The sequence below is a fragment of the Streptomyces sp. NPDC086835 genome (genome assembly GCF_044745705.1).
Lineage (GTDB): Bacteria > Actinomycetota > Actinomycetes > Streptomycetales > Streptomycetaceae > Streptomyces.
The window spans coordinates 242732-331402 of record NZ_JBIVAU010000011.1; the positions used below are offsets into that span (position 1 = coordinate 242732).

Below are 88671 nucleotides of genomic sequence, written 5' to 3' on the forward strand. Positions count from 1 at the left end.
GGCGCCCGCCACCCCACGGGGGGGGCCGGGGCTGAACGCCCCCTGTCGGCGCTCTAACCGGGGGCCGGTCCGGCCCTGCGCCGGTTGTGGGTGCGGGGGGGGGGGGGGGGGGGGGGGGCCCGGGTGGGGCCCCGCCCCTCACCTCCTCATGCCCTCACGGCTTCGTGTCGTACGACTTCGCGCCTAGGCGGCCGATCGGTTCCTGACGAAGAGCTTCTTCAGCCACGGCCAGCCCAGCAGCACCACGATCACGGCATAGACCGTCACCGAGAACGGCGTGTTGACGAGCCCGACGGCGCTGCCGTCGCTGATCTGGAGCGCGCGGCGCAGCTGCTGCTCGGCCGCCGGGCCGAGGATCACACCGATGACGGCGGGCAGCACGGGAAGGCCGTAGCGGCGCATGCCGAAGCCGATGAGACCGATGATCAGCAGGATCACCAGATCGATCGCCTCGCCGCCGACCGCGTACGCGCCCACCGCCGCGAAGAACAGGATGCCGGCGTACAGGTACGGACGCGGGATGCGCAGCAGCTTCGCCCAGAGCGGCGCGAGCGGCAGGTTCAGCGCGAGCAGCAGCACCATGCCGACGAACAGCGAGGCGATCAGGCCCCACACCAGGTCCGGTTCACGTTCGAAGAGCAGCGGTCCGGGCTGGATGCCGTACTGCTGGAACGCGGCCAGCATGACAGCCGCGACCGCGGTCGTGGGCAGGCCGAGCGTGAGCATGGAGACGAGCGTGCCCGCCGCGGAGGCGGAGGCCGCGGACTCCGGTCCGGCCACGCCCTCGATGGCACCCTTGCCGAACTCGTCCTTGTGCTTGGAGAGCCGCTTCTCCGTGACGTACGACAGGAAGGTGGGGATCTCCGCACCGCCCGCCGGGATCGCGCCGAACGGGAATCCGATGACGGGCCCGCGCAGCCACGGCTTCCAGGTGCGCTTCACATCGGACTTCGCCAGCCACGGCCTGCCGACCGGGATCGCGTCACCGCTGTTGCGCCGCAGATGGGCGGCGACCCACAGGGCCTCGCCGATGGCGAAGAGACCGACCGCGACGATGACGACGTCGATGCCGTCGGCGAGCTGGAGGGAGCCGAAGGTGAGGCGCTGCTGACCGGTCATCTGGTCGAGGCCGACGAGGCCGAGGGTGAGACCGATGAGCAGGGAGGCGAGGCCGCGGATCCTCGAGGAGCCGAGGACCGAGGTGACCGCGATGAATGCCAGCACCATGATGGCGAAGTAGTCGGGCGCGCCGATGTCGACGGCCAGCTCGGCGACGGTCGGTGCGAGGGCGACCAGCAGGACCGTGCCGATCATGCCGCCGGCGAAGTGGCCGCCCGCCGCGGCCGCCAGCGCCTGTGCGCCGCGCCCGGCCTTGGCCATCGGGTTGCCCTCGATCGCGGCGACGACCGCCGCGCTCTCTCCGGGCGTGTTGAGCAGGATCGACGTCGTGGAGCCACCGAACATGGCTCCGTAGTAGATGCCGGCGAACATGATGAAGGCGCCGGTCGGCTCCAGCCCGTACGTCACCGGCAGCAGCAGCGCGACCGCCATGGCGGGGCCGATGCCGGGCAGCACGCCGATGGCCGTGCCCAGCAGGACGCCTATCGCCGCCCACAGCAGGTTGATCGGGGTGAGCGCCGTCCCGAAGCCGTCGAGAAGGGAGTTCAGGGAATCCATCAGAGCACTCCCATCAGCGGGCCGCCGGGCAGCGGGACGCCGAGCAGATTGTTGAAGACGAAGTAGGTGACGACGGAGAGGACGGCCGCGATCAGCGGATCGCGGTCGATGCGCCGGCTGCCGAGCGCGTAGGCGGAGCCCCAGAAGAGCAGCGCCCCCGAGACCGGGAAGCCGAGCGGCCCGATGAGGACCGCGTTCGCGAGGAAGACACCGGCGAGCAGCAGCACGGTCCGCCAGTCGCTCGGCTCGGAGAGGTCGATGTCCTCGCCGCCCTCCGCCTCGCCCCGGCCGCCTCTGAGCACGTCGACGGCGAGGAGGACGGCGACGACCAGCAGGCCGACACCGACGGCGATCGGCACGGTCGTGGGTCCGACGGGCCCGCGCTGGGCGATGTCGACGTCCATGGTGAGCGCGTCGGTCAGGACGAGGACGCCGATGACGAGGAGCAGCGCGCCGACACCGAGTTCGGAGTGTTCCCGCAGCCAGGCACGCCTGTCCGGGGTCTTGGTCGTGGACGTGGTCGAGCTCACAGCCCCAGCTCCTTCAGCACCTGGTCGACGCTGTCGTCCTGCTCGTCGAGGAAGTCGCCGAACTTGTCGCCGGTGAGGAAGGCGTCGTCCCAGCCGTTCTTCTTCATGGAGTCCTGCCACTGCTTCGATTCGTGCAGCTTCGTGACCAGCCCGATGAGCTTGTCGCGCTCGCCGTCGGTGAGGCCCGGCGGTGCCACGATGCCGCGCCAGTTGGTGAATTCGGTGTCGAGCCCGGCCTCACGCAGGGTGGGCGCGTCCAGACCGGGGACCCGCTTCGGCCCGGTCACGGCCAGCAGCCGCAGCTCGCCCGACTTGATCTGGTCGAGGTACTCGCCGACGCCGGAGACCCCGAAGGCGACCTTGTTGCCGAGGATGGAGGCGAGCAGCTCACCACCGCCGTCGAACGGGATGTAGTTGACGGACTTGGGCGCGATCCCGGCGGCCTGCGCCATCAACATGGGCGCGAGGTGGTCGGGCCCGCCGGGCGAGGAGCCGCCGCCGACCGGAAGCTTGCCGGGGTTCTTCTTCCACGCGTCGATCAGCTGGCCGATGTTCTTGTACGGGGAGTCCTTGGCGACCACCACGATGTCCTGCTCCTCCGTGAGCCGGGCGATCGGTGTGGTGTCGGCGAGGGTCTTCGGCGACTTGTTGGTGTGTACGGCGCCGACGACGCCGAGACCCATGGACATGGCCAGCTTGCCGTTGCCGTGCTCGCCGACGAGCCGGGTCAGGCCGACGGTGCCGCCGGCGCCGGGCAGGTTGAAGACCTCGATGTTGTGGGTGAGCCCTGCGTCCTCGGCGTTCTTGGCGGCCGTGCGGGCGGTGATGTCGTAGCCGCCACCGGGGGTGTTGGGAACCATGAACCGCAGACCGGGGATCTGGGTACCGGTTTCTGCGCCGCTGCCCGAGGTGAGCAGCGGCGGCCCCACGAGCACCAGCAGTGCCGCCCCGAGCAGGGCAATGGGGGTGCGCAGTCGCACGGGATCGCCTCTCGTCGTAGATGTGTGAAGTGGCCCACATGTTGCCTGCGCGTTAAGAAGCTGTCTCTCTTCCGGAATCAACGGACGTTGTGGTCCTTGTGGTCGCGGCTTAGCGTGGCGGCGTGACAAAGGTGCTGGTGGTGGACGACGACTTCATGGTCGCCAAGCTGCACAGCCGCTATGTGTCCCAGGCGGAGGGCTTCACGGTCGCCGGGGTGGCCCACAGCGGCGGCGAGGCGCTGCGCGCCGCGGAGCGGCTGCGGCCCGACCTCGTACTGCTCGACATCTACCTGCCCGACATGGACGGCATCACGGTGCTCCGGGAGCTGCGGGCGGCGGAGGAACGTGATCCCGGCCGGCCGAGCGCCGACGCCTTGTTCATCACGGCCGCACGGGACGCGGCCGTGGTCCGCTCCGCGCTGCGCGCGGGCGCGCTGCACTACCTGATCAAGCCCTTCAACCAGGCCGCACTGCATGAGCAGCTCCGGCATGTGGCGGCGCTGCGCTCACGCCTCGACCGGCTGGACGAGGCGCGCCAGGAGGACGTGGACCAGATCTTCGGCACCCGACCGCCCGGCTCCCGCGAGCTCCCCAAGGGCCTCGCCCCGCACACGGCCGAGCTGGTGGAGCGCATCCTGCGGGAGCACCCGGGCGATCTCTCGGCCTCCGAGTGCGCGGCGGCGGGCTCCCTGTCACGGGTGAGCGCGCGGCGGTACCTGGAGTACTTCGCGGAGACGGGCCGGGCCGAGGTGACGCTCCGCTACGGCGGTACGGGCCGCCCGGAGCGCCGCTACCGCCGCATCGGCTGAGGCGGGGGGCGTCACCGGAGTGGCGGGCGGCGCGGGCGGCGCGTGTTCGAAGGTGCGCGTCAGCTGCCGGCCGGTGGCTGGTGGAGGCCGAAGGGCGAGCCCTGGTCGTCGTGGCACAGCTGGAAACGGCCGAAGCGGGCGACCGAGTCCTCGTCGCCGCCGACGTCGATGTCGTCGACCGTGCCGCCGAGCTCGCGCACGCGGGCGACGGCCGCCTGCATGTCGTCGACGCGGAAGAAGACGTACGGGCCGGCTCCGGGGTCCCCTCCGTGCACTCCGCCGGGGACACCGGGGGTGCGGATCGAGTAGCCGCCGCCCTCCGTCGTCCCGGCCTCGAAGGTCCAGCCGAACAGCCCGGCGTAGAAGGTCCGGGCCCGCTCGGAGTCCGCGACGCCCAGTTCGAAGAACGAGATCTCCCCGGCCATTCCCTCTCCCGACGTCGGTGGAACCCGGTGCGGTCCCACCGTACGGCGGGCACCTGGCGGCCGCATCCGGCCGGACGCCCGTCCTCCGGGCGACGTGACGCGACGGACCGGCGGGCCGGAACCCCGGCCTCGCGGACCTGCTGGAACGGCTGGAGCGGCAGCAACGGCTGGAACGGCTGGAACCACCTGAACCGCCGACGAGGCGATGACGTCCCCGCACGGCGCGCGACCGGGCCGGTCATCCGCTGCGCGGCAGTCCGCGGCGGGGCAGCCGGACCCGCAGGGCCTGGACGGACCATGCGAGCACCGGCGCGAGAGCTTCCGGAGCCGGCCAGCCGTTGATGATCGCCAACAGCTCGAAGTACCGCTCTCTACGGGCGTCGTGCAACTCCTCCAGCCGTGTCAGCAGATGACGGCGGAGGTCGACGTCGTCGGCACGGCTCAGGGCATTCGCACAATGTGCTGTGAGCGCCGCGACGACCGGATCGGCTTCGGGCGACTCCGGTCCTACCCCGCCGGCGAGGGCCGGGCCCACGAGGTCACGGACGGTCGCGCCGAGATCCCGGTGCGGGGTCCGTGCGCCGGTGCGGGCGTACTGGGCTGCCAGGTCCTCGGCCGGCCGTCGGACGGCGGCCCGGAAGGCCGGGTCCTGGGACAGTTCGGCCAGTTCCACCCACGCCTTGATCTGCTCCGGATCTGGGTCAACGGGCAGTTCCGGCGTCATCGACCGCATGGCCCCCGCCATGCCGGGGCCGTCACCGAGTCCGCCGAAGACGGCGTCGAGGAAGTCGCCGATCAGGCGTCGGCGTCCGTCTTCGGAAAGCTGTGTCAACGTGTGCATGAGGGCTGTCTCCTCCGGGGTGGAGCCGCGTTCGGCCACCGCCATCAGCACCGCGCGCCGCATGCCCAGGGTGCGGATCTGCACAGCGAGCGCATCGGCGTGAGCCGCCGCCACTTCCGGCAGTGAGCGCTCCCGGTCCATCACCTTGCGAGTGGTGGCAAGATCCAGCCCCAGGTCGCGCAGAGTCCGCACGAGGCCGAGACGGGCGATGGCGTCGAAGCTGTAGAGGCGGTAGCCGGCCGGGCTACGTCCAGCGGGCGACACGATCCCGCGATCCGAGTAGAACCGGATCGTCTTGACCGTGAAGCCGGTCCGCCGGGCCACTTCGCCGATCGAGAAGAGCGCGTCGCCGTTCATGCCCCCACCCTGATGTCTCCCCCCGAGGGAGACTCAAGCTACTGGACGGGTGAGCCTCCTCTCGGTGGCAACGATCAGGACACACACGCCCGGAGCGGGGATCACCCTGCGGCACCATGACCGTCATGAAGCCTGCCGCGCGGCTGCCGCGCCCCCTTGTGACCGTCACGGCCGTGGTGACCCTCGTATCGGTCGCCTGCGGCAGCGAAACCGCCGGAAGCGGAGTCGACCGGGCCGAACTGGAGGCACGCGCGCGTGCCGCCCAAGTGGCGATCGAGAACGTCTATGTCACCGAGGTGCCGGGCTACGAGGTGGCCAAGCAGTCCGTGGGCGTGCTCGGGGCCGACGGGTTCTCGGCGACATACGTCAAGCAGGGGACGGGCGCGCAGATACGTCTCGGTGTCGACAAGGGCTCCATGGACGCGGCGCTCTGCCCGAAGACACCGCTCGGCGTCGGCAGCGGCGGCACGGACGGCGCTGTCGAGTGCGTTGCGGACGGCGCGAGTTGGTACCGCACGGGCGGCACGCAGCACGAGTACGCGACCGAGGTGGACGGCCGGCTGGTGCGGCTCAACGCCGACACGGGGACCGTGGACCGCCGCACCCTCCGCGAGGCGGCCGAGGCGGCGCACGCCGCGAGCGACGCGGAGCTCGATGCCGTACTGCCACCCGCGCGGGGCGACGCCGGGCAGCCGGTCGAACGCGGCGACCTCCCGCCGGCCGGCGACGGCGCGCCCAACAACGATGTGGGGACGAGCGGCTGAGCCGTGGGCCCGACCGCTGGGCCGACACGCCTTGCTGATCGACTTCTTGGCCCTACCTGGCCACTGAGCACGATGTGACCAACTGCGCCGCGCCTTCCCGCGGTGACCGCATCGACCGTGGTAGTCGACAGGCATGCCGATGAAGTCGTCACCTGCCGCGAACCGTTCAACTCCGCTCAGGCGGCTACGCCGAGCAGTCAGCCGTTCGCCGGTCGGGCGTGGATGGCGGCGGAGCAGCGATCTCCAACTGGGGCAGCGTGCACTGGGTTTCGCGGCGCTCGGGTTCCTCACCCTGGTGCCGCTGCTGCTCATCGTCTCGTCGGCCGATCCGGCGCACGGGCAGGGGTTCGCACAGTGGCTCGGGGACGGGCTCGGCTTGTCGACGGCCTCCAGGAGGAAGGTCGAGGAACTGTTCACCCTGCCTGGCCAGGCACTGCGAACCACGACTGCCTTCGGCATCGCCACGCTGGCCGTCTTCGGCCTGACGTTCGGGTCAGCGGTACAGACCGGTTACGAAAGTGTCTGGGCCCTGCCCGCTGCCCGCTGGCACGCCAGGTGGCGGCATGTGGTGTGGCTCGGCGTACTGACCGCGTACCTCTTCGTCTCCGCCACGACCGGGCTGTGGGAAGGATCCGTGTTCGGCACATGGGCCGCGTTGCTGAGCGCCGTTCTCTTCCTCTGGTGGTCGCAGAGGATGCTGCTCGGCGGGCGGGTCGGCTGGCGGGCCTTGTTACCCGGCGCGATGGCGACCGCGCTCGGCCTGTTCGGCCTCAGGATCTTCTCCCAGGTCGTCTTCTCTCCGCTGATTGCTTCCAACGCTGTCACCTACGGTCCCTTCGGAACCGTTCTGGTCCTCCAGGCCTGGCTGGTCGGCGTGGGCGTCGTCGTATTCGGCGGCGCACTGGCCGGTCGTGTGCTGCACGAGGAGCTCCCACGTGTGGCACATGCACTGAAGCGGCGAAGGTGAGCTTCGCACCCCAGGGGGCGATGCCGTGCTCGAAGTCCCGTGCTCATCGGTGACCGTGCCGGGCCTACAGCGGGCCTTCGAAGAACCCGAGGACCGTCGGACCGCTCTTCCTGAGCCCCTTCTTAGCGTCACCTTAAAGGCGCCATAAGGATGGCCCTCACCCCCCGCCAGCAGGCGATTCCGACGTCCCGAGCGGCTAACTTGCAGATCGCCGGGGCCGGTTCGAGCAGTCGGTGCCGTAGTCCGCGGGGGGCCGCGCCGCCTGCTCGAACCGGCCCCGGTCCCCCCATAGCCGCCTTAAGGAGAACGTCCCCATGACCGCTCGCCGCAAGGTCACCACGGTGGCCGCGCTCGGCTTCGCGCCGCTCGCCCTCGCCGGTCTCGCCACGGCGCCGGCGTCCGCCCACGGATCGATGACGGACCCGGTCAGCCGGATCTCCGCCTGTTTCGCGGAAGGGCCGGAGAGCCCGGACTCGGCGGCGTGCAAGGCGCTGGTCGCGGCGGGCGGGACGCAGCCGCTGTACGACTGGAACGAGGTCAACATCGCCAATGCGGCGGGGAACCACAAGCAGTTGATACCGGACGGCAAGCTGTGCAGCGCGGGCCGTGACAAGTACAAGGGCCTCGATCTGCCGCGCGCCGACTGGCCGTCCTCGCCGCTCGCCTCCGGCAACCACACCTTCCGCTACAAGGCGACCGCGCCGCACAAGGGCACGTTCGAGATGTATCTGACGAAGGACGGCTACGACCCCACGAAGCCGCTCAAGTGGTCGGACCTGGAGGAGAAGCCGTTCGCGAAGGTCACGAACCCCGAGCTGGAGAACGGCGCGTACGTCTTCAACGGCATCGTGCCGAACAAGTCGGGCCGGCACCTGGTGTATTCGATCTGGCAGCGCTCGGACTCCCCCGAGGCCTTCTACACCTGCTCCGACGTGGTCTTCGGCAAGGACAGCGGTGGAAGTGCCCCGGCCCCCGCCGCGAGTGCGCCCTCCGAGCAGGACATCGAGAAGGGTGCGGACAAGTCCACGGTCGACCACGGCGGTCACGGCGGTGACGGCCACGGCGAGCCGGCGGGAGCGGGCGCGGGCACAGGCACGGGCACAGGCACAGAGGCCGGGAAGCCCGCGGAGCAGCCGGCGGAGAACGCCCCGGAGGTGAAGGGGGCCGAGGAGCCCGCGGCCGCCCCCGCCGCCCCGGAGACGTCGGACGAGAAGCTCGCCGCCACAGGTGGTGACAGCAGCACCACCTACATGGCGATCGGCGGTGCGGCGGCGCTCGCGGTCGGCGCGGCGGTGCTGTTCGGGCTGGGCCGGCGCAGGACCGTGACGCCGGGCGGACGTCACAGCCGCTGAGTGCGATACACACGGCGGGGCTGCCGCCCGTGCCCGGGGTTCCGGGCGCGGGCGGCAGCCCTTTTGACTGCGCCGGTTCAGCCGAAGACGGACGCGCAGGTGGTGGGTCTCGCGTGCGCCGGGTCGAGCGCGTTGGCCACCTCGTGGTAGGCGATCAGGTCGAACACGCCGATCGCGACGTGCTCCGACAGATCGAGTGGGCAGAGGTCCTGGAGCAGTACGTTGCGGACGTTCGGCCCGCTGAGGTACTGCGAGCGCCAAGGGGTGACCACCTGGTCGTAGCGGGTGGCGATGACCGTGTAGCGCACGCCGGGCACGGTGTCGCCGTCCGCGTTGAGCTTGGTGAGGAAGGCGGATCCGGTGACCTGGTCGGCGAGGGCCGGGGTGTGCCGGCCGAGCAGGTCCGCCGCGCCGGGGAAGTACGGCAGCAGCTTGGTGAAGCCGCTCAGGGTGGTGCCGTGATTGCTGGGGACGATGCCGACGAGGGCGTTCACCTTGGCGGCCCCGCCCAGGAACTTGAGGTAGTAGCGCGGCATCATGCCGCCCTGGGAGTGGCCGACGATGTCGGCCTTGGGTGCGCCGGTGGCGGCGAGCACCTTGTCGACATAGGCGTCGAGTTGCTCCGCCGACTTGTCGACGGGCCCGAGGCCGTGGAAGAAGGGCACGTCGGGGAGCTGCCCGTAGTCGAGGGAGAAGACGCAGTAGCCGCGCTTCACCAGATACGGGGCGAGGACGAGCCAGTTGTCGACGGAGTTCCCGAGGGTTCCGTGGACGAGGACGACGGGGCGGGGATGGGCGGCGGAGGGCTTGCAGTTGTAGTCGTTCCAGCCACTGCTGGGGGCGGCAGTGGCGGGTTCCGCGGTGGCGGTGGCGGCCGGGGTGAGGGCGACGGCCACTGCGAGCATGAGAGCTGACAGTGGTCTGAGCGCACGTTTCCAAGGCAGCATCGATCTGTCTCCTTGCGGCTCAAGGGAGTTGCGATGGCTGGATTCGCTGTGCTCATGTCAACTTACGGGCGGGTAACCAGACCTGGGAAGTTACGCGTCGGTAAAGACTGCCCCTTCTTACGGAGCGGATCTGCTATGCACCGGCTCCGCGACGGTGGGATGCTCCGGCAGGCAGGTGCACGGCGCCCTACGCCGCCAGCGACCCCGGCACGACCGCCCCGGGACCGAACTTCGCGCGTGCCCGGTCCGCGACCTCCTCGATCCGGCGCGCCCGCTCGTCGGCAGGGTCGAACGTCAGCTGCCGCGCGGCCCGTTCGGCCGCCGTCAGGTCCTCGGCACGCAGCGACAGCCCCCGCACCCTGGCCCGCTGAAGCCCGAGCGCCTGATGGAGCGTGTACGCGGCGTCGGCGAGCGCCGACGAGTGGGCGGTCGGCTCCCGCAGGGTGCGGGTACGGGTGGTCGTGGACCGGTCGGCATAGCGCACCGTGAGCGTCAGGGACCTGCAGACCTGACGCTCGCCCCGCATCCGCGACCCCAGCTCCTCCGCGAGCGAGAGCAGCGCCCGCCGGTGCTCGACCTGGTCCAACTCATCGAGGTCGAAGGTCCGTTCGGCGGCCACCGAGCGCGAGAGGGCGTTCGGGACGACCGCCGTACGGTCGATGCCGCGGGCCCGTTCCCACACCTCGCGCCCGGCTCGCGCGCCCAGGATCCGCTGGATCACGGCGAGCGGCGCGCCGGCGACACGGCCGGCGGAGTCGAGACCGTACGCGCACAGGGTGCGGGCGGTCACCGGCCCCACCCCGTCGAGCGCGGCGACCGGCTTGTCGGCCAGGAAGGCCGCGGTCTCCTCCTCCGTCACCGCCAGGGTCGTACCCGGCACCGCCTCGCGCGCGGCCATCCTGGCGATCATGGGTACGGGTCCGGCGCCGATGACGCAGTCCACGCCGCAGTGCGCGAGCGCCCGCACCCGCAGCAGGGAGGCGAGCTGTGCCGCGTCCCGCCCGAAGTACCGCTCCGCGCCCCGGACGTCGACGAGCGCGGCGTCCGGCGGCAGCGCCTGGACGACGGGACTGATGTCCTCTGCCACGGCGAGCAGCGCGGGCAGCGCCGCCTCGTACATGGGCGACAGCAGGAAACGCACGTAGAGGATCATCCGGCACTCCCGGGACTTTGATGCCACAACTTCCTTCCACCCGCGGCGGCTTCACCCGCGGGCTTGAGATCCGCCCAGGGGTTGAGCTCGTAGCCCGTCGGCAGCTGGATCCGGCGGCCGTTGTCGGACCCGGCCTCGCCGTCCGGCTCCGGCGCCGGGGCGGCCAGCCGGGCGGCGACCGCGTCGAGGCCGCCGGTGCGCCGCAGTTCCACCAGCTCCGCCAGGTTCCAGGCGGCCGAGCCGACCACGCTGAGGCTGCGCGGTCCACGGCGCTGCACCACACCGCGCACCAGCAGCAGCCAGGAGTGGAAGACGGTGTGGGCGCAGGCGGCGTGGCTGTCGTCGAAGAAGGCGAGGTCCACCAGGCCGGTGCCGTCGTCGAGCGTGGTGAAGATGACCCGCCTGCCGGAGCGGATCGGCGGTGTCTGGGTGGCCGCCTTGGCACCCGCGACGAGCACCGTCCGCCCGTGCGGGGCATCGCGCAGCCGCTGCGCGGAGAGCACGCCGAGCTCGGCCAGGAAGGCATGGTGATCCGCCATCAGGTGGCGGGAGGCGTCCATGCCGAGCACGCCCAGCTCGGCGCTGAGGCGTTCCGCGTCCCCCAGGTCGGGCAGCCCGACCGGTGCGGTCTTCTGCCCCTGGGCCAGCGGGAGCTGGCTGCCGTAGGACGCGGCGCCGCGCTGGGTGCGGTGCAGTTCGGCGAGGTGCAGCAGCAGATCGCGGCGGTTGGCGCCGAAGGCGTCGAGCGCGCCGACCTGGGCCAGCCGCTCGGCGACCGGCCGCGAGGGACAGGCCCGCTGCCAGAAGTCCAGCAGCGAGGAGTACGGCTGCCCCGCCTCGATGCGCGCCGCCTCCGCCTCGCTGATGCCATGGACGTCGGAGAGCGCGAGCCGCAGCCCCCAACGGCCTTGTCCAGGACGGGAGCCGGCGACAGCGCCGGGACCAGGACCGGCGCCGAGCCGGGCGTCGCGACCAGGACCGGGGCCTGGACCGGAGCCGGGCCGGGCACCACGAACGGCACCAGGGCCTGTACCGGTACCGGCCTGGAACGACACGTCATCAGACACCAGTTCGATTCGGTGAGCGACCGCAGACCGGTTCACGTCCAGCGGCAGCACCGGCACCCCGCGCCGCCGCGCGTCCGCCAGCAGCAGCCGCTTCGGATACATCCCGGGGTCGTGGGTGAGCAGCCCGGCGTAGAAGGCCGCCGGATGGTGCGCCTTGAGCCAGGCCGACTGGTACGTGGGCACGGCGAACGCGACCGCGTGCGCCTTGCAGAAGCCGTACGACCCGAAGGCCTCGATGATCTCCCAGGTCCGGCCGATCACCTCGGGCGTGTAGCCCTTCGCCCCGGCGTTCTGCGCGAACCAGGCCTTGATCTTCCCTTGTGACTCGGGGTCGGAGAGACCGCGCCGCACCCGGTCGGCCTCGTCCCGGCCGCAGCCGGTCATGATGTCCAGGATCTCGATGATCTGCTCATGGAAGACGACCACTCCGTACGTCTCCCGCAGCGGCCCTTCCAGGTCGGGATGCGGATAGCGGGCGGGTGCCCGGCCGTGCCTGGCCTCGATGAACGGCCGCACCATGTCGGCCGCGACCGGCCCCGGACGGAACAGCGAGATGTCGACGACCAGGTCGCCGAAGGTCTCCGGCTGAAGCCGTCCCACCAGGTCGCGCTGACCGGGCGACTCGATCTGGAAGCAGCCCAGTGTCTCGGTCGACTTGATGAGCCGGTAGGTGGCCGGGTCGCCCGGCGGCACGGCGTCGACGTCGACCTCCTCGCCGGTGGCCCTGCGCACCTCGGCGACCGCGTGCGCCATCGCCGACTGCATCCGCACCCCGAGGACGTCGAGCTTGAGCAGCCCGAGCTCCTCCACGTCGTCCTTGTCGAACTGGGACATGGGGAAGCCTTCGCCGCTGGTCGGCATCACCGGCGTGCGGGTGAGCAGCGAGGCGTCGGAGAGCAGCACGCCGCACGGGTGCATGGCGACCCCGCGGGGCAGCGCGTCCAGCGCCTCGACCAGCTCCCACATCCGTTCCCGCCGCTTCGACTCCCTTGCCACCTCCCGCAGTTCCGGCAGTTCGGCCAGGGCCGCGCGGGCGTCGCGGGCCCGGATGTGCGGGAAGGACTTGGCGAGCTTGTCGATCTCCGCCGGGTCCATGGACAGGGCGGCGCCCACGTCCCGGATCGCGTGCCGGACCCGGTAGGTCTCCGGCATGGCGACGGTCGCGACCCGCTCCTCGCCGAAGCGGCCGATGATCTCCCGGTAGACCTCGAGCCTGCGGGCGGACTCCACATCGATGTCGATGTCGGGCAGGACACGCCGCCGCTTGGACAGGAAGCGCTCCATCAGCAGCCCGTGCTCGACCGGGTCGGCGTGCGCGATGCCGAGGAGGTGGTTGACCAGGGAGCCGGCTCCGGAACCGCGCGCCGCGACCCGGATGCCCATGCCCTTGACGTCATCCACGACCTGAGCGACCGTCAGGAAGTAGGAGGCGAAGCCGTGGTGGGCGATGATGTCCAGCTCGTGGTGCATCCGCTCCCAGTACTCGCGCCGTCCGTCGTACCCGCGCAGCACCATTGAGGCGGCGGCCCGGGAGGCCAGCACCCGCTGCGCGGAGCGGTACTCGGCGCCGACGAGGGCCGGCTCCGGGAAGTGGACGCTCCCGATCCCGAGATCGTCCTCGGGGTCGACCAGGCATTCGGCGGCCGTCTCCTCCGTCACGGCGAGCAGCCGGTGCGCGAGCTCGCGCCGGAAGCCGGCGGCCTCCGAGACCCGGGCGGCGAGGGCGGCCATCGCCGCCGGGTCCTTCAGCCAGCGTTCACCGCTGTCGAGGCCCTTGCGCGGGTCGACCGGTACCAGGCGGCGGGCGGCGTCGAGGACGTCGGCGACCGGGCCCTGGCCGGGGTCGGCGTAGCGGACGGCGTTGGTCAGCACGGGCCGTACGCCCTGCTCGGCGGCGAGGCCGAGGGTACGGGCGGCATGGCGCAGCGAGCCGGGACCGGTACCGCCCCCGCCGTGGTGCACGACCTCCAGACGCAGCCGGTCGCCGTACCGCTCCCGCCAGGGGACGAGCAGCTTGGCCGCGCGGTCGGGCCGGCCGGCGGCCAGTGCCCTGCCCACCTCGGACGACGGGCCGAGCAGCACGGTCAGCCCGTCGCCGTGGTTGTCGTCCCAGGGCAGCAGGGGGCTGCGCGGGTCGGTGGCGTGGGCGGCGGTGATCATCCGGCACAGGTCGGCCCAGCCGCGGCGGTCGCGGGCCAGGAAGACGGTGCGGGGCGAGGATTCGTCGACGAACGCTCCGCCGCGCACCGGGGTGCGGCGCCGCTCGGCGGGCCCCTCCTGCCGCGCCCGCTCCCCCACGGCGAGGTCCACCCCGAACAGCGGCCGTACGCCCTCCTTGGCGCAGGCGGTGACGAAACGGACCGCGCCCGCCAGGGTGTCGCGGTCGGTCAGCGCGAGGGCGTCCATGCCGCGCTCGGCGGCGCGGCCGGCCAGCCGCTCCGGGTGGGAGGCCCCGTACCGCACAGAGAACCCGGAAACGGTGTGCAGATGCGTGAAGTAAGGCATCCGCACCTCCTGAATCAGTCGTTCTCACCTCCCCCACCTCCAACCATAGACCAGTTTCGAACACACGTACGACACATTCTCGGAGCCTTCCCGCAGCCCCGCATTTCCGTCCCCCGCACGGCGGCAGTGAGGTACCGCGCGGGGCGGCCGCGAGGGCCGCGCGGGGTTACGGAGCGGTGCGCGGGCGCGGCGGGACAGCACCCGTACGGCCCGGCAGCGCCGCCGTCAGGAGCGCACCGGCCGCCGCCACGGCCGCGAGAACGGTCAGCGCAGGACCCGTCGCGGAGACGGACATCACCACGGGGCCGGCCGGTCCCCCGCCGGGTGCGGCGAGCGTCATCAGCGCGGTCGCCACGGCCACCCCCAGCGCCGGGCCGATGTTCATGGCGGTCTGCTGGAGCCCGCCCGCGACCCCGGCGTACTCCGTCGGCGCGCCACGCACGACGACCGCCGTCGCGGCGACCATCGCGGCACCGAAACCGGCGCCCACCAGGAAGAACCCACCGCCGATCGGCACCACGCCCGCCGCCCGGTCGAGGCGGGAGAGCACGAGGACGCCGAGGACGAGGAGGCACATCGCCACCACGGTCGTCCGACGCGGACCGTACCGGCGCAGCGCCACCGCGCACACCGGCGCGCCCACGACCACCGCCACCGCCCCCGGCAGCGCCTGCAGAGCACTCCGGAAGGGGTCGAGACCGAGGACGCCCTGAAGGAAGTAGACACCGGCGAACAGTGCCCCGGACAGCACCGCCGACGCGCACACCAGCACCCCGAGCGCCGAGGCGACGGCGGCCGACCCGAGCACCTCCGGCGGCACCAGCGGGTTCCGGCCGTGCCGTACGTGCCGTACGAACGCGCCACCGGCGACGACCGCCGCGCCGCACCCCGCCACGGTCACGGCCACCCGGCCGGTGCCCGGCATGCCGACGAGCGTGTGCACCAGACAGACCAGGGTCACCGCGAGCAGGCAGGCCCCGACCGGGTCGAGCCCGGTCCTGGGCGCCGGGACGGGCTCCGGGTCCCGCACGGCGAGGACGAGCAGCCCGATCACCAGCGCCGGTGCCACATTGAGCAGGAAGACGGACCGCCACCCCAGCTCGGCGGCCAGCGCCCCGCCGACGACCGGTCCGGCGGCGGCCGCCGCTCCGATCGCGCTGGTGCGCAGCGCGATGGGCATTCCCAGCCGGTCGGACGGAAAGGCGGCCCGCAGCATGCCGAGAGTGGCCGGCTGCAGCAGCGCGCCGAAGACTCCCTGCGCGATGCGCAACGCGATCACCCAGCCGATGTCCGGCGCCAGGCCGATGCCGGCGGACGCGGCTCCGAAGCCCAGCATCCCGACGGCGAAGACCTGCCGGTGGCCGTACCGGTCTCCGATGCGCCCGGCGAGGACGAGCAGGCTCGCCACCGCGATCAGATAGCCGGTGCCGGTCCACTGGATCTGTTCGAACGACGCGTGCAGATCCCGCTGCATGACGGGCTGCACGATGGTCAGTACGGTGCCGTCCAGGGCGACGACCGAGGCGCCGACGACACTGCCGGTGAGCATGATCCGCCGATGGGCCGCGCCCCGGCCCGCGCTCGGGGCCGCGCCCTGGCCGGCACTTCGGTCCGCGCTCGGGACCGTGCTCCGGCCTGCGCTTCGTCCCGCGCGGCCCGGGTTCGGTGTGCTCACCTGGGGTCCGGCCCGAGGTGAGCGTCCAGGACGGTGCGCAGCAGTGGCTCCACGTCTTCGGTGCCCGTCGCGAGCTGGAGGGTGCCCCAGCCCCACAGCTGGGCGATGCCGTGCAGATTGGCCCACAGCGCGGTCGCGACGACCTGCGGCGGAGCGTCACCGGGACGCGGCCGCACCTGCGCCACCGCGTCCACGAACCTGCCGAACAGCGGCAGGCTGGTCTCCCGCAGACCGAGATGACCGCTCTTGAGCAGGTCGTGGCGGAACATCAGCTCGAACATGCCGCCGTCGGTCCGTGCGAAGTCCAGATAGAGGCGGCACAGTGCGGCGACCCGGGCACGGGGGTCCTCCTCGACGCCGTCGACGACGTCGGCGGACCTGCGCGCCAGGTCGGCGAAGCCCTCCCGGGCGATCGCGGACAGCAGGGACAGGTGGGTGGGGAAGTAGCGCCGCGGGGCGCCGTGCGAGACGCCCGCTCTGCGGGCGATCTCCCGCAGGGAGAGCGCTTCCACTCCCCTGGTGGTCACCAGCTCGACCCCCGCCGCCACCAGCCTGGCCCGGAGACTTTCGTCGTGTTGCTTCACAGACGTCATAGACAGTGTCTACCGCACCTCGTAGACACTGTCTACTTCAGCCATTCGGACCTTACCGCCTGCGCGTGCGGCGGGCGCCGTCGAGCGTTGGGCCATGGCACAGACGGCACAGACGGACGGCGAGCCGCGCAAGGGGTTCCTCGACGAGGTCAAGGACGCGGTGACCGTGCGGGCCGCGATCCTGGTCATCGGAGTGCTGGCGCTCCAACTCGGCTTCATCACGTCGTACATCGGCGCCTTCCACCAGCCGAAGCCGCACATGATCCCGCTGGCGATCACCTCACCCGACACGCAGATCGCCGACGAGGCCCTGTACCGGCTCGCCCGGCTACCTGGTGACCCCCTGGAACCACGCACCGTCGGCGACGAGGCGGCCGCCCGGCGGCAGATCCTGGAGCGAAAGGTCGACGGGGCGCTCGTCATCGACCCACGCGGCACCACCGACCGGCTGCTGGTCGCCGGCGGCGCCGGGGGAGCGCTCTCCGAGGCGCTCGCCGCGGTCGTCGGAAAGGTGGAGCAGTCGCAGCAGCGCAGGGTCGAAGTCGTGGACATCGTCCCGGGCGCCGCGGGCGACGCACGGGGCCTCTCCTCGTTCTACCTGGTGGTCGGCTGGTGCGTGGGGGGCTATCTGTGCGCGGCGATCCTGGCCATCAGCGCGGGCGCCCGGCCCGCCAACGGGGCCCGCGCCGTCATCCGGCTCGGCGCGCTGCTGCTGTACTCGATCACCGCGGGACTGCTCGGCACGGTGATCGCCGGCCCGGTCCTGGACGCGCTGCCCGGAAGCGTCTGGGCACTGTGGGGCCTCGGCACGCTGCTCGTCTTCGCGGTCGGAGCGCTCACGCTGGCGCTCCAGGGACTGGCGGGGATCGTCGGCATCGGCCTGGCGATCCTGCTCGTGGTCGTCCTCGGCAACCCGAGCGCGGGCGGGGCCTACCCCTACCCGCTCCTCCCGCCGTTCTGGCGCGCGATCGGCCCGGCGCTGCCACCGGGAGCGGGCACGTACGCGGCGCGCTCCATCGCGTACTTCAGGGGGAACGGGGCGGGCGGACCGATGCTGGTGCTTGCCGCGTGGGCGGTGGCCGGCTCGGCGGTCACGCTGGCGTGCGCGGTGGTGCGGGGGCGGCGCGCGGAGGAGTCGCCGCGGGCGGTCGGAGCGGTGCGGGCCTGACGGGCGGGGTGGCCGCCGCGCGGGGCTTGTCCCCGCCTCCCCTACGCCCTGGCGGCCGTGGGGCCCCCACTTCCCGAACCGGAGCAAGCCCCGGACCCCGTACCGCGCTTCGCCCGGTGTCCTCAATCTTCCGCTACGGCCTGGCGGCCATGGAGGTGCCCCCAGGCGGGGCTCAAGTTACCCGGCAACTCACACCCCGCCGACGTGAGTTGCCTGGCAACTCCAGCCCCGCCGGCGATTGAGGCGCGGGGTCCGGGGGCGGAGCCCCCGAAACACCGCGCGGAGCGCGGTGCCGGGTCCGGGGGCGGAGCCCCCGAAACACCGCGCGGAGCGCGGTGCCGGGTCCGGGGGCTGGCCCCCGGTTACGGGAAGGGGCGGGTAGGGGAACTGGCCCGCCGCAGGCGCCACGCACCCGCCCCGCCCCAAAAAACCACGGCCCCGCCCCCGCCACGGACACGTGGCAGCGGCGGGGCCGGGCAGAAGAAGGACGTCAGCCGATTTCCGCACCCAGGACCGACAACGCCTCCGTCACCGGCTGGAAGAACGTCTCGCCGCCCGAGCTGCAGTCGCCGCTGCCGCCCGACGTGAGGCCGATCGCCGCGTCGCCCGAGAAGAGGGAGCCGCCGCTGTCGCCCGGTTCCGCGCAGACGTTCGTCTGGATGAGGCCCTCGACGATGTCGCCGTTGCCGTAGTTCACGGTGGCGTCGAGGCCCGTCACCTCACCGTCGTGGACCTGCGTGGTGGAGCCGCTGCGCGTCACCTGCATGCCGACGGTCGCCTCGCCCGCCTGGGTGATGGCCTGGGACCCGCCGTCGTAGAGGTTCACCTCGCTCGGGTGCTCCGTGGCGCCGTTGTACTTCACCAGCGCGAAGTCGTTGCCGGGGAACTGCGAGTCGACCATCGTGCCGACGGCCGGGCCGCCCGCCGAGTCGGACCACTCGCTGCCGGACTGCCCGCAGTGCCCGGCGGTGATGAAGTGCGGCTCGCCGTCCTTGACCACATTGAAGCCGAGCGAGCAGCGCCCGCCGCCCGAGTGGATGGCGTCGCCGCCGGCGATGAAGGGCCTGAACTCGCCCGCGGTCTTCTTGAGCTCCGCCTTGGCGCCGAGGCCCTTGACGACCTCCTGAAGCTTGGCCCAGTCGGCGCCCTCGACCGTGCGGTCGGCGGTGACGACGACCTTGTTGGTGACCGGGTCGGTCGCCCACGAGGTGCCGGGGATGGTCGCCTTGTCCGTGAGGGTCTGCCGGGCGCTCTTCAGCTCGACGAGGGTGTTCTCGACGACCCTGGCCTTGCCTCCCGCCTCGCGCACCGTCTGCGCCGCGTCCTCGCTGAGCACGTTCACGATGAGCGCCTTGGCCTTGGCGTCGTAGTACGCGCCGGCCTCTTCGGCACCCAGGTCCGCCCTCAGCGTGGCGGCGAGGTCCCCGGCCGCCGGCGCCGTGAGCGCCTTCACGTCGAACTGCGGAGTGTGGTCACTGGCGTTCGCGCTCTGGAATGTGACGCCCGCGGCGACGATGGCGACGACCGCGCCGCCTGCTACTGCCGCTTTTCTCTTGGGTATGCGTCGGTGCTTCAACTTCGACCTCCTGTGGGGGCCGCGCCCGGAGCAAGTGGGGTGCCCGGACGCGGAGGATGAGTCGCCCACTATTCCGAGGCGTCGCAGTCGCACACAAGGTCGACTACGGGACGGGCACACGACAACACTGTTGCGTTCACAGCCTCTTCACAGGATCCGGAAGCAGAACGTGAATGCCCCCGACAGTCGGCCGCCTGATGGGTAATCACCGGCCGGACGGGGAAGCTCATGATGTCTGCAACGGGCATGGACGGCACGGGACATGTACCGCACGGGGTATGTCCGGCGAAGGGGGGCGTTCGGGTGCGACGTCGGGTGCGCGCGGCGGACGGGCGGCATCTGATGGTGGAGCGTCTCGGCGATCCGCGCGGCAGACCGGTCTTCCTGCTGCACGGTACGCCGGGCAGCAGGCTCGGCCCCGCGCCGCGCGGCATGGTGCTCTATCAGCGCGGCACACAGCTGATCGCCTACGACCGTCCCGGGTACGGCGGTTCGGACCGGCTCGCGGGCCGCAGCGTCGCCGATGTGGCGCAGGACGTACGGGCGATCGCCGACGATTTCGGCCTGGAGCGCTTCGCCGTCGTGGGGCGGTCCGGGGGCGCGCCGCACGCTCTGGCGTGCGCGGCCCTGATGCCGGACCGGGTGACCCGTGCCGCGGCGCTGGTGACCCTGGCGCCGAGGGACGCGGACGGCCTGGACTGGTTCGAGGGCATGGCCGCGTCCAACGTCACGGAGTACACCAGCGCCTCCGACGACCCCGCAGGACTCGTGGAGCGGTTCACGCTGCGTTCCGCCGAGATCAGGAAGGACCCGGTCAGGCTGCTGAACGACCTGCGCAGGGAGCTCACCGACTCCGACCGGATGGTGGTCGCCGACGCCGGCGTCAGGTCCATGCTGCTGCGCAACTACCAGGAGGCGCTGCGGACTTCCGCGTACGGCTGGATCGACGACGCGCTGGCGTTCTGCAGCCCGTGGGGCTTCGACCCGGCGGACATCAAGAGCCCGGTGATGCTGTGGCACGGGGAGAAGGACGTCTTCTCCCCGGTGGGTCACTCCCGCTGGCTCGCCCAGCGCATCCCGGGCGCGACGGCCGTCCTGGAACCGGCCGCCGCGCACTTCGACGCCCTGCACGCGCTGCCCCGCATCCTCACCTGGCTGCTGGACGACTGACCGCGCCCGGCCGGCGGGTGCGGGCCGCCGCGCCTGCGGAGCACGGCGGCCCGTACCGTCACACCGCCGTCACACCGCCAGCGGCTCCAGGTCGCGGTAGACGCGGCGTTCGTCCTTGGCGATGCGGGTGAGCGCGTGCTCCTCACCCAGCAGCCGCTGGAGCTCCTCGACCGTCTCCACGCGCAGTTGGGTCGCCTCGTCCTTGCGTCCCAGCAGGCCGAGCGTGACGGACATGTTGGAGGCGATGCCGAGCACCTCCGGATGGTGTGCTCCCAGCACCTCGCGCAGCCGGTCCACGGTCCGCCGCTCGATCGCCAGGGCCTCGTCGCAGAGGCCCAGGTCCGCGAGGGCGTTGGCGAGGTTGATCGTGCTGTAGAGGGCGTGCGGATGGTCCTCTCCCAGGACCTCGCGCATCGTCGCGACCACGTCCTGCAGCAGCCGCTCAGCCGTCTCCGGTGTTCCGCAGCCCCACTCGTAGATCCCCAGGTTGTTGATCGCGGCCAAGGTGTACGGGTGCCGCTCGCCGGGGACCTGCCGGTACTGGTCGACGACCTCCTGGGCCAGGTCCCGTGCGGCGACGGGCTCGCCGGCGGCGAACAGGTCCGCCGCCAGGTTCAGGTCGCAGGCCAGCGAGTCGGGGTTGGCGGAGGTGTACTTGGCGCGGTAGCGGTTGCGGGTCGCGGTCGTCAGCCGCCGCGCGTCCTCCAGCCGGCCGGCCCTGCGCAGCGACACCGCGAGGCTCTTGCCCGCGGCCAGCGTGCCGGGGAACGCCCGGCCGAGCTGCTCCTTGTAGACCTCGTAGGTGCGGCTGAGCACGGACACGGAGTCGTCGTACCGTCCGACCTCCCTGAGGTCGCGGGCGAGGTTCATCGCCGAGGAGAGCGTGTACGGGTGTTCCGGGCCGAGCACCTCCGTTCGCCGGTCGAAGACCTCCTGGTCGATCTCGCGGGCCCGCGCGTACTGCCCGACCATCCGCAGGTTCAGCGCCAGGTTGTTGGCCGCGGCGAGCGTGCGCGGATGGGACTCGTGGAAGATCTGGCTGAACCCTTCGTGCGCCTCGGTCGCCAGTTCCATCGCCCTGCCGTACTCGCCGAGTGTGCCGAGGTCCATCGCCAGACCGCTGGTGGTCATGTAGGTGTGCGGATGGGAGGCGCCGAGCACCGCGCGCTGCCGCTCCAGGGTCACCTCGTCGAGCTCCTTCGCCTCCACGTAACGGCCTTGGGAGCGCAGGATGTTGGAGAGGTGGAAGCGCAGGTACAGGTACTGGAGGTCGTCGTTGCCGAGCATGTCCTTCCACGCCTCGCGCAGATCACTGGCGAGGGTGTAGGCGGTCTTCCAGTCGCCGCGCTTCCACAGGTAGCGCACCCGGTCGATCAGCAGCCTGCGGGTCTCCGGCTCCTTGCAGTACCTGGCCTCCGACGGGCCGAGGTGCGGCCAGATGGTGTTGAACCGCGGCCAGGTCTCGGGGTTGTCGATCGGCTCGTCGTCGTCGGGCCTGGCGCCCGCGAGGATGCGGTGGACGGCGTGGCGCGCGTCCATCTGCTCCTCCTCGCTCAGCTGCGCCCTGATGACGGCCTGCACCAGCCGGTGCACCTGGATCGAGTTGGAGACCTGGTCGACCTTGGCGAGGGCGAACCGGCCGATCTCCCGGATGACCCGGCCCAGCACGAGCTTCTCCTGGAGGGAGGCGTCGTACGGCTTGAGCGCGTCGATCATCTCCTTGCTGTAGAGGAGGTTCGCGGAGATCGGCTCGGGTGCGAAGAAGGCGCACAGCTGAAGCAGACGGACGGCCGCGGGAGAGCGCTCTTTCAGCCGCTCGATGGACACGTTCCAGGTCGCGGCGACCGGCTCCGGATATCCGGCGGGCTGGTTGAGCGCCAGCACGCTGGTGGCCTGCTCACGCAGTTGTTCCAGGTAGGAGGCGACCGGTGTGGCCGTCTCCGCTATCCAGGCCGCCGCCTGTTCGACGGCGAGGGGCAGGTCGCCCACGGCCGTGGCGACCTGGTCGGCGTCCTCGGCGCTCAGTCCGCGGGCGCGCCGCTGTATGTGCTCGATGGACTCCTCGCGCAGGAAGACGTCGACGGGCAGTGCGTCGCCGTACTGCGACCAGGTCTGGTTCCTGGAGGTGACCAGGACGTGGCCGGGGCCGCCCGCGGGAAAGAAGCGCTTGAGCTGTTCGGGGTCGTCGGCGTTGTCGAAGACCAGCAGCCACCGTGACGACGGCACTCCGCGCCGCAGCAGGTCGATGGCCTCCTGCGAGGCGGCGGCCATGTCCTCGCCGCCCTGCGCGCCGAGCCGGACGGCGAGTTCGGCGAGTCCGGCGACGACGTCGTCGGGCTGCTCGGAGGAGATCCACCAGACCAGGTCGTAGTCGGCCATGAACCGGTGGACGTACTCGAGGGCCACCTGCGTCTTGCCGACGCCGCCGAGGCCGTAGAGCGTCTGGGGCTGCGGCAGGACCGCGGCCACGGCCATGCCGCCGCCGAGCTGGTCGCGCATCCGTTCCAGTACGACGGAGCGGCCGGTGAAACCGGGGTTGCGGGGCGGCGCGTTCCAGATCTTGGGCACCGTTCCGGGGAACCGCGGTCCGGGCGACGACGGCTCGGGAAGCTGCACCGGACGGTCGAGCGCGCGCAGCAGGGCGCCGGTCGCGTGCACCTCGTCGAGCCGGAACAGGTCGACCGGGTTGCGGTCGATGTAGGGGGTGGTGAGGCGGACGTCGCCGACGCGTATCGGGAGCAGATGGCGCCGTCCGCCGCTCGGGTCCTCCGCCGCCGCGCGCTGGAAGACCTCCACGGCCCGGGCCGACTTGAGGTAGGCGCTGGACAGCAGCACGACCGTACGCGCGGCGTTCTCCGCGGCGGCCGCGTCGACCTCCACGGGATCGTGTTCCGCGGACACGTCGCGCGGCACGACCCGGAAGCCGGCTCTGCTGAGCACGTACTCGACCCAGTCGGCCCACATGCGGTTCTCGGCGACGTAGCTGAGGAACAGGTCGGCGGGCAGCGCGGGGCGCCGGCGGGTGAAGGCGTCCCTGATGCGCAGCCGGACGTCCTCGTTGACCGGCGGCATCGCGGTGACCTGCTGGTCGGTGACGACGGCGGTGAGGCGTTCGAAGGCGGAGAGCAGCGAGCTGGTGAGGCCGGCCTCGTCGCCGAAGGTCGCGAGCGTCTCCTCGTAGGCGTAGTAGGGCCGGTAGGGGATCTCCACCGCGCCCCAGTAGGCGGTGGCCTCCTCGCCGGTCAGGCCGGTGGGGAAGCGGTCGAACTTGAGGCGCGCGAGGGCCCGTCCGGCGTCCGCCTTCTCCTTCTCCCCCTCGTCGATGCGCATGGGAACGGGGAAGATCCGGATGCCCCGGCCGCCGTACCGCTCGTCGATCTGCCGGGCGACCGCGGCGGCGCCGTCGATGGACTGGTCGCTGAGTGTGAAGCAGTCGACGAGGACGTCGGGCAGGTGGACGGTGCAGATGTCGGCGATGTCGCTGAGGCCGGTGCGGCTGTCGATGAGGACGTAGTCGTAGTTGGCCTTCATGTCGTCGCGCAGCGCGTCGAAGAAGTGCCCGCCGCCGAGCCGGTCGTAGAAGTTGTCCCAGTCGAAGGTGGACACGGTGGCGGAGTACTCGCGGTTCTGCTTGCCCGCGGAGACGAAGTCGAGCGTGCCGCCTTCGGGGAACTCCCAGCCGAGGCTCTCGGGCGTGAGGGAGACGGCGTGCGGCTGTATGCGGGCGTAGTCCAGGTGCCAGTCGACGCGGCGCGGCTCGGGATTGGTCGCGGCCCAGGCGTACTCGGTGATCAGGTCGATGACACCGGTGGTGGCTCCCAGCGTGGAGGGGTCCAGGAACGGGTGGAAGAAGCGGTGCAGGCCGGGTGCTTCCAGGTCCCAGTCGACGGCCAGCACCCGCTTACCGTTCGCGGCGAGGATCCAGGCCACGTTGGCCATGGCCATCGTGCGTCCGGTACCTCCCTTGTACGAGTAGAAGGTGACGATGCGCCCGTCACGACTGGCTGTCATCCGTGTCCTCCGCTTCAGGGGCGATGTCACGCATGTTCGGGACGTAGTGGGTGGTGCTGTAGTCGGCCATCGGGCCGCGCAGCCGGGGCCGTTCGCTGTGGCTGCCGCCGCCCGGCGGGGCCGGCGGGAATGCCTCGGCGTGGCGCAGGTACTCCTGGGCGGCCGCCTCCGCGACCTGTGGCAGCAGGTGCCCGAAGGCCTCCATGCTGTAGACGCCCTTGGCCGCCGCCTGGCAGGCCGCGCGGCCGTGGCTCATCTGGTGCGGCATGGTGCGCTCCAGTTTCTCGATCAGTTCGGCCTCCGCGTCGCGGCTGTCCGGGTCGTCGCGGTTCCAGGGGACGACGACGCTCACCCAGGGGTGCGGATGGGCGTCGAAGGCGGCGAGTTTGCGGCACCGTTCCTCGTTCTCGAGGGCCCAGCGGTCGATGAGCAGGATCTCGGGGCGGGTGGGCGGCTGGCCTGCCGCGGGCAGCGGCTCGTGGTCGAAGGAGGAGACGGTCGGCTGGTAGTTGAGGGAGCGCACCAGGTCCTGCGCGACATAGGCCAGTGGGCGGGCGGAATCCGGGTGGTACGGGTTCCAGTCCTGTGACTGCTTGCCGTAGTAGTCGGCCGACCGGCCGGGCGGCAGATCGTGGCTCGTGGGGGCCGCGACGGTGACGTGCATGGGCCGCGGGCCGACGCTGGGTCTGCCGAACGCGCTGGGCGCCTGGCGGAACTCGACGGGGCTGCCGGGGGCGAGCCGTATGGTGTCGGCGACGCTGACGATCCGTTTCGCCAGCTCGTAGACGGCCGCCTCGTACTCCTCCGCGAATATCCGGAGCTTGATCAGCCCGTAGAGGCCGTCGGTCACGTACCGGTCGCCGAAGGCGCGGTGGTTGAACTGCAACCGCTCCGCGGGGCCCGGGAGTTGTTCCGGCGGCATCGGCACCCATAACGCAGGGACGATCGCCTCCGCGGGTCGGTTGCTCTTCGCGTGGTGGTAGATGGCCCGCTGGGCGAAGGCGTACCACTCCTTGCCGCACATCTCGCTGGCGAAGTAGCGGGGGGAGAACAGCGGGACGAACACCCGGCAGCTGGCCAGCACTTCACCCAGCCGCTCCGACCAGCCCTCCCCCGAACGTATCTCCCGGTCCATGAAGCCGGCGGGTGCGCCGGCCGGCAGATCGGTCATGGCCATCACATGGCCGCACAGGTCGCGGAACAGCCGCTCGACCCACATGTCGGGGTCAGGGCCTCCGGCCCCGTACCGCGGTGTGTGCGCGTAGCTCAAGAAGAAGTACGGCCGATGGTCCGCCGCCCGCTGCGCTGAATCCGACACACGACCCCCGTCCTGCGTGAACGCCCGGCCCGACACCCGCCTTCGATGAAGGACGCGAGCGAAGTAATCATTCCGGAGCGAGTCACGCTCCATCCCCCTGCCGTTCGGTCAATCATCACCGCTTTTCGGTCATCCAACCCCTCGCGTGGTCGACCGCGTCCCTGATCGAGAACAGCCTTGCGGTTCTTCCGCCGAGTTGTCCGCTTCGTTCCACTCCCCAGGAGAACGCGGCACCGATCGCCTCGAAATCGCTGTCGTCCAGCACGACATCGGTGTATTCGGTCCATTCGGAGCCGCCGTCCGGCCGCCGCACCACACAACGGTAGGTGCGCAGCGGGGATCCGACGCGGTATTCGGCGAGATGGAACGCGGTGCATTTGGCGAAGCCCACATTGATCATCAATACGTGCGCTCCGACGCGATGGAGCGCGCCGAGCGGTGAGCGTTCTCCCAGATGGCAGTCCAGCGGATGCTCGGCGAGGAGTTCCGCGGCACGCCGGCCGAGCGCCGCGAACGACGTCTGCGGATGTGCGCTGCGCTGTGCGCCGGGGGCGGTCCGTACGGATTCGGCCAGCCGGCCCATCCCCTGAGCGGGTGTGGTGGCCGGGTCGAAGGCCGGCATGTCCGCCCGGAAGGCCGCCGCCTGCTCGGGTGTCATGCCGCGCACCCGGGCCAGATACGCGGACGAGGTGTCCGAGTTCTCCGCCGTGAAGGCCGGGACGACCAGGGTCCCCTCGGGCCCGAGGGCCTCGAGCAGCGCGTCCCGCAGCCGGCGGGCACCGAGCCCGGTGGCGTGCAGGGAGGCGTGGACGAGGAGCGTCATGCCGCTGCGCACACCCAGGGCGCGTAGGGCCCCTAACGGTTCGCGGTCGCCTGACGGGTCAGTCACGGACTGCCTCCTTGTGCAGGGCGGCGATGAGGCGCTTGCCGCTGACGGTGGGTTCCGGTGCGTCGCGCAGAGCCTTGAGGGCGAGGACGGCGTGGGCGGTGGCTGCCGGGTCGAGGGGCGCCAGCAGGACGCGTTCGTAGGCTCCGGCCAGCAACTGTGACGCGGGCAGCGGCTCGTCCTGCCAGGGGGCGGGGTGCAGCCAGGCGCCGTCCTCGGCCAGCAGGTCGGTGACCTCCGCGATCGCGCGCAGTTTGGCCCGTGAGAAGCCCCGCAGGAGTGCGGCCGCCAGTTCTGTGGGGGTTCCCTCCAGGCTGATGCCCAGCGCGCCGTAGGCGTGTCGTCCGACCGAAGGACCGCCGCTCCGCAGGGGTGTCAGGGTGGTGAGGCAGGACGCGATCTCGGCCGCCTGCTCCGGCGCGGCGTTCCGCAGCAGGGCCCATGCCCGGGAGAGCGCTTCGGTGTCGCCCGCGGCACGCACCGGCTCGTCGAAGCAGTCCCGGAACGGGTCGACGTCCTCCAGCACGAGCCCCGGCCAGCCTTCGAGGCCGGGCCGCCGCAGGGGCCGCCAGCCGGGCGCGGCCTCGCCGGGACGTACGCGTAACGCCTCGCGCCCCGGCACGCTCACGAGCACCTCGTCGGGCCCGCCGACGACCTCGGCCTCGCACGGCCCGTCGTCGGTCAGCCGGAGCTCGCCGAGCGTGGGCAGGACGAGCGTGCCGGTGGGGCATCCCACCCGTACGGGGACGCCGAGCCGGCTCCGCAGGGCCGCGGCGGCCACATAGGACTCCAGGCGCAGGGCGAGTGGGATCGCGTCGGGGCGCTGCTCGCGCAGGGCGTCGAGGCAGGTGTGCAGCCAGGTGCGGGTGTAGGGGTGGGCGTAGATCTCGTCGAGGCCGAGCGATGTCTCCTCGATGGCCGACGCGAGCTCCCAGGCGGCCGACCACCGCTCGCCGCCGTGGCCGCCGAGCTCCTCGTTGAGCCGGGCGAGGGTGTAGCGGGTCAGGTCCTGCTGGAGGATGAGCAGCGCCTCCGGATCGCTCACGGCCGGGGACGCGGTGGACTGCGCCGTGCGCTCCTCGATGCCGCGGACGAGCGCCTTGAGGTCGTTGCAGTACACGGAGGTGTTGTCGAAGCCGGAGCCGGTGGCGTAGCGGTGTGTGTAGAGGCCGCCGCCGCAGGAGCGGACGACCGGGCACTGACGGCACGTCCGGCTCACGCCCGCGAGGCCGAGTTGGCGTGCCTGGACGCCGGGGTGCCGGGCCACGTCGTCGAAGCGGTGCCGGAAGACGTCGAACCCGGTGGCGGCCGCGCCCTCGTAGGCGCTCTTCAGCGAGTCGACCTGTTCCAGGGTGCCGTCGGTCTCGACGACGACGAGGTCGGAGGGGGCGAGGCCCAGGGATTCGGTGAGGCTGGGGCCGCCGGCCAGGGTGGAGAACACCGAGTCGAAGAGCCGCACCGGCACGGGCCTGCCACGGGCGTCCCAGCGGTCGAAGACCTCGAGGATCCACTCGGCGTAGGCGGTGGGCGATCCGTCCGGCCTGGCCGGCGGGTCGTCCCAGGTGGCATGGGGCAGCAGGAAGTCGATGCGGGGAGGTTCGAGTTCGGCGAGGGCGTCGTACACGGCGACCGGGTCGTTGGCGACGTCGATGGTGCACAGCAGGCCGAGGTAGAGGTGGCGGTAGCGCTCCTGGCGGAGGAGGTCCACGGCCCGCAGGACGAGCGGGTGGCTGGTGCGGCCGTCCGCGTAGCGGCGGTGGCGGTCGTTGGCCTTGCGGTCCCCGTCGAGGGAGATGCCGACCCGGACGTCGAATTCGTCGAACAGGTCGAGAAAACGGCTGCTCAGCTGAATGCCGTTGGTGTGGATCCTCAGATCGAGTGCGGCGACCGGTTCAAGGGCTGCGGTGAACTCCTCGCAGACGCGGCGCAGACGCTCGGGGCCTGCCAGCAGAGGCTCCCCTCCGTGCAGGATCACTGACACGGAGGGCAGGGCATGGCTCTTGGCATGCTCGGCCAGTCGCAGAGCTGTCCAGGAAATCGCTTCGTCAGAGATTGCCTTCGGGCGGGTACGCCAGCTCTGATCAGCGTGTTCATAGATGTAGCAATGATCGCAGGCAAGGTCGCACCTGCTGTGGACCTTCACAACGATCTGCTGGAAGGGGACCAGTGTGGGTCCTGTCATTCCACCAGTCTAGGGCCGGTCCGAAGCCCTGCGGAGTCGCTCAGAGCGACGAGTTGAACGTGGTGACGCGCAGGCCGCGTGCTTCGGAAGCGGGAAGGACACGGGCGAGCTTCTGCACGGCATCGGCGCCGCGGACGTCGATCTGCGCCAGCGGAACGCGATTCTTCTTCGCAGCGGCGAAGGATGCGGAGGAGTGAAGGGTCATTGGGGGGCCGTCCTTGATGTTGTGTTCAGCTCAAGGCTGTGTCTGCGGGGATACCACGCACCGTTGCGATGCCGGCGGCACGACTTTACTCTCATGGCCACTCTCAGCAACTCAGCACGGGGATAAGCAACAAAAGAGTTGCACCACATTCTCGCAGGGCCGCAAGGAACAAGCGATTCCGCCTAATGAGTGAACACAAAACCGCAGACGGGGGTGTGTATGAGCGAGATTTCCAGCCCATTGCACAGCATGGTCTTCCGCAACGGCGATCTACCGGTCCTCTACCACCGCACGGACGCCATCGCCGTCGCCCGCCAGCGGGAGGCGGTCACGGTCACCCGGTCACAGCTGCTCCTGCTGGTGGCCGGCGCCGCTCTGGCCTCGCTCCCCACCTCGTTGAAGGTCGGCGGGTCCTTCCAAGTCGCCTCGTTCTTCAGTGCGTTGGCGTACGCCGGGGTACTGGTGCTGGGGTACCGCTCAACCCGGCGTCGAGCAAAGTCGCACTGGCAACTGAACCGCTCCGCAGCGGAGTTCATCAAGTCGATGTGCTGGCGGTACGCGGTGCACGGCGCGCCCTTCGACTCGCACGTCTCCGAGCGTGGCGCCGATGATCTGTTCTCCACCCGTCTGGAGGAAGGGTTACGGGAGTTGGCCAAGGTCGGCTGGGAGGATCCGCGCACGGCGGACGGGGAGACCGCGGCAGACGACCTGATCACCACCCCCATGCGCCGGCTGCGGGCCAAGCCCTTCAGTGTCCGCAAGGAGACCTACGTCCGGGACCGGCTGATCGAGCAGCGCAACTGGTACCACCGGCGTACCGAGATGTCCCGTCGCGCGACCGCGCTCTGGTCGGCTTCGATCGCCCTGCTCACCCTCTTCGCGCTGTTCTTCGCCACACTGCGCACCTTCTCCGTGGCGGACTCCTTCCACGCCCAGGGCGTGCTGTCCGCTGCGGCCGCCGCGTGTCTGGCCTGGGGCGAGATCCGTCGTCACCAGCCGCTGATCGCCGCCCACTCGCTCGTGGAGGAGGACCTGGCGGCCATGCACACGGCCATGGAGACGACGGTGACCGACGCCCAGTGGCCTTCCGCGGTCTACGAGACCGAGCGCATCGTCTCCCCGCAGCACACGGACTGGCTGGTCAGACACCGCAGTTGACCGTGTGACGGGGGCGTGCGTCAGTCCCTCTTGAGTCCCTCGCGCCAGATGACGGTCACGGGTTTGCCGAGGTCCCGGGCGTACCGCACGATGTCGCCGGTACCGCCGTGCCCGCGGGCGGGCAGCCCGTCCCAGACCGCGAGGAGCCGGTCGCAGTGGTCGGCGATGTAGGCACCTGCCGCGTAGTAGGCCTCGTCGGTCGAGTACGGGAACGCCAGCCTGACCTCCCGGGTGGCCAGGGCCTTGAGCCGGCGGTAGTGGGCCAGTTCCTCCGGGGCCGTGAAGCCCTGTTCGTAGTCGCCGCTGGGGATGACGACGGTCAGTTCCGCGCCGCAGTCCAGAGCGATGTCCGCGAAGAGCTGGTCGGCGCCCACCGCGAGGCTCGACAGGGCCTCCATCGAGCCCTGATGGCCGCACAGCACGGCCCGCAGCCCGGCGCGGATGTGGGCACGGGCCTCGGCCGGGATGCCTCGGTGGCCCGTCACTCCGATGCGTTTCACTGCGTCGCAACCCCCGTCACTGCGCTTCCCCGCCGTCCTGACATCCTCTCAAACCAGGACCATACGTCGAGCCCTCGTCCTGTCATACGGACGAGGGCTCGACGGTCACAGGCTGCCGTGCCGGGGACGACGCGTCAGTAGACGCTGACCCCGTAACGGCTCAGCGCCTCGGTGACCGGCTGGAAGAACGTCGTCCCGCCGGTGCTGCAGTTGCCGCTGCCGCCGGAGGTCAGACCGATCGCCCGGCTGCCGGAGTAGAGCGGGCCGCCGCTGTCGCCCGGTTCCGCGCACACGTTCGTGCGGATCATGCCGTAGACGATGTCGCCGCCGCCGTAGTTGACCGTGGCGTTGAGGCCCGTCACGGTGCCGCTGTGGGTGCCCGTGGTGGAACCGCGGCGGGTGACGGACATGCCGACGGTGGCGTTGGCCGCGCTGGTGATGTCCGTGCCGCCGACGGTGCCGGGGTGCGACAGCGACGTGTTCGAGTAGCGCACGATGCCGTAGTCGTCGCCCGGGAAGCTCGAACCGGTCGTGGGACCGATGCTCGTCGTGCGCGAGGAGTTGGTGTACCAGGTTCCCGCTCCGTCGGTGCAGTGACCGGCGGTGAGGAAGTAGTAGGTGCTGCCGCTGCGGACGTTGAAGCCCAGCGAGCAGCGCCAGCCGGACGCGTAGACCGCGTCGCCGCCGGAGATCAGCTTGGAGAACGTGCCGGGGGTGCGTTCGACGCGCAGTGCGCCGGCGTTGGTTCCGGCCTCGCGCTTGATCTTCGCTATCTCGGCCCGGGAGACGGTGCTGTCGGCCGTGACGACGAGCGTGCCCGTGGCCTGGTCGACGTGCCAGGCGGTGCCGGGGACGTCCGCCTGGAGCACGGCGTCGCTCGCCGCGGCGAGCTGATGCGCGCTGTAGGTCCGTGTCTCTTCGGCGTTGGCGGTGGGGACGGCCAGAGCCGCGGCGGCTGTCAGGCCGGTGGCCACGGCGAGCAGCCGGGTGCGTCTGGCGGTGGTGGGGGTGCGGGGGTCGGTGCGCTTGATCCTCACTTGTCGTTCCTCCAGAGGGGAATCAGGGGCCCGCAGTGGGGGTGCAGGGCCCGTGAGGCGCGGCCTGAGGCCGACGCTGTGGGGGAGTTTCAAGCCATACGGTCATACACCGCAAGGGTGCGTTTTCGGCCGCACGGCCTCCCTGCCGCGCATGGCGGCGGGGGCTTGGGGAGGTCAGTAGAGGCTGACCCTGTACTTGGCGAGGGCCTCTGTCACGGGCTGGTAGAACGTCGTACCGCCGGTGCTGCAGTTGCCGCTGCCGCCCGAGGTGAGACCGAGGGCCTTGGTGCCGTCGTAGAGCGCGCCGCCGGAGTCGCCGGGCTCGGCGCAGACATTCGTCTGGATCATGCCGCGGACGGTGCCACCACCGGAGTAGTGGACGGTGACGCCCAGGGCGGTCACGGTGCCGCTGTGGGTGCCGGTGGTGGAGCCTGAGCGCTTGACGGACTCGCCGACGTAGGCGTCGGCGGCCGTGAAGCCGCCGGTGTGGCTGAGCGAGGTGTTGTCGTAGCGGACGAGGGCGTAGTCGTTGCCCGGGAAGCTGGATCCGACGGTCGGTCCGATGAGCGTGGACTGTGCCGAGTTGGCGTACCACGTCCGCACCTCGTCGCCGCAGTGGCCGGCGGTGAGGAAGTAGTACGTGCTGCCGCTGCGCACGTTGAAGCCCAGCGAGCAGCGGTATCCGCTGCCGTAGATGGCGTCACCCGCGCCGAGGAGCGGCTTGAACACTCCGGGCGTGCGCTTGACCGTGATCGCGCCGGCATCCTCGGCGGCGGCCGAGCGGATCGAGGCGATCTCGGTGTCGGAGACGGTGGAGTCCGCGGTGACGACGACACGGCCGAGTGTCCGGTCGACGTACCATGCGGTGCCCTCCACACCGGCCGCGAGGACGGCGGCGTCCGCGCGGGCGAGTTGGGCGGCCAGGGCGGGGCCGGGCGTGGGGGTCGCCTGGGCGGTGGACGGTGCGACGGCGGCGGTGACCGCCAGGGCCGCGCCTGCGGCGAGCAGTGCTCTGGTGCGCTTGATCCTCACTGTGCTCCTCCTGGGAAGAAGGGAAGAACCCGCGGTGGCGGGCCCGTGAGGCGCCGGCCAGGATGGCGTGTTCCTGACATGCACTGCCAGAGATAGTGGCTTCCGGGGACCGGACACACAAGACCGCGGGACGGACGGATCACTTCCGCCGCCACCGTCGCGGGCGTCACGGAAGCCGGGTGACGGCGTGTCAGCAGTCGCAGCCGCAGTCCGGGCAGTCGCAGTCGCGGCAGCAGCCCTCGCGCTTCTTGCGGGACCAGGGCCCCTCGTACTCCTTGGCGCAGCACAGCCGGCAGGTGCAGCACAGGCCGACGAAGACGGCGCAGCCGGCCCAGAACCCCCGGCGCGGCGGGCGCCCCTGGTGCCCTCCCGGACCGGGCGGCATACCGCCGGGACCGCCGGGTGCCCCCGCACCGCCCCCGTAGGGGCCGCCGCTGTACGGATTCGAGCCGTACGGATTCGAGCCGTACGAGCCCGGGGCGCCGCCCTGGTGCGGATTCTGCGGGTTCCCGTACGAGGGCGGCTGGGCGGCCCCGTACCCCTGGTGCGCGCAGGTGACGGTGCCGAACGCCCGGTCGACGGAGGTGCGCAGCTCGTGCACGAGGAGGACGTGCACCAGCTTGTCGTCGACGAAGTGCGTGTCCCGCAGCGCCAGCCGGATCCCGTGCAGCGCGTCGTCGGCGAGCCGGCGCGCCTCGGCGAGCGAGGTGCCCGTGGCCGTGAGCGGGTTCCACGCACCCGACGCGGCGTCAGCTTCCCTGTCCTCCACGGCATCCAGCAGATGCGCCAGCCGGCCGAAGAGCCGTCCGGCCTCGGCGAGCGGCGCCGCGTTCTCCGGCCGGCCGGCGAGCACGGCGGTGTGCGCGAAGGCGGCCGCCGTCGCGGTCTCCGTCGGCTCCGTGACCGTGAGGACCGGCGTGCCGGGCCCCGCCAGCGCCTCGAGCCCCGCCTGCCGGTCGACGGCCTCCAGCAGCACCGCGGTGTCGAAGCCGAGCGCGGCGCCCGAGCGCGCGCCCGCCCTGTCCCAGCCACCGGCGACCCGGCGGGCCGCGGCGGCCACGGGCCCGCGGGCCAACACGCCGTCCCCGTCGGCGACGTGGTCGCGGATCTTCGCGGAGGCGAGGACCAGTGAGACGGCGGCGGCCAGGCGCGCGCCTTCGCCGCGGGCGACAGGGGCGGTGCGCATGGCGCGCAGCGGGCAGGGCCCGGCCGTGCGGCGCCTTGCCGGCGTGTGCTCGGCCTGAGCCTCCGTCAGGACCGAGACGATCAGGCCGTCGTAGTTGGTCACGACCCGGGCGAACTGTCCGTGGTCGGCGCGAAGTGCCAGGCACAGCCCGCACAGATGGGCCATCCACTCGGTCTTCAGCCCGTCCGTGAGCCGGTGCGAGCATGGTCTGACGATTCCGAACACGACGGCCCCCCGCGAGTCGCTGAGATGTGCGGTGGGCATCGTATCGACCCGGCCGTTCACCCGTACGTCCCCAAGGTCACCCGTCCGGCCCGACTTTTATATTTTCATCCCGTCATGCCCCCTGCAGCGGCCGGACCTTGACGAATCGCCACAAGTTCTGCACCAGTACCGTCACGAATCCCCTGCGCGCCGACTATCCACTTGGCGCCCGATCCGCATCATGGACGACGATAGGGGATATGCGGAACGACAAGAGACCGCGATGAAAGGAGGCGTCCATGGGATCGGTGCGTAAGGCGAGCGCCTGGCTGGGACTCGTCGAGGACGACGGGCGTTACTACGACGACGAGTACGCCGAGGGTGCTGAGACGGGTGACGCATGGGTCACCGACCCGCGGGTGCGTGTCGCCTCCGAGTCCGCGCAGCAGGAGGGCCGCCGGATCGCCACCGTCTCCCCGGACGGCTTCCGTGACGCCCGCGGGATCGGCGAGCTGTTCCGTTCCGGCGTCCCCGTCATCGTGAACCTGACGTCGATGGAGCCCGGCGACGCGAAGCGGGTCGTGGACTTCGCCGCGGGTCTCGCCTTCGGGCTGCGGGGCTCCATCGAGCGGGTCGCGACGCGGGTCTTCCTGCTGACCCCCGCGGACACCGAGATCGTCAGCGGCGACCCGGCGGGCCGTTCGCAGGACGGTTTCTTCAACCAGAGCTGAGTGGGGGCACCTCCCAGCGGGCGGCTGGGGGAGCTCGCCGGTCCCGCCGGGCCGCGCCGGCCTAACGGAAGGCGTCGAGACCGGTGAGCGCCTTGCCCAGCACGAGCTGGTGCATCTCGACGGTGCCTTCGTAGGTGAGCACCGACTCGAGGTTCGTCGCGTGCCGCATCACGGGGTACTCCAGCGAGATCCCGTTCGCGCCCAGGATGGTGCGGGAGGTGCGGCAGATCTCGATCGCCTCGCGCACGTTGTTGAGCTTTCCGAAGCTGACCTGCTCCGGCCGGAGCTTCCCCGCGTCCATCCGCACGCCGAGGTGGTGGGCGAGCAGGATCCCCTTGTGCAGTTCGACGGCCATGTCCGCGAGCTTGGCCTGAGTGAGCTGGAACCCTCCGATCGGCCGGCCGAACTGCTCCCGTGTCCGCGCGTACGACACCGCCGCCTCGAAACTCGAGCGCGCGGCGCCCATCGAGCCCCACACGATTCCGTAGCGCGCGTGGCTCAGGCAGCTGAGCGGGCCGCGCAGTCCGGTGACGTCCGGGAGGACCGCGTCGGCGGGCAGCCGGACCTCGTCCATCACGAGCTCGCTGGTCACGCTGGCGCGCAGGGACCACTTATGCTTGATCTCCGGCGCGGAGAAGCCTGGGGCGTCCGTGGGCACGACGAAGCCGCGGATGCCGTCGTCGGTCTGCGCCCAGACGACGGCGACACCGGCCACGGAGCCGTTGGTGATCCACATCTTGCGGCCGGTGAGGACCCAGTCGGAGCCGTCGCGCTTGGCGTGGGTGCGCATGGCGGCCGGGTCGGAGCCGTGGTCGGGCTCGGTCAGGCCGAAGCAGCCGATGATCTCGCCGGCGGCCATGCCGGGCAGCCAGCGCTGCTTCTGCTCCTCGGAGCCGAAGCGGTGGATCGCGTACATGGCGAGCGAGCCCTGTACGGAGACGAGGGAGCGGATGCCGGAGTCCGCGGCTTCGAGTTCGAGGCAGGCCAGTCCGTACTGGACGGCGGTGGCGCCCGCGCAGCCGTAGCCCTCGAGCGACATGCCCAGTGCACCGATGGAGCCGAGTTCCTTGGCGAGGTCGCGGATGCCGGGGAGTTCGCCCCGCTCGTACCAGTCGGCGATGTGGGGCATGACGCGGTCGGTGGCCCAGGCGCGGACGGTGTCGCGGATCGCGAGGTCCTCGTCATGGAGGAGGTCGTCGATGCCGAGCGGGTCGCCGGGATCGAAGGGCGGAAGCTTCGACGTTGTGGACATGAGGTGACCTCCGGCGGCTCTGGCACTGGACGTCTCCCCGGCCGTGACCGTGCGGGGAGGAAGGGCGGCGCGGCCGGAAACTAGCAGTGCTAGTCAGCGGCCTCGCCAGACGTTACGGGTCAGTGTGCCGTGCGTCCAGACCCCGCCGCCTCGACGGGGGCGGGCCGTCCGGACACCTGCGGCCTGCGGCCCGCGGGCACCCCGGCCCCGGCGCGGTTCGCCGCCGCGCCGACGGTCATGCTGCCGGAGGCGTCGGACTCACGGGTCGTGGGAAGGGACACCGGCTCGGCCTGCCTCGGCTGCGGGCACTTCTCCGACGTGCCGCACTCCATGATCCGCGGCAGCCGCAGCGCGGCGACCGCGCCGAGGAGCAGCAGGCCCGCGCTGACCACCAGTGTGATGTGCAGGCCTTGCACGAAGGAGTGACGGGCGGTGGACCGCAGCAGCTCCCCCGCGGGGCCGCCGAGACGGTCGGCCACCTGGTAGGCCTCGCCGAGCGAGTGCGCCGCCGCCGAACTCGCGGACGCCGGGACGCCGGAGAGCGAGGCGACCGCGGGAGCGTACGCGGCGTTCATCACGCTGCCGAGCAGGGCGATGCCCATGCCGGCGCCGAGCTGGTACGAGGTCTCGCCTATCGCGGCCGCGCCGCCCGCCTGGTCGGCCGGGGCCTCACTGAGCATCGACTCGTACGCGCCGAACAGCGTCGTCTGGAGCCCGAAACCGAGCAGGACGAACGCGCCGGTCAGAAGCCACGGGCGGTCGTGCTGACCCATCACGGTCAGCAGCAGCACCGCGACGGCGGTCAGGGTGAATCCCCAGCCGACCATCCGGCGGGGGCCGAGACGGTTCAAGGTGTGCGAGCCGGTGGCGCCTGCGGCCATGGCGGCGAAGGTCAGCGGCAGCAGCCGCAGCCCGGTCTCCAGCGGGCCGAGCCCGAGGATCAGCTGGAGGTACTGGACGGCGATCAGTTCCAGACCCACCAGCGCCAGCATGGCGAGGATGATGCAGCCGACCGAGGTGGAGAAGGCGGCCCGGGCGAACATCCGCATGTCGACGAGCGGATGCCGGCGGCGTTTCTGCCGCCCCACGAACAGCACCAAAAGTGCCGCGCCGAGGAGCAGCGGTCCCATGGCGCCCAGGTCCAGCGGACCGGAGCCCACGCCCAGCCGCTTCACCCCGAGGACCACGCCGAGCACCCCGGCCGCGGCCATCAGTGCGCCGAGCACGTCCCACGGACCGTCCGCGCCACCCCTGGACTCGGGCAGCAGCCAGCGGCCGAGGGGGAGGATCAGGGCCATGAGCGGGATGTTGATCAGGAAGACGGAACCCCACCAGAAGTTCTCGACGAGGAAACCGCCGAGCACGGGTCCGGTGGCGGCGCCCACCGCGGCGACCGCCGTCCAAATGCCGATCGCGGTCGCCCGCTCGCGCCGGTCGGGAAAGACCGCCCGCAGGATCGACAGCGTCGCCGGCATGATCATCGCGCCGCCGACGCCGAGCAGGGCGCGGGCGGCTATCAGGATCTGCGGGTCGGGCGCGAAGGCGGCGACAGCGGAGGCGGCGCCGAAGATGCCGTAGCCGAGCAGCAGCACCCGGCGTCTGCCGACCCGGTCGCCGAGCGTGCCGAACAGGATCAGCAGCGCGGCACAGACAAGGGGATAGGCGTCCACGATCCACAGCAGCTCGATGCCGCTCGGGCGCAGGTCCTCGGTGACCGCGGGCACCGCGACGTGCAGCACGGTCGCGTCGAGGGCGACGAGCAGCAGGCTGACGCAGAGGACGAAGAGGACGACCCAGCGATTGGCGCCGCCGCCGACGGAGCGCAGGCGTGCGCCGGCCGTGGGCGTCACGGACATGTACGTACCTCCCGGGTGATCCCTCGCGCTCGGCGGGCCTGCCGGGACGGTGGTACGGGGATGTCCCGGCTGGGCGGCCCGGCGTCGACGGGCGAGCGAGTGGTCAGCGTACGCGAGTTCGCGTGCGGTGCGCGTGGTCGATCTCTCACCGGTCCGGGCGGGCCGGTGTGGTGTACGCCACTCCGCACCGCCACCCGGGGAAATCCCGCAGGCCCTGAACGCCCCGGAAATTCCGCACGCTGCCCCGGTGAACCGTTGGCGACCTACGGAAGGAACCCCTCCGAGAAGACCGTCCGATAAATAGGGAACAAGGTCACCTGCTTTTCCTGACGGTCCCGGAATGCAACTGGACCTGAGACAAACTCCACATCACATAGGCATCACGAAGAGAGTGGATCGACCGGACCACACACTCACTCGCTGTAACGTCGATTGCGTGCGTACCGACATCTTTGCCCGCCTGGACCGGGAGCCGGAACCGCCGAAGATAGAGATCCCGCGGATGAGCCGCACACGTCTCGCCCTCTTCGGCGGGACGTCGGCGTTCTATCTGGCCATCGTCGTCGCCGTGCTCGCGTCGACGTGGCTCGTGGCGCTCGACTGGAAGCTCATGCTCTTCCGGCCCTACGAGCAATGGCCGGAGCAGCACGCGTTTCTCGACTACTTCGTGACGCTCGGCCAGCGCGGCCCGACGGCCGTCATGGTCGCGGCATGGCTGGGCTGGCGCTCCTGGCGCCAGCACACCCTGCGGCCCCTGCTCGCGCTCGGTGCGGCCCTGCTGCTGCTGAACGTCACCGTGGGCGCGGTCAAGATCGGGCTCGGCCGGCTCGGCCCCCACTACGCGACGCAGATCGGCTCCGCCGAGCTCTTCGCCGGCGGCGATATATTTCCTTCCGGACACACCGCCAACGCGGTGGTGACCTGGGGAATCCTGGCCTACCTGGCCACCACTCCGAGGGCTCGGCGCTATCTGTCGGCGCTCTCGGCGGTGGTCTCCCTCGGCGTCGGCCTGACCACCGTGTACCTGAGCACCCACTGGCTGAGCGACGTGCTGCTGGGCTGGGCGGCGGGTCTGCTGATCCTGCTCGGGCTGCCCTGGTGCGAGCCGCTGATCGCCCGCGCGGAGGCCTTCATCCTCGGTCTGCGCGAGCAGTGGCGCAGGCGCCGGGCGTCCGCCCCTTCGTTGCCCGTCGCGTCGGGAGGACCGCGGCCCGCGGTGTTCGCGCAGCGTGGGACCGAGGCCGCCCAGACGGACACGCCACGCGAGCCGGTGGCCGGGGTCGGCCCCACGCCCGGCCGGCCTGCGTCGGGCACCAGGACGGCCACTCACGACCGGTCCCGGGCGCACGCGCGCTCGGAGCGGACACCGGTGACCCCGTCGGGCAGCAGGCGTCCACCGCGTTCGCGGCCCATGACGGGCGGCTGACGCGCAGGCCGGCTCACGGAACGTGCGCGGGGCCCGGTACTCGTGGAGTACCGGGCCCCGCGCACGTTCCGTGAGCCGGCCGTCCAGAGCGTGGCCTGCGTGGACGGGCCCGGTCAGCCCTTCCAGCAGCGGATCACCGAGCCGTCCTTCACCTCGAAGTTCAGCCGGCCCGCCATGTACTCCATGGTGATGATCGAACCGGGCGGCAGCGCTCTGACGGTCGACCAGCCCCGCTCGCGGGCCTGCTGCTCGGCTGCCGCCGCGTCGAGGCCGACGTACGACTCGGGGTTGTCGTCGGGCTGTGCGGGAGGGGTCGGTATGGGTGCCATGCTCACCACCGTAGGCGGCAGCGGACGGTGACGGAAGCGGGGACGGCGATCACCCCAGCAGCCCCACATACCTCGGGGGTCACGCTTCTGTCACAGCTTCTCGACACATGATCGCTTCGAACTCGTTCACCCGAACGGGCTCTTCGGGTGCGTTCATGTGTCATTCGGCACGCGCCTGTGGATCATGGCCAATTACTTTCCATCGACCCATTGGATTCCGGCGAATTCCGGTCGGCACGGCAATTCACCCATCACGAGCGATTCACGCTTCCTTTACAGAATTCACAGAATCCTCCGGACCCACCGGTTCGTCCGTACCAAGGGCCCGCGAGAGCCGGTCACGGATCGTCCGGATGTGCCCGGTCAGTTCTAGCGGCTCGACCACCTCGAAGTCGACGCCCAGGAGCATCACGTGGACCACCATCACATCCAGGCTCGCGGCCCCGGTCCGCAGCAGGCAGCGGCTCTCGTCCACCGCCTCCAGCACCCCGTCGGACGGGCCGATGATCCCTGCCGCCTGCTCGGCGGAGGTGTGCAGCAGGATGACCGCGTGGGCCGCGTACGCGCCGATGGAGACGCCCTTGGAGACATAGGCCGCGAGGTCGTCGGCCGGGGGCGTGCGCGGGGCGAAGCGGGGGCCGTGCGGTGGCTTGGGCACGATCCGGTCGGCCCGGAACGTACGCCAGTCGCCCCGCTCCACGTCCCAGGCGACGAGGTACCAGCGGCGCTCCGTGCACACCAGCCGGTGCGGCTCGACGGTCCGTCGGGTGGCGGCGCCACCGTGGTCGCGGTACTCGAAACGCAGCTGCTCGCTGTCCCGGCAGGCGTTGGCCAGCTCGGTGAGCACACCGGGGTCGACGGTGGAACGCTGCTGTCCGCGCAGCATGGGAACGGTGAAGGCGTTGAGCGCGCTCACCCGCCGCCGCAGCCGGTTCGGCAGTACCTGCTCCAGCTTGGCGAGAGCCCGTACGGACGTCTCGCCGATGCCCTCGATGCCCTGGCCCGCCGCCGTGCGCAGGCCGACGGCGACGGCGACGGCCTCCTCGTCGTCCAGCAGCAACGGCGGCAGCTCCGCGCCCGCGCCGAGCTGGTAGCCGCCGCCGGTGCCCGGGCTGGCGTTGACCGGGTAGCCGAGTTCGCGCAGCCGGTCCACGTCCCTGCGGACCGTCCGGGGCGTGACACCGAGCCGGTCGGCCAGGTCGGGGCCGGACCATTCGCGGTGGGCCTGGAGCAGGGACAGCAGGCGCAGCAGTCGTGCCGAGGTCTCCAACATGCCAAGGAGTCTGCCAGGCGTCGCGGACAGCTTCTGTCCGCAATGGTGAACTCCGTCGGCCGGTGCGGGCGCTTCAGCCGGCCGGTGCGACGCGGACGCAGAGGTCGTTGTCGCCGGTGTAGCAGGGGGCGACGGTGTGCCCGGCGATGCGCTGCTTCGGATAGACGAAGATCGACTTCTTGTCCCAGACGTCGTCCAGGATGCGGGAGATCCGCATCGGGGCCGCTCCCGCGGCCGGCCGCAGCCACAGCTCCCACAGCCGTTCCTTGCCGGCGCCGGCGTCCTCGGCACCCTCCGCGAGCGGCCCGTACGGCAGGGTGAAACCGAACGCCCGGCCTTCGCCGGTGACGGGCACCTCGTGCATCCGCTCCCCCGCCCGGAGCCGGGCCTGCGCCACCGGGCCGTCGCCCAGCTCCGCCCCGTACAGCACGCCCGTCACGGACATGGCGCCCTGCTCGGGGGCGAAGGCGAGGTCGCCCGCCTCGGCATGCGGTGCCCGCCGCCAGCAGCGCAGCGCGAGCCGGCCGTCGGCGGTCGGGTACGGGACGCGTACGGCAACCGGGCCGGACGCCGGCGCCTGGTCCACGAGGACCCGCACGTCGCGGATGCCGGGCTGCACCGCCTCCCCCGTCTCCGTGTACGCGTCCCAGCGGCCCTCGGCGAGCTCCGCGGTGGCGGGCAGCACGGCCCGTGCGGGGGTGCCGTCGCCCGGAGGGGTCAGCGGCAGCCGCAGCTCGTCCGCCGGGGCCTTGCCGCCGCGCCGTCTCAGGACGAGGACCGCGCCGACGGCCGACGGCCCGAAGACGTCGAAGGTGATACCGCCGTCGCCGGCAGCGAGGCAGTCGGCCCGTGGCGCCAGGTGACCCTCGGCCGTCGTCGGGGTGCTCATCCGCTCTTCCTCCCCCTGCGGATCAGGTCCGCGGCAACGTAACGCAGTGCGTAGGCCCCGTCGTACAGCGAGCTCCTCCCCCGGTGCAGCGCCTCGCGCAGCGCGCTGCGCGAGCGTCCGCTCTCACCACGGGCCACGAGCTCGGCGAACAGCGCCTCGTGGCGCTCCGCGATCGGCGCGGGGTCGAACCGCGCGGAGGACACCAGCGCGGCGCGGCCCACGCTCCGGCGCAGTTCGTCGTCACCGATCAGACGGAGCAGGGCGTCGGCGATCGCGTCCACGTCGCCGACCGGAACCAGCAGGCCGTCGGTGCCGTCGTCGATGATCTCGCGGGGGCCGTGCGGGCAGTCGGTGGAGACGACGGGCAGGCCGCAGCGCATCGCCTCGACGATCGTCATGCCGAACGACTCCAGGCTGGAGGTCACGGCGGCGACCGAGCCCTTCACCCACTCCGGCTCCAGCGGGTTCGCGGGGCCCATGAGGAAGACGTGGTTGTGCAGGCCGCGTTCCTCGATGAGCTCGCGCAGCGCCTGCTTCTCGTTGCCGGTCGCGTCACCGCTGCCGTAGATCCGCAGCCGCCAGTCGGGGCGGGCGGCGACCACCTTGGAGAAGGCCTTGATCAGCAGGTCGTAGCGTTTGACCCTGGTGAGGCGACCGGCCGCGACGACCCACTTGGCGGTGCAGTCGGCGGGGGCGACGCCCGGGGCGGGCACGCTGTTGGGCACGGACTCGATGCGTACGCCGGGCAGCTTCAGCCGCTCCCGGTAGGCACGGGCGTCGGCCGCCGTGACGGTGGTGACGGCGTCGAGCAGGGCGTAGCGGTGGCCGATCTCACGGCGCAGGCGGTACCCGTGGCTGTCGAGCGTCAGATGCTCCTGACCGACGCGCACGACGCCGCGGCGGGCCTGCCGGGCGATGTGGACGTTGAGGCCGGGCCGGGTGCCGACGACGACGTCCGCGTCGAGGGAGGCCAGGTGGGCGGCGATCCGGGCGTCGGTGAGGCGGCTGTACTGCCGGTGCCGGCCGTCGCCGCGGGGAAAGACCTTCGCGGGGAGCCGGGCGAGCGGGTCGTCCCCGTCGTAGCCCGGGCTCTTCTTCCGCAGGTCGACCAGGTGCTTCATGGTCACACCGGCGGGGGCGCCCATGGACGGCCGGTCGCGGTGGCGGAAGACCGAGACGATCTCCACGTCGTGCCGTTCCGCGAGCGCGCGGGCGAGGTTGAACGTCGTACGGATCGTCCCGCCGATGCCGTAGGCGTTGTGGAGCAGAAATGAGATGCGCATGGCGCTCCCGCGTCCCCCTGGTCACGCGAAGGCCCTCCTGGCCAGGAGGTCTGACCCGAAACTCTAACCGCCTACTGGGGGCGGTACGGGATCTGCGGTACGTCGTAGCAGTTCCGGTTCATGTCGCCACCCTGGGTGACCCAGCCCCGGCCGTCCTGCCAGCGCGCGACGGACAGGCAGGCCCGACGCGAGGCGGGCGGCTCGTCGAGGGCCCGGTACGAGACGGGTAGCAGCAGTCCGCGCGCGGTGTACGGCTCGGGGCGGTTCAGATAGCGCTCGACGCAGGCCCTGGTGAGGTTACCGGCGCACGACTTCGCCGCGTCGGTGAACCACATCGCCGCCGCCCAGCCCTCGAGCTGCCACTGGGACACCTCCTTTCCTCGCACGGCCTGCCGGAACTCACGCACGGCCGGGTGGCCGGTGTCCTCGTGGTTGCGGCTCGAGCCGGTCACCCACAGGGCGTTGCGGCAGCCCGGGGCGTCCTTGTACTCGCGGGGGACGGCGGAGTTCCAGTTCTGCACGTTGGTGACCTTGGCGGTCACACGGGTGCCGACCTCGTCCATCGCTTCGCACAGCTGCGCGTTACCGTGCGCGTCCAGGGCGTCGAACACCAGGTCCGCGCCGCTGCGCCCGATGTCGGCGGCCACCGCCCGGAAGTTGGGCAGGGCGAAGTCCAGCTGCTCGGACACCACGCGGTAGCCCTCCGCCTCCAGACCCCGGGTGATCAGCCGGGCGTAGGCGGCGGACGACGCCTGGTTGTAGGAGACGACCGCGGCGGTGCGGGCGCCTTCGGCACGCTTGAACCAGCGGTAGACCTCGGTACCGCCGTACAGGACGCCGTCCCAGCCCGGTTCGCCGCCGGTGCGTGGCGCCTGGCTGCCGTAGATGCCGTAGAGGTGCGGATAGGTGTCGTAGGCCGGGCCGATCGGCTGGCCCCCGATGTCGGGGACTCCCGCGCGGGACACCCGCGACGCGGCGGCGTAGTCGAGGACGGTGGTGGCGACGAGAGCGAAGACCTTCTTCTCTTCGACCAGGCGGTGCACGCACTCGTTGTTGCCCGCGCCGCTGCCGCCGTCGTCGCAGGTGATGACCTCGACGCGGCGGCCGTCGAGGCCGCCGCGTGCGTTGAGCGCGTCGAAATAGGCCCGGGCTCCCTGTCCCGGCCCGTCGAAGGCGGCGCCCCCCACTGGGCTCGTGGCGCTGGTGATGACCCCGACGCGGACGGGCTCACGGGCGCCCTCGCCAGGCGCCCGTGACGTTTCGAAGGCACCCTCGGGCAGTCGGCTGCCGCACGCCGTCGCCACGGTGAGGAGCGCCGCGACGAGCAGCGCCTCAGCAGCCCGGAAGAGCGCGGGCATTCGGGCTGAGCTCCACCAGGGCGCACAGAGCCTTCTGGGACACCTTCCAGGTGTCGCCCTCGAGCACGGCCGTGCCCTTGGCGTCCGGCAGGGCCGTGTTGCCGTCGACCATGAGGTTGTAGGTCACGGTCGCCCGGGTGGGCGAGGTGAACTGGACGCCGGTCACCTCCGCGGATGCCCGTGCGGCGTTCTTGTCATTGGCGAAGGCGGTAAGGACGGGGCGCAGCGCCTCGCCGTTCTCGAGGAGCTTCACCTTCTCGTCCGTCGGCACGGACGGGTCGAAGAAGGCCGTCCAGTTCTTCTTGATCTGCTGCTCGGCCGCAGCCGGGTCGGCGGGTTCCGCACCCTCCGTAGGGCTCTCGGGAGTGGCTGCGGTCGTCGGGGGCGACGTGGCCGGCTCGGAACCGCCGTCGTCCCCGCATGCGGCGGCGAGGGGTCCGAGGACGAGAACCGCTGCGGCGGCCCAGGCCGCGGGTCGGGAGTTCCTTGTGCTGAACATGTCGCTCACCACCCGTATCTCGGTTTCCAGCGTCCGACGGTTCGGGGCATAGTGCAAGAAAGGAGGCGTTTCGATGCCGACGTCCCGACTGCTGTGGTGGGGTGGGATCGCCGCTGTCACCTGCGGTGCCGTGCTGTGCGTCGTCGGCTGGTACGGCGTCTCCGGCGAGCGGGTGACCGAGCGGCAGCTGCCCTATCTCGCGTCGGCCACCGTTCCGGGGTCGGCGCTGTTGGTCGTGGGTGCGGTCCTGATCGCGGCCGGAGCTGTGCGGACGGGGGGCGTCCGGGCAGAAGGCGGCCCGGCAGGGCCGGGTGACGACCCGTCGGACGACGACGGCTCAGGAACCGTCCGCGCCGATGTGGCCCCGCCGCCGGGCCCCGCGGGGGACGGGCCCTCGTCGGACGGACCTCCGCTGCGGGTGCCGGGAGGCACGCTGGCGCACCGGCCCGACTGCCCCCTCGTCGCGGGCAGACCCGAGGTCCTGCCGGCCGGTGACGCGGAACTCGAACCTTGTCCGGTGTGCGAGCCGTGGCGTCCCTGACCTACGACCTCACCCTCGCGGGGCTGGCCGTCGGCAGCGCTGCCGCACTGACCGGCATCGGACTGGTCGTCACCTACCGGGCGACCGGCGTACTCAATCTCGCGCACGGCGCGATCGCGATGGTGTGCGCCTACGTGATGCGGCAGTTCGTCGTGGAGTGGGACTGGCCGGTGCCGCTCGCGGCCGTGGTGACGCTGCTCGTGGTCGCCCCCGGGATCGGTCTGCTGCTGGAACGGCTCGTCTTCCGGCCGCTGTCGGTGCCCTCGCCCGACCCGGCCCGGACGCTGGTCGCCTCGATCGGCGTCTTCGTGCTGCTGGTGGGTGCGGCGGCGCTGCTGTGGGGCGAGGGGGCGAGGGCCGACGCCCCGGTGCTGCTGCCGGACAGCCCATGGGTGCAACTGTCGGCTGTCGTCCTGCTGGCCCTGCTGGTGACGGCGGTGACCCGGTGGACCCGGTTCGGCAGGGAGTTGCGCGCCGTCGTCGACGACCGGACGCTCGCGGCCCTCGGCGGCATCGACGCGGACCGGGTGGCGGCGGCGGGGTGGGCGTTCGGGTCGTTCACCGCGGGACTGACGGGCGTGCTGCTCGCTCCGTACGTACGGCTCGACCCGTACGGGATGCCGCTGCTGGTCGTCGAGGTGATCGCGGTCGCGGTCGTCGCACGGATGCGGAGCCTGCCCGTCGCGATCGGTGCGGCGCTGGCGATCGGGGTGGCCCAGGCGCAGATGGCGCGACTGCACCCGTCCGGCTGGGCGGAGCCCCTGGTCCAGGCCGTGGAGGCGAACCTGTTCGTGGTGGCGCTGCTGCTCGCCGCCCTGGTGCTGCCCGGGTTCGGCGGTGCGACGACGTGGGCCGCGGCCGCCGCCGTACGGGTCCCACGGCCCGTGTGGCTGATCGCCGGGATCCTTCTGCTGCTGCCGCTCGGTTTCGCCGGCACGGACCTGCAGACAGCGGTCCGGGTACCGGCCCTGGCGGTGGTGCTGCTGTCCTTGGTGGTGGTCACCGGCCGCGGCGGGCAGATCTCGCTGGGGCAGGCCGCGTACGCGGGCCTCGGGGCACTGTTCACCGCGCTCCTGGCGGCGGGGCGGTTCCCCGGCTTCCCCGAGCTGCCCGAGCTCGTGGCGCTCGCCGCCGCCGTGGTGCTGGTCGCCCCGCTCGGTCTGCTCACCGGGTGGCCGGCGATCCGCCGGCACGGGCTCGCTCTGGCGCTGGTCACGCTGGCGGTCGGAGTGGCCGTGAGCCGGTTCGTCTTCGCCCAGCCGTACGCGACGGCGGGCCTCACCGTGTCGCGGCCCCCGGCCCTGGGCTCCGACCGGGCGTACTACGTGGTGGAGCTCGCGGTGCTGACCTCTGCGCTGCTCGCGGTCGCGGCGCTGCGCCGGGGCCGCACGGGGCGGGCCCTCGCGGCGCTGCGCGACCACGAGGAGGGCGCGCAGGCGGCGGGCGTCGCGGTACCGACGCTGAAGCTCTTCGCCTTCTCGTCCGGCGCGGCGCTGGCCGCACTGGGCGGCGGACTGCTGGCCATGGGTGTGCGGGCGTTCGATCCGGCGGCGTTCGATCCGGTGCGCGGCCTGCTCTGGTTCGCGGCGCTGTTCGTGCTGGGCGCCGACAACCTCCTCGCGCCGCTGCCGGCGGCGGCGCTGCTCGTCGCGCTGGACGCGGGGACGCGGGGCGGGGTCGCGGCCGTGGTGATCGGTCTCCTGGCCGTCCTCGTGGGCCATGGCCGCCTCCGCCTGTGGACGGCGGGACCGGCCGCTGATCGGCCCCGTGCGGGGGGCGCCGCGGCGCGGGCAGGGCCGGGCGGGCGGGGGTCGGCCGACGCCGCCCTGCCCCGGGCCGGGAACCCGGCGCCGCCCGCCCGCAGGGCACCGCGGCCGGCCGCGGGAGGGCTCAGCGCGGAAGGGCTGCGGGTCGCGTACCAGGGGCGCTGTGTCGTCGACGGGGTGGACCTCGTCGTGGCTCCAGGCCGGATCACCGCGCTCGTCGGGGGCAACGGGGCCGGGAAGAGCACCCTGTTCCACTGCCTGTGCGGGTCGCTCCGGCCGGACGCCGGACGGGTGCGGCTCGGTGGGGCCGACATCAGCCGCCGGTCCGCGCACGCACGGACGCGGCTGGGGATCGCGAGGACGTTCCAGCAGCTCGCCGTCTTCCCGTCGCTGACCGTCGAGGAGAACGTGCGCGTCGGGGCCGAACAGGGCCGGCACCGGGACACGTCCGCCGTCGAGCCCGTACTGCGGCTGCTCGGTCTGGACGGGCCCGTACGGCGGCACCCGGCCGCCGGTCTGCCCACCGGTGTGCTGCGCAGGGCCGAGCTCGGGCGGGCGCTCGCCACCCGGCCCCACACGCTGCTGCTGGACGAGCCGACCGCCGGCCTCGACACCGCGGAGACGGAGGCGCTCGCCCGTATCCTCCGGGCCTTGGCCGCGGACGGGACCGCCGTTCTCGTCGTCGAACACGATCTCGGCTTCGTCTCCGGCCTCGCCCGCACCGTGCACGTCATGGAAGCGGGGCGGCTCGTGCGATGACCCTCGCCATGGAGTTGCGCGACGTGCGGGTGCGGTACGGCCCGCTGGAGGCCCTGCACGGCGTACGGCTCCCCGTACCGGCCGGGGCGCTGACGGTGCTCCTCGGCCGTAACGGCTCCGGCCGTACGACCGTGCTGCGCGCGCTCGCCGGCACGGTGCTCCCGGCGGCCGGGTCCGTGCTGCTGCACGGGCGGGACGTGAGCCGGCTGCACGCGCAGAAGAGGGCACGCCTCGGGGTGTGCTTCGTGCCGGACGTCGGCGCGGTGCACGGCAGCCTGACCGTCGGGGAGAACCTCGAACTCGCCTCCCCAGGAGGTGACTTCGGCCGCGCCCTGGACGGCTTCCCGGCGCTCCGCCCGCTGCTCGGCCGCACCGCGGGCACCCTGTCCGGCGGTGAGCAGCGGATGCTCGCCGTCTCCCGGGCCCTGGTGACGCCCGCCGGTGTCGTCCTGCTCGACGAGCCCGCGCAGGGCATGGCCCCCGCGGTGGCCGCCCGTACCTACCGGCTGCTGCGCGGCCTCGACGCCGCGGTCGTCGTCGCCGAGCAGCGGCTCCCGCAGGCCCTGACGCAAGGGCCCGGAGCCCCGGTGGTCGTGCACGAACTGCGCCGCGGCTCCGTGGTGTTCAGCGGCGAGCCGGGCGAACTCGCCCCGGCCGGGACCGGTCCGCCGGCCGCTCCCCGCCCGCCGTGACCGCGGAGACCTACGGGGCGACGCGGCGCGGCGCGGTTCGATTCGTTGCCGTTTCACGCGTGACCCCCGCGACTGATCGCACGTTGAACCTTCGTGCCGGGACCCGCCCGGCACACCTGATCAAGTCCGAGGAGCCACCCGTGCCGCGCATGCTCGACGTCAGCGAGGACGTACGCGCCGAGATCGGCGACGAAGAAGCCGACCGGCTGCTCGCCGGCCTGAACGCCCCGGGCAGCTACGACTGCACCTCCTGCCGCACTCCGGGCGATTCCGACCAGGAGCGGACCAGCACCGTGCTGTTCGTGGGCGACGAGACGGCCGTGCTCGCCTTCGCCCACGCCACCTGCATCCCGTCGCAGGTGGTGCAGGTCGCGGAGGATCAGCTCCAGGGCGCCGTCCGCTCCATCACCGGCGAGGAGCCGAACATCCCGGGCGCCGCTCCGCAGCAGGCGGTGCTCGGTGTCACCAGCGGCCTCATCCTCCTCGACGGCGACGTGCACCCCGCCCTCGTCGTGGAGCCGACCGCGCCGATCGCCCGCCCGGGCACGACGGGCCACGGCGGCGACGACTTCCTGCCGCTCCTGATCGAGCAGGGCTTCCTGCCCGTCAGGGACGTGAACCGGCGCCCGTCCCAGCTGCCCGGCTGGTCGGTCCTGATCGCCATGGGGCAGCTGCACGCCGTGCTCCAGCCCGGTACGGGCGGTGGCAGCCCGGTCGCCTGGTGGCAGGCGCACCAGCCGCTCCAGGTCACCGAGGGCTGGCGGACGGCCGCCCACAAGACGAACACGGTCCTGGTCTACGCCGCCCCGGTCGGATCGATCGGCCAGCAGCCCCGGGAGGACCTGCTGCGGGACGCGCTGGAGAAGGCGGCGGCGAACGGCCGTCTGGTCGCCGCGGCGATGCCGCTCGCCGGCACCTGAGCCGCCCGGACGCCGCGCGGATCCGGTCCGCCGGCGCCAGGGACCACAGCCGTGCCGGCCGACCGGCCCGGCGGGCACAGACGTACGCCGGGGCGGCTCTCCTGCCCCGGCGTACGTCCGCGCGCGCCGCCGGAGGCGCGTACCGTCCCCCGGAAGAATGCAGCTCGCCGCAGCCCGCATCCGTGGGACTGCGGCGTCGTTGCAGGTACGTGCACTCATACGACCCCTCCCCCCAGCCCTTTCAGAGCCAGATCCCTTCCATGCGCCCCGCGCGCGACAGTTCGCCGGGCCGTTCGGCCACGCCGATCTACGACGCGCTGTACTCCGAGTACCTCAGGGCGTTCAAGACGCTGCCGGGTGACCGCAGCGGGGAGGAGGATCTGGACTTCAAGGGGTTCGGGGCGGGGCTGCACGGCGTCCGCGGCGGTTTCCTCGGCTACGGGGGCCATACGAGCCACTCAGGGCACACGAGCGGCCACTCCGGCTACTCCACCGGCCATGTGAGCCCCACCGGTCAGCAGGGCGGCAGGCACTCGCACCAGACGGGCCGGCACGCTGTCCACCAGCCAGCGGCGCTGCCTCCGGCTCCCCGCAAGGGATCCTGACCGACCGTCGGCGAACGCCGCTGCCCCCGGACCACGTACACGGTCCGGGGGCAGCTGTGTCGATGCCTCGTGGGTTACTTCTTGCGGCCGCGCTTCTCCCGCACCCGCACCGAGATGTGGATCGGGGTGCCCTCGAAGCCGAACTCCTCACGCAGCCGGCGCTCGACGAAGCGGCGGTAGCCGTGCTCGAGGAAGCCGGACGCGAACAGCACGAACCGCGGCGGCTTGGTGCCGGCCTGCGTGCCGAACAGGATGCGCGGCTGCTTGCCGCCCCGGATCGGGTGCGGGTGCGCGGCGACGATCTCGCCGAGGAACGCGTTCAGCCGGCCGGTCGGGACACGCGTCTCCCAGCCCGCCAGTGCCGTCTCGATCGCCGGGACCAGCTTCTCCATGTGGCGGCCGGTGAGCGCGGAGACGTTCACCCGGGGCGCCCAGGCGACCTGCTGCATCTCGGTCTCGATCTCGCGCTCGAGGTAGTAGCGGCGCTCCTCGTCGAGGTCGTCCCACTTGTTGTAGGCGACGACGATCGCGCGGCCGGCCTCGACGGCCATGGTGATGATGCGCTGGTCCTGGACGCTGATGTTCTCCGTCGCGTCGATCAGGATGACCGCGACCTCCGCCTTCTCGACGGCGGCGGCCGTGCGCAGCGAGGCGTAGTAGTCGGCGCCCTGCTGGAGGTGGACGCGCTTGCGGATACCGGCGGTGTCGACGAACTTCCAGGTGACGCCGCCGAGTTCGATGAGCTCGTCGACCGGGTCGCGGGTGGTGCCCGCGAGCTCGTTGACGACGACGCGCTCCTCGCGGGCGACCTTGTTGAGCAGCGACGACTTGCCGACGTTCGGACGGCCGATCAGGGCGATCCGGCGGGGACCGCCGACGGCGGTGCCGAAGGTCTGGGCCGGCGCCTCCGGCAGGGCCTCGAGGACGGCGTCGAGCATGTCGCCCGTACCGCGGCCGTGCAGTGAGGAGACCGGGTGCGGCTGGCCGAGGCCGAGCGACCACAGGGCCGTCGCGTCGGCCTCGCCGCTGGGTCCGTCGACCTTGTTGGCGCAGAGCACGACGGGCTTGCCGGCCCGGCGGAGCAGCTTGACGACCGCCTCGTCGGTGTCGGTCGCGCCGACCGTCGAGTCGACGACGAAGACGACGGCGTCGGCGGCCTCGATGGCGTACTCGGCCTGGGCGGCGACGGAGGCGTCGATGCCGAGGACGTCCTGCTCCCAGCCGCCGGTGTCGACGACCTTGAAGCGGCGGCCGGCCCACTCGGCCTCGTAGGTGACGCGGTCGCGGGTGACGCCGGGCTTGTCCTCGACGACCGCCTCGCGGCGGCCGATGATGCGGTTCACCAGGGTCGACTTGCCGACATTCGGGCGGCCGACGACGGCGAGGACGGGCAGCGGGCCGTGCCCGGCCTCCTCGATCGCGCCCTCGACGTCCTCGACGTCGAAGCCCTCTTCCGCGGCGAGCTCCATGAACTCCGCGTACTCGGCGTCGCCGAGCGCTCCGTGGTCGTGCTGGTCGTTCATGAAGTCCGTTCCTCGTTCGTCACTGGACCGTGTCAGTTGCGCGGTCCATTACTCAAGTCTGTCCTAGCGCCCGGTGAGGCGCTTCGCGTCCGCCAGGTGGGCGGTCAGGTGCTCCTGGATGCGCACCGTCGCCTCGTCGAGCGCCTTGCGCGTGCGGCGTCCGCTGCCGTCCCCGGCCTCGAACGCGTCGCCGAAGACGACGTCCACCTTGCTGCGCAGCGGAGGCAGCCCCTTTATCAACCGTCCGCGGCGCTCGGTGCTTCCCAGCACCGCGACCGGGACGATCGGGGCGCCGCTGCGCACCGCGAAGTACGCCAGCCCGGCACGCAGTGAGGCGAAGTCGCCCTCACCCCGGGTGCCCTCGGGGAAGATCCCGAGGACGCCGCCGTTGTCCAGCACGCCGAGCGCGGCCGTGATGGCGGTGCGGTCGGCGGTCGTACGGTCCACCTTGACCTGTCCGATCCCGATGAGGAACGGGTCCAGGGGGCCGACGAACGCCTCCTTCTTGATCAGGAAGTGGACAGGCCTGGGCGCGGTGCCCATCAGCATCGGCCCGTCGATGTTGTGCGCGTGGTTCACCGCGAGGATTACCGGCCCCGCTGCCGGGACCCGCCACGCGCCGAGGACGCGCGGCTTCCACAGTCCGTACATCAGCCCGATGCCGATGCCCCGCCCGACGGCCGCGCCCTTCTGTGAGGGTACGGTCACCGGGCGGCCTGCTTCCGCGTGCTGTCGGCCGCGCCCCGCTTCTCCTCGATGAGGGTGACGACGCACTCGATGACCTGCTGGAGCGTGAGGTCCGTGGTGTCGACCTCGACCGCGTCGTCCGCCTTGGCGAGCGGCGAGGTCTTACGGCTGGAGTCGGCCGCGTCCCGCTTGATCAGGGCTTCACGGGTGGCCGCGACGTCGGCGCCCTTGAGCTCGCCGCTGCGGCGGGCCGCCCTGGCCTCCGGCGACGCGGTCAGGAAGATCTTCAGGTCGGCGTCGGGCAGGACGGTGGTGCCGATGTCACGGCCCTCGACGACGATGCCTTCCTTGGCGGCGATCGCGATGGAACGCTGCAGTTCGGTGATCCGGGCGCGCACCTCTGGCACCGCGCTGACCGCGCTGACCTTGGCGGTGACGTCCTGCTCGCGGATCGGGCCGGAGGCGTCGAGACCGTCGACGGTGATCGTCGGTGCCGACGGGTCGGTACCGGACTCGATCACGGGCTTCCCGGCGGCGGTCGCGATCGCGGCGGGGTCGGACACGTCGATGCCGTTGCTGATCATCCACCAGGTGATCGCGCGGTACTGCGCGCCGGTGTCGAGGTAGCTCAGCCCCAGCGCGGAGGCGACGGCCTTGGAGGTGCTCGACTTGCCCGTGCCGGAGGGGCCATCGATGGCGACGATCACGGATTCCACGGTGTCGGACACCTTCCTGGTTCGTGGGAGTGGGTACGGCCGGAGTGCCGAGGGGCCCAGCACAAGGTTACCGAGTGCGGACGACCACTTCTGCACCCGTACGCCGGGCCCCCGGAGCGGCCCCTTGACACAGCCCCGGACGCTTCCCCGGACGCTTCCCCGGGCCGGCCGCCCGGACGCGACCGGACCGGGTCCTGCCCACGGCTCCGTCCCCCTCCCGGCCGGGAAGCCGTCCGGCCGCCGGCCGTCTACTGGCGGATCGACCAGCCCCGTTCCCGCAGCGCGGCGGTGAGCAGCGGCGCCGCCGTGGGCTCGACCATCAGCTGGACGAGACCGGCCTGCTGCCCGGTCGCGTGCTCGATGCGGACGTCCTCGATGTTCACGCCGGCGCGGCCGGTGTCGGCGAAGATGCGGGCCAGCTCGCCAGGCTGGTCGCTGATCAGTACGGCGACGACCTCGTAGGCCGTCGGTGCCGTGCCGTGCTTGCCCGGGACCCGTACCCGGCCGGCGTTGCCGCGCCGCAGGACGTCCTCGATGCCTTCCGCGCCGTCCTGGCGCTTGGACTCGTCGGAGGACTGAAGGGACCGCAGCGCGCGCACCGTCTCGTCGAGGTCGGCCGCGACGCCGGCCAGCACGTCGGCCACCGGCCCGGGGTTCGCGGAGAGGATCTCCACCCACATCCGGGGGTCGGAGGCCGCGATCCGGGTCACGTCGCGGATGCCCTGCCCGCACAGCCGTACGGCGGTGTCGTCGGCGTCCTCGAGGCGCGCCGCGACCATGGAGGAGATCAGCTGGGGAGTGTGGGAGACGAGGGCGACCGCCCTGTCGTGGGCGTCCGCGTCCATCACGACGGGCACGGCACGGCAGAGGGCGACCAGTTCGAGGGCGAGGTTGAGGACCTCGGTGTCCGTCTCCCGGGTGGGGGTCAGCACCCAGGGGCGGCCCTCGAAGAGGTCGGCGGTGGCGGCCAGCGGGCCGGAGCGTTCCTTGCCGGACATCGGATGCGTGCCGATGTAGGCGGACAGCTCGACGCCCATCGCCTCGAGCTCCCGGCGGGGGCCTCCCTTGACGCTGGCCACGTCGAGGTAGCCGCGGGCGACGCCGGCGCGCATGGCCTCGGCGAGCGTGGTGGCGACATGCGCCGGCGGCACGGCGACGACTGCGAGGTCGACGCGGCCCTCAGGCTGCTCGTCCGTGCCGGCTCCGAGCGCGGCGGCGGTGCGGGCACGCTCGGCGTCATGGTCGACGAGGTGCACGGTGACCCCGCGTCCCGCGAGGGCCAGCGCGGCGGACGTGCCGATCAGTCCGGTTCCGATGACGAGCGCGGTTCTCACTGGGCGATGTCCTTGCGGAGGGCGGCGGCTGCGCCGAGGTAGACATGGGCGATCTTCGACCGGGGCAGGTCGGACTCGACGTGCGCGAGGATGCGGACGACGCGCGGCATGGCCCCGGCGATGTCGAGTTCCTGCGCGCAGATCAGCGGCACGTCGACGATGCCGAGCCCGCGCGCCGCGGCCGCGGGGAAGTCGCTGTGCAGGTCGGGGGTGGCGGTGAACCAGACGCTGATCAGATCGTCGACGGCCAGGCCGTTGCGCTCCAGGATGGCGGTGAGCAGTTCGCCGACCTGCTCGCCCATGTGTCCGGCGTCGTCCCGTTCCAGCTGGACGGCTCCGCGGACCGCTCGTACCGCCACGTCGTGCTCCTTCGTTCTCAACCGCCGGTCTTGCCGACCGGGTGCTCCGTTTCAGCGTAGTCAGCGCGCGGCGGGGCGGCGGCGGCGACCGCTCCGCGAGACACGTCGACTCTGCGGGACGCGGACCGTCCGGTCCGGCTGCCCTCTGGGACCGACGGCCCGTGGAGGCGCACACTGGGCCTGGGCCTGGGCGGACGGGCGGACACGACTGCCCGATTGCTTCTCCTCCGCCCGTCCGGAGGCCAGGATGCTCGTGCCCCGGGTGGCCGGGGCGGCGAACAGAGGAGAGCGTCATGGACACGAGCCGACGGACGGTCCTCGCGGTCGGCGCGGCGGGCGCGGCCGCGCTGGTCGCGGGATGCGGGGGCGGAGGCGGCGGGGAGGAGCCGGCCACCCGGCCGCCGGACGCCACGCCCACGGAGCCCGGGCAGGACTCCCCCGCCCCTGGCGGCGAGGAGCTCGCGAAGACGGCGGACATCCCGGTCGGCGGCGGCAAGGTCTTCGCCGACAAGAAGATCGTGGTGACGCAGCCGGAGTCCGGCGACTTCAAGGCGTTCTCCGCGGTCTGCACCCATCAGGGCTGCACGGTCGCGAACGTCTCCGACGGGACCATCAACTGCCTCTGCCACGGCAGCAAGTTCGGCCTCGCGGACGCCTCCGTGGAGGCGGGGCCGGCCACGAAGCCGCTGCCGGCGGAGCGGATCACGGTCTCGGGGGACTCGATCCGGCGGGGCTAGCGCCTCACGTAGCCTCTCGGGCATGACGCCGGTGACCCTTGTCCGCGACCACACGATCTACTCCTGTGTCATGGGGTCGCGCGCCTTCGGGCTGGCCACCGATGACAGCGACACCGACCGGCGCGGGGTGTTCCTCGCTCCCACCCCGCTGTTCTGGGGCTTCGAGAAGCCACCGACGCATGTCGAGGGGCCGGCGGAGGAACAGTTCTCCTGGGAGCTGGAACGCTTCCTCGAGCTGGCGCTGCGCGCCAACCCGAACGTGCTGGAGTGCCTGCACTCCCCCATCGTCGAGCATGTCGACGACACCGGCCGCGAACTGCTGTCCCTGCGTGGGGCGTTCCTGTCGCGCCGCGCCCACGAGACGTTCGTCCGTTACGCGACGGGGCAGCGCAGGAAGCTCGAAGCGGACGTGCGGCAGCACGGCGCACCGCGCTGGAAGCACGCCATGCACCTGCTGCGTCTGCTGGGCAGTTGCCGCGATCTGCTGCGCACGGGCGAGCTGGTGATCGACGTGGGCGCGGACCGCGAACGGCTGCTCGAGGTCAAACGGGGCGAGGTGCCGTGGGACCGGGTCGAGTCCTGGATGACCCGCCTCGCCACCGAGGCGGACACGGCCGCGACCACCTCCCCGCTCCCGCACGCCCCGGACCGTGCCCGGGTGGAGGACTTCCTGGTACGGGCCAGGAGGGCGTCGGCGGGCCGATAAGTGACCGGCCGCGTGCCCCGGGGCACGACCGAGGCCGAACAGGGCTCAGGCGTCCCAGAGCGCTCCCAGCGTCACGAGCTCCCCCCGGTACTCGATCCGGTCCGCCCACTCGCGCGGCCACGCGCCGGCGCCGAGGTGGGCGCCCGCGAACGCGCCCGCGAGGCAGGCGATCGAGTCGGAGTCGCCCTTGGTGCAGGCGGCCCGGCGGAGGGCCGTGAGCGGCTCCTCGGGGAACATCAGGAAGCACAGCAGGCCCGTGGCGAGCGCCTCCTCCGCGATCCAGCCGTCGCCGGTGGCCAGGCAGGGGTCGAGCTCCGGTTCCGGTGAGCGCAGGGCGGCGGCGAGGCGTTCGAGGATCTGCAGGCACTCGTCCCAGCCGCGCGCGATGAACGCCTCGGGTGTCGCGTCGTGCGAGTAGGTCCAGAGGTCGCCGAGCCAGCGGTGCAGGTACCGGCTGCGGTTCTCGTACGCGTACGAACGCAGCTGGCCCACCAGGCCGGTCGGCTCCGCCCCCTGCGCCAGCAGGAACACCGCGCGGGCCGTGAGGTCGCTCGCGGCGAGGGCGGTCGGGTGGCCGTGGGTGAGCGCGGCCTGCAACTGCGCGGCGCCGGAGCGCTGTTCCTCGCTCAGGCCCGGGACGAGGCCGACGGGTGCGACACGCATGTTCGCCCCGCAGCCCTTGGAGCCGATCTGGCTGGCCGCCTGCCACGGCAGGTCGCTGTCCAGCTTCTGGCAGGCGACCAGGCAGGTGCGGCCGGGGGCCCGGTTGTTCTCCGGCGAGTGGTACCAGTCGACGAACTCCTCGCGCACCGGCCTGACGAGCCTGGACGCCACGAGCAGGCCGCGCGACATGGCCGTGCGGATGCCGCGCGCGAGGGCGAGGGTCATCTGGGTGTCGTCGGTGACGATCGCGGGCGTGGGGAGTTCCATCTGCCGCCACGGCCCGCACTTGGCGAGGATGGCGGGCACGTCGTTGAACTCGGTCGGGAAGCCGAGGGCGTCGCCGAGCGCGAGCCCGGTCAGCGCCCCGGTGGCGGCCTGCTTGGTGATGGTCCTGGTGCTCCTCGTCGTGGTCATGTCTGCTGCCGTCCCTCAGGTCGCAGGAGTGGTGGGTGCAGGGCGGACGCGGCTCCCGCCCGGTAGAGCGCGGCCGGTTTTCCGCGGCCGCCGGTGCGGCGCGGTTCGCCCTCGACGGCCTCGACGAAGCCGGGGGTCGCCAGCACCTTGCGCCGGAAGTTGGGGCGGTCCAGTTCGACGCCCCAGACGGTCTCGTACACCTGCTGGAGCTCGCCGAGGGTGAACTCGCGCGGGCAGAAGGCGGTGGCGAGACAGGTGTACTCGAGCTTGGCGCCGATGCGGCTGTGCGCGTCGGCGAGGATCGTGTCGTGGTCGAAGGCGAGGGGCGCGGCCGAGGAGAGCGGTGTCCATCGGGCGTGCGCCGCGTCGCCGCCCCCGCGCGGCTCCGGCAGGTCCGGTACGAGCGCGGTGTAGGCGACGGACACCACCCGCATCCTCGGGTCGCGGTCCGGGTCGCTGTAGGTGCGCAGCTGCTCGAGGTGGAGGTCGGCGGCGGTCTGCTCCGTCAGGCCGGTCTCCTCGGCCAGTTCGCGGCGCGCGGCGGCCTCCGCGGACTCCCTGGGGAGCAGGAAACCGCCGGGCAGCGCCCAGGCGCCCCGGTAGGGCTCCTGGCCGCGCTCGACCAGGAGGACGTGCAGCCGGCTCTCCCTGACGGTGAAGACGGCGAGGTCGACGGTGACGGCGAACGGTTCGAAGGCGTACGGGTCGTAGCCCGCCGGACGGGTGTCGCTCATCGCTTCTCCGGGAGGGGCTCCGCGAGGTCCCAGCCCTCGGCGATCAGTGCGTCCACGGCGGCGACCGCGGTGGCGAGCCGCCGCTCGTGCGGTCCGGTGAGCTCGACGGTGCGGCGGCCGGTGCGGGCGAGCTCCTCGCGGAAGCGGCCGGTCATCCAGGGCCGCAGGTGCTCTCCGTCCCGCAGTCCGTCGTCCTCGAAGGCGACGCCCGTGTGGTCGGTCAGCAGCCACAGGTGCTGGCGGCGCGGCTCGGGGGCCACCGGGTAGGGGCCGCCCATGTACCGCTCGTGCCAGATCGTCGTGGCGAAGGCGTCGGTGTCGCAGAAGACGACGGGCGAGCCGGCCCGCGCGGCGTGCTCCTCGAGCACCGCCTGTCGCCGCGCGATCAGGGGGAACTCGTCGGAGGAGAAGGTGACCTCGTCCCAGCCGGCGCCCGGCCGCCGTGCCCGCAGGGCGGCCAGCTTGTGCTCGCTGAACTCCCGTCCGTACTCGGCCACACAGCGGGTCTGCGCCCACACTCCGCCGCGTTGCCGGTAGTGCTCGGCGAGCGCCCGGGCCATCGTGGTGGTGCCGGTGGACTCGGCGCCGAGGACGACGACCCGGCGGGCGAGCGCGGCGCGCACCGGCGGCTCGAGGAAGTCCCAGCAGCCGACGGGGTCCTTGCGCACGGCGGTGCCGGAGACCGGGAAGACGCTCCGGTCGGGGTCGACGCAGACGGCGTCGGCGCCGAAGCGGCGGCCGAGCTCCGCGCCGTACGCCTCCGACGTGAAGACGGCGTGCACGCGGCCGGGGACGGCGGCGCGGAAGACGGCCATGTGCGCGTCCCACACATCAGGGTCGTGCACGTCCACCGGGATCTCGTCCATGGTGCCCACGACCCGCACGCCGGGGTGCACTTCGCGCATCCACGCCACGCGGTCGGCCAGCGGGATCGTCTCGACGGACGACGCGCACACGAGGACGGTGAGTCGTTCGCAGCGGTCGGCCGCCGTACGCACGAGATGGTGGTGGCCGGCGTGCGGCGGGTAGAACTTGCCGAGGACCAGGCCGTGTCCGTAGCGCTTCATACGGCCACCGCCTCACGCCGTACGGACACGTCGCGCGACCAGCCCCGCAGCCCCGCGACGCACAGCGCCATGAAGCCGATGTAGAGCAGGGACGTCAGATAGAGCTCCTTGTACGCGTACAGCGGCACGTACACCACGTCGGCGGCGATCCACAGCCACCACGACTCCAGACGCTTCCGGCACTGTCCGTACGTCGCCATCAGGGACAGGGCCGTCGTCAGCGCGTCCCAGAAGGGGACGGTGGAGTCGGTGGCGCGGTCGAGGAGGAGGGTGAGGGCGAGTGTCCCCACCACCCCCGCCGCGAGCAGCCAGGTCCACTCGGTGCGGGTGGTGCGCCGCACCGGGAGGACGGAAGAGCCTGGTCCACCCCCGTGGGCCCAGGTCCACCAGCCGTAGGCGGCGAGGGTGATGAAGACGACCTGCAGGCCGGCGTCGGCGTACAGGCCCGCCTGGGTGAAGAGAAGGATGAAGAAGACGTTGTTGGCGATGCCGATCGGCCAGTTCGCGATGTGCTGGCGGGCGACGAGCCACACGCAGAGGGCGCCGCTGCCGAACCCCAGGAACTCGACCCAGCTGACCGAGGTCCCGAGCACCGTGAACAGCGGCTGCTGCAGGGGCCCGAGGATATCTGCGAGACTCACGCCCACCTCCTTAATAGTCATCATGACTATAAAGCAGCCGCGACGACCGCCACAAGGCTTTTACGACGACGGAGGGCCCGCGACCTGGCAGGTCGCGGGCCCTTTTTCGTACGTTTGTGCCGTTACAGACCGACTTCCTTCATCAGCATGCCGACCTCGGTGTTGGTCAGCCGGCGCAGCCAGCCGGACTTCTGGTCGCCCAGCGCGATCGGCCCGAACGCGGTCCGCACGAGCTTGTCGACCGGGAAGCCCGCCTCGGAGAGCATGCGGCGCACGATGTGCTTGCGGCCCTCGTGGAGGGTGACCTCGACGAGGTAGTTCTTGCCGGTGTTCTCCACGACCCGGAAGTGGTCGGCGCGGGCGTAGCCGTCCTCGAGCTGGATGCCCTCCTTGAGGCGCTTGCCCAGCTCCCGCGGCAGCGGCCCCTGGATGGCGGCGAGGTAGGTCTTCTTCACGCCGTACTTGGGGTGGGTCAGCCGGTGGGCCAGCTCACCGTGGTTGGTGAGCAGGATGATGCCCTCGGTCTCCGTGTCGAGCCGGCCGACGTGGAACAGCCGGGTCTCACGGTTGGTGACGTAGTCGCCGAGGCACTGCCGCCCGTCGGGGTCCTCCATGGTGGACACGACACCCGCGGGCTTGTTCAGCGCGAAGAAGAGGTGCGACTGGGTCGCGACGGTCAGACCGTCGACCTTGATCTCGTCCTGCTCCGGGTCGACGCGGACACCCTGCTCGATCACGATCTTGCCGTTGACCTCGACACGGCCGGCGTCGATCAGCTCCTCGCACGCCCGGCGCGAGCCCATACCGGCCCGGGCGAGCACCTTCTGCAGACGCTCCCCCTCCTGGTCACCGAAGGTCTTGGGGGTCTTGATCTCCGGCTTGTTCGCGTAACGCTCGCGGTTGCGCTCCTCGGAGCGGGCGTCGTACTCACGCGAACGCGCGGGTGCGGTACGGCCGCCACCGCGCTGCGGCGACTGCCTCGGGCCCCCCTTCGCGCCGCCGCGGGCCGCGCCGCCGCGCCCCTTCTTGGGCGCCTCGGGGGTACCGCCCACGTCGTAGCGACGCTCCTCGGGGCGGGGCTTCCCGGCGCGCTTCTGCTTGTCGTCGCGGTCGTTGCCGGCGCCGCGGTAGTTGCCGCGCCCGCCGCCGCTGCTGCCGCGGCCGCCGCTGTTGCCACCACGGCTCCCGCCGTTGTTTCCGCTGCTGTTCCTGCCGCTGCTGCTTCGCATCAAATTTCCGTCTTGTCGTCTGCGTCCTCACGATCCGGTGCATCCGGATCGAACGACGGAACGCCTTCCTGCGTCTCGGCCTCGATCGCGTCCGCCTCCGGTAGGAAGGGCGCGAGCTCCGGAAGCTCGTCCAGGCCGCGCAGGCCCATCCGCTCCAGAAAGTAGTTCGTCGTCCTGTACAGGATCGCACCTGTTTCAGGTTCCGTGCCCGCCTCCTCGACCAGACCCCGCTGAAGGAGGGTGCGCATGACGCCGTCGCAGTTCACTCCGCGCACCGCGGAGACCCTGGAACGGCTCACCGGCTGCCGGTACGCGACGACCGCGAGGGTCTCCAGCGCGGCCTGGGTCAGCCGGGCATGCTGGCCGTCGAGCACGAAACGCTCGACGGCCGCGGCGTGCTCCGGGCGGCTGTAGAACCGCCAGCCGCCGGCGACGAGCCGCAGCTCGAAGCCGCGGCCCTGGATCGTGTACTCGTCCGCGAGCTCCCGCAGCGCGTCCGCGACGGCCCTCCTGGGCTGCTCCAGCACCTTGGCGAGGTGTTCCTCCGTCGCCGGCTCGTCGACGACCATGAGGACGGCCTCGAGCGCGGGCTTGAGCTCGCTCACTGCTTCTCCTCCACGACTTGATCGAACTCGTCCGTGACGGCCACCGCTTCGGCACCGCCCCCGGCCCACACCACCGTCAGCTCGCCCAGCGCCTCCTCCTGGTCGAGGGCGACCGCCTTCTCCCGGTAGAGCTCCAGCAGGGCGAGGAACCGGGCGACGACGGTCAGGGTGTCCGGAGCGTCCTGCGAGAGCTCACGGAACGACGCCCTGCCCCGCTCCCTGAGCATCGCGACCACGACCTCTGCCTGCTCCCTGACGCTGACCAGCGGCGCGTGGATGTGGTCCACGTAGACCTGCGGCTTCGCCTTCGGCTGCATGGCCTTCACCGCGAGCTTGGCGAAGCCCTCGGCGCCGACGCTGATGACGACCTCGGGCAGCAGCTCGGCGAGGTGGGCCTCGAGCCCGACGGTGCGGGGGTACCGCCGCGCCTCCTCGTCGAGGCGCCGGTCGAAGATGTCGGCGATCTGCTTGTACGCGCGGTACTGGAGCAGCCGAGCGAAGAGCAGGTCACGGGCCTCCAGCAGTGCGAGGTCCGCCTCGTCCTCGACCTCGGCCGCAGGCAGCAGCCGGGCGGCCTTGAGGTCGAGCAGCGTCGCCGCGACGACGAGGAACTCGGTGGTCTGGTCGAGGTCCCAGTCGGGCCCCATGGCCCGGATGTACGCCATGAACTCGTCGGTGACCTTGGAGAGCGCGACCTCGGTCACGTCGAGCTTGTGCTTCGAGATGAGCTGCAGCAGCAGGTCGAACGGCCCCTCGAAGTTGACGAGCCGCACGGTGAACCGCCCGTCCCCAACACCGGCGGCGTCGCTCGCCCCGTGCTGCGCCTCGGAACCAGGCCCGGTCCTGGACACACCCTGGGCGACCGACGGCACGGCAGGGGCCGCCTCCGACCGCTCCAGGCCCGCGGGGCCGTCGTCGTTGCCGTCCGTGCCGAACGGGCCCTTGCCGGCCTCCTCGCCGTCGCGCAGCGCACGACGTTCGGGGTCCGGGCCCTCGGCCTCGGTCTCGGGAAGGGGCGGGGTCGGGAAGTCCCCCACCCGCTCCGCAGCCGCATCGCCGAGCGGACGACGTTCAGGGTCCGGGGACTCGGCCGTCTCGGACAGGGGCGGGGTCGGGGAATCGGCCACGTCGGACGGCGCGACCGAGGCCGCCCGAGGCGCCTCCGTGCCCTCGGGACCTTCCTCGCCAACGTCCCGGCCGGACGGACCGTCGCCGGCCTCCTCGCCGTCGCGCAGCACACGACGCCCGGACTCCGATGGCTCGGCCCCCGTCTCGGGAAGGGGCGGGGTCGGGAAGTCACCCACCCGCTCCGCAGCCGCATCGCCGTCGCCGAGCGCACGGCGTTCGGAGTCCGGGGGCTCGGCCCCGGTCTCGGGAAGGGGCGGGGTGAGGGAAACCGCTCCCTGACGCGACGCGCCCGGCCCCCGCCCCAAGGCACGGCGGCGGGACGGGCCGGGCGGGTCGTCGTTCGGGGGCATGGCGGTCCAGGGAGCGGGAGGAACAGGCGCGCCCGCAGGCTACCCGCTCAGCGACCCCGCAGGCGTCTCACGAGGATGCTCGCGTCGCCCCGCTGCTCGAGGTCCGCGAGGACCACCGCCACCGCCTCGCGAACGATCCGACCGCGGTCGACGGCCAGGCCGTGCTCGCCGCGCAGCACCAGCCGCGCGTGCTCGAGGTCCATGAGTTCCTCGGCGGAGACGTAGACCGTGATCTTCTCGTCGTGGCGTTCGCGCCCGCTGGGCCGGCGGTTCGCGCCGCGTCCCCGCCGGCGCGGCGCGGCGCCGGCGGCCGGGCCCGCGTCCCCGCCCTCCTGGGGGCGGCGCGCCTTGGGCGTCATCGCCCGTCCGGCGGCGGCCGCGGCGTCGGAGGCCCGGCTGCGGCCCTCCTCCGAGGGCTCCGCGTCGGCCGCGGAGTGCTCCTCTGACGACGAGGCGGACGCGGACGCGGAGACCGACTCGGCCCCCGTCTCCTCCGCTTCGCCCTGCGCCGGCACCCGCGGTTCACCGTTGGCGTTCGACGTGTTCTGAGCGTTGTTCGGGGTGTTCGGGTTCCCCTGCTTGCGCGGGGACGACGACTGCAGCGCCATGCCCCCGGTCGTACGGAACAGCTCGTCGGCCCCGGGCAGACTCACTCGGCGTGACACCGGGCGAGCACCTCCCTGGCGAGCTGGCGGTATGCGGCGGCGCCGACGGAGTTCGACGCGTAGGTCGTGATCGGCTCACCGGCGACCGTGGTCTCCGGGAAGCGGACGGTCCGCCCGATGACCGTGTGGTAGACGTGGTCGTCGAACGCCTCGACGACCCGCGCCAGCACCTCGCGGCTGTGCACGGTCCGCGAGTCGTACATCGTGGCGAGGATGCCGTCGAGCTCGAGGTCGGGGTTGAGCCGCTCCTGGACCTTCTCGATCGTCTCGGTCAGCAGCGCGACACCGCGCAGCGCGAAGAACTCGCACTCGAGCGGCACTATCACCTTGTGCGCCGCGGTCAGCGCGTTGACGGTGAGCAGGCCGAGCGACGGCTGACAGTCGATCACGATGTAGTCGTAGTCGGACATCAGCGGCTTCAGCGCGCGCTGGAGCGTCGACTCGCGCGCGACCTCGCTCACCAACTGCACTTCCGCGGCCGAGAGGTCGATGTTGCTCGGCAGCAGGTCCATGTTGGGCACGGCGGTCTTCAGGAGGACCTCGTCGGCCGACATGCCCCGCTCCATGAGCAGGTTGTAGACGGTGAGGTCGAGCTCCATCGGGTTGACGCCGAGACCCACCGACAGCGCGCCCTGCGGGTCGAAGTCGACGAGCAGCACCCGCCGTCCGTATTCGGCGAGCGCGGCACCTAGGTTGATGGTCGACGTCGTCTTGCCGACGCCGCCCTTCTGGTTGCACATCGCGATGATCTTGGCGGGGCCGTGGTCGGTCAGCGGGCCCGGGATCGGGAAGTACGGCAGCGGACGTCCGGTGGGGCCGATCCGCTCGCGGCGCTGACGGGCAGCGTCGGGCGCGAGGGTGGCCGCGTACTCGGGATCGGGCTCGTACTCGGCATCGGGGTCGTAGAAGTGCCCTTCTGGGACTTCCTCGTAGGCGGCGAAGTGGGTGGACTCTCGGCCACTCTCGTTGCCGGCCATGGCGTTCACGTGTTGGCCGTCCATCATCTTCATCGTGTGGGCTGTCGTCATGTGCGTCGTGTGCTGGTGCGTCGCGAAGGTGCGGACAGCGACGGAGCCGACATCCTCGGGACCGGACGACGGGCCCTGGCCCGCCGGAACCGTTCCTGGCCGACCACCCCCGGGAGTAAATGTCGACTCATTCACAAGTCGTCTTACCTCCTTGGACCGTGACCAGGAAACTTATCGATAGGTCAGCGTGGCACCATGCCGACGGTTTGCGACTCTATGGCGTGTCACCGGTCCGCAGCAACACAATCCGCCGGACCCGGCCCGATGTGTCGGCAATCGAACACCCCCCTGTCAAGGGCGCACAGGCCCTTCCGCGTGCCTCCGCCCACACGTTTCGGGGGTTCGCGAAACGGTTAAAGGGTTACGTTCGAGGCGAGTTGAGCGAGCACCGCAAAAGGGGCGAAGACGAGTCCGGCCGGACCTCGCTGAGCAAGGTCCGGCCGGACTCGTGAGGTTGACGCCGCTGGTTGACCGCTCAGCCGAGCAGCGCGCCCAGCTCGACGCTCTCGAGGCCGTGCGCCTCGGCGACCTCACGGTAAACCACCTTGCCGTCATGGGTGTTGAGACCCTTGGCGAGCGCCGGGTCACGGCGCAGAGCCTCGACCCAGCCGTTGTTCGCCAGCGACACGATGTAGGGCAGCGTGGCGTTGGTCAGCGCGTAGGTGGAGGTGTTCGGCACCGCGCCGGGCATGTTGGCGACGCAGTAGAAGACCGAGTCGTGGACGTTGAACGTCGGCTCGGCGTGGGTGGTCGGACGGGAGTCCTCGAAGCATCCACCCTGATCGATTGCAATGTCGACAAGTACACTTCCGGGCTTCATCTTGGCGACGAGCTCGTTGGTGACCAGCTTCGGCGCCTTGGCTCCGGGGATCAGCACGGCACCGATGACGAGGTCGGCCTCGACGACCGCCTTCTCCAGCTCGAAGGCGTTGGAGACGATCGTCTGCACCTTGGTGCCGAAGATCTTGTCCGCCTCGCGCAGCTTGTTGATGTCCCGGTCGAGCAGGGTCACGTGGAAGCCCATGCCGACCGCGATCTGCGTGGCGTTCCAGCCGGAGACGCCGCCGCCGATGACGACGGCCCTGCCGGCCTGGGTGCCGGGGACGCCACCGGGGAGCACGCCACGGCCGCCGGCCGAACGCATCAGGTGGTACGCGCCGACCTGGGGGGCGAGACGGCCCGCGACCTCGGACATCGGGGCGAGCAGCGGCAGGGCGCGGTTCACCTCGACCGTCTCGTAGGCGATCGCCGTGGTGCCGGACTCCAGCAGGGCGTCGGTGCACTCGCGGGAGGCGGCGAGGTGCAGGTAGGTGAAGAGGGTCTGGTCCTTGCGGAGACGGTGGTACTCCTCCGCGATGGGCTCCTTGACCTTCAGCAGCAGGTCGGCGGTGGCCCAGACCTCGTCGGCGGTGGGCAGGATCCGGGCTCCGGCCGCGACGTACTCGTCGTCCGTGATCGAGGAGCCGACACCGGCGTTCTGCTCGACGAAGACCTGGTGCCCGTTGCGCACGAGCTCGTGCACGCCGGCGGGGGTGATGGCCACCCGGAACTCGTTGTTCTTGACCTCGCGGGGGATGCCGACCTTCACGTCGATCACGGTCCTTGGCTCAGGGGATTTATCGGTCGATGACGCGCGTACCCAGATGCACGCAGGCATACCGGGACACACCACGAGAAGCTGTGGCGTTGCCAGTCTAATGAAGGATTTCCCGCTGTCTAGCCTTGCAAAGCATTAATCTTCGAGCGAACTGCCACGGATTTCGTAGGTTGAATCCTCTGTTCCAAGCATTCTTTCCGCGGCGGTGCGGTGCAGCCTCGCCGCCGCCGGGTCGCCGAGCCGGTCGAGGGTGTCGGCGAGCCTGAGCTGCAGCGCGGCCTGGAGCCGTGTGTCCCCGGCCCGGCGGGCCAGGTCCACCGCGTCCTGGCAGGTGCGCAGGCATTCCTCCGGCCGCCCCGCGTACTCCTGGACGCGGGCCGCCTCGCTCAACGCCCGCGCCTGGGACGGCAGATCACCGACCTTTCGATAGCCGGCGACCGCCGCCCGCCAGCTGCGCAGCGCCTCCCCGTACCGTCCCGCGTACGTGTGCGCGGTGCCGAGCCGTCCGTACAGCCGCGCCTCGTCGGCGCGCTCACCGCGTGCCTGGCGCTGCGCGAGGGCGCGGCCGTACCAGTCGGCCGCCCGCTGCCAGTCGCCCAGTTCCTGGTACGCGCCGCCTACGGATTCCATCGCGCGGCCCGTCGCGTACGGATCGTTCGCGGCGCGGCCCGCGTCGAGCGCGGCCCGGTAGCGCGCCAGCGCGTCGGCGGTACGTCCGGTCTGCGCGTCCAGGTCGGCGAGGTTGAGCAGCGCGGCGGCCTGCTCCCGGTGCAGCCCGCGCCGCTCGGCGACGTCGAGGACCAGCTGGTGCAGCCCGTACAGCTCGGGGGCGGCCGCCTCCGTGCCCCAGTGCGCCGCCAGTGCCCTGACCAGGGCGGCGACGAACCTGCGTGCCAGGGTGTCGAGCTCGCCGTCGTCGACCACGAGCCGGGCCGCGGCCAGCAGCTCCGGCCGACTGGTGCGCAGCCACTCGCCGGCGGCCCACGCCGAGGTGAAGCGCAGGGCGCGGGGCAGGGCGGCCAGCTTCTTGCGGGCCGGGGATCCTTCGGGCTCGGTGATCGCCCGGCAGGCCTGGAGCCGCCGTACGGTCCGCTCGAGCATCCTGGCCCGCGCCAGCTGCACCTCGGCGGGCCGGTCGGTGCTCTCCATCAGCGTGCGCAGCAGCGGCGCGAGCGCGCCCGGCACTTCGAACGACGCCCCGGCGCGGCGCAGCAGCCCGAGCCCGGCGAAAAGGTCGAGGGTCTCCTGGGCGGCCGAGACGGAGCATCCGGCCAGTGCGGAGGCGGTGTGCGCGTCCGCGCGGCCGGCGGGCGCGAGGGCCAGCAGCCGCAGCGTCCGCGCGGCCGACTGCGGCAGTGATTCGTACACCAGCCGGAAGGCCCTGGTCAGGGGCCTGGCCCCGGTCGGCCGGCCCGCGTCGTCGGGGAGTGCGCGCAGCCGCTTGGCGGCGTCGGCGACGGAGGCCTTGGGGCGGGCGGCGAGCCAGCCGCCGACCAGCACCAGCGCGGCGGGCTGGCCGCCGCACTCCTCGGCGATCGCCTCCGCCGCCTGCGGGTCCACCGTGATCCGGACGGACCCGGTGAAGGTGGCGAGCAGCTCGATCGCGGACTTGGCGTCCATGCCGCCGAGCGTGCAGGGCCTCACGTCCGGGATGCCGGTGAGCGGGCCCTGGGACACGGCGACCACCAGGCAGTCCGGGTTCTGCGGCAGCAGCAGGTCGACCTGCTCGGCGTCCGTGGCGTCGTCGATGAGCAGCAGCACCCTCCGTACGGCGAGGGCCTCGCGCACCATCTCGGTCAGTTCGTCGTCGCCCGCGCCGGGCGGGGAGGCGATCCGGAGCCGGTCGAGCAGTCCGCGTGCCGCCTGCTCCATGGGGACCGGCCGGCCGGCCGGCTCGGTGAGCCGGACCTGGAGGATCCCGTCGGGGTAGCGGTCGCCCAGCCTGAGGGCGAGCTGCTGCGCCAGCGCGGAGCGCCCGGAGCCGGGACGCCCCGCGATCAGGAGCACCCGTGCGCGGGGCGCCTTGCGGCCGGCGAGCGTGTCGAGACCGGCGCGCTCGATGTCGGCGACGAGTGCCTTGAGCTCCCGCTGCCGGCCGAAGAACACCCCGCCGGTGCGCGTGCCGTCCGGCCCGGCTGTTCCGGGCTGCTGCGGCCCTCCGGCGGGCCGGGCCTCAGGGCCTGTCCGCCGGCCGGCCCGGACCGGACCACCCGCCCGGGGCCCGACCGCCTCGTCCGCCGGCGTGGAGGCGTCGATGCCGCTCGGCCCGTCGGGCCCCGGGGATACGTCGGCCTCGGCCGGGCCGGGCTCCGGGAGCTCACCGGCTTCCGGGCCGTGCTCCGTCGCCTCGTCGACCGCCTCCGGGCCGGGCTCCGCAGGTTCGTCCGCCAAGGGCGCAGCGTCCGCCTCGGGAACGGCGGTGGGCTCCCCCTCTCCCGGCGCGGACGCGGCGACGGGCGCCGCATCCGCGACGCCGGGAGCTGCTGGGGCGCGGGTCAGGGAGACGACGCGGGGGCCTGCTCCCGCCGAGGTCTCCGAGCGGTCGTCGGGCCCCTTGGGGCGATGGGCCGGCTCAGGAGGGACCGACCGGTCGGGGCCGTCCAAGTCCAGCGCCTGATCCGTCACGGGCCACGCTCCAGTCCGCCGTGCACGAGCCGAGCCCGGCGGGGCTCCGGCGGGCGATTCGAGCGTAGTTCACGCTCTGCGACGATCCGTGCGGAGCACGGCGCAGTCGTCGCCCGATCGGATCAGCGGATCGTCACATCGAATACGGCCACACGGGGTGGTCACGCCTCGAAAGGCCGCGCCGGCCACGGAGCCTCCGCGGGGCGCAGCGCGTCGAAGCCCTCGCCCCCACGGGCCGCCACCGCGGACAGCACGCCGACCACCAGGCACGTGTTGTGGAGATCCCCGGCGAGCACACCCTGGACCAGTTCGTCGAGCGGCACCCGGGCCAGCTCCATGTCGGCCTCCTCCTCGGAGACCTCGAAACGGGCGCCTTCGGCCTCGGACAACTCCCGTGCGAGGAAGATCCGTACCGCCTCGTCGCAGCCGCCGGGGGTGGTGTAGACGTCGGTGAGCACCCGCCAGTCCTCGGCCTTGACGTGCGCCTCCTCGTACAGCTCGCGCTGCGCCGCGTGCAGCGGGTTCTCCCCCGGCACGTCCAGCAGCCCGGCCGGGATCTCCCACAGCTTCTGCCGCACGGGGTGCCGGTACTGGCGGAGCACGATGACCCGGCCCTCGCCGTCGAGGGCGAGCACGGCGACCGACCCCGGGTGCACCTGGTAGTCACGCTTGACGACCGTGCCGTCGGGCATGACGACGTGGTCGGTACGGACGCTGGTCTTGTTGCCCTGGAACGGCGTCGTGGTCGCGGTGACCTGCCAGTGCTCGGGCGTGTCCTTGATGGCCATCGAAAGCGTCCTTCCACCCACACAACGGAAAACCGGGGTACGGATCCTTCTCAGGTCCGTACCCCGGTCAACCGTATCGTCTGGCGTGTCACTGACCGGACTTGCGCTCCACGGCCGCCTTCACCAGACCGGCGAAGAGAGGGTGCGGACGCGTCGGGCGGGACCGCAGCTCCGGGTGGGCCTGGGTGGCGACGAGATACGGGTGCACCTCGCGCGGGTACTCGACGTACTCGACGAGCCGGTTGTCGGGGGACGTGCCGGAGAAGAGGATGCCCGCCTTCTTCTCGAGCTCCGCGCGGTAGGCGTTGTTCACCTCGTAGCGGTGGCGGTGGCGCTCCTCCACGTAAGGCTCGTCGCCGTAGACCTCACGCACGATGGAGCCCTCTGCGAGCTTCGCCGGGTACAGGCCCAGACGCATGGTGCCGCCGAGGTCGCCGGCGCCCTCGACGTACGCCAGCTGCTCCTCCATGGTGGAGATCACCGGGTGCGCGGTGGCCGCGTCGAACTCGGTGGAGTTGGCGTCGGGGATCTCCGCCAGGTTGCGCGCGGCCTCGATCACGATGCACTGCAGGCCCAGGCAGAGGCCGAGCAGCGGGATCTTGTTCTCGCGGGCGTACTGGATGGCGCCGACCTTGCCGTTGACACCACGCTCGCCGAAACCGCCGGGGATGACGATCGCGTCGACGTCGCCGAGCTGCTTCGCGGCGCCCGCCGGGGTCTTGCAGTCGTCGGAGGTGACCCACTTGACCTGGACACGGGCCTTGTTGGCGAAGCCGCCGGCGCGCATGGCCTCGGTCACCGACAGGTAGGCGTCGGGCAGGTCGATGTACTTGCCGACGAGCGCGACGGTGACCTCGTGGTCGGGGTTGTGGACCCGGTCGAGCAGGTCCTCCCAGACCGTCCAGTCGACGTCGCGGAACGGCAGGTCGAGCTTGCGCACGACGTAGGCGTCCAGGCCCTCGGTGTGCAGGACCTTCGGGATGTCGTAGATCGACTTGGCGTCGATGGCGGCGACGACCGCGGCCTCGTCGACATCGCACATCAGCGAGATCTTGCGCTTGATCGCGGTCGGCACGTCACGGTCGGCGCGCAGCACGATCGCGTCGGGCTGGATACCGATGTTGCGCAGCGCCGCGACCGAGTGCTGGGTCGGCTTGGTCTTCAGCTCACCGGAGGGGCCGATGTAGGGCAGCAGCGAGATGTGCACGACGAAGACGTTGTCGCGGCCGACCTCGTGGCGGACCTGGCGGACGGTCTCCAGGAACGGCAGCGACTCGATGTCGCCGACCGTGCCGCCGACCTCGGTGATGACGACGTCGACGTCGTCGGTCGCCATCCGGCGGATACGGGACTTGATCTCGTTGGTGATGTGCGGGATGACCTGCACGGTGTCGCCCAGGTACTCGCCGCGCCGCTCCTTGGCGATGACCTGGCTGTAGACCTGGCCGGTGGTGACGTTGGCCGAGCCGTCGAGGTCGACGTCGAGGAAGCGCTCGTAGTGGCCGATGTCCAGGTCGGTCTCGGCGCCGTCGTTGGTGACGAACACCTCACCGTGCTGGAACGGGTTCATCGTGCCGGGGTCGACGTTCAGGTACGGGTCGAGCTTCTGCATGGTGACCCGCAGGCCCCGTGCCTTGAGCAGCGCACCCAGGCTGGAGGCCGTGAGGCCCTTGCCGAGGGAGGAGGCGACACCCCCGGTGACGAAGATGTGCTTGGTCGTCATGGATTTGGGCGGCATCGCCAAGAGGGGGCTCCCGTGGTCGCGAAGTGAGGTGCGTACCGGCCGCCGACCCGGATCGGGGGCGCCGTCGCTGCGGTTTCGGGGCCTTCCGGCCACCGGTCCACGGGGTACCAGGGTATCAGCGACAGGGGTGGGCCGCCGCCCGGCCACGCCCGTGCAGGCGTCCCGACGGCACCGGAGGTACCGTGACCACAACGCGCGGGAACCGCTCACCGCGGCCCACGTGCCGCTCACCCGTTCGCCGCACCTGTGTTGCGGGGACCCGACACAGATCGCCGACGTGCGTCGTATCCTGCTCGGAAACTCGCTGCCGAGCCGGACCTGTGTACGGACAACATCCCCAGACCGTCACCCGGAACACGGCGCCCCCCACCAGGCAAGTGGCAACACCTCCCGCGTGGTGTTTTTTGGGGTCGCCGCGGCTTGTCAACGACCCTTGACCGCAGTAAGCGCCCCGCGGGGCGGACATGGCCGTTCGACTGGAGATGCACGTGGCCGGGCGCATCGAGGATTACGCACTCATCGGAGACATGCAGACCGCAGCACTGGTCTGCCGGGACGGCACGGTGGACTGGCTGTGCCTGCCCCGCTTCGACTCGCAGGCCATTTTCGCCGGGCTGCTCGGCACGGAGGAACACGGATTCTGGCGGCTCGGGCCCGCGTTCGAGCCGCAGAGCGGGGCACCGGCCGCGACCCGTCGCACCTACCGCGGCGACTCGCTGATCCTCGAATCCGAGTGGGACACCCCTCGGGGCACGGTCCGAGTGACCGATTTCATGCCGCCGCGTGACGGCGCCCCGCAGCTGATCCGGATCGTGGAAGGCGTCTCGGGCCGGGTGCGGATGCGCTCGGCTCTGCGGATGCGTTTCAGCTACGGACGGATCGTGCCGTGGGTCCACAAGGTCGACAACCGCACGGTCGGCGTCGCCGGCCCGGACTCGGTGTGGCTGGACGCGGACACCGACACGTACGGAAAGGACCTCACGACCTACTCCGACTTCACCGTCGCCCCCGGTGACCGGATCACGTTCACGCTCAGCTGGCAGCCCTCGCACAAGGAGCAGCCGGCCCTTCCCGACCCGCAGGGCTCGCTGGAGGCCACCGCCGAGTTCTGGCGCGAGTGGGTGGACCACTGCACGTACCACGGCCCGTACCGCGAGGCCGTGGTCCGCTCGCTGATCACGCTGAAGGCGCTCACGTACGCGCCGACCGGCGGGATCGTCGCCGCGCCCACCACCTCGCTGCCCGAGGAGATCGGCGGCGTCCGCAACTGGGACTACCGCTACACCTGGCTGCGTGACGCGGCGATCACCCTCTCCTCGCTGCTGCGCACCGGTTACCGTGAAGAGGCCCGCGCCTGGCGCGAGTGGCTGCTGCGGGCCGTCGCCGGCGATCCGGAGAACCTGCAGATCATGTACGGCATTGCGGGCGAGCGCGAGCTCGGGGAGGCGGAGCTCGACTGGCTGCCCGGCTACGAGAACTCGGGTCCGGTGCGCGTCGGCAACGGTGCCGCGCACCAGCTCCAGCTCGACGTGTACGGCGAGGTCACGGAGGCCCTGCACCTCGCGCACATGACCGGCCTCGCACGCAACGACTACGCCTCGCTGCTCCAGCTGAAGCTGATCCGCTACCTGGAGAAGCACTGGGACCAGCCGGACGAGGGCATCTGGGAGGTCCGCGGACCTCGCAGGCACTTCGTGCACTCCAAGGTGATGGCGTGGGTCGCGGTCGACCGGACGATCAAGCTGATCGAGTCGGGGGACGCGGACGGGCCGCTGGAGCGCTGGCGCGATCTGCGTGACGAGATCCACCGCGACGTCTGCGAGAAGGGCTACGACCCCGAGCGCAACACCTTCACCCAGTCCTACGGCTCCAAGGAGCTCGACGCCTCCCTGCTGCTGATCCCGCAGATGGGCTTCCTGCCGCCCGACGACAAGCGGGTCATCGGCACGATCGAGGCGATCCAGCGCGAGCTGTCCACCGAGGACGGCTTCATCCTGCGCTACCCGACCGAGGGCGCGCACGAAGGCGTCGACGGGCTGCCCGGCGACGAAGGCGCGTTTTTGGCCTGTTCGTTCTGGATGGCGGACGACCTGGCGATGATCGGGCGGGTGGACGAGGCGCGGCGGCTGTTCGAGAAGCTGCTGTCGCTCCGCAACGACCTCGGGCTGCTCGCGGAGGAGTGGGATCCGAGGCTGCAGCGGCAGGTGGGCAACTTCCCCCAGGCGTTCAGCCATGTCCCCTTGATCGACACGGCGCTGCGGCTGACGGCGTCCGGGGCCTACGGTGGCTAGGAGTCCGCTGTTGTCCTTGGAACTGTCGCCCCGGTAGCGTCCTCGGCCATGGAAACGCAGGGCGGCATCACCGTGCGGCGGGCACTGGAACTCCCCGGCCTGCGCAGTGGACTCCCGGAGGTGCTGGCCGGCGCCGACCGGCTGGAGCGCACCGTGCGCTGGGTCCACGCCGGTGAGGTGCCCAACATCGCCTCCCTCCTCAAGGGCGGTGAGCTGCTCCTGACGACGGGTCTCGGTCTCGGGACCCGTCCGGTGGAGCAGCGGGCGTTCGTCCACCGGCTCGCGGAGCGCGGCATCGCGGCGCTGGTGGTCGAGCTGGGCCCCCGTTTCTCCCGGCTGCCGGCCTCGATCGTGGAGGCGGCGCGGACGGCCGGTCTGCCGCTGGTGCAGCTGCACCGCGAGGTGCCGTTCGTCACGGTCACCGAGGAGATCCACACCGAGATCGTCAACGGCCACTACGCGCTGCTCCAGCAGGCGGAGGAAGTGCACCGCCGCTGCACCGAGGCCCTCCTCGGCGGCGGCGGGGTGCCCCAGGTGCTCGCGATCCTCGCGTCCTTCACCGGTGACCCGGTGTTCCTCGAGACCCCCGACGGGCAGCTCCTGTACGCGGCGGACACCCCCGGCGGCGAACCGGGCGCCGCCGACCCCTTGCAGGTGTGGCAAGGGCTGCGGGGCGGCCGGCAGGACGGCCCCCCGGCGAACGCGGTCCTCGTCGACGTGCCCGGCGGCGGACGAGGGGCCGGCGCGGTCCGTGCCCGGCTGGTGCTGCTGGCCGTGTCCTCCCCGGTGCTGCCGGTGCACCGGATGGCCGCCGAGCGGGCGGCGGGCATCCTCGCCGTCGTGCTGATGCAGGCCCGCCAGGAGGAGGAGCTCGCGGCACGCGGCCGGGGCGACTTCCTGACCGACCTGGCGGAGGGCCGCATCACGCCGGAGGACGCGCCCACGCAGGCCAGGGTCCTCGGCTTCAAACCGGGCGCGGGGCCGCTGCTGCCGGTGGTGATGCGGATCGCGGCCGAGCTGACGCCCAGCGGAAACTGGTCGGTGCTCGCACGGGCCGTTTCCGAGGAGCTGTCGTCGCTCGGGGTGCCGGTGCTGCTCGGCGTACGGCCGGTGGAGGGCCGGGTGCCGCTCCTCGTCGGACTGCGCGCGGAGGGCGACCGGACCGCCGTCGCTGACCGGGTGGCCCAGGCGCTGCGCGCCGGGGTGGCCCGCGCCGGGCTCGAGAGGGCCGGCGCGCATCCGCCGGTCGTCGTGGTCGCCGCCGCGGGCGGCTGGGCCGCGGCCGGCGCCGCGCTGCGCCACGCGGCGGAAACGGCCGCCGCGGCGCAGGGGCTGGACGACCGGCCCTGGTACGACGCCCGCCGCCTCGACATCGACCTGCTGCTGTGGCGACTGCGCGAGCATCCGGACCTGGCGGCGTTCGTCGACCGTGCGATCGGCCCTCTACGGGCCCATGACGCGACGTCACGCCCTCCGCTGCTCCCCACGCTGGAAGCGTATCTGGCCCATGCGGGCCGCAAGGCGGAGACGGCGCGGGAGCTGCATCTGAACCGGCAGACCCTCTACAACCGGCTGGCCCGGATCGGGGAGTTGCTGGGCACCGACCTGGAGGACCCGGAGACGGTCCTGGCCCTCAGCCTGGCGCTACGGGCCCGCCGTCACACCCGCTGACGGGGCGGGCGGGTCTGCTAGGAGCCGGGGTGTGCCAACTCGTCGTAGACGCTGAGCACTTGGGCCACCGTCTCGTCCTCCGTCGGCCAGGTCCCCGCCTGTGTCCGCCCCGCCTGTGAGAGCCACGCCCGGCGCGCCGGGTCCGTCAGCAGACGGGTCACCGCGGCCGACAGGGCGACGGAGTCGCCGTAGGGGACCAACTCCGCCGCGTCACCGACCAGTTCCGGCACCCCGCCGACCGCCGTGGCGACCAGCGGCACGCCCAGCCTCAGTGCCTCCTGCGCGAGCAGGGAACGGGCTTCCCACCGGGAGGGCAGCACCGCCACGTCCGCCACTGCCAGCAGCGCGGGAACGTCGTCGTACCGGCCCAGCAGCCGGACCTGCAATTCCTCGGCCTCGATACGGCGCTGGAGCACGGCCCGCTCCGGCCCCTCCCCCGCGATCAGCAGCAGCGGCGCGGGGTCCAGGCCGCTCCAGGATCCTGCGGCGTCGAGCAGCGTCCCGTAGCCGCGGTGTCGTTCGAGGCTGCCCACGGCGAGGAGTAACGGGCGTCCGACGACACCGAGTTCGGCACACAGCTTCGCGTCCGGAGCGGGCAGGACCTGCGGGGCGGGCGCTGCCACCGGGGCGAGCCTGGCATCGCGCGCGCCGCAGGCACGCGCCCGGTCGACCAGCTCCGAGCAGGTCCCGAGGACAACAGCCGCCGCACGCACGGCCCTTCGTTCGAGCAGCCGCAGGACCGCTGCCCTCGCGCCCTCGGCCTGGGTCGTCGTGTGCCAGGTGACGACGAGCGGGATACGGGAGCGCTGCGCGCCGAGGGCGAGCGAGGCGCGCACGGCGGCGTGGAGTCCGTGCGCATGCACCACGTCCGCGCCGGCGCACGCCGCGCGCAGTGCGCCGATGGCCTGCGGGTCGCTCCGGCGCGGTACCGGCGCGAAGTGCGCACCGGTGCCCCGGAAGTCGTAGATGTCGTCGATGCGGGCGGGGGCGCACACCGTCACCCGCACGCCCCGTGCCACCAGCCCCGCGGCCAGCGACCTGACGTGCGCGCTGCTGCCCGCACTGCCGCCGCCCAGCACTTGGACCGTACGCAGCTGTGTCACCCGCCAAGGATGCCAGTCCGTACGGACGTTCCGGCACCGTCCGGGTGTCGTGCCCGTGTACGTACGCGGCTCCGGCGGACCGGGATCACTCACATGGGTGAGCCGGCCAGGCGGCTGACCTCGGCCGAGTGTCCGGCGGGCGCCGCCCGTGCCCCTCGGTGACGCCTCGAGATCGACTTGAAGCACGGACCCGGCGCGCCCGCCCCCGGCGAAAGCCCCTAGCCGTCGGCGCGTGCCGTGGCCAGCAGCTCCTCCGCGTGGGCGCGGGCGGTCTCCGAGTCCTCCTGGCCCGCCAGCATCCGCGACAGCTCCCGTACCCGGTCCTCGCCCTCGAGGACCGTGACGCCGCTTCGTGTGACCGTGCCGTCGTTGGTCTTCTCGACCAGCAGTTGGCGGTCCGCGAACGCCGCCACCTGCGGCAGGTGCGTCACCACCACCACCTGCGCCGACTTCGCCAGCTTGGCGAGCCGGCGGCCGATCTCGACCGCCGCCTTGCCGCCGACCCCCGCGTCGACCTCGTCGAAGAGGTACGTCGGCACGGGATCGGTCCCGGCGAAGACGACCTCGACGGCGAGCATCACCCGGGACAGCTCACCGCCCGATGCGCCCTTGGCGATGGGACGCGGCGGGGCGCCGGGGTGCGGGGCCAGGAGCAGTTCGACCTCGTCGACGCCGGAGGGCCCGTACACCACGCAGCGGCCGCCGACCTCGACACCCGAGGCCTCGTCGGCGGACTCCGTCTGCCGGACCGCGAACGACACCCGCGCGTGCGGCATCGCGAGCGAGGCGAGTTCCTCCGTGACGGCCTCGGCGAAACGCGCGGCGGCCTCCGTGCGGGCGTCGGTCAGCGCTTCGGCGAGGCCGGACAGCTCGGCGCGCAGCGCGTCACGTTCGGCCGTCAGCTCGCCGATGCGGTCGTCGTCGCTGTCGAGCTCGGTGAGCCTGACCGCGCCCTCCTCCGCCCAGGCGAGCACCGCGGCGATGTCCTCGCCGTACTTGCGGGTCAGCTGCGTCAGTGCCGCCCGGCGCTCCTCCACCGCGGCCAGCCGCAGCGGATCGGCGTCCAGGTTGTCGGCGTATCCGGCGAGCTCTCCGGCCACGTCACCGAGGAGGATGGAGATCTCGCCGATCCGGTCCGCCAGCGCAGCCAACGCCGGATCGTGGGACCGTACGGACTCCAGCGCCCGTCCCGCGCCCGCGACCAGGGTCGTGGCGTCGACGACCTCCGGGTCCTCCGGATTGCCCGCGAGACCCGCGTGCGCGACCGAGGCGGCGGACGCGAGGGCCTCCGCGTGGCCGAGCCGCTCCGCCTCCGCCGCGAGTTCGACGTCCTCGCCGGCGCGGGGTTCCACGGCGGCGATCTCGTTCAGTCCGAAGCGCAGCAGGTCAGCCTCCTGGGCCCGCTCGCGTGCCCGCGTGGTCAGCTCCTCGAGCTCCGTGCTGACGGCGCGCAGCCGCCGGTAGGCGGCCGCGTACTTGGCGTGCGGGACGGCGACGGCGTCACCCGCGTACCTGTCCAGCGCCTCACGCTGTCTGGCAGGCCGCAGCAGGCCCTGCTGGTCGGTCTGGCCGTGCACGGCAACGAGCTCGTCGGCGAGTTCGGACAGCATGCCCACCGGCACCGAGCGCCCGCCGAGATGCGCCCGCGAGCGCCCCTCGGCAGAAACGGTCCGGCTGACCAGCAGCGTGCCGTCGTCGAGCTCGGCGCCGGCCTCCTCCGCGCGCAGCGCGGCCGGGGCGTCGTCGGACACCCTGATCCGGCCCTCCACGACGGCCGACTTCGCGCCGATCCGCACCAGAGCCGGATCGGCCCGCCCGCCGAGCAGCAGCCCCAGGCTGGTGACGACCATGGTCTTGCCGGCGCCCGTCTCGCCGGTCACCGCTGTGAATCCGGGCGACAGCTCGACGACAGCGTCGTCGATGACCCCGAGTGACCGTATCCGCATCTCCTCCAACACGGACACGACCATACGAGGTCCGGCCCCCGGTGTGCGACGGGCCCCGGCGTCCGATTCACTCTCCCGGGCAATACCGGAGCCCCGGGAGCGCGCGACGGCGGCCGCCGCGAGGCCGTCACCGTCCGTGCCGACGGGCAGGACCGGGCCGAAGGCGTGCCCGCGCGCGAGCACCCTTCCGGCCGGTCCTGTCACCCCTGCGGGACCTCGTCCGTGCGACGCGCCCTACTCGGGCGGCGCCCCGCGCCAGCCGGAGACCGGCAGGGCGAACTTCGCCACAAGCCGGTCCGTGAACGACGCGTGGTGGAGCCTGGCGAGGCGCACGGGCACGGCGCCCCGTCGGACCTCCACCCGCGCCGCGTGCGGCAGTTCGACGGTCCGGCGCCCGTCGCACCACAGCACACCGTGCGGGGTGTGCGGCTGGACCTCGACCGCCAGCACCGACCTCGGCGACGTCACCAGCGGCTTCGCGAACAGCGCGTGCGCGCTGATCGGCACCATGAGCAGCGCTTCCACCTCGGGCCAGACCACCGGCCCGCCGGCCGAGAAGGCGTACGCCGTCGAACCGGTCGGCGTCGCGCACACGATGCCGTCGCAGCCGAAGCCGGTGGCCGGCCGGCCGTCGATCTCCAGGACGACCTCGAGCATCCGCTCCGGCGACACCTTCTGCACGGCCGCCTCGTTCAGCGCCCAGTCACGGTGCACCACGTCGCCGTTGGAGCGCACGATCACATCGATGGTCATCCGCTCCTCGACCTCGTAGGCGCGGGTCACGACCCGGTCGACGACCTTGTCGAGGTCGTCGCGCTCCGCCTCCGCGAGGAAGCCGACCCGCCCCAGGTTGACGCCGAGCATCGGCACCCCCGAGGCACGGGCGAACTCGGCGCCCCGCAGCAGCGTCCCGTCGCCACCGAGGACGATCAGCAGCTCGCAGCCGTCGAGGACCTCCGGCGTCGCGTCGGCGACGGTCTCGACCGAGGCGGGCAGCGGCAGGTCGACCGCCTCCGCCGCCAGTACGCGTACGCCGATGCCGCAGCGCAGCAGACCCTGAACGACGAGTTCGGCGCTGCGGATCGCCGCGGGCCGTCCCGTGTGAGCGAGCAGAAAAACAGTACGTCTCGAAGTGTTGCCGTTGGTGCCCGGTGTCGTTCCTGATGTCGTGGTCAACGAGGTCCCTCCGCCACTGCGCGGTCGACGTCCGCAGGATCGAGCTCGGGCGCCCCGGCCCTGAGCCACAGAAAGTATTCGACGTTGCCCGAGGGTCCCGGTAGAGGGCTGGCGGTGACGCCCCGCACGCCGAGACCGAGCTCCGACGCCCGGCGCGCGACGGCCCGTACGGCGTCGGCCCGCAGTTCGGGACTGCGCACCACTCCCCCGCTGCCGAGGCGCTCCTTGCCGACCTCGAACTGCGGCTTGACCATGAGCACGAGATCCGCGTCGGGCGCGCTGCAGCGCACCAGAGCGGGTAGCACGAGCCCCAGCGGAATGAAGGACAGATCCCCCACCACAAGGTCCACCGGCTCTCCGTCGATCGTCTCCAACGTCATTTCTCGCACGTTGGTACGGTCCTTGACGGTGACGCGTTCATCGCTCTGCAAGGACCAGGCGAGCTGCCCGTAGCCGACGTCGACGGCGACGACGTGCCGGGCGCCCGAGCGCAGCAGCACATCGGTGAAGCCTCCGGTCGACGCCCCGGCATCCAGGGCCCTGCGGCCCTCGACCTCCAGCCCGAGCGGTACGAAGGCGGCGAGCGCCCCCGCGAGCTTGTGCCCGCCGCGCGACACGTAGTCGGGGTCACTGTCGTCGGCGGCGACGACGATGGCCGCACTCGTCTCCACCTGGGTGGCGGGCTTGGTGGCCGTGTTCCGGCCGACGGTCACCCGCCCCGCGGCGATCAGCTGGCTCGCGTGCTCGCGCGAACGCGCGAGTTTCCGGCGTACCAGCTCTGCGTCGAGGCGGCGGCGGGCCACTCGTGCCACGTGCGGTTCAGCTCCTGTGGTTGTGCGGTTCCGGCTGGGGTCCCGGGCGGGTGTCGAGCGCGGTCAGCGCGTCCCTGAGCCCCCGGTGTACATCCTCGTACACCTCCAGGTGTCCGTCCGCAGCGAGGTGGTCGACATCGCCCAGCCGCTCCAGCAGCGCGTCGACACCGGCGTCGCCGGTGGGCACACGCTGCACACCCAGCGGCGCGGGGGCCGCGGGGTCGTACGCCTCCGCCGCCGGCACACCGCCGTCGGGCTCCTGCGGACCGGGGGCGGGCATCGAGTCGCTCATGCCCAGACGCTACCGCGAAGCCCTGCGGTAACGTCGCCGCCGATGGCCACCACGCAGGAGTGCCGCGGCGCGCTCGACAAACTCTCCGACCACCTGGCGACGGCGAACGGCGACGTACGGGGCGCTGCCGCCCTCGACCGTTCCCTCAGCTGCCACATCACGGACCTGGACGTCACGTTCACCGGACGGCTGGGGAACGGCCGGATCACGGTGACGGACACCGCACCGGGACCGCCACGGGAGAAGGCACAGATCCGCCTGGCCATGACGGGCGACGACCTGGTGTCGATGGTGGACGGCTCGCTGAACTTCGCGAAGGCGTGGGGGTCGGGCCGGGTCCGCCTGGAGGCGGGCCTCCGCGACCTGCTGCGCCTGCGGACGCTGCTCTAGCCGCGGCGCGGGGCGTTTCCCACCCCTCCGCAGGCGCCACGGACCCGCACCCGCACCCGCGCCCTCACCCCCAACACCATCCCCCGTCACGACACCTTCGCGCCGACCCCCCGCCGCGACGCCGGAATCACCAGCGGCGTCCCGGATTCCGGGTCCTCGATGATCTGGCTCTTCACGCCGAAGACCTGCTCCACGAGCTCCGCCGTGACGACCTCCGACGGCGCCCCCTCCGCGACGATCCTGCCGTCGCGGAGGGCGACGAGGTGCGTGGCGTAGCGGGCGGCCTGGTTGAGGTCGTGCAGGACGGCGACCAGCGTGCGCCCCTGCGACTCGTGCAGCTCGGCGCACAGGTCGAGCACCTCGAGCTGGTGCTGGATGTCGAGGTAGGTCGTCGGCTCGTCGAGCAGCAGCAGCGGCGTCTGCTGGGCCAGCGCCATGGCGATCCAGACCCGCTGGCGCTGTCCGCCGGACAGCTCGTCGACGTAGCGGTCGGCCAGCTCGCCGACCCGCGTCGCGGCCATCGACTCCTCCACGATCCGCTCGTCCTCCGGCGACCACTGCCGCAGCAGTCCCTGGTGCGGGTAACGGCCGCGCGCCACGAGGTCGGCGACCGTGATCCCGTCGGGTGCGATCGACGACTGCGGCAGCAGCCCCAGCGTCCTGGCGACCTTCTTCGCGGGCAGTGAGTGGATGGCCTCCCCGTCGAGCAGGACCCTTCCCTTCGTGGGCTTCAGCATCCGCGAAAGGGCCCGCAGCAGCGTCGACTTGCCGCAGGCGTTGGGGCCGACGATCACGGTGAAGGAGTTGTCGGGTATCTCGACGGACAGGTCCTCCGCGATGACCCGCTGGTCGTAGCCGAGGGTGACGGATTCCGCGGTGAGGCGCTGCATCGTCGTCGTACTCCTGGAGTTCTCTGTGAGGTGGGCGGCGGTCGCGCCGGTGCCCGTACGCATGTCCTTGACCCTGTCCGTGTCCGTACCCGTCGTCATATCCGCCCCGCCTTGCGTTCGGTGACGAGCAGCCAGAGCAGGTAGCCGCCGCCGAGCACCGCCGTGACGACGCCGACCGGCAGCATGCGGTCGCCGAACGCGTTGGTGGCGGTCCAGTCCGCGACCAGGAGCAGGGCCGCCCCCATGACGGCGGCCGCGGCCAGGTTCGGTCCGGGCGAGCGGGTGAGCCGTCGCGCCAGCTGGGGCGCGCTGAGTGCCACGAAGGCGATGGGGCCCGCGGCGGCCGTGGCGACGGCGATGAACAGCACGCCGGATCCCATGAGGACGATCCTGGTGCGTTCGACGGGGACGCCGAGCGCGTACGCCGCGTCGTCGCCCATCTCCAGCATCCGCAGCGGCCGCCCGTGCGCGAACACGACCGGCATCAGCACCGCGCACATCCCGGCCAGCGGCCACACCTGCGCCCAGTCACGGCCGTCGAGCGAGCCGGTCATCCACAGCGTGGCCCTGGTGGCGTCCACGAGGTTGGCCTTGGTGATCAGGAAGTGGATGACCGCCGTGAGCATGGCGGCGACGCCGATGCCGACGAGTACCAGCCGGAAGCCCTGCACCCCGCGCTTCCACGCGAGCGTGTAGACGGCGATGCCGGTGACGAGCCCGCCGGCGACCGCGCCGCCCGCGACGGCGAGCGAGCCGCCGCTGAAGAGCACGATCACGGTGAGCGCGCCGACGGTGGACCCCTGGGAGAAGCCGATGACGTCGGGGCTGCCGAGCGGGTTCCGCGACAGGGACTGGAAGACGGCGCCGCTGAGGGCGAGCGACGCTCCGACGAGTATCGCCACCAGCACCCGCGGCAGCCGCACGTCCTGGACGATGAACTCCTGCGCGGCGGTGCCGTTTCCGAGGAGCGTGGCGGTCACGTCGCCGAACGACATCGGGAAATCGCCGCTGCCGATGAGGACGACCGCGACGGACGCCGCGGCCACCGCGAGCAGCGTGACGACGGACGCCGCGCGGGCGTCGAGCCGTACGGACAGCCCGCCCGGCGTGCGTATTGCTTTCACGGCCTTCACAGCTGGGCCATCCTCTTGCGGCGTACGAGTTGGATGAAGACCGGCCCGCCGATCAGCGCGGTGACGATGCCGACCTGAAGCTCGGAGGGTCGGGTGACGACCCGGCCGACGACGTCCGCGCCGAGCAGCAGGACGGGCGCGAGGACCGCCGCGTACGGCAGGATCCACCGCATGTCCGGGCCGGTGACGGCGCGGACGACGTGCGGGATCATCAGACCGACGAAGACGATGGGACCGCAGGCCGCGGTCGCCGCACCGCACAGCAGGGTGATGGCGAGCATCGACAGGATGCGGGTGCGGGTCAGGTGCGCGCCCAGCGACCGGGCGGTGTCGTCGCCCATCTCCATCGCGTTCAGCGGCCGGGCCAGCAGCATGGAGAGCACCAGTCCGGCGGCGATGAACGGCAGGACCTTGGTGATGGCCCCCATGTCGGCGGAGGCGAGCGAGCCGACCGTCCAGAAGCGCAGCCGGTCGAGCGCGGCCGCGTCCAGCAGCTGGACGGCGTTGATGTAGCCGTACAGGGCGGCGGTGGCGGCCGTACCGGCGAGCGCGAGGCGTACGGGGGTGGCGCCGCGGCTGCCGCCGAGGACGTACACGGCGGCGGACACCACGGCCGCCCCGAGGAACGCGAACCACACATAGCCGGTGAGCGATGTGACGCCGAGGAAGCTGATGGCGGACACGACCGCGGCCGACGCCCCGGCGCTCACGCCCAACAGGCCGGGTTCGGCCAGCGGGTTGCGGGTCAGCGCCTGCATCACCGCGCCGGCGACGCCGAGAGCCGCGCCGACGACGAGCCCCAGCAGGGTCCGTGGGACGCGGACGTCCCTGATGATCACGTCGTTGCCGGTGCCCGTGCTGTGGAACAGCCCGTCCCACACGTCGGAGAGCGGAATCGACTTGGCGCCCACGGCGATGCTCGCGACGCAGATCAGCAGCAGGACGCCGCACGACACCAGCAGCCCCAAGGCACGCAGGGCGTGGCGCTTGGGTGTTGCGGGTGCGGACGCAGGCTCCGCGCTCCGTTTCGGGGGACTCTCGACCAACACGTGGTTAGGTTAGCCTACCCTCGCACCGCCTCTTGGCGGAGGCTGACGGCCCGGGGAGCTCTAAAGTCCCAGCCGGGCCAGCGCCTTCCCCGCGTCGAGAGTGCAGGAACCGTCGCCCGCGTTCGTCCACGCGGCACCGCACAGCGCACGCAGGCCGTCCAGCGGATCGCCGTCGCCGTCCAGCGCCAGCTCCTCCCCGCGCACCGACGCCGTCCATCCGCCGCAGCCGAACACGCCGTCGCGCTCCGTCACTTCGGGCTGCCCGGTCAGCATGCCGCGCAGATCGGCGTCCACATAGGTCGGCCGGTGCTGCGGCACCGCCGCGAGCAGCTGCGCCGCGTCCGTCACCCCGGTCAGTACCAGCAGCGAGTCGACGCCGCCGTTGAACGCCCCCTCGATGTCCGTGTCCAGTCGGTCCCCCACGACCAGCGGCCGCTCGGCACCGGTACGCAGGATCGTCTCCTTGTGCATCGGCGGCAGCGGCTTGCCCGCGATCTGCGGCTCCGCCCCTGTCGCGATCCGTACGACCTCGACGGCAGCGCCGTTGCCGGGCGCGATGCCGCGGGCGCTCGGGATCGTCAGGTCCGTGTTGGAGGCGAACCACGGCACGCCCCGCGCGATCGCGTAACAGGCCTCCGCGAACCGGCCCCAGGGCAGCTCGGGACCGCCGTAGCCCTGCACGACCGCGGCGGGGTCGTCGTCCGCCGACTCCACCGGCACGAGACCGCGCTCGCGCAGCGCGACCCGCAGCCCGTCGCCCCCGATCACCAGCACCCGGGACCCGGGAGGTACCTGCTCGGAGATCAGCCGGGCCACCGCCTGCGCGGAGTTGATCACATCACCGGCCCCGGTGGGGATGCCCAGCTCGGTCAGATGAGCGGCCACGACGTCGGGGGTGCGCAGCGCGTTGTTCGTCACGTACGCCAGGTGCATGCCCTGTTCCCTGGCCGTCGCCAGCGACTCGACGGCGTGCACGATCGCCTCACCACCCGCGTACACGACCCCGTCGAGGTCGAGCAGGGCGGTGTCGTACGCCTCGCTCAGCGCCCGTGTGCTTCCGCTCGGCCGGTTCACGCCCTGCTGACTCATCCGCTTCCGCTCCTCGCTGGTTCCCGCGTTCCCGGTGACCGGGCATGCCCACTCCCCCGATCATCGCTCATGCCGTCACGCGCATACGATGCCCTGATGAACAACGAAGGTCCTGCGGCCGATGGCGGCCTGCATCTGATCCCGTTCCGCGGACTGCGCTACGTCCCCGAGCGGGTGGGCAGCCTCGCCGCCGTGACCTCGCCGCCGTACGACGTGGTCGTCAGACCGGACGGCCTGCACCACCTGGAGTCGGCGGATCCGCACAACATCGTGCGCCTGATCCTCCCCCAGGCGACCACCACGGAGGACCGCCACCACCAGGCAGCGCAGACGCTCACGCGCTGGCTCGAGGAGGGTGTTCTCGCGGCGGACGACGAGCCCGCCCTGTACGTCTACGAGCAGCGCAAGGGTGACGTCCTGCAACGCGGCGTCATCGGGGCGCTCGCGCTCTCGGAGCCGTCGGACGGCGTCGTCCTGCCCCACGAGGGCGTCATGCCGGACGTCGTCGCCGACCGCGCGTCCCTGATGCGCACGACTGCGGCGAACCTGGAACCGCTGCTTCTCACGTACCGCGGCTCCGGCAAGGCCGTCGGCACGACGGCGGTCATCGAGCGCACCGTCCGGCGCTCGCCGCTGCTGTCCACGACCACGGAGGACGGCTTCAGCCACCGCCTGTGGTGCGTCACGGATGCCGGGGAACTGGCGGAGGTCCAGGAGGACCTGAAGCGTCATCAGGCGATGATCGCCGACGGCCACCACCGCTGGGCGACCTATCTGCGGCTGCGCGCGGAACAAACCTCGCCCGGCCCGTGGAACTACGGCCTGGTGCTGCTGATCGACTCCGCCCGCTATCCCCTTCAGGTACGGGCCATCCACCGATTGCTGCACGGCCTGCCGGTCGACCGGGCGCTCACAGCACTCAGCGGTTCCTTCCGGGTCAGGCACCTCGACGTACCGCTGCCGCAGGCCCTGGACGCCCTTGCCCTCGCCGCCGGCGAGGGCAACGCCTTCCTCCTCGCCGGGGACGGCCGGTTCCACCTCGTCGACCGTCCGGACGCCGGACTGCTGCACCGCACCGTGCCCAGCGGTCCGCCGGAGGCCTGGCGCACCCTGGACGCCACGGTGCTGCACTCCACGCTCCTGGAACAGGTCTGGCAGATCCCGGACGACCCCGAGCACATCGCCTACATCCATGACGCCCCGGCGGTCGTCACCAAGGCCGAACGCGACGGCAGCACGGCGGTGCTGATGCACCCGGTACGGGAGGACGTCGTGCGGGAGCTGGCGCTCCAAGGCGTCACGATGCCCCGCAAGTCGACGTCGTTCGGACCGAAGCCGGCGACGGGGCTGGTTCTGCGGAGCCTCACGCTGGACTGACATCCGGACGGAAACGACTGAGGGCGGCACCCGTGGACCGGGTGCCGCCCTCATTCATGTGCCGCGTGTTACGACTGGTCGCCGGACCTGTCCGAGCCGGCGTCCGGCTCGGCGTCGGCGCCGCCGGTGACGGCCTCGGGGTCACTGCCGGTGCTCAGGTCGTCGTCGCCGGCGTCGGCCTTTGCGCCCTGGTCGCCCTCGTGGACCTCGTGGACCTCGGCGTCCTCGGCTTCCTCGTCCTCATGCAGGGCGTCGACGAACTCGACACCGTCCATCTCGGCGAGTCGGTCCGACGCGTCGGTGGCGCCGTCCTTGTCGGCCTCGAGCGCCTTGGCGAACCACTCCCTGGCCTCGTCCTCACGGCCGGCCGCGAGAAGCGCGTCGGCGTACGCGTAACGCAGCCGCGCCGTCCAGGGCTGCACGGAGTTGGAGGCGAGCTCGGGGCTCTGCAGGGTCACGATGGCGGCGTCCAGCTGCCCCATGTCCCTGCGCGCTCCGGCGGCGACGAGCCGCATCTCGACCTGGCCGGCCTTGTCCAGCTTCTGCACCTCCGGCTCGCCGGCCATGGCCAGCGCCCGCTCGGGCCGTCCGAGCCCACGCTCGCAGTCGGCCATGACGGGCCACAGCTCCACGGTGCCCGTCATCCGCCGCGCGGCACGGAACTCGGCCAGCGCCTCCGAGTACTTCTGCGTCGCGTACGCGGCGAAGCCCGCGGCCTCACGCACGGCGGCGACACGGGACGCGAGCCGCAGCGCGATACGGGAGTAGGCGTAGGCCTGCTCCGGGTCCTCGTCGATCAGGTTCGCGACCATGACGAGGTTACGGGCGACATCCTCCGCGAGGCCCTTGGGCAGGCTCTGAAGCTCCTGCCGTACGTCCTTGTCGATCTCGTCACCGGTGACGTCGTCGGGGATCGGGAGCCGCTTGACGGGCTCGCGGTCGGGACGGTCCCGGTCGTCACGCCGCCCGTAGCCGCCGCGGTCGCCGCGGTCGTCACGGGAACCGCGGTAACCACCGCGGTCGCGCTCCTCACGACGGGGGCCACGGAAGCCGCCACGGTCGTCGTCACGCCGCGCGTAACCACCGCTACCGGAACGGTCGTCACGACGGAAACCACCCTGACGGTCATCACGACGCGGGTAACCGCTCTGACCGGAACGGTCGTCACGGCGGTCGTCACGCCTGTCGTCACGGCGATCATCGCGACGGTCGTCACGGCGGAAGCCACCGCCGCCGCCACCGCCGGCGGGGCGGCCGCCGCGGTCGTCGCGGCGGTCGTCGCGGCGGTCGTCACGCCTGTCGTCACGCCGGTCATCGCGGCGGAAGCCGCCACCGGCACCGGCGGGACGCTCGTCACGACGATCGTCACGCGGACCGCGGTACCCACCACGGTCCCCACCGGGACGGTCGTCACGACGGAATCCACCCTGACGGTCATCACGACGCGGGAAACCGCTCTGACCGGAACGGTCGTCACGACGGAAGCCACCGCCACCGCCACCAGCGGGACGAGGTGCGTATCCGCCACCGCCGGCGGGGCGGCCGCCGCGGTCGTCGCGGCGGTCGTCACGCCGGTCATCGCGGCGGAAGCCGCCACCGGCACCGGCGGGACGCTCGTCACGACGATCGTCACGCGGACCGCGGTACCCACCACGGTC

Annotated in this window: 77 protein-coding genes; 20 read left to right on the forward strand and 57 right to left on the reverse strand. The window is 72.0% G+C overall.

Going from position 1 to position 88671, the window contains the following annotated elements; translation table 11 throughout:
* Positions 1-183 precede the first annotated feature (183 nt).
* From ACIPJI_RS30695 to ACIPJI_RS30705, 3 genes are read right to left on the reverse strand one after another with little or no spacing between them, the layout of a single operon-like run.
* Complete coding sequence (locus ACIPJI_RS30695; RefSeq protein ID WP_402250030.1) at positions 184-1677, reverse strand: tripartite tricarboxylate transporter permease; 1494 nt, start codon at positions 1675-1677, stop codon at positions 184-186.
* Positions 1677-2207: a tripartite tricarboxylate transporter TctB family protein gene (locus ACIPJI_RS30700; RefSeq protein ID WP_307705608.1), complete on the reverse strand. Its 531-nt coding sequence runs from the start codon at positions 2205-2207 to the stop codon at positions 1677-1679. Before ACIPJI_RS30700 ends, ACIPJI_RS30695 begins: the two co-directional genes overlap by 1 nt.
* Entirely contained in the window at positions 2204-3187 is a 984-nt protein-coding gene (locus ACIPJI_RS30705; protein WP_356622921.1) for a tripartite tricarboxylate transporter substrate-binding protein, read from the reverse strand. The genes ACIPJI_RS30700 and ACIPJI_RS30705 overlap by 4 nt, the downstream gene beginning before the upstream one ends.
* Before the next feature lie 155 nt (positions 3188-3342).
* On the opposite strand from ACIPJI_RS30705, the gene ACIPJI_RS30710 reads away from it, so the two are divergent.
* Complete coding sequence (locus ACIPJI_RS30710) at positions 3343-3996, forward strand: response regulator (protein WP_307710308.1); 654 nt, start codon at positions 3343-3345, stop codon at positions 3994-3996.
* Between the two features lie 59 nt (positions 3997-4055).
* Here ACIPJI_RS30710 and ACIPJI_RS30715 read toward each other — a convergent pair whose 3' ends face one another.
* Positions 4056-4421 carry a VOC family protein gene (locus ACIPJI_RS30715; protein WP_307705611.1) on the reverse strand — a complete coding sequence of 122 codons (366 nt, stop codon included), beginning with the start codon at positions 4419-4421 and terminating at the stop codon, positions 4056-4058.
* Positions 4422-4659: 238 nt separating this feature from the next.
* Complete coding sequence (locus ACIPJI_RS30720; protein ID WP_402250033.1) at positions 4660-5619, reverse strand: MerR family transcriptional regulator; 960 nt, start codon at positions 5617-5619, stop codon at positions 4660-4662.
* Between the two features lie 116 nt (positions 5620-5735).
* Here ACIPJI_RS30720 and ACIPJI_RS30725 point away from each other — a divergent pair, with 116 nt between their 5' ends.
* From ACIPJI_RS30725 to ACIPJI_RS30735, 3 genes are all read left to right on the forward strand, one after another.
* Positions 5736-6383 (forward strand): hypothetical protein, encoded by a 648-nt coding sequence (locus ACIPJI_RS30725; RefSeq protein ID WP_402250035.1) that lies wholly within the window; start codon positions 5736-5738, stop codon positions 6381-6383.
* Positions 6384-6516: 133 nt separating this feature from the next.
* Entirely contained in the window at positions 6517-7350 is an 834-nt protein-coding gene (locus tag ACIPJI_RS30730; protein WP_402250037.1) for a ribonuclease BN, read from the forward strand.
* 314 nt (positions 7351-7664) lie between these two features.
* Complete coding sequence (locus tag ACIPJI_RS30735; RefSeq protein ID WP_402250038.1) at positions 7665-8702, forward strand: lytic polysaccharide monooxygenase; 1038 nt, start codon at positions 7665-7667, stop codon at positions 8700-8702.
* A 77-nt stretch (positions 8703-8779) separates the two neighbouring features.
* On the opposite strand, the gene ACIPJI_RS30740 is transcribed toward ACIPJI_RS30735, so the two are convergent.
* From ACIPJI_RS30740 to ACIPJI_RS30760, 5 genes are all read right to left on the reverse strand, one after another.
* Positions 8780-9649, reverse strand: coding sequence for an alpha/beta fold hydrolase (locus tag ACIPJI_RS30740; RefSeq protein ID WP_356622963.1), 870 nt, complete (start codon positions 9647-9649; stop codon positions 8780-8782).
* 187 nt (positions 9650-9836) lie between these two features.
* Positions 9837-10802 (reverse strand): hypothetical protein, encoded by a 966-nt coding sequence (locus tag ACIPJI_RS30745; RefSeq protein WP_402250040.1) that lies wholly within the window; start codon positions 10800-10802, stop codon positions 9837-9839.
* The gene (locus tag ACIPJI_RS30750; RefSeq protein WP_402250042.1) at positions 10799-14374 is read right to left on the reverse strand and encodes a DNA polymerase III subunit alpha; all 3576 of its coding nucleotides are present in this window, start codon (positions 14372-14374) and stop codon (positions 10799-10801) included. Before ACIPJI_RS30750 ends, ACIPJI_RS30745 begins: the two co-directional genes overlap by 4 nt.
* A 166-nt stretch (positions 14375-14540) precedes the next feature.
* Positions 14541-15923 (reverse strand): MFS transporter, encoded by a 1383-nt coding sequence (locus ACIPJI_RS30755; protein WP_402250044.1) that lies wholly within the window; start codon positions 15921-15923, stop codon positions 14541-14543.
* Between the two features lie 122 nt (positions 15924-16045).
* Positions 16046-16642, reverse strand: a complete 597-nt coding sequence (locus tag ACIPJI_RS30760) for a TetR/AcrR family transcriptional regulator (RefSeq protein ID WP_402250046.1) — start codon at positions 16640-16642, stop codon at positions 16046-16048.
* A 94-nt stretch (positions 16643-16736) separates the two neighbouring features.
* Between ACIPJI_RS30760 and ACIPJI_RS30765 the strand changes: the two genes are divergently transcribed.
* Positions 16737-17810 carry a DUF3533 domain-containing protein gene (locus ACIPJI_RS30765; protein WP_307705623.1) on the forward strand — a complete coding sequence of 358 codons (1074 nt, stop codon included), beginning with the start codon at positions 16737-16739 and terminating at the stop codon, positions 17808-17810.
* Positions 17811-18300: 490 nt separating this feature from the next.
* On the opposite strand, the gene ACIPJI_RS30770 is transcribed toward ACIPJI_RS30765, so the two are convergent.
* Positions 18301-19386 carry a S1 family peptidase gene (locus tag ACIPJI_RS30770; RefSeq protein WP_356622973.1) on the reverse strand — a complete coding sequence of 362 codons (1086 nt, stop codon included), beginning with the start codon at positions 19384-19386 and terminating at the stop codon, positions 18301-18303.
* A gap of 303 nt (positions 19387-19689) precedes the next feature.
* On the opposite strand from ACIPJI_RS30770, the gene ACIPJI_RS30775 reads away from it, so the two are divergent.
* Positions 19690-20556 (forward strand): alpha/beta fold hydrolase, encoded by an 867-nt coding sequence (locus ACIPJI_RS30775; RefSeq protein ID WP_307705625.1) that lies wholly within the window; start codon positions 19690-19692, stop codon positions 20554-20556.
* Between the two features lie 69 nt (positions 20557-20625).
* Here ACIPJI_RS30775 and fxsT read toward each other — a convergent pair whose 3' ends face one another.
* The 5 genes from fxsT to fxsA all read right to left on the reverse strand — a co-directional run bounded on the left by fxsT (position 20626) and on the right by fxsA (position 29158).
* Complete coding sequence (fxsT, locus tag ACIPJI_RS30780; protein ID WP_402250048.1) at positions 20626-24567, reverse strand: FxSxx-COOH system tetratricopeptide repeat protein; 3942 nt, start codon at positions 24565-24567, stop codon at positions 20626-20628.
* Positions 24551-25885 carry a TIR-like protein FxsC gene (locus ACIPJI_RS30785; RefSeq protein ID WP_402250049.1) on the reverse strand — a complete coding sequence of 445 codons (1335 nt, stop codon included), beginning with the start codon at positions 25883-25885 and terminating at the stop codon, positions 24551-24553. Before ACIPJI_RS30785 ends, fxsT begins: the two co-directional genes overlap by 17 nt.
* A gap of 115 nt (positions 25886-26000) precedes the next feature.
* Positions 26001-26774, reverse strand: coding sequence for an AAC(3) family N-acetyltransferase (locus tag ACIPJI_RS30790; RefSeq protein WP_356622976.1), 774 nt, complete (start codon positions 26772-26774; stop codon positions 26001-26003).
* Positions 26767-28953, reverse strand: coding sequence for a radical SAM/SPASM protein FxsBH, inactivated beta-hydroxylase extension form (fxsBH, locus tag ACIPJI_RS30795; protein WP_402250050.1), 2187 nt, complete (start codon positions 28951-28953; stop codon positions 26767-26769). Before fxsBH ends, ACIPJI_RS30790 begins: the two co-directional genes overlap by 8 nt.
* A 40-nt stretch (positions 28954-28993) precedes the next feature.
* A complete protein-coding gene (gene fxsA, locus ACIPJI_RS30800) occupies positions 28994-29158 on the reverse strand; it encodes an FxSxx-COOH cyclophane-containing RiPP peptide (protein WP_307705630.1) in 165 nt (54 codons plus the stop codon).
* 249 nt (positions 29159-29407) lie between these two features.
* Between fxsA and ACIPJI_RS30805 the strand changes: the two genes are divergently transcribed.
* Positions 29408-30316, forward strand: coding sequence for a DUF4231 domain-containing protein (locus ACIPJI_RS30805; RefSeq protein ID WP_402250119.1), 909 nt, complete (start codon positions 29408-29410; stop codon positions 30314-30316).
* Between the two features lie 20 nt (positions 30317-30336).
* Here the strand turns inward: ACIPJI_RS30805 and ACIPJI_RS30810 are convergent, their stop codons facing one another.
* The 4 genes from ACIPJI_RS30810 to ACIPJI_RS30825 form a co-directional block, all read right to left on the reverse strand.
* On the reverse strand, positions 30337-30816 hold the full coding sequence (locus ACIPJI_RS30810) for a hypothetical protein (RefSeq protein WP_307705631.1): 480 nt from the start codon (positions 30814-30816) through the stop codon (positions 30337-30339).
* A 134-nt stretch (positions 30817-30950) separates the two neighbouring features.
* On the reverse strand, positions 30951-31853 hold the full coding sequence (locus ACIPJI_RS30815; protein WP_402250051.1) for a S1 family peptidase: 903 nt from the start codon (positions 31851-31853) through the stop codon (positions 30951-30953).
* A gap of 174 nt (positions 31854-32027) precedes the next feature.
* On the reverse strand, positions 32028-32885 hold the full coding sequence (locus ACIPJI_RS30820) for a S1 family peptidase (RefSeq protein WP_356622982.1): 858 nt from the start codon (positions 32883-32885) through the stop codon (positions 32028-32030).
* Between the two features lie 190 nt (positions 32886-33075).
* Positions 33076-34335 carry a DUF5685 family protein gene (locus ACIPJI_RS30825; protein ID WP_402250053.1) on the reverse strand — a complete coding sequence of 420 codons (1260 nt, stop codon included), beginning with the start codon at positions 34333-34335 and terminating at the stop codon, positions 33076-33078.
* Between the two features lie 239 nt (positions 34336-34574).
* Here ACIPJI_RS30825 and ACIPJI_RS30830 point away from each other — a divergent pair, with 239 nt between their 5' ends.
* Positions 34575-35006 (forward strand): cell division protein SepF, encoded by a 432-nt coding sequence (locus ACIPJI_RS30830; protein WP_005319308.1) that lies wholly within the window; start codon positions 34575-34577, stop codon positions 35004-35006.
* Positions 35007-35067: 61 nt separating this feature from the next.
* Here the strand turns inward: ACIPJI_RS30830 and ACIPJI_RS30835 are convergent, their stop codons facing one another.
* Entirely contained in the window at positions 35068-36258 is a 1191-nt protein-coding gene (locus ACIPJI_RS30835; protein WP_307705635.1) for an acyl-CoA dehydrogenase family protein, read from the reverse strand.
* Positions 36259-36377: 119 nt separating this feature from the next.
* On the reverse strand, positions 36378-38114 hold the full coding sequence (locus ACIPJI_RS30840) for an MFS transporter (RefSeq protein ID WP_402250055.1): 1737 nt from the start codon (positions 38112-38114) through the stop codon (positions 36378-36380).
* A 436-nt stretch (positions 38115-38550) separates the two neighbouring features.
* Between ACIPJI_RS30840 and ACIPJI_RS30845 the strand changes: the two genes are divergently transcribed.
* Positions 38551-39540 (forward strand): phosphatase PAP2 family protein, encoded by a 990-nt coding sequence (locus ACIPJI_RS30845; protein ID WP_402250057.1) that lies wholly within the window; start codon positions 38551-38553, stop codon positions 39538-39540.
* Between the two features lie 113 nt (positions 39541-39653).
* Here the strand turns inward: ACIPJI_RS30845 and ACIPJI_RS30850 are convergent, their stop codons facing one another.
* The 6 genes from ACIPJI_RS30850 to ACIPJI_RS30875 all read right to left on the reverse strand — a co-directional run bounded on the left by ACIPJI_RS30850 (position 39654) and on the right by ACIPJI_RS30875 (position 45171).
* The gene (locus ACIPJI_RS30850; protein WP_307705639.1) at positions 39654-39869 is read right to left on the reverse strand and encodes an I78 family peptidase inhibitor; all 216 of its coding nucleotides are present in this window, start codon (positions 39867-39869) and stop codon (positions 39654-39656) included.
* A gap of 262 nt (positions 39870-40131) precedes the next feature.
* Entirely contained in the window at positions 40132-41142 is a 1011-nt protein-coding gene (locus ACIPJI_RS30855; protein ID WP_402250059.1) for a helix-turn-helix transcriptional regulator, read from the reverse strand.
* 73 nt (positions 41143-41215) lie between these two features.
* Positions 41216-42031: a hypothetical protein gene (locus ACIPJI_RS30860; protein ID WP_402250061.1), complete on the reverse strand. Its 816-nt coding sequence runs from the start codon at positions 42029-42031 to the stop codon at positions 41216-41218.
* Entirely contained in the window at positions 42028-43314 is a 1287-nt protein-coding gene (locus ACIPJI_RS30865) for a glycosyltransferase family 4 protein (RefSeq protein WP_356625505.1), read from the reverse strand. Before ACIPJI_RS30865 ends, ACIPJI_RS30860 begins: the two co-directional genes overlap by 4 nt.
* A 71-nt stretch (positions 43315-43385) precedes the next feature.
* Positions 43386-44672, reverse strand: a complete 1287-nt coding sequence (locus ACIPJI_RS30870) for an ABC transporter substrate-binding protein (protein WP_402250063.1) — start codon at positions 44670-44672, stop codon at positions 43386-43388.
* Positions 44647-45171, reverse strand: coding sequence for a hypothetical protein (locus ACIPJI_RS30875; protein WP_402250064.1), 525 nt, complete (start codon positions 45169-45171; stop codon positions 44647-44649). The genes ACIPJI_RS30870 and ACIPJI_RS30875 overlap by 26 nt, the downstream gene beginning before the upstream one ends.
* Positions 45172-45244: 73 nt before the next feature.
* Here ACIPJI_RS30875 and ACIPJI_RS30880 point away from each other — a divergent pair, with 73 nt between their 5' ends.
* The 5 genes from ACIPJI_RS30880 (at position 45245) to ACIPJI_RS30900 (ending at position 50454) form a co-directional block, all read left to right on the forward strand.
* Positions 45245-45712, forward strand: a complete 468-nt coding sequence (locus ACIPJI_RS30880) for a hypothetical protein (protein ID WP_402250066.1) — start codon at positions 45245-45247, stop codon at positions 45710-45712.
* Entirely contained in the window at positions 45700-48237 is a 2538-nt protein-coding gene (locus ACIPJI_RS30885; RefSeq protein ID WP_402250068.1) for an ATP-binding cassette domain-containing protein, read from the forward strand. The genes ACIPJI_RS30880 and ACIPJI_RS30885 overlap by 13 nt, the downstream gene beginning before the upstream one ends.
* Positions 48234-48929, forward strand: coding sequence for an ATP-binding cassette domain-containing protein (locus ACIPJI_RS30890; RefSeq protein ID WP_356625066.1), 696 nt, complete (start codon positions 48234-48236; stop codon positions 48927-48929). The genes ACIPJI_RS30885 and ACIPJI_RS30890 overlap by 4 nt, the downstream gene beginning before the upstream one ends.
* 140 nt (positions 48930-49069) lie before the next feature.
* On the forward strand, positions 49070-49849 hold the full coding sequence (locus ACIPJI_RS30895; protein WP_307705648.1) for a hypothetical protein: 780 nt from the start codon (positions 49070-49072) through the stop codon (positions 49847-49849).
* A gap of 260 nt (positions 49850-50109) precedes the next feature.
* Positions 50110-50454, forward strand: coding sequence for a hypothetical protein (locus ACIPJI_RS30900; protein ID WP_402250070.1), 345 nt, complete (start codon positions 50110-50112; stop codon positions 50452-50454).
* 74 nt (positions 50455-50528) lie between these two features.
* Here the strand turns inward: ACIPJI_RS30900 and der are convergent, their stop codons facing one another.
* The 5 genes from der to aroH all read right to left on the reverse strand — a co-directional run bounded on the left by der (position 50529) and on the right by aroH (position 55073).
* Positions 50529-51977, reverse strand: coding sequence for a ribosome biogenesis GTPase Der (gene der, locus ACIPJI_RS30905; protein ID WP_037775082.1), 1449 nt, complete (start codon positions 51975-51977; stop codon positions 50529-50531).
* A 63-nt stretch (positions 51978-52040) separates the two neighbouring features.
* On the reverse strand, positions 52041-52751 hold the full coding sequence (locus ACIPJI_RS30910) for a lysophospholipid acyltransferase family protein (RefSeq protein WP_402250072.1): 711 nt from the start codon (positions 52749-52751) through the stop codon (positions 52041-52043).
* Positions 52682-53392: a (d)CMP kinase gene (gene cmk, locus ACIPJI_RS30915; RefSeq protein ID WP_402250073.1), complete on the reverse strand. Its 711-nt coding sequence runs from the start codon at positions 53390-53392 to the stop codon at positions 52682-52684. The genes ACIPJI_RS30910 and cmk overlap by 70 nt, the downstream gene beginning before the upstream one ends.
* A gap of 236 nt (positions 53393-53628) precedes the next feature.
* On the reverse strand, positions 53629-54714 hold the full coding sequence (locus ACIPJI_RS30920; protein ID WP_402250075.1) for a prephenate dehydrogenase: 1086 nt from the start codon (positions 54712-54714) through the stop codon (positions 53629-53631).
* Positions 54711-55073, reverse strand: coding sequence for a chorismate mutase (gene aroH / locus ACIPJI_RS30925; protein WP_005319263.1), 363 nt, complete (start codon positions 55071-55073; stop codon positions 54711-54713). The genes ACIPJI_RS30920 and aroH overlap by 4 nt, the downstream gene beginning before the upstream one ends.
* 293 nt (positions 55074-55366) lie before the next feature.
* Here aroH and ACIPJI_RS30930 point away from each other — a divergent pair, with 293 nt between their 5' ends.
* Together ACIPJI_RS30930 and ACIPJI_RS30935 are read left to right on the forward strand one after the other, a co-directional pair.
* Positions 55367-55810, forward strand: a complete 444-nt coding sequence (locus tag ACIPJI_RS30930; RefSeq protein WP_356625061.1) for a Rieske (2Fe-2S) protein — start codon at positions 55367-55369, stop codon at positions 55808-55810.
* 22 nt (positions 55811-55832) lie between these two features.
* Positions 55833-56516, forward strand: a complete 684-nt coding sequence (locus ACIPJI_RS30935; protein WP_402250077.1) for a DNA polymerase beta superfamily protein — start codon at positions 55833-55835, stop codon at positions 56514-56516.
* A gap of 45 nt (positions 56517-56561) precedes the next feature.
* Here the strand turns inward: ACIPJI_RS30935 and ACIPJI_RS30940 are convergent, their stop codons facing one another.
* The 13 genes from ACIPJI_RS30940 to ACIPJI_RS31000 form a co-directional block, all read right to left on the reverse strand.
* The gene (locus tag ACIPJI_RS30940; protein ID WP_402250079.1) at positions 56562-57593 is read right to left on the reverse strand and encodes an ADP-ribosylglycohydrolase family protein; all 1032 of its coding nucleotides are present in this window, start codon (positions 57591-57593) and stop codon (positions 56562-56564) included.
* Positions 57590-58327 (reverse strand): NUDIX domain-containing protein, encoded by a 738-nt coding sequence (locus ACIPJI_RS30945; RefSeq protein ID WP_307705655.1) that lies wholly within the window; start codon positions 58325-58327, stop codon positions 57590-57592. The genes ACIPJI_RS30940 and ACIPJI_RS30945 overlap by 4 nt, the downstream gene beginning before the upstream one ends.
* The gene (locus ACIPJI_RS30950) at positions 58324-59394 is read right to left on the reverse strand and encodes an AAA family ATPase (RefSeq protein WP_402250081.1); all 1071 of its coding nucleotides are present in this window, start codon (positions 59392-59394) and stop codon (positions 58324-58326) included. The genes ACIPJI_RS30945 and ACIPJI_RS30950 overlap by 4 nt, the downstream gene beginning before the upstream one ends.
* The gene (gene pnuC, locus ACIPJI_RS30955) at positions 59391-60035 is read right to left on the reverse strand and encodes a nicotinamide riboside transporter PnuC (protein WP_402250083.1); all 645 of its coding nucleotides are present in this window, start codon (positions 60033-60035) and stop codon (positions 59391-59393) included. Before pnuC ends, ACIPJI_RS30950 begins: the two co-directional genes overlap by 4 nt.
* 122 nt (positions 60036-60157) lie before the next feature.
* A complete protein-coding gene (locus tag ACIPJI_RS30960) occupies positions 60158-61264 on the reverse strand; it encodes a pseudouridine synthase (protein WP_307705658.1) in 1107 nt (368 codons plus the stop codon).
* Positions 61264-61869 carry an SMC-Scp complex subunit ScpB gene (scpB, locus tag ACIPJI_RS30965; RefSeq protein WP_037775071.1) on the reverse strand — a complete coding sequence of 202 codons (606 nt, stop codon included), beginning with the start codon at positions 61867-61869 and terminating at the stop codon, positions 61264-61266. Before scpB ends, ACIPJI_RS30960 begins: the two co-directional genes overlap by 1 nt.
* Complete coding sequence (locus ACIPJI_RS30970) at positions 61866-62996, reverse strand: segregation/condensation protein A (RefSeq protein ID WP_402250086.1); 1131 nt, start codon at positions 62994-62996, stop codon at positions 61866-61868. The genes scpB and ACIPJI_RS30970 overlap by 4 nt, the downstream gene beginning before the upstream one ends.
* Before the next feature lie 398 nt (positions 62997-63394).
* Positions 63395-64012 carry a hypothetical protein gene (locus ACIPJI_RS30975; RefSeq protein ID WP_402250088.1) on the reverse strand — a complete coding sequence of 206 codons (618 nt, stop codon included), beginning with the start codon at positions 64010-64012 and terminating at the stop codon, positions 63395-63397.
* Positions 63997-65175: a ParA family protein gene (locus ACIPJI_RS30980; protein WP_078535389.1), complete on the reverse strand. Its 1179-nt coding sequence runs from the start codon at positions 65173-65175 to the stop codon at positions 63997-63999. Before ACIPJI_RS30980 ends, ACIPJI_RS30975 begins: the two co-directional genes overlap by 16 nt.
* Before the next feature lie 340 nt (positions 65176-65515).
* Entirely contained in the window at positions 65516-66628 is a 1113-nt protein-coding gene (ald, locus tag ACIPJI_RS30985; protein ID WP_356625073.1) for an alanine dehydrogenase, read from the reverse strand.
* 144 nt (positions 66629-66772) lie between these two features.
* Entirely contained in the window at positions 66773-68743 is a 1971-nt protein-coding gene (locus ACIPJI_RS30990; protein WP_402250121.1) for a tetratricopeptide repeat protein, read from the reverse strand.
* Between the two features lie 680 nt (positions 68744-69423).
* Positions 69424-70050, reverse strand: coding sequence for an NUDIX hydrolase (locus ACIPJI_RS30995; RefSeq protein WP_356625052.1), 627 nt, complete (start codon positions 70048-70050; stop codon positions 69424-69426).
* Between the two features lie 88 nt (positions 70051-70138).
* Positions 70139-71788 carry a CTP synthase gene (locus tag ACIPJI_RS31000; RefSeq protein ID WP_307705661.1) on the reverse strand — a complete coding sequence of 550 codons (1650 nt, stop codon included), beginning with the start codon at positions 71786-71788 and terminating at the stop codon, positions 70139-70141.
* A gap of 470 nt (positions 71789-72258) precedes the next feature.
* Here ACIPJI_RS31000 and ACIPJI_RS31005 point away from each other — a divergent pair, with 470 nt between their 5' ends.
* Together ACIPJI_RS31005 and ACIPJI_RS31010 are read left to right on the forward strand one after the other, a co-directional pair.
* Entirely contained in the window at positions 72259-74085 is a 1827-nt protein-coding gene (locus ACIPJI_RS31005) for a glycoside hydrolase family 15 protein (protein ID WP_356625050.1), read from the forward strand.
* A 48-nt stretch (positions 74086-74133) separates the two neighbouring features.
* A complete protein-coding gene (locus ACIPJI_RS31010; RefSeq protein ID WP_356625048.1) occupies positions 74134-75756 on the forward strand; it encodes a PucR family transcriptional regulator ligand-binding domain-containing protein in 1623 nt (540 codons plus the stop codon).
* A 17-nt stretch (positions 75757-75773) separates the two neighbouring features.
* Here the strand turns inward: ACIPJI_RS31010 and ACIPJI_RS31015 are convergent, their stop codons facing one another.
* The 5 genes from ACIPJI_RS31015 to ACIPJI_RS31035 all read right to left on the reverse strand — a co-directional run bounded on the left by ACIPJI_RS31015 (position 75774) and on the right by ACIPJI_RS31035 (position 81085).
* Positions 75774-76859: a glycosyltransferase family 4 protein gene (locus ACIPJI_RS31015; RefSeq protein WP_402250091.1), complete on the reverse strand. Its 1086-nt coding sequence runs from the start codon at positions 76857-76859 to the stop codon at positions 75774-75776.
* 218 nt (positions 76860-77077) lie between these two features.
* On the reverse strand, positions 77078-78823 hold the full coding sequence (recN, locus tag ACIPJI_RS31020; protein WP_402250093.1) for a DNA repair protein RecN: 1746 nt from the start codon (positions 78821-78823) through the stop codon (positions 77078-77080).
* 216 nt (positions 78824-79039) lie between these two features.
* Positions 79040-79981, reverse strand: coding sequence for an NAD kinase (locus ACIPJI_RS31025; protein WP_307705665.1), 942 nt, complete (start codon positions 79979-79981; stop codon positions 79040-79042).
* A complete protein-coding gene (locus ACIPJI_RS31030) occupies positions 79978-80793 on the reverse strand; it encodes a TlyA family RNA methyltransferase (protein WP_402250095.1) in 816 nt (271 codons plus the stop codon). Before ACIPJI_RS31030 ends, ACIPJI_RS31025 begins: the two co-directional genes overlap by 4 nt.
* Before the next feature lie 7 nt (positions 80794-80800).
* Complete coding sequence (locus ACIPJI_RS31035; protein WP_307705666.1) at positions 80801-81085, reverse strand: hypothetical protein; 285 nt, start codon at positions 81083-81085, stop codon at positions 80801-80803.
* A gap of 42 nt (positions 81086-81127) precedes the next feature.
* On the opposite strand from ACIPJI_RS31035, the gene ACIPJI_RS31040 reads away from it, so the two are divergent.
* Positions 81128-81475, forward strand: a complete 348-nt coding sequence (locus ACIPJI_RS31040) for an SCP2 sterol-binding domain-containing protein (protein WP_307705667.1) — start codon at positions 81128-81130, stop codon at positions 81473-81475.
* Between the two features lie 86 nt (positions 81476-81561).
* Here the strand turns inward: ACIPJI_RS31040 and ACIPJI_RS31045 are convergent, their stop codons facing one another.
* The 4 genes from ACIPJI_RS31045 to ACIPJI_RS31060 are packed head-to-tail and all read right to left on the reverse strand — an operon-like array spanning position 81562 to position 85636.
* Entirely contained in the window at positions 81562-82428 is an 867-nt protein-coding gene (locus ACIPJI_RS31045) for an ABC transporter ATP-binding protein (protein WP_402250123.1), read from the reverse strand.
* Between the two features lie 32 nt (positions 82429-82460).
* Positions 82461-83498, reverse strand: a complete 1038-nt coding sequence (locus ACIPJI_RS31050) for an iron chelate uptake ABC transporter family permease subunit (RefSeq protein ID WP_356625043.1) — start codon at positions 83496-83498, stop codon at positions 82461-82463.
* Complete coding sequence (locus ACIPJI_RS31055) at positions 83495-84547, reverse strand: FecCD family ABC transporter permease (protein ID WP_402250098.1); 1053 nt, start codon at positions 84545-84547, stop codon at positions 83495-83497. The genes ACIPJI_RS31050 and ACIPJI_RS31055 overlap by 4 nt, the downstream gene beginning before the upstream one ends.
* A 60-nt stretch (positions 84548-84607) precedes the next feature.
* Positions 84608-85636 (reverse strand): HAD hydrolase-like protein, encoded by a 1029-nt coding sequence (locus ACIPJI_RS31060; RefSeq protein WP_356625040.1) that lies wholly within the window; start codon positions 85634-85636, stop codon positions 84608-84610.
* 96 nt (positions 85637-85732) lie between these two features.
* On the opposite strand from ACIPJI_RS31060, the gene ACIPJI_RS31065 reads away from it, so the two are divergent.
* Positions 85733-87013, forward strand: a complete 1281-nt coding sequence (locus ACIPJI_RS31065) for a DUF1015 domain-containing protein (protein WP_402250100.1) — start codon at positions 85733-85735, stop codon at positions 87011-87013.
* A 68-nt stretch (positions 87014-87081) separates the two neighbouring features.
* Here the strand turns inward: ACIPJI_RS31065 and ACIPJI_RS31070 are convergent, their stop codons facing one another.
* Together ACIPJI_RS31070 and ACIPJI_RS31075 are read right to left on the reverse strand one after the other, a co-directional pair.
* Positions 87082-87825 carry a tetratricopeptide repeat protein gene (locus ACIPJI_RS31070; protein WP_402250102.1) on the reverse strand — a complete coding sequence of 248 codons (744 nt, stop codon included), beginning with the start codon at positions 87823-87825 and terminating at the stop codon, positions 87082-87084.
* A partial coding sequence (locus ACIPJI_RS31075) for a hypothetical protein (protein WP_402250104.1) occupies positions 87810-88671 on the reverse strand: 862 nt, incomplete at its 5' end. The genes ACIPJI_RS31070 and ACIPJI_RS31075, both read right to left, overlap by 16 nt.

What these genes read in the sequence shown, in the direction of transcription:
- ACIPJI_RS30695 (WP_402250030.1), bottom strand. Translation starts at nt 1,677, where the DNA reads ATGGATTCCCTGAACTCCCTTCTCGACGGCTTCGGGACGGCGCTCACC.
- ACIPJI_RS30710 (WP_307710308.1), top strand. Translation starts at nt 3,343, where the DNA reads ATGGTCGCCAAGCTGCACAGCCGCTATGTGTCCCAGGCGGAGGGCTTC.
- ACIPJI_RS30715 (WP_307705611.1), bottom strand. Translation starts at nt 4,421, where the DNA reads ATGGCCGGGGAGATCTCGTTCTTCGAACTGGGCGTCGCGGACTCCGAG.
- ACIPJI_RS30720 (WP_402250033.1), bottom strand. Translation starts at nt 5,619, where the DNA reads ATGAACGGCGACGCGCTCTTCTCGATCGGCGAAGTGGCCCGGCGGACC.
- ACIPJI_RS30725 (WP_402250035.1), top strand. Translation starts at nt 5,736, where the DNA reads ATGACCGTCATGAAGCCTGCCGCGCGGCTGCCGCGCCCCCTTGTGACC.
- ACIPJI_RS30730 (WP_402250037.1), top strand. Translation starts at nt 6,517, where the DNA reads ATGCCGATGAAGTCGTCACCTGCCGCGAACCGTTCAACTCCGCTCAGG.
- ACIPJI_RS30735 (WP_402250038.1), top strand. Translation starts at nt 7,665, where the DNA reads ATGACCGCTCGCCGCAAGGTCACCACGGTGGCCGCGCTCGGCTTCGCG.
- ACIPJI_RS30740 (WP_356622963.1), bottom strand. Translation starts at nt 9,649, where the DNA reads ATGCTGCCTTGGAAACGTGCGCTCAGACCACTGTCAGCTCTCATGCTC.
- ACIPJI_RS30745 (WP_402250040.1), bottom strand. Translation starts at nt 10,802, where the DNA reads ATGATCCTCTACGTGCGTTTCCTGCTGTCGCCCATGTACGAGGCGGCG.
- ACIPJI_RS30750 (WP_402250042.1), bottom strand. Translation starts at nt 14,374, where the DNA reads ATGCCTTACTTCACGCATCTGCACACCGTTTCCGGGTTCTCTGTGCGG.
- ACIPJI_RS30755 (WP_402250044.1), bottom strand. Translation starts at nt 15,923, where the DNA reads ATGCTCACCGGCAGTGTCGTCGGCGCCTCGGTCGTCGCCCTGGACGGC.
- ACIPJI_RS30760 (WP_402250046.1), bottom strand. Translation starts at nt 16,642, where the DNA reads ATGACGTCTGTGAAGCAACACGACGAAAGTCTCCGGGCCAGGCTGGTG.
- ACIPJI_RS30765 (WP_307705623.1), top strand. Translation starts at nt 16,737, where the DNA reads ATGGCACAGACGGCACAGACGGACGGCGAGCCGCGCAAGGGGTTCCTC.
- fxsT (WP_402250048.1), bottom strand. Translation starts at nt 24,567, where the DNA reads ATGACAGCCAGTCGTGACGGGCGCATCGTCACCTTCTACTCGTACAAG.
- fxsBH (WP_402250050.1), bottom strand. Translation starts at nt 28,953, where the DNA reads ATGACAGGACCCACACTGGTCCCCTTCCAGCAGATCGTTGTGAAGGTC.
- fxsA (WP_307705630.1), bottom strand. Translation starts at nt 29,158, where the DNA reads ATGACCCTTCACTCCTCCGCATCCTTCGCCGCTGCGAAGAAGAATCGC.
- ACIPJI_RS30805 (WP_402250119.1), top strand. Translation starts at nt 29,408, where the DNA reads ATGGTCTTCCGCAACGGCGATCTACCGGTCCTCTACCACCGCACGGAC.
- ACIPJI_RS30825 (WP_402250053.1), bottom strand. Translation starts at nt 34,335, where the DNA reads ATGCCCACCGCACATCTCAGCGACTCGCGGGGGGCCGTCGTGTTCGGA.
- ACIPJI_RS30830 (WP_005319308.1), top strand. Translation starts at nt 34,575, where the DNA reads ATGGGATCGGTGCGTAAGGCGAGCGCCTGGCTGGGACTCGTCGAGGAC.
- ACIPJI_RS30835 (WP_307705635.1), bottom strand. Translation starts at nt 36,258, where the DNA reads ATGTCCACAACGTCGAAGCTTCCGCCCTTCGATCCCGGCGACCCGCTC.
- ACIPJI_RS30840 (WP_402250055.1), bottom strand. Translation starts at nt 38,114, where the DNA reads ATGTCCGTGACGCCCACGGCCGGCGCACGCCTGCGCTCCGTCGGCGGC.
- ACIPJI_RS30850 (WP_307705639.1), bottom strand. Translation starts at nt 39,869, where the DNA reads ATGGCACCCATACCGACCCCTCCCGCACAGCCCGACGACAACCCCGAG.
- ACIPJI_RS30855 (WP_402250059.1), bottom strand. Translation starts at nt 41,142, where the DNA reads ATGTTGGAGACCTCGGCACGACTGCTGCGCCTGCTGTCCCTGCTCCAG.
- ACIPJI_RS30860 (WP_402250061.1), bottom strand. Translation starts at nt 42,031, where the DNA reads ATGAGCACCCCGACGACGGCCGAGGGTCACCTGGCGCCACGGGCCGAC.
- ACIPJI_RS30865 (WP_356625505.1), bottom strand. Translation starts at nt 43,314, where the DNA reads ATGCGCATCTCATTTCTGCTCCACAACGCCTACGGCATCGGCGGGACG.
- ACIPJI_RS30870 (WP_402250063.1), bottom strand. Translation starts at nt 44,672, where the DNA reads ATGCCCGCGCTCTTCCGGGCTGCTGAGGCGCTGCTCGTCGCGGCGCTC.
- ACIPJI_RS30875 (WP_402250064.1), bottom strand. Translation starts at nt 45,171, where the DNA reads ATGTTCAGCACAAGGAACTCCCGACCCGCGGCCTGGGCCGCCGCAGCG.
- ACIPJI_RS30880 (WP_402250066.1), top strand. Translation starts at nt 45,245, where the DNA reads ATGCCGACGTCCCGACTGCTGTGGTGGGGTGGGATCGCCGCTGTCACC.
- ACIPJI_RS30890 (WP_356625066.1), top strand. Translation starts at nt 48,234, where the DNA reads ATGACCCTCGCCATGGAGTTGCGCGACGTGCGGGTGCGGTACGGCCCG.
- ACIPJI_RS30900 (WP_402250070.1), top strand. Translation starts at nt 50,110, where the DNA reads ATGCGCCCCGCGCGCGACAGTTCGCCGGGCCGTTCGGCCACGCCGATC.
- der (WP_037775082.1), bottom strand. Translation starts at nt 51,977, where the DNA reads ATGAACGACCAGCACGACCACGGAGCGCTCGGCGACGCCGAGTACGCG.
- ACIPJI_RS30930 (WP_356625061.1), top strand. Translation starts at nt 55,367, where the DNA reads ATGGACACGAGCCGACGGACGGTCCTCGCGGTCGGCGCGGCGGGCGCG.
- ACIPJI_RS30935 (WP_402250077.1), top strand. Translation starts at nt 55,833, where the DNA reads ATGACGCCGGTGACCCTTGTCCGCGACCACACGATCTACTCCTGTGTC.
- ACIPJI_RS30940 (WP_402250079.1), bottom strand. Translation starts at nt 57,593, where the DNA reads ATGACCACGACGAGGAGCACCAGGACCATCACCAAGCAGGCCGCCACC.
- ACIPJI_RS30945 (WP_307705655.1), bottom strand. Translation starts at nt 58,327, where the DNA reads ATGAGCGACACCCGTCCGGCGGGCTACGACCCGTACGCCTTCGAACCG.
- ACIPJI_RS30950 (WP_402250081.1), bottom strand. Translation starts at nt 59,394, where the DNA reads ATGAAGCGCTACGGACACGGCCTGGTCCTCGGCAAGTTCTACCCGCCG.
- ACIPJI_RS30960 (WP_307705658.1), bottom strand. Translation starts at nt 61,264, where the DNA reads ATGCGAAGCAGCAGCGGCAGGAACAGCAGCGGAAACAACGGCGGGAGC.
- ACIPJI_RS30995 (WP_356625052.1), bottom strand. Translation starts at nt 70,050, where the DNA reads ATGGCCATCAAGGACACGCCCGAGCACTGGCAGGTCACCGCGACCACG.
- ACIPJI_RS31000 (WP_307705661.1), bottom strand. Translation starts at nt 71,788, where the DNA reads ATGCCGCCCAAATCCATGACGACCAAGCACATCTTCGTCACCGGGGGT.
- ACIPJI_RS31005 (WP_356625050.1), top strand. Translation starts at nt 72,259, where the DNA reads ATGGCCGTTCGACTGGAGATGCACGTGGCCGGGCGCATCGAGGATTAC.
- ACIPJI_RS31010 (WP_356625048.1), top strand. Translation starts at nt 74,134, where the DNA reads ATGGAAACGCAGGGCGGCATCACCGTGCGGCGGGCACTGGAACTCCCC.
- ACIPJI_RS31035 (WP_307705666.1), bottom strand. Translation starts at nt 81,085, where the DNA reads ATGAGCGACTCGATGCCCGCCCCCGGTCCGCAGGAGCCCGACGGCGGT.
- ACIPJI_RS31040 (WP_307705667.1), top strand. Translation starts at nt 81,128, where the DNA reads ATGGCCACCACGCAGGAGTGCCGCGGCGCGCTCGACAAACTCTCCGAC.
- ACIPJI_RS31045 (WP_402250123.1), bottom strand. Translation starts at nt 82,428, where the DNA reads ATGCGTACGGGCACCGGCGCGACCGCCGCCCACCTCACAGAGAACTCC.
- ACIPJI_RS31060 (WP_356625040.1), bottom strand. Translation starts at nt 85,636, where the DNA reads ATGAGTCAGCAGGGCGTGAACCGGCCGAGCGGAAGCACACGGGCGCTG.
- ACIPJI_RS31065 (WP_402250100.1), top strand. Translation starts at nt 85,733, where the DNA reads ATGAACAACGAAGGTCCTGCGGCCGATGGCGGCCTGCATCTGATCCCG.
- ACIPJI_RS31070 (WP_402250102.1), bottom strand. Translation starts at nt 87,825, where the DNA reads ATGGTCGCGAACCTGATCGACGAGGACCCGGAGCAGGCCTACGCCTAC.